The 115,343-nt window shown below is 72.9% G+C and carries 97 protein-coding genes, 4 tRNA genes and 2 pseudogenes (2 of these 103 running past the window's edge); 57 read left to right on the top strand and 46 right to left on the bottom strand.

Features of this window, described 5'->3' with window-relative positions; all coding sequences use genetic code 11:
• On the bottom strand, nt 1-1,039 hold the 5' portion of the coding sequence (locus tag IF20_RS22485; RefSeq protein ID WP_052867175.1) for an AMP-dependent synthetase/ligase. Its footprint begins 782 nt before the window's first position; only the first 1,039 of its 1,821 coding nucleotides appear in the window; it begins with the start codon at nt 1,037-1,039; the stop codon falls past the left edge of the window.
• A gap of 134 nt (nt 1,040-1,173) precedes the next feature.
• Between IF20_RS22485 and IF20_RS22480 the strand changes: the two genes are divergently transcribed.
• The 6 genes from IF20_RS22480 (at nt 1,174) to IF20_RS22455 (ending at nt 6,374) form a co-directional block, all read left to right on the top strand.
• A complete protein-coding gene (locus IF20_RS22480; protein ID WP_052867048.1) occupies nt 1,174-1,479 on the top strand; it encodes a DUF6412 domain-containing protein in 306 nt (101 codons plus the stop codon).
• A gap of 167 nt (nt 1,480-1,646) precedes the next feature.
• Complete coding sequence (locus IF20_RS22475; RefSeq protein WP_110944426.1) at nt 1,647-2,438, top strand: YidC/Oxa1 family membrane protein insertase; 792 nt, start codon at nt 1,647-1,649, stop codon at nt 2,436-2,438.
• A 142-nt stretch (nt 2,439-2,580) separates the two neighbouring features.
• A complete protein-coding gene (locus IF20_RS22470; RefSeq protein WP_052867047.1) occupies nt 2,581-3,438 on the top strand; it encodes a fumarylacetoacetate hydrolase family protein in 858 nt (285 codons plus the stop codon).
• 212 nt (nt 3,439-3,650) lie between these two features.
• Nucleotides 3,651-4,067 carry a hypothetical protein gene (locus IF20_RS22465; protein ID WP_110944425.1) on the top strand — a complete coding sequence of 139 codons (417 nt, stop codon included), beginning with the start codon at nt 3,651-3,653 and terminating at the stop codon, nt 4,065-4,067.
• Nucleotides 4,068-4,075: 8 nt separating this feature from the next.
• Nucleotides 4,076-5,872, top strand: coding sequence for an alpha/beta hydrolase (locus IF20_RS22460; protein WP_052867046.1), 1,797 nt, complete (start codon nt 4,076-4,078; stop codon nt 5,870-5,872).
• Nucleotides 5,865-6,374, top strand: coding sequence for a hypothetical protein (locus IF20_RS22455; RefSeq protein WP_234426770.1), 510 nt, complete (start codon nt 5,865-5,867; stop codon nt 6,372-6,374). Before IF20_RS22460 ends, IF20_RS22455 begins: the two co-directional genes overlap by 8 nt.
• Before the next feature lie 32 nt (nt 6,375-6,406).
• Here the strand turns inward: IF20_RS22455 and IF20_RS22450 are convergent, their stop codons facing one another.
• The 3 genes from IF20_RS22450 to IF20_RS22440 all read right to left on the bottom strand — a co-directional run bounded on the left by IF20_RS22450 (nt 6,407) and on the right by IF20_RS22440 (nt 9,057).
• Nucleotides 6,407-7,372: a DUF3048 domain-containing protein gene (locus tag IF20_RS22450; protein ID WP_052867045.1), complete on the bottom strand. Its 966-nt coding sequence runs from the start codon at nt 7,370-7,372 to the stop codon at nt 6,407-6,409.
• Nucleotides 7,373-7,444: 72 nt separating this feature from the next.
• A complete protein-coding gene (locus tag IF20_RS22445; RefSeq protein WP_052867044.1) occupies nt 7,445-7,927 on the bottom strand; it encodes a heme-degrading domain-containing protein in 483 nt (160 codons plus the stop codon).
• Nucleotides 7,924-9,057, bottom strand: a complete 1,134-nt coding sequence (locus IF20_RS22440; protein WP_052867043.1) for a Gfo/Idh/MocA family oxidoreductase — start codon at nt 9,055-9,057, stop codon at nt 7,924-7,926. Before IF20_RS22440 ends, IF20_RS22445 begins: the two co-directional genes overlap by 4 nt.
• A 56-nt stretch (nt 9,058-9,113) precedes the next feature.
• Between IF20_RS22440 and IF20_RS22435 the strand changes: the two genes are divergently transcribed.
• From IF20_RS22435 to IF20_RS22380, 12 genes are all read left to right on the top strand, one after another.
• On the top strand, nt 9,114-10,289 hold the full coding sequence (locus IF20_RS22435) for an ROK family transcriptional regulator (RefSeq protein WP_110944424.1): 1,176 nt from the start codon (nt 9,114-9,116) through the stop codon (nt 10,287-10,289).
• Between the two features lie 21 nt (nt 10,290-10,310).
• Nucleotides 10,311-11,075, top strand: coding sequence for a GntR family transcriptional regulator (locus tag IF20_RS22430; RefSeq protein ID WP_052867042.1), 765 nt, complete (start codon nt 10,311-10,313; stop codon nt 11,073-11,075).
• A 193-nt stretch (nt 11,076-11,268) separates the two neighbouring features.
• Nucleotides 11,269-12,393 carry a TIGR03364 family FAD-dependent oxidoreductase gene (locus tag IF20_RS22425; RefSeq protein WP_052867041.1) on the top strand — a complete coding sequence of 375 codons (1,125 nt, stop codon included), beginning with the start codon at nt 11,269-11,271 and terminating at the stop codon, nt 12,391-12,393.
• Nucleotides 12,394-12,398: 5 nt separating this feature from the next.
• Entirely contained in the window at nt 12,399-13,121 is a 723-nt protein-coding gene (locus tag IF20_RS22420) for a phosphonatase-like hydrolase (RefSeq protein ID WP_407702540.1), read from the top strand.
• Nucleotides 13,105-14,214 (top strand): ABC transporter ATP-binding protein, encoded by a 1,110-nt coding sequence (locus IF20_RS22415; RefSeq protein ID WP_052867039.1) that lies wholly within the window; start codon nt 13,105-13,107, stop codon nt 14,212-14,214. Before IF20_RS22420 ends, IF20_RS22415 begins: the two co-directional genes overlap by 17 nt.
• Nucleotides 14,207-15,115 (top strand): 2-aminoethylphosphonate ABC transporter permease subunit, encoded by a 909-nt coding sequence (locus IF20_RS22410; protein WP_052867038.1) that lies wholly within the window; start codon nt 14,207-14,209, stop codon nt 15,113-15,115. The genes IF20_RS22415 and IF20_RS22410 overlap by 8 nt, the downstream gene beginning before the upstream one ends.
• Nucleotides 15,096-15,893, top strand: coding sequence for an ABC transporter permease (locus IF20_RS22405; RefSeq protein ID WP_052867037.1), 798 nt, complete (start codon nt 15,096-15,098; stop codon nt 15,891-15,893). Before IF20_RS22410 ends, IF20_RS22405 begins: the two co-directional genes overlap by 20 nt.
• Nucleotides 15,894-15,927: 34 nt before the next feature.
• On the top strand, nt 15,928-16,995 hold the full coding sequence (locus IF20_RS22400; RefSeq protein WP_052867036.1) for a 2-aminoethylphosphonate ABC transporter substrate-binding protein: 1,068 nt from the start codon (nt 15,928-15,930) through the stop codon (nt 16,993-16,995).
• Between the two features lie 146 nt (nt 16,996-17,141).
• Nucleotides 17,142-17,921: an HAD-IIA family hydrolase gene (locus IF20_RS22395; protein ID WP_052867035.1), complete on the top strand. Its 780-nt coding sequence runs from the start codon at nt 17,142-17,144 to the stop codon at nt 17,919-17,921.
• Between the two features lie 118 nt (nt 17,922-18,039).
• The gene (locus IF20_RS22390; protein WP_052867034.1) at nt 18,040-18,360 is read left to right on the top strand and encodes a hypothetical protein; all 321 of its coding nucleotides are present in this window, start codon (nt 18,040-18,042) and stop codon (nt 18,358-18,360) included.
• The gene (locus tag IF20_RS22385) at nt 18,350-18,985 is read left to right on the top strand and encodes a class F sortase (RefSeq protein ID WP_052867171.1); all 636 of its coding nucleotides are present in this window, start codon (nt 18,350-18,352) and stop codon (nt 18,983-18,985) included. The genes IF20_RS22390 and IF20_RS22385 overlap by 11 nt, the downstream gene beginning before the upstream one ends.
• Nucleotides 18,986-19,312: 327 nt before the next feature.
• The gene (locus tag IF20_RS22380; RefSeq protein ID WP_052867033.1) at nt 19,313-20,377 is read left to right on the top strand and encodes a glycoside hydrolase family 6 protein; all 1,065 of its coding nucleotides are present in this window, start codon (nt 19,313-19,315) and stop codon (nt 20,375-20,377) included.
• 67 nt (nt 20,378-20,444) lie between these two features.
• Here the strand turns inward: IF20_RS22380 and glxA are convergent, their stop codons facing one another.
• The 4 genes from glxA to IF20_RS22360 form a co-directional block, all read right to left on the bottom strand.
• Entirely contained in the window at nt 20,445-22,397 is a 1,953-nt protein-coding gene (gene glxA / locus IF20_RS22375) for a radical copper oxidase GlxA (protein ID WP_052867032.1), read from the bottom strand.
• Complete coding sequence (locus IF20_RS22370; protein ID WP_052867031.1) at nt 22,394-24,301, bottom strand: glycosyltransferase family 2 protein; 1,908 nt, start codon at nt 24,299-24,301, stop codon at nt 22,394-22,396. Before IF20_RS22370 ends, glxA begins: the two co-directional genes overlap by 4 nt.
• Before the next feature lie 402 nt (nt 24,302-24,703).
• Nucleotides 24,704-25,384, bottom strand: coding sequence for a FadR/GntR family transcriptional regulator (locus tag IF20_RS22365; RefSeq protein WP_052867030.1), 681 nt, complete (start codon nt 25,382-25,384; stop codon nt 24,704-24,706).
• Between the two features lie 109 nt (nt 25,385-25,493).
• A tRNA-Lys gene (locus tag IF20_RS22360) sits at nt 25,494-25,567 on the bottom strand.
• A 317-nt stretch (nt 25,568-25,884) separates the two neighbouring features.
• Between IF20_RS22360 and IF20_RS22355 the strand changes: the two genes are divergently transcribed.
• From IF20_RS22355 to IF20_RS22340, 4 genes are all read left to right on the top strand, one after another.
• Complete coding sequence (locus IF20_RS22355; protein WP_052867029.1) at nt 25,885-27,213, top strand: peptidoglycan-binding protein; 1,329 nt, start codon at nt 25,885-25,887, stop codon at nt 27,211-27,213.
• A gap of 11 nt (nt 27,214-27,224) precedes the next feature.
• Nucleotides 27,225-28,817, top strand: coding sequence for an SPFH domain-containing protein (locus IF20_RS22350; RefSeq protein WP_052867028.1), 1,593 nt, complete (start codon nt 27,225-27,227; stop codon nt 28,815-28,817).
• A 9-nt stretch (nt 28,818-28,826) separates the two neighbouring features.
• A complete protein-coding gene (locus IF20_RS22345; protein ID WP_234426768.1) occupies nt 28,827-29,243 on the top strand; it encodes an SsgA family sporulation/cell division regulator in 417 nt (138 codons plus the stop codon).
• 144 nt (nt 29,244-29,387) lie between these two features.
• Nucleotides 29,388-29,936: a lytic polysaccharide monooxygenase gene (locus IF20_RS22340; protein WP_052867169.1), complete on the top strand. Its 549-nt coding sequence runs from the start codon at nt 29,388-29,390 to the stop codon at nt 29,934-29,936.
• Here the strand turns inward: IF20_RS22340 and IF20_RS22335 are convergent.
• From IF20_RS22335 to ehuB, 6 genes and pseudogenes are all read right to left on the bottom strand, one after another.
• Nucleotides 29,902-29,975 (bottom strand) — tRNA-Lys (locus IF20_RS22335). The two genes, IF20_RS22340 and IF20_RS22335, sit on opposite strands and share 35 nt — an antisense overlap.
• A gap of 107 nt (nt 29,976-30,082) precedes the next feature.
• Nucleotides 30,083-30,842: pseudogene (locus IF20_RS22330) on the bottom strand (IclR family transcriptional regulator).
• A gap of 268 nt (nt 30,843-31,110) precedes the next feature.
• Nucleotides 31,111-31,881, bottom strand: coding sequence for an ectoine/hydroxyectoine ABC transporter ATP-binding protein EhuA (gene ehuA, locus IF20_RS22325; protein WP_110944421.1), 771 nt, complete (start codon nt 31,879-31,881; stop codon nt 31,111-31,113).
• A gap of 34 nt (nt 31,882-31,915) precedes the next feature.
• Nucleotides 31,916-32,566, bottom strand: a complete 651-nt coding sequence (gene ehuD, locus IF20_RS22320) for an ectoine/hydroxyectoine ABC transporter permease subunit EhuD (RefSeq protein WP_052867026.1) — start codon at nt 32,564-32,566, stop codon at nt 31,916-31,918.
• On the bottom strand, nt 32,563-33,327 hold the full coding sequence (gene ehuC, locus IF20_RS22315; protein ID WP_407702539.1) for an ectoine/hydroxyectoine ABC transporter permease subunit EhuC: 765 nt from the start codon (nt 33,325-33,327) through the stop codon (nt 32,563-32,565). Before ehuC ends, ehuD begins: the two co-directional genes overlap by 4 nt.
• Nucleotides 33,315-34,247, bottom strand: coding sequence for an ectoine/hydroxyectoine ABC transporter substrate-binding protein EhuB (gene ehuB, locus IF20_RS22310; protein WP_052867024.1), 933 nt, complete (start codon nt 34,245-34,247; stop codon nt 33,315-33,317). Before ehuB ends, ehuC begins: the two co-directional genes overlap by 13 nt.
• Nucleotides 34,248-34,542: 295 nt before the next feature.
• Between ehuB and IF20_RS22305 the strand changes: the two genes are divergently transcribed.
• Nucleotides 34,543-35,064, top strand: coding sequence for a DUF3830 family protein (locus IF20_RS22305; protein WP_031063065.1), 522 nt, complete (start codon nt 34,543-34,545; stop codon nt 35,062-35,064).
• Here IF20_RS22305 and IF20_RS22300 read toward each other — a convergent pair.
• Entirely contained in the window at nt 35,045-36,466 is a 1,422-nt protein-coding gene (locus IF20_RS22300) for an amidase (protein WP_052867168.1), read from the bottom strand. The genes IF20_RS22305 and IF20_RS22300 overlap by 20 nt on opposite strands.
• Nucleotides 36,467-36,562: 96 nt before the next feature.
• Nucleotides 36,563-37,528, bottom strand: coding sequence for a D-2-hydroxyacid dehydrogenase (locus IF20_RS22295; protein ID WP_052867023.1), 966 nt, complete (start codon nt 37,526-37,528; stop codon nt 36,563-36,565).
• A 200-nt stretch (nt 37,529-37,728) separates the two neighbouring features.
• Here IF20_RS22295 and IF20_RS22290 point away from each other — a divergent pair, with 200 nt between their 5' ends.
• The 3 genes from IF20_RS22290 to IF20_RS22280 all read left to right on the top strand — a co-directional run bounded on the left by IF20_RS22290 (nt 37,729) and on the right by IF20_RS22280 (nt 40,683).
• The gene (locus tag IF20_RS22290; protein ID WP_052867022.1) at nt 37,729-38,622 is read left to right on the top strand and encodes a maleate cis-trans isomerase family protein; all 894 of its coding nucleotides are present in this window, start codon (nt 37,729-37,731) and stop codon (nt 38,620-38,622) included.
• 84 nt (nt 38,623-38,706) lie between these two features.
• Complete coding sequence (locus IF20_RS22285) at nt 38,707-39,435, top strand: maleate cis-trans isomerase family protein (RefSeq protein WP_052867021.1); 729 nt, start codon at nt 38,707-38,709, stop codon at nt 39,433-39,435.
• Nucleotides 39,436-39,606: 171 nt separating this feature from the next.
• The gene (locus IF20_RS22280; protein ID WP_052867167.1) at nt 39,607-40,683 is read left to right on the top strand and encodes an LLM class flavin-dependent oxidoreductase; all 1,077 of its coding nucleotides are present in this window, start codon (nt 39,607-39,609) and stop codon (nt 40,681-40,683) included.
• Nucleotides 40,684-40,734: 51 nt separating this feature from the next.
• Here the strand turns inward: IF20_RS22280 and IF20_RS22275 are convergent, their stop codons facing one another.
• Complete coding sequence (locus IF20_RS22275) at nt 40,735-42,636, bottom strand: putative bifunctional diguanylate cyclase/phosphodiesterase (RefSeq protein WP_052867020.1); 1,902 nt, start codon at nt 42,634-42,636, stop codon at nt 40,735-40,737.
• Nucleotides 42,637-43,002: 366 nt separating this feature from the next.
• Here IF20_RS22275 and IF20_RS22270 point away from each other — a divergent pair, with 366 nt between their 5' ends.
• Entirely contained in the window at nt 43,003-44,181 is a 1,179-nt protein-coding gene (locus IF20_RS22270) for a M6 family metalloprotease domain-containing protein (RefSeq protein ID WP_052867166.1), read from the top strand.
• Here the strand turns inward: IF20_RS22270 and IF20_RS22265 are convergent.
• From IF20_RS22265 to IF20_RS22235, 7 genes are all read right to left on the bottom strand, one after another.
• Nucleotides 44,143-44,216, bottom strand: a tRNA-Lys gene (locus IF20_RS22265). The two genes, IF20_RS22270 and IF20_RS22265, sit on opposite strands and share 39 nt — an antisense overlap.
• A gap of 66 nt (nt 44,217-44,282) precedes the next feature.
• Nucleotides 44,283-44,915: a bifunctional DNA primase/polymerase gene (locus tag IF20_RS22260; RefSeq protein ID WP_234426767.1), complete on the bottom strand. Its 633-nt coding sequence runs from the start codon at nt 44,913-44,915 to the stop codon at nt 44,283-44,285.
• A gap of 160 nt (nt 44,916-45,075) precedes the next feature.
• On the bottom strand, nt 45,076-45,459 hold the full coding sequence (locus IF20_RS22255; protein ID WP_052867019.1) for a hypothetical protein: 384 nt from the start codon (nt 45,457-45,459) through the stop codon (nt 45,076-45,078).
• Nucleotides 45,460-45,549: 90 nt separating this feature from the next.
• Entirely contained in the window at nt 45,550-46,908 is a 1,359-nt protein-coding gene (locus tag IF20_RS22250; RefSeq protein WP_052867018.1) for an AAA domain-containing protein, read from the bottom strand.
• On the bottom strand, nt 46,905-48,494 hold the full coding sequence (locus tag IF20_RS22245; RefSeq protein ID WP_052867017.1) for a hypothetical protein: 1,590 nt from the start codon (nt 48,492-48,494) through the stop codon (nt 46,905-46,907). Before IF20_RS22245 ends, IF20_RS22250 begins: the two co-directional genes overlap by 4 nt.
• On the bottom strand, nt 48,485-49,828 hold the full coding sequence (locus tag IF20_RS22240; RefSeq protein ID WP_110944419.1) for a hypothetical protein: 1,344 nt from the start codon (nt 49,826-49,828) through the stop codon (nt 48,485-48,487). The genes IF20_RS22245 and IF20_RS22240 overlap by 10 nt, the downstream gene beginning before the upstream one ends.
• Nucleotides 49,737-50,675 (bottom strand): phosphatase PAP2 family protein, encoded by a 939-nt coding sequence (locus IF20_RS22235; protein WP_052867016.1) that lies wholly within the window; start codon nt 50,673-50,675, stop codon nt 49,737-49,739. The genes IF20_RS22240 and IF20_RS22235 overlap by 92 nt, the downstream gene beginning before the upstream one ends.
• Nucleotides 50,676-50,876: 201 nt before the next feature.
• On the opposite strand from IF20_RS22235, the gene IF20_RS22230 reads away from it, so the two are divergent.
• Nucleotides 50,877-51,470, top strand: coding sequence for a histidine phosphatase family protein (locus IF20_RS22230; protein WP_052867164.1), 594 nt, complete (start codon nt 50,877-50,879; stop codon nt 51,468-51,470).
• Between the two features lie 26 nt (nt 51,471-51,496).
• On the opposite strand, the gene IF20_RS22225 is transcribed toward IF20_RS22230, so the two are convergent.
• A complete protein-coding gene (locus tag IF20_RS22225; protein WP_052867015.1) occupies nt 51,497-52,921 on the bottom strand; it encodes a hypothetical protein in 1,425 nt (474 codons plus the stop codon).
• Nucleotides 52,922-53,152: 231 nt separating this feature from the next.
• On the opposite strand from IF20_RS22225, the gene IF20_RS22220 reads away from it, so the two are divergent.
• Together IF20_RS22220 and IF20_RS22215 are read left to right on the top strand one after the other, a co-directional pair.
• Entirely contained in the window at nt 53,153-53,593 is a 441-nt protein-coding gene (locus IF20_RS22220; protein ID WP_407702538.1) for a hypothetical protein, read from the top strand.
• Between the two features lie 55 nt (nt 53,594-53,648).
• Nucleotides 53,649-54,509, top strand: a complete 861-nt coding sequence (locus IF20_RS22215; protein ID WP_052867014.1) for a spermidine synthase — start codon at nt 53,649-53,651, stop codon at nt 54,507-54,509.
• A gap of 27 nt (nt 54,510-54,536) precedes the next feature.
• Here the strand turns inward: IF20_RS22215 and IF20_RS22210 are convergent, their stop codons facing one another.
• Nucleotides 54,537-55,103 (bottom strand): RAD23 family protein, encoded by a 567-nt coding sequence (locus IF20_RS22210; RefSeq protein ID WP_052867162.1) that lies wholly within the window; start codon nt 55,101-55,103, stop codon nt 54,537-54,539.
• 165 nt (nt 55,104-55,268) lie between these two features.
• On the opposite strand from IF20_RS22210, the gene IF20_RS22205 reads away from it, so the two are divergent.
• The 4 genes and pseudogenes from IF20_RS22205 (at nt 55,269) to IF20_RS22190 (ending at nt 59,844) form a co-directional block, all read left to right on the top strand.
• Complete coding sequence (locus IF20_RS22205; protein ID WP_052867013.1) at nt 55,269-55,961, top strand: response regulator transcription factor; 693 nt, start codon at nt 55,269-55,271, stop codon at nt 55,959-55,961.
• 40 nt (nt 55,962-56,001) lie between these two features.
• Nucleotides 56,002-57,414, top strand: a complete 1,413-nt coding sequence (locus IF20_RS22200) for a sensor histidine kinase (protein WP_052867012.1) — start codon at nt 56,002-56,004, stop codon at nt 57,412-57,414.
• 315 nt (nt 57,415-57,729) lie between these two features.
• Nucleotides 57,730-58,620, top strand: a pseudogene (locus IF20_RS22195) (chitinase); the annotation flags it as partial.
• A 186-nt stretch (nt 58,621-58,806) separates the two neighbouring features.
• Nucleotides 58,807-59,844, top strand: a complete 1,038-nt coding sequence (locus IF20_RS22190; protein WP_052867010.1) for a LacI family DNA-binding transcriptional regulator — start codon at nt 58,807-58,809, stop codon at nt 59,842-59,844.
• 6 nt (nt 59,845-59,850) lie between these two features.
• Here the strand turns inward: IF20_RS22190 and IF20_RS22185 are convergent, their stop codons facing one another.
• A complete protein-coding gene (locus IF20_RS22185) occupies nt 59,851-60,741 on the bottom strand; it encodes a helix-turn-helix transcriptional regulator (RefSeq protein WP_052867009.1) in 891 nt (296 codons plus the stop codon).
• A gap of 112 nt (nt 60,742-60,853) precedes the next feature.
• On the opposite strand from IF20_RS22185, the gene IF20_RS22180 reads away from it, so the two are divergent.
• The gene (locus IF20_RS22180; protein WP_052867008.1) at nt 60,854-61,504 is read left to right on the top strand and encodes an NAD(P)-dependent oxidoreductase; all 651 of its coding nucleotides are present in this window, start codon (nt 60,854-60,856) and stop codon (nt 61,502-61,504) included.
• A gap of 97 nt (nt 61,505-61,601) precedes the next feature.
• On the opposite strand, the gene IF20_RS22175 is transcribed toward IF20_RS22180, so the two are convergent.
• From IF20_RS22175 to IF20_RS22160, 4 genes are all read right to left on the bottom strand, one after another.
• Nucleotides 61,602-61,677 (bottom strand) — tRNA-His (locus IF20_RS22175).
• A 108-nt stretch (nt 61,678-61,785) separates the two neighbouring features.
• Complete coding sequence (orn, locus tag IF20_RS22170) at nt 61,786-62,418, bottom strand: oligoribonuclease (protein ID WP_052867007.1); 633 nt, start codon at nt 62,416-62,418, stop codon at nt 61,786-61,788.
• Nucleotides 62,419-62,423: 5 nt separating this feature from the next.
• Nucleotides 62,424-63,704 carry a GlxA family transcriptional regulator gene (locus IF20_RS22165; RefSeq protein WP_110944418.1) on the bottom strand — a complete coding sequence of 427 codons (1,281 nt, stop codon included), beginning with the start codon at nt 63,702-63,704 and terminating at the stop codon, nt 62,424-62,426.
• Between the two features lie 369 nt (nt 63,705-64,073).
• Nucleotides 64,074-64,379, bottom strand: coding sequence for a hypothetical protein (locus IF20_RS22160; protein ID WP_052867005.1), 306 nt, complete (start codon nt 64,377-64,379; stop codon nt 64,074-64,076).
• Between the two features lie 444 nt (nt 64,380-64,823).
• Here IF20_RS22160 and IF20_RS22155 point away from each other — a divergent pair, with 444 nt between their 5' ends.
• On the top strand, nt 64,824-65,345 hold the full coding sequence (locus tag IF20_RS22155) for a universal stress protein (protein ID WP_052867004.1): 522 nt from the start codon (nt 64,824-64,826) through the stop codon (nt 65,343-65,345).
• A gap of 414 nt (nt 65,346-65,759) precedes the next feature.
• Here the strand turns inward: IF20_RS22155 and glmS are convergent, their stop codons facing one another.
• Both glmS and IF20_RS22145 read right to left on the bottom strand, forming a co-directional pair.
• A complete protein-coding gene (glmS, locus tag IF20_RS22150; protein ID WP_052867003.1) occupies nt 65,760-67,580 on the bottom strand; it encodes a glutamine--fructose-6-phosphate transaminase (isomerizing) in 1,821 nt (606 codons plus the stop codon).
• Between the two features lie 43 nt (nt 67,581-67,623).
• Nucleotides 67,624-67,899: a hypothetical protein gene (locus tag IF20_RS22145; protein ID WP_052867002.1), complete on the bottom strand. Its 276-nt coding sequence runs from the start codon at nt 67,897-67,899 to the stop codon at nt 67,624-67,626.
• A gap of 217 nt (nt 67,900-68,116) precedes the next feature.
• On the opposite strand from IF20_RS22145, the gene IF20_RS22140 reads away from it, so the two are divergent.
• Nucleotides 68,117-69,718 (top strand): beta-N-acetylhexosaminidase, encoded by a 1,602-nt coding sequence (locus IF20_RS22140; RefSeq protein WP_052867001.1) that lies wholly within the window; start codon nt 68,117-68,119, stop codon nt 69,716-69,718.
• An 18-nt stretch (nt 69,719-69,736) separates the two neighbouring features.
• Here the strand turns inward: IF20_RS22140 and IF20_RS22135 are convergent, their stop codons facing one another.
• The 4 genes from IF20_RS22135 to IF20_RS22120 are packed head-to-tail and all read right to left on the bottom strand — an operon-like array spanning nt 69,737 to nt 75,514.
• On the bottom strand, nt 69,737-70,906 hold the full coding sequence (locus tag IF20_RS22135; RefSeq protein ID WP_052867161.1) for an acyl-CoA dehydrogenase family protein: 1,170 nt from the start codon (nt 70,904-70,906) through the stop codon (nt 69,737-69,739).
• A gap of 11 nt (nt 70,907-70,917) precedes the next feature.
• Nucleotides 70,918-71,892, bottom strand: a complete 975-nt coding sequence (locus tag IF20_RS22130; RefSeq protein WP_052867000.1) for a hydroxymethylglutaryl-CoA lyase — start codon at nt 71,890-71,892, stop codon at nt 70,918-70,920.
• Nucleotides 71,889-73,850, bottom strand: coding sequence for an ATP-binding protein (locus tag IF20_RS22125; protein ID WP_052866999.1), 1,962 nt, complete (start codon nt 73,848-73,850; stop codon nt 71,889-71,891). Before IF20_RS22125 ends, IF20_RS22130 begins: the two co-directional genes overlap by 4 nt.
• An 11-nt stretch (nt 73,851-73,861) precedes the next feature.
• A complete protein-coding gene (locus tag IF20_RS22120; RefSeq protein ID WP_407702537.1) occupies nt 73,862-75,514 on the bottom strand; it encodes a carboxyl transferase domain-containing protein in 1,653 nt (550 codons plus the stop codon).
• 85 nt (nt 75,515-75,599) lie between these two features.
• On the opposite strand from IF20_RS22120, the gene IF20_RS22115 reads away from it, so the two are divergent.
• From IF20_RS22115 to IF20_RS22100, 4 genes are all read left to right on the top strand, one after another.
• Nucleotides 75,600-76,217, top strand: coding sequence for an SACE_7040 family transcriptional regulator (locus tag IF20_RS22115; protein ID WP_052866997.1), 618 nt, complete (start codon nt 75,600-75,602; stop codon nt 76,215-76,217).
• A 106-nt stretch (nt 76,218-76,323) separates the two neighbouring features.
• Nucleotides 76,324-77,481 carry an acyl-CoA dehydrogenase family protein gene (locus tag IF20_RS22110; RefSeq protein WP_052866996.1) on the top strand — a complete coding sequence of 386 codons (1,158 nt, stop codon included), beginning with the start codon at nt 76,324-76,326 and terminating at the stop codon, nt 77,479-77,481.
• 19 nt (nt 77,482-77,500) lie between these two features.
• Nucleotides 77,501-78,388 carry an acyl-CoA thioesterase gene (locus IF20_RS22105; protein WP_052866995.1) on the top strand — a complete coding sequence of 296 codons (888 nt, stop codon included), beginning with the start codon at nt 77,501-77,503 and terminating at the stop codon, nt 78,386-78,388.
• 23 nt (nt 78,389-78,411) lie between these two features.
• Nucleotides 78,412-79,371, top strand: coding sequence for a cation diffusion facilitator family transporter (locus IF20_RS22100; protein ID WP_052866994.1), 960 nt, complete (start codon nt 78,412-78,414; stop codon nt 79,369-79,371).
• 9 nt (nt 79,372-79,380) lie between these two features.
• On the opposite strand, the gene IF20_RS22095 is transcribed toward IF20_RS22100, so the two are convergent.
• A complete protein-coding gene (locus IF20_RS22095) occupies nt 79,381-80,178 on the bottom strand; it encodes a phosphatase (RefSeq protein ID WP_052867160.1) in 798 nt (265 codons plus the stop codon).
• Nucleotides 80,179-80,314: 136 nt separating this feature from the next.
• Here IF20_RS22095 and IF20_RS22090 point away from each other — a divergent pair, with 136 nt between their 5' ends.
• From IF20_RS22090 to speB, 6 genes are all read left to right on the top strand, one after another.
• Complete coding sequence (locus IF20_RS22090; protein ID WP_052866993.1) at nt 80,315-81,373, top strand: trypsin-like peptidase domain-containing protein; 1,059 nt, start codon at nt 80,315-80,317, stop codon at nt 81,371-81,373.
• A gap of 180 nt (nt 81,374-81,553) precedes the next feature.
• Nucleotides 81,554-82,702, top strand: a complete 1,149-nt coding sequence (locus IF20_RS22085; RefSeq protein ID WP_199896703.1) for a MotA/TolQ/ExbB proton channel family protein — start codon at nt 81,554-81,556, stop codon at nt 82,700-82,702.
• The gene (locus IF20_RS22080) at nt 82,702-83,637 is read left to right on the top strand and encodes an Ig domain-containing protein (protein WP_052866991.1); all 936 of its coding nucleotides are present in this window, start codon (nt 82,702-82,704) and stop codon (nt 83,635-83,637) included. Before IF20_RS22085 ends, IF20_RS22080 begins: the two co-directional genes overlap by 1 nt.
• A 32-nt stretch (nt 83,638-83,669) precedes the next feature.
• Nucleotides 83,670-85,388, top strand: a complete 1,719-nt coding sequence (locus tag IF20_RS22075; RefSeq protein ID WP_052866990.1) for an SUMF1/EgtB/PvdO family nonheme iron enzyme — start codon at nt 83,670-83,672, stop codon at nt 85,386-85,388.
• An 86-nt stretch (nt 85,389-85,474) separates the two neighbouring features.
• Complete coding sequence (locus IF20_RS22070) at nt 85,475-85,825, top strand: CU044_2847 family protein (protein ID WP_052866989.1); 351 nt, start codon at nt 85,475-85,477, stop codon at nt 85,823-85,825.
• A gap of 94 nt (nt 85,826-85,919) precedes the next feature.
• A complete protein-coding gene (speB, locus tag IF20_RS22065; protein ID WP_030614061.1) occupies nt 85,920-86,900 on the top strand; it encodes an agmatinase in 981 nt (326 codons plus the stop codon).
• An 80-nt stretch (nt 86,901-86,980) separates the two neighbouring features.
• Here speB and IF20_RS22060 read toward each other — a convergent pair whose 3' ends face one another.
• Together IF20_RS22060 and IF20_RS22055 are read right to left on the bottom strand one after the other, a co-directional pair.
• Entirely contained in the window at nt 86,981-87,196 is a 216-nt protein-coding gene (locus tag IF20_RS22060; RefSeq protein ID WP_052866988.1) for a hypothetical protein, read from the bottom strand.
• 260 nt (nt 87,197-87,456) lie between these two features.
• Nucleotides 87,457-89,010, bottom strand: a complete 1,554-nt coding sequence (locus tag IF20_RS22055) for a PucR family transcriptional regulator (RefSeq protein ID WP_052866987.1) — start codon at nt 89,008-89,010, stop codon at nt 87,457-87,459.
• 127 nt (nt 89,011-89,137) lie between these two features.
• Here IF20_RS22055 and IF20_RS22050 point away from each other — a divergent pair, with 127 nt between their 5' ends.
• From IF20_RS22050 to IF20_RS22025, 6 genes are all read left to right on the top strand, one after another.
• Nucleotides 89,138-90,622 (top strand): sodium:solute symporter, encoded by a 1,485-nt coding sequence (locus IF20_RS22050; protein ID WP_052866986.1) that lies wholly within the window; start codon nt 89,138-89,140, stop codon nt 90,620-90,622.
• Nucleotides 90,623-90,695: 73 nt separating this feature from the next.
• Nucleotides 90,696-92,420, top strand: coding sequence for a thiamine pyrophosphate-binding protein (locus IF20_RS22045; RefSeq protein WP_234426765.1), 1,725 nt, complete (start codon nt 90,696-90,698; stop codon nt 92,418-92,420).
• Between the two features lie 69 nt (nt 92,421-92,489).
• A complete protein-coding gene (locus tag IF20_RS22040; RefSeq protein WP_052866985.1) occupies nt 92,490-95,252 on the top strand; it encodes a discoidin domain-containing protein in 2,763 nt (920 codons plus the stop codon).
• Nucleotides 95,253-95,372: 120 nt separating this feature from the next.
• Nucleotides 95,373-96,410 carry an esterase-like activity of phytase family protein gene (locus IF20_RS22035; RefSeq protein ID WP_052866984.1) on the top strand — a complete coding sequence of 346 codons (1,038 nt, stop codon included), beginning with the start codon at nt 95,373-95,375 and terminating at the stop codon, nt 96,408-96,410.
• A 64-nt stretch (nt 96,411-96,474) separates the two neighbouring features.
• Nucleotides 96,475-100,386 (top strand): ABC transporter ATP-binding protein, encoded by a 3,912-nt coding sequence (locus tag IF20_RS22030; RefSeq protein ID WP_110944417.1) that lies wholly within the window; start codon nt 96,475-96,477, stop codon nt 100,384-100,386.
• Nucleotides 100,387-100,641: 255 nt separating this feature from the next.
• Complete coding sequence (locus tag IF20_RS22025; protein ID WP_052866982.1) at nt 100,642-102,084, top strand: S28 family serine protease; 1,443 nt, start codon at nt 100,642-100,644, stop codon at nt 102,082-102,084.
• A 94-nt stretch (nt 102,085-102,178) separates the two neighbouring features.
• Here the strand turns inward: IF20_RS22025 and IF20_RS22020 are convergent, their stop codons facing one another.
• The 6 genes from IF20_RS22020 to IF20_RS21995 form a co-directional block, all read right to left on the bottom strand.
• Nucleotides 102,179-103,978 (bottom strand): phosphodiester glycosidase family protein, encoded by a 1,800-nt coding sequence (locus IF20_RS22020; RefSeq protein ID WP_052866981.1) that lies wholly within the window; start codon nt 103,976-103,978, stop codon nt 102,179-102,181.
• 149 nt (nt 103,979-104,127) lie between these two features.
• On the bottom strand, nt 104,128-104,808 hold the full coding sequence (locus IF20_RS22015; RefSeq protein WP_234426764.1) for a hypothetical protein: 681 nt from the start codon (nt 104,806-104,808) through the stop codon (nt 104,128-104,130).
• A gap of 400 nt (nt 104,809-105,208) precedes the next feature.
• Nucleotides 105,209-107,029, bottom strand: a complete 1,821-nt coding sequence (locus IF20_RS22010; protein ID WP_052867158.1) for a glycoside hydrolase family 3 protein — start codon at nt 107,027-107,029, stop codon at nt 105,209-105,211.
• A gap of 911 nt (nt 107,030-107,940) precedes the next feature.
• Nucleotides 107,941-108,756, bottom strand: coding sequence for a sugar phosphate isomerase/epimerase family protein (locus IF20_RS22005; RefSeq protein WP_052866980.1), 816 nt, complete (start codon nt 108,754-108,756; stop codon nt 107,941-107,943).
• Nucleotides 108,757-109,099: 343 nt separating this feature from the next.
• Nucleotides 109,100-110,227: a helix-turn-helix domain-containing GNAT family N-acetyltransferase gene (locus IF20_RS22000; protein ID WP_052866979.1), complete on the bottom strand. Its 1,128-nt coding sequence runs from the start codon at nt 110,225-110,227 to the stop codon at nt 109,100-109,102.
• 32 nt (nt 110,228-110,259) lie between these two features.
• Nucleotides 110,260-111,387, bottom strand: coding sequence for a LacI family DNA-binding transcriptional regulator (locus tag IF20_RS21995; protein WP_052866978.1), 1,128 nt, complete (start codon nt 111,385-111,387; stop codon nt 110,260-110,262).
• 284 nt (nt 111,388-111,671) lie between these two features.
• Here IF20_RS21995 and IF20_RS21990 point away from each other — a divergent pair, with 284 nt between their 5' ends.
• The 4 genes from IF20_RS21990 to recD2 form a co-directional block, all read left to right on the top strand.
• Nucleotides 111,672-112,823 (top strand): Gfo/Idh/MocA family protein, encoded by a 1,152-nt coding sequence (locus IF20_RS21990; RefSeq protein ID WP_052866977.1) that lies wholly within the window; start codon nt 111,672-111,674, stop codon nt 112,821-112,823.
• A complete protein-coding gene (locus IF20_RS21985) occupies nt 112,820-113,920 on the top strand; it encodes a dihydrodipicolinate synthase family protein (protein WP_052866976.1) in 1,101 nt (366 codons plus the stop codon). The genes IF20_RS21990 and IF20_RS21985 overlap by 4 nt, the downstream gene beginning before the upstream one ends.
• Nucleotides 113,917-114,774 (top strand): sugar phosphate isomerase/epimerase family protein, encoded by an 858-nt coding sequence (locus tag IF20_RS21980; protein ID WP_052866975.1) that lies wholly within the window; start codon nt 113,917-113,919, stop codon nt 114,772-114,774. Before IF20_RS21985 ends, IF20_RS21980 begins: the two co-directional genes overlap by 4 nt.
• 368 nt (nt 114,775-115,142) lie before the next feature.
• Nucleotides 115,143-115,343: the start of an SF1B family DNA helicase RecD2 gene (gene recD2, locus IF20_RS21975; RefSeq protein ID WP_052866974.1), read on the top strand. 2,043 nt of this gene lie beyond the right edge of the window; 201 of the gene's 2,244 nt are visible here — the first part of the coding sequence; its start codon is at nt 115,143-115,145; its stop codon lies off the right edge, out of view.

Genomic DNA, 115,343 nt, shown 5'->3' with positions numbered 1-115,343 from the left:
CGTACACCAGCCGCTCGTACAGCGCGTGGCGGGCGCGCAGAGCAGGCCCCGGACCGTGCCCGCGGCCGCGTTCCTGGCGCTCCACGGCGCGTACGTACGCGAGCGCGGTGTCCGCCGCGGCCTCGAACAGGCGCAGCCGGCCGTTCTCCTCGGCGACCCGGCGCGCGGTGTCGTAGATCTTCTCGAAGACGTAGGGGACGCCGAAGAGGAAGGTGGGCCGGAAGGAGGCGAGCGCGGGCAGCAGGGCCTGCGGCGTCACCTCCGGTTCGTGGCCCAGCAGGATGCCGCCGCGCAGGCAGGCGACCTGGACCATCAGCCCGTAGCTGTGCGCGAGCGGCAGGAACGCCAGGATCGCCGGCTGTTCGCCGGGCGGTCCGGTGAGCCGGCCCCAGCCCGCCAGCAGCGTGTCCGACTCGGCGGCGAGGTTGCCGTGGGTGAGCACGCAGCCGCGGGGCCGCCCGGTGGTGCCGGAGGTCTGGACGACGGCCGCGGTGTCCCGCGGGACGACGGCCCGGCGGAGCCGGTGCACGTCCTCGTCGGCGAGGTGGGCGCCGAGCGCGCCGAGCCGGCCGACGCAGTCCTGGTCCAGCTGCCAGACGCGGCGCAGCCGGACCTGCGCGTCGCAGGCCGACGCCACGGTCATGGCGTGCTGCTCGTTCTCGATGACGACGGTCTCGGCCCGGCTGGCGGCCAGCAGCGCGTGCAGCTGCTCGGTGGAGGAGGTGGGGTAGACCGGTACGAGGTGCGCGCCGATCGACCACACCGCATAGCTGACCAACGTCCACTCGTAGCGGGTGCGCGACATCACCGCGACCCGGTCGCCGGGCCGCACGCCGTCCGCGAGCAGCCCCTTGGCCAGGGCCATCACCTCGGTCCGGAAGGCGGCGGCGGTCACCTGCCGCCAGCGGCCGGGCGCCGCGGGGTCCCGCCGGGCGATCACCGGGAGGGCGGGCACCCGCTCGGCGAGTTCGTGGACGGAGTCGGCGAGGCCGCCCGTACGGGCCGTGGTCACCAGGGCGGGAGTGCTGATCTCGCGCACCACACCTCCCCGTTCCACCCCGGACGAAATGACCGGTGGCAGCGGGCAAGTTACCCGCTGGTGACCCTGACTGCACAGATCTGTGGTTACTCTTGAGCGGAAGAGGACAAATGCGAGCGGGAGAGGAGACACGCGTGTACCGCATCGCCGATGCCTGGCGGCTGTACGTCGGCGCGCTCCTGTTCCTGCTCGCCGGTGTGCTGCTCGCGCAGAGCGGGCTGGCCACGGCGCTGACCGCGGCCGCGACCACCGCCGCCGTCCTCCTCCTCAGCCGCGCCGTGCTCGTCGCGACGCTGGCCCGCCCCGATCCGCCGCACCGGGTGCGCACCGCCATCCGGGACCGGGAACGCCGTACGGCCTTCCTGCCGCAGCGTGACCCCGACGCCGCCGGCCGGCCGCGGCCGAGGGCACCGGGTCGCCGTCTCCCGACGGCCGCGTAGGCGCCCCCGGAGGCGCTGCTCCTCCTCGCCCCGCACGGGGCCCGTCCGCGCTCCCGCGCGTCCACGGGCCTGCCCGCGTGGCTCGTCACGCCGAGAACCGCTCGCTTCTTCCCGGCATTCCGACGTGCCTTCCCGGCATGTCGACGAGACCCACGGAGGGCTCACCCATGTCCGTCTTCGCCACGCTCGGCGCCGCGCTCGGCCACCTCGCCGACGTCCTCGCCCCGCTCTTCGGCGCCTCGGCGACCGCCGCCGCCATCGTCCTGTGCACCCTCGCCGTGCGCACCGCCCTGCACCCGCTCGCCCGGGCCGCCGTACGGGGAGAGAAGTCCCGGGCAGCGCTCGCTCCGCAGATGGCCGAGATACGCCGCCGGCACGCCAAGGACCCCGAGCGGATGCAGCGCGAGCTGGCGGACCTCTACCGGACCGCGGGCTCCTCACCGCTGGCCGGCTGCCTGCCCATGCTGCTCCAGCTGCCGGTCTTCTTCCTGATGTACCACCTCTTCACCTCGCCCCGCTCCGGGCTGCTGGGCGAGCGGCTGCTGGGCGCCCCGCTCGGCGGCCGCTGGGCCGACGCGCTCGCCGACGGCGGCCCGTTCGGTCCGCACGGTCTGGTGTACGCGGCCCTCTTCGCGCTGGTCGCGGCGGTGGCGACGGTGAACTACCGGCGGACGCGCCGGGCGACGGCGGCGGCCCGGTCCGCCGCCACGGAGGAGCCGGTGCCCGGCATGGCCGCGGTGACCAAGCTGGCGCCGCTGCTGTCCTTCGCCACCCTGATCACGGTGGCCGTCGTCCCGCTGGCCGCGGGCCTCTACGTCGTCACGTCCACGGCCTGGACGGTGTGCGAGCGGGCGCTGCTGACGCGCGACCGGGAGCCGCTGACGCGCGACCGGGCGCCGGCCGCCGGGGTCGGCCGGCCGGTCACCGGCGCCGAGTCCGCCCCCACTACTGCCGAGTAAAGGTCCAGTACGTGAACGGGGTCTTGCGGGCGGGACCTCATTCTTGGACGATCATCCGAATCGCTCGATGGCCGCACCCATCGGCCGGCCCGGGAGACCCTCCCGGGCCGACCCTTCGCACACGACCACGGGAGTTGAATCGATGAAGCTGCTGCGTGTCGGACCGGTGGGGGCGGAACGCCCGGCGCTGCTCGACGAGTCGGGAACCCTGCGTGACCTGTCGGAACTGGTGCCGGACATCGACGGGTCACTGCTCGCCGACGAGACCGCGCTGACCCGCATCCGGGAGGCGGCCACCTCCGGCGCGCTGCCCGCACTGGACCCGGCCGGACTGCGCACGGGCGCACCGCTCGCCCGCATCGGCAAGGTCGTGTGCATCGGGCTGAACTACCACGACCACGCCCGGGAGACCGGGGCGGCCATCCCCGCCGAGCCGATCGTCTTCATGAAGGCCCCCGACACGGTGGTCGGCCCGGACGACACCGTGCTCGTCCCGCGCGGCAGCGTGAAGACCGACTGGGAGGTCGAACTGGCCGTCGTCATCGGCCGTACGGCCCGCTACCTGGACAGCGACGAGCAGGCCCTCGCCGCCGTCGCGGGCTACACCATCGCCCACGACGTCTCGGAGCGGGAGTTCCAGATCGAACGCGGCGGCCAGTGGGACAAGGGCAAGAACTGCGAGACGTTCAACCCGCTGGGCCCCTGGCTGGTCACCGCCGACGAGGTCCCCGACCCGCAGGCCCTCGGCGTCCGCCTCTGGGTCAACGGCGAGCTGAAGCAGGACGGCACCACGGCCGAGCAGATCTTCCCGGTCGCCGAAGTGGTCCGCTACCTCAGCCACTTCATGACCCTCCACCCCGGCGACATCATCAACACCGGCACCCCGGCCGGCGTCGCCATGGGCCACCCCGACCCCAAGCCCTACCTCCGCGCCGGCGACGTGGTCGAGCTGGAAATCGACGGCCTGGGCCGACAACGACAGGAACTGAAGAACGCCTGAGCCTGCCGACCGCGGCGGCCCGACCCGACCGGTTTCGTGGGGAAGGTCGAGCCGAGTCACTCGGTATGAGTGCTGAGCTGACGTACTCATGTTTCTCTTGGCCCTGCCCCCTAAAATCCATCTCTGATCAACAGAGTGATGCATCGGGGGGCAGGGTGTCCTGGGACGAAGAGTGGGCCGCGCTAAAGCAACAGGCCTCCGGAGGCGGCGAGATGCAGCTCGCCGGCGCCGACGGGGGCGGCTGGAGTACCGCTTCGGAGGGTGCCGGGGGCGGCCTGAAGTCCAAGAAGTCCGCGTGGACAAAGGCCGGGCGCGACGTCCTGGCGCTCAGCGGGGACATCAAAAAGGCGCTGGCCCGCATGGAACGGGAGCAGAAAGGCCTGGGCGCGGGCTCCGACACCGGCGGCAGCGGTGTGGAGTGCGGGGCGGCGCAGCGGGAGCTGTACCACTCCTGGAAGCGCTATTTGGAAGACGTCAGCGGTCGGTGCCGCACGCTCCAGGACCGGCTGGAAAATGCCGGTGACCACCTCGACAAGAACGACGACTCGGTCAAGAGCTCGTTCGACGCTCTGTCCCACCGGTACGACGACACCGACGCCGTCGGTGGTGGCCGGTACCGGGGGAAGTGAACCGAGCCGTGGACTACCCGACGCTCAAACATCTCAAGACGTCCGAGTTCGAGGACGCCGCCAGGGGATACCAAGCAGCGAGCGACATGGCGAGCAGCGCCAAGGACGCCATCGAGCAGCGGATCGCCGTCAAGATGCGGCAGTCGCTGGACGGCGCGGCCGTGACCGCGGCGGTCGAACAACTCCAGAAGCTCGCGGAGAACTTCCACTACAGCCAGGTGGAATGCGGAGTCATCAGCACGTCGCTCCGCGCACTTGCCGCGGACCTGCAAGCGGCCAAGAAGAAACTCGACGCGGCGGTGGCGGACGCCGAGGCCGAGAAATTCACGGTGGAGAACGACGGCTCGGTCACCTACCCGGCGGGAGGCGAGAAGCAGGACGGCAAGACGCCGCACGGTGGGACGGCCCGGGGCACGACGGACAAGACGGCGCAGGGAGTCAATCGCCAGGCCGCCGGCTTCGACCCCAACCCGAACTACGCCCGCGCGCAGGCGTATGCCGACCGTATCGCCGCTGCTCTCAAGGAGGCGACGGAGACCGATGAGAAGTGGGCCCCGAAGCTCCGCAAGCTGAAGGCCGACGACGACCTGACCGTCTCCGCCAAGGACTGGGCGGACGTACAGAAGGACACCCGCAGCGCTCTCAAGGGGGCCGAGCACTACCTGGACGACATCAAGGCGCCACCGAAGGGTAATGACCCGGAGAGCAACGCGAAGTGGTGGAACGGCCTTTCCGACGACGAGAAGGCCGCCTACGTCTCCATGCACCCCGCGAGCGTCGGCGCACTGGACGGCCTCCCGGCCGACGTCCGCGACGAGGCCAATCGCGCGGTGCTTTCCGAGAAGCAGGGCCAGTACCAGACCCAGTTGGACGCCATCCTCGCCAGAGAGCCTGCGAAGTACTCGTATTCAGGGGTGCACGGCGCCCGGCGGGTCAACACGCAGTGGAAGGAGTGGAACGAGGAGAAGGAGCGGGTGGCGGGGAGGGTGCACGGCATGCAGGCCATCCAGGACCGCTTCGACCGGACGGGCGAGCGCGGTCTGCCTGAGGCGTACCTCTTGGGTTTTGATCCGGATGGCAGAGGCAACGGAAAAGTTATCCTGGCCAATGGGAATCCCGATACGGCTGACCACACGGCCATCTATGTCCCTGGCACCACGACGGATATCTCGACCATCGGTGACGACGTCGGCGAAACGCCCTCAGACCTGCACCGCAGTGAGTACTTGTGGGGCGAGAGCAGCAAGATGGCTCCGGGCGAGAAAGTGTCCACCATCACCTGGATGGACTATGACGCTCCGGACACCATTCCGGAGGCCACGAGCGACTCGTACGCCCGCCGGGGTGCTCCCGGCCTGCACGAATTTCTCGAAGGCAGCAGAACGGCCCACGAGTACGCGACCGGGAGTGCCGGCCACACCACTGTCATGGGGCACAGCTACGGCAGCACGCTCATCGGTGATACGGCGAAAATCTCCGTCAAGGGCGGCACATCTCTTCCTATGGACGACGTCATGGTGGCGGGTAGCCCGGGGATGCAGGCGGCCAAGGCTTCCGACCTCAACATCGACCCCAAGCACATGTGGGCGATGGGGGGCAATTGGGACGACTGGGGTGTGCGAAAGGGAGGCGATCTCGTCGGCCTGGGAGGTGACGGAAACATTCCCACCGACCCCGAGTTCGGTGGAAACATCATGAAGAGTGACGCAGGGAGTCACGGGGCGTTCTGGGACCAGGGCTCGACCAGTCTGCGGAATCAGGCCGCAGTTGTCACCGGCAAATACGATCAGGTGGTGCATGACTAAGCGAAGTTTCATGGCGGTGCATGTCGTGCTGGCGTGCGTTCTCTTGGCGGGATGCTCGAAAAATATGAATGAAGATGATCTGCGAGTGCGCAGTTCCGACAAGGTTGCTGACGAGACGGAAAAGGCGTCCAGTGAGATCCTGGATCTCGCCGGCGTGAAGGGGAAGGTGACGGAGTCGGGTGCATTCGCGATGCCGTGTGCGGGGTACTCCTCGGAGAAGGTATACCGGGCGCACCACCCTTGGAGCCTCTACGGCCTCCCGTTCGAGGAGCTGAAGAAGGCATTCGGTCGATTGAGGGACGGTCTTCCCGGTCACGGCTGGAAAATCGTGAAGGACGGTCCCGATGGCAGTCCCTCGAAAGCGCCGCAGATTATTGCGAACCACAAGGGGGGCGATTTCTCCGTGGACATCAGGCTGCACGACGAGAGCAAGCGCAGCGGCAAGACTTCACTGCTGGAGGTCACCGTCGAATCGGCCTGCTTCAAGAAGCAGGCCGATTGAGCGCGCCCGCGGTGACGAGTGTCCGGTAGCCGTCAGCTCTTCGGGGTCAGGGCCACCCAGGCCGGGCCCTTGGGGAAGGGGAGGTGGTTGCCGTCGGGGGTGGTGAAGGTGGTGCCGCCGTCCGCGGCGGGGCGGGACCAGTGGGCCTCGTATTTCTTGCCGTTGCGGAGGACGAGGGCGTCGCCCGAGCCGACGGTCTCCGTGTAGGGGGTGACGCTGCCCCACTTGTCGTGGAGGCGGGAGGAGCGGACGGTCACGTACTGGACGATCACCGTGGCGACGCCGAGTTGGCCGCCCCCGGTGGTGCGGAAGGGCGTCCCGTCCATCGAGACCAGCCAGCGGTTCCGGGATTCGGACCAGGTGAAGGCGAAACGGGCCGCCGGGTAGTGGACGTCCTGCTCGCTCGTGCGGGTGCCGCCGGCGGGCGCGGAGCCGAAGCGGAAGCCGATGTCGGCCGGGGCCGAGGCGCCGGGGGCGGCTTCCAGGGCGCGGGCCGGGCGGAGGTAGAGGTTGTGCGGCGCGGCGCGGTCCGGGCTGCGGACGTACGCGTCGGGCGCCTTGCCCGGCGGCAGGGCGTCGATCGGCGCCGACTCCAGGGTGGGGCGGAGCTTGGCCTGCGCGCCGGAGTAGGCCAGCGCGGGATGGCCGAACTGGCGGAGCAGTTCGAGGTCGGACTCGCGGGCGCTGCGGACCGGGCCCACCCGGTCGGGGAGGTGGGCGGCGAAGACGGCCAGTATGCGGGACAGGCCCGCCTCCACCTGCTCGGTGTAGAGGATGTCGGCGTGCTCCAGGCCGGTCTGCGGGCGGGCGGCCGAGACGTTGTCGATCTTCACGGCCAGTACCTTGTCGCCCGCGCCGTCCTCGCCGGTGAACGGTGACCGCCCGGCCCCGCCCGACTGGCACCCCGCCACCAGCGGCGTCAGCCCGGCGGCCAGGCCCGTCGCCAGGACGGTGCGCCGCGATGGTCCGGTCCAGCCCGCCCCGCCCGTCAGTGCCATGGGGGTACCGCCTCTCTCTCGCCGGTTCCCCCACAGCTTTCCCGTATTTCCGGGCGGGGCGCACGCTTTGCGTCAGGCAGGGCGCAGGTATTGCTCCAACGCCTCGACGACGAGGGCGTGATCGTCGGCCTGGGGGAGGCCGGAGACGGCCACCGCGCCGACGACGCCGGTGCCGCGGAGGCGGACGGGGAAGGCGCCGCCGTGCGCGGCATAGCGGTCGGGGTCGAGGCGGGAGGAGTCCTCGAAGGTCCGGCCCTTGGCCCGGAACCGGGCGCCGACCAGGAACGACGCCTCGCCGTACCGTTCCACCACCCGGCACTTGCGGTCCAGCCAGGCGTCGTTGTCGGCGCTGGTGCCGGGCAGCGCGCAGTGGAAGAGGCGCTGGGCGCCGCGCCGGATGCCGACCGTCACGGCAGCGTTCCGCTCGCGGGCCAGCTCGACGAGGAGGGTGCCGAGCGCCCAGGCGTCGTCGTTGCCGAAGCGGTCGAAGACCAGGCGGCGTTCCTGCTCTTCGAGGGTGGCGACGAGGGCCTGGGTGTCGTCGGCGGCGGTCATCGGGCGGCCCCCGTGCGGGCGTTCTCGATCCGGACCGTGCGGCCCTCGGCGGCCGAGAGCTTCGCGGCCTCCAGGACACGCAGCGCGGCGGCCGCCTCCAGGGCGGTGACCGGCGGCTCGCCACCCGTACGCAGCGCTTCGGCGATGGCGGCGTAGTACGCGGGGTAGTCGCCCGGCAGAGTGGGGACGGGCTCGCCGCCGCCGGTCTGCGGGGACTCCCCGGCGCCGATGCGGCCCCAGGCGGACTCCGGCTCCACGCCCCAGTCGCCGTCGCCGCCGGGCCGCAGGCCCTCGCGCAGCGCCGCCTCCTGCGGGTCCAGGCCGTACTTCACGTAACCGGCCTCGCTGCCGAGCACCCGGAAGCGCGGGCCGAGCTGCGCGGTGGTGGCGCTGACCCACAGGTGGGAGCGGACGCCGCTCGCGTGCGTGAGGGCGATGAAGGTGTCGTCGTCGGCCTCGGCGCCGGGGCGGCGCACGTCGGACTCCGCGTACACCGAGACGGCCGGGCCGAAGAGGGCGAGGGCCTGGTCGGCGACGTGGCTGCCCAGGTCGTACAGCAGCCCGCCGATCTCGGCCGGGTCGCCGGACTCGCGCCAGCCGCCCTTGGGCTTGGGCCGCCAGCGCTCGAACCGCGACTCGAAGCGCCACACCTCGCCGAGGGCACCCTCCTCGACCAGCTTGCGCAGGGTGAGGAAGTCGTTGTCCCAGCGGCGGTTCTGGAAGACGGACAGGAGCAGGCCGCGGTCGGCGGCCAGGGCGGCGAGCTGCTCGGCCTCGGCGGCGGTGGCGGCGAGCGGCTTGTCGACGACGACCGGGAGGCCGGCCTCCAGCGCCGCGGTGGCGAGCGGGACGTGGGTCTTGTTGGGGGAGGCGAGGACGATCAGGTCCAGCTCGGCCGCGCGGGCCAGCACCTCGTCGGGCGTGCCGACCGTGCGCACCTGCGGGTGCTCGGCGCGGGCCTGTGCCTGCCGGTCGGCGCTGGAGGTGGAGACCGTGTCGAGGACCAGGCCCTCGGTCGCGGCGATCATCGGCGCGTGGAAGACGGAGCCGGCCAGGCCGTAACCGATGAGGCCGACGCGGAGGGGGCTGCCGGGGGATGCGGTACCGGTGGAGTCGCTCGGGCTGCTCATGACCCCCACTTAAGCAACGCTGTTGCCAAAGTGCAAGCGATGCCCACAATGGAGGGGTGAGCAGCGAGAACCCTCCCCCTTCCGGCCGCCCCGTTTCCGACGGACCGGCCCGCTACGCGTCCGGCGCCAACCTGCCCCTGCTCCGCGGGCACAACGCGGCCGTGCTGCTCGAACTGCTGCGCGCCGCGGGCGAGGGCGGCGTCAGCCGGCTGGAGCTGGCCGAGCGCAGCGGGCTCACCCCGCAGGCGGTCAGCAAGATCACCGCACGGCTGCGGGAGGACGGGCTCGCCGCCGAGGCCGGCCGGCGCGCCTCCACCGGCGGCAAGCCCCGTACGGTCCTGCGGCTGGTCCCCGGCGCGCGGCACGCGATCGGGCTGCACCTGGACCGGGACGAGAGCGTCACCGTCCTCGCCGACCTGGCGGGCGAACCGGTCGCGGTCCGCCGCGCGCCGCTGGACCTGGGCGCCGGCGCCCCCGAGGTGCTGGCTGCGGCAGCGGCGCAGGTCGCCGAGGTGCGCGCCGCGGCGCCTGAGGCGCAGGTGATCGGCGCGGGCGTCGCCTGCCCCGGCCCGCTGGACCACCGCACCGGTGTCCTGCACCGGGTCACCGGCCTGCCGCAGTGGGACGGCTACCCGCTCCGCGCCGCGCTCGCCGAACAGCTCGGCCTGCCGGTCGTACTCGACAAGGACACCAACGCGGCAGCACACGGCCTGGCGCAGCACGCGCGCGGCGCCGGCTCGTTCGGCTACCTGCACCTGGGCACGGGGCTGGGCGCCGGGCTCGTGCTCGGCGGGGCCGTGCACCGCGGGGCCAGGACCGGCGCGGGCGAGTTCGGGCACCAGGTGGTGCAGCTGGACGGGCCGCCGTGCGGCTGCGGCAAGCGCGGCTGCATCGAGGCGCTCTGCCTGGCCGCGGTGGCGGCGGGCGACCCGGCGGAGGCGGCCCGCGTGCTGGGCGTCGGCGCCGCCAATCTTGTCGAGCTGCTGGACGTCGACCGGGTCCTGCTCGGCGGCCGTACGGTGCTGGGCGACCCCGATACGTACGTACGCGGGGTCGCCGCCTCGCTCGACGGCCAGCTGCGGGCGCGCGGCTCCGGCGGCGCTCGCTCCGTACCGGTCATGGCCGCGCCCGGCGGCCCGGACGCGGTGGCGCTCGGCGCCGCCCACCTGGTCCTGGCCTCTCTCTTCGGCGCGCCGCAGGGCCCGTTCGCGGGGCCGCCGCCGGTGATCTGACCGGCGTGCGAGGATCGGCCGGTGGACTACCCGAAGGACCAGGCGCCCGGCGCGCCGATCAGAGCCGGCATCCCCGAGCACGGGCGCATCCCCAAGTACTACGCGGCGAAGGTCCGGATCGGCGAGCTGCTCGCGGAGCTGGGCGAGGGTGAGACGCTGCCGACCGAGCGCGAACTCGCCCTGCGCTTCGAAGTGTCGCGGGAGACCCTGCGCCAGGCGCTGCGCGACCTGCTCCTCGAAGGCCGGATCCGCCGGCTCGGCCGGGGCACGGTGGTGGCCGGCCCCAAGCTCGAACAGCCGCTGGCGCTGGCGAGTTACACCGAGGGCGTACGCAAGCAGGGCCGCCGTCCCGGGCGGCACCTCATCGGGCTGGACCGGTTCCCCTGCAATGCGGCTCTCGCCGCGGACCTCGGGCTGCCGGCCGGCGAGCCGGTCTGGCACATGGAGCGGGTGCTGCTCGCGGATGACGAGCGGGTCGGGCTGGAGAGCACGTACGTGGCGGTCGAGCGGGCGCCGCGGCTGGACACCGACTTCGAGCCGGACTCCTCCTTCTACGGCTACCTGCACGACCGGCTCGGCATCGGCTTCGGCGACGCGGACGAGCGGCTGGAAACGGTGCTGGCGACGCCGCGGGAGGCGTTGTTGATCGGGACGCCGGGGGCGTTGCCGATGCTGCTGATCCATCGGATCAGCCGCGATGTGGGCGGGCGCCCTCTGGAGCGGGTGCGGACGCTGTTCCGCGGGGACCGGTTCTCGTTCACGACGCGGCTCGGCGGCGCCCCGTAAGGGGCGCGGGGAACTGCGCGAGCAACCACCACGAGGGGGCGGCCGGCCACCGGCCAGTACCCCTGCGGCGAGGGCCGTCGTTCCTCTAAGATCACGAGAAGATAACGGGTCTAGGCCAACTTTGATGGCCCGTTAACCGGCTGGTTGCCGCGCGGACCGCAGTCGGCCACCCGGCGCGACGAGCGTCACCGGCATGCGAGTCATAGTTGTCGGAGCCGGCGTGCTGGGGACCATGCACGCCTGGCAGGCGGTCGAACGCGGCCACGAGGTCGTCCACATCGAACGGGAGGCCGAGGCCCGCGGCGCCTCCGTACGGAACTTCGGGCAGATCTGGGTCAGCGGCCGCGCGGGCGGCGAGGAGCTGGACACGGCCCTGCGCGCCCGCGCGCTGTGGGAGGAGATCGGCGCCCGCGTGCCGGGGCTCGGCTTCCGCGCGATCGGCTCGCTGACCGTCGTGAAGAACGAGGCCGAGCGGGCCGTCGCCGAGGCCGCGGCCCGCCGCCCGGACGCCGCCGCGCGCGGCTACAAGCTGCTGGACGCCGAGGAGGCCCGCGGGATCAACCCCGCGCTCCGCGGCGACTTCCTCGGCGCCCTGTGGTGCGAGCGGGACGCCGCCGTCGAACCCCGCGTCGCCCAGCGCGAGCTGAAGCAGGCGCTGCTCGCCACCGGCCGCTACACCTACCTCGGCGGGCGCGAGGTCCGGGACGTCCTCGGCGACGGCAGCGGCGTACGGGACGACCACGGTGGGACGCACCGCGGCGACGCCGTCGTGCTGTGCACCGGCGCCTGGCTGAGCGGCCTGGTCCGCGAGCTGATCCCGGACCTCCCGGTCCGCCGCGTACGGCTGCAGATGATGCAGACCGACCCGCTCGGCGAGCCGCTGACCACCTCCGTCGCCGACGCGGACAGCTTCCGCTACTACCCGGCGTACGGCGGCGAGGCGCTGGACGCGCTCAACGCCGAGCACGCGCAGGCGCCCACCGCCGCAGCCCACAAGATGCAGCTCCTGATGGTGCAGCGCGCGGACGGCGGGCTGACCATCGGCGACACCCACGAGTACGAGACGCCGTTCGCCTTCGACACCGTCGAGGAGCCCTACGAGCACCTGACCGGCGTCGTCGAGTCGATCCTCGGCCGCCCGCTGCCGCGCATCCGGCACCGCTGGGCCGGGGTGTACGCGCAGTGCACCGACACCGGCCGGGTCGTGCACCGGCAGCAGGCGAGCGACGGCGTGTGGCTGGTCACCGGGCCCGGCGGGCGCGGCATGACCTGCTCCCCGGCGATCGCCGAGAAGACCGCGAACGCACTGGGATGGTGAGGGAATTGACCAGCAGCGCCACGAAGAAGAACGACATCGAGCTGGTCGTGCTCGACATGGCCGGCACCACCGTCGCCGACGGCGGCCTCGTCGAGCAGGCCTTCGACGCCGCGGCCCGCCACCTCGGCGTCGAGCCGGGCACCCCCGACCACGCCGAGAAGCTCGCCCACGTGCGCGCCACCATGGGCGAGTCGAAGATCTCCGTCTTCCGCCAGCTGTTCGGGGCCGAGGAAGCCGCCCGGCGCGCCAACGCCGTCTTCGAGAAGGCGTACGGCGAGCTGGTCGACGGCGGGCTGGTCGCGCCCGTACCCGGCGCCCGCGAGGCCGTCGAGGCGCTGCAGGCCGCAGGGCTCACCGTGGTCCTGAGCACCGGGTTCGCCCGGGTCACCCAGGACGCGATCCTCGCCGCGCTCGGCTGGCAGGACCTCGTGCCGCTCACCCTCTGCCCGGCCGACGCGGGCGGGCGCGGCCGGCCGTACCCCGACCTGGTGCTCGCCGCGCTGCTGCGCACCGGCGCCACCGACGCCGTCCAGCGCGTCGCGGTCGCCGGCGACACCTCGTACGACATGCTCTCCGGCCGCCGCGCCGGGGCCTCCGTCGTCGCCGGGGTGCTCACCGGCGCCCACGACAAGGACCAGCTGACGGCCGCGGGCGCCACCCACGTCCTCGGCTCGGTCGCCGAACTGCCCACCCTGCTGGGGGTGACGAGCGATGGCCGCCCCGCCTGAAACGGCCGTCGGACCGGTGGCGGCGAAGACCGCCGCCGGCATCCGCTTCGACCACGTCTCCGTCGCCTACGGCGACCACACCGTGCTGGACGGCCTCGACCTGACCGTCGAGCCCGGCGAGGTGATGGCCCTGCTCGGCCCCTCCGGCTCCGGCAAGACCACCGCACTGCGGGCCGTCGCCGGATTCGTGACGCCCGTCTCCGGGCGCGTGCTGATCGGCGGCCGGGACGTCACCGCGCTTCCGCCGTACAAGCGCGGCATCGGCATGGTCGTACAGAGCTACGCGCTCTTCCCGCACCTGCGCGTCGCCGACAACGTGGCCTTCGGACCGAAGGCGCGGAAAGTGCCGCGCGCGGAGATCGAACCGCGGGTCACCGAGGCGTTGGAGCTGACCGGCATGGCCGGCTACGCCCGCCGCTACCCGCGCGAACTCTCCGGCGGCCAGCAGCAGCGCGTCGCCATCGCCCGCGCGCTGGCCATCCGCCCCGGTGTGCTCCTCCTGGACGAGCCGCTCTCCGCGCTGGACGCGCAGCTGCGCTCCGGCATGCTCGCCGAACTGGCCCGGCTCCACCGCGAACTGCCCGACGTGTCGATCCTGTACGTCACCCACGACCAGGTCGAGGCGCTCACCCTCGCCGACCGGATCGCGGTCATGGACCGGGCGCGACTGCGGGACTGCGGTACGCCGCGCGAGCTGTACCGGGCGCCGCGCACCGAGTTCACCGCCTCCTTCGTGGGCAACGCCAACCTGCTGCCGGTCACGGCCGGGCCCGGCGACGCCACCGTGACCTTCGGGAACCGCGAGCTGGCGGTGCGCGGCACGGAGGGCGTGGCCCCCGGCGCGGCGGCCACCCTGTGCGTACGGCCGCACCTGGTCGGGCTGGGGGAGGGGCCGAACGCGCTGCGCGGCCGGCTCGCCGAACTCCAGTGGCGCGGCGCCACCCACCGGCTGTACGTCGAGGTCGCAGGGCACCGGGTCATGGCCGACGAGCGCGAGCTCCGGACGGCGCCCGCGGTGGGTGATGAGGTGACGCTGCACTTCGCGCCCGAGGACGGCGTCCTCCTTCCCGCGGAGGCGGGTGCCGATGGCTAGCGTGACCCAGCGGGCGCGCCTCGGCGTCCCGCGCGCGCCGCGGGCCCGTACCCTCCCGCGCTTCCTGTGGGCGCTGCCGCCCGTCGCCGCGCTCGGACTGGTCTTCCTCCACCCGCTCGTCCTGCTGGTCCGGCAGTCGTTCACACCGGACGAGGGCGGGCCCGCGACGGCCGCGTACGCGGAGGTGCTGGCCGCGGCGTCGTTCCAGGACGCGCTGGTCAACACCGTGTTCATCGCGGCCGGTGCGACCGCCGGCTGCCTGGCGCTCGGCTTCGCCCTCGCGCTGGTCGTCGCCTTCGTGCCGTTCCCCGGCGCGCGGGCGCTCGGCCGGTTCATCGACATCTTCCTGGCCTTCCCGTCCTTCCTGATCACCCTGGCCCTGCTGTTCGTCTACGGGACGACGGGCGTGGCCAACGGGGTGTGGACCGCGGCGACCGGCGCGGCGAGCGGCCCGCTCGACTTCCTGCACACGCCCTGGGGCGTGCTGCTGGCGGAGATCACGTACTTCACGCCGTTCGTGATGCGCCCGCTGCTGGCCGCGTTCTCCCAGGTGGAGACCGGGCAGCTGGAGGCCGCCGCGTCGCTCGGCGCCCGGCCGTGGCGGATCGTCCGCACGGTGATCCTGCCCGAGGCGCTGCCCTCGCTGGCAGCGGGCGGCGCGCTCGTCCTGGTCATGTGCCTGAACGAGTTCGGGATCGTGCTCTTCACCGGCGCCAAGGACGTCGTCACGCTGCCGGTCCTCGTCTACACCAAGGCCATCCTCGACGGCGACTACACCGGCGCGTGCGTCGTCGCGGTCGTCAACATCGCGCTGTCCGTGGCGCTGTACGCCGGCTACCGCGCGCTGGTGGCCCGCACCGGACGCAAGGGAGGAGCGCCCCGTGCTCGTACACAGCAGTAAGGCCCGCGCGGCCGTATGGGCCGGCTTCCTGCTCCTCCTCCTCCCGCTCTTCGCGCTGCCGTTCGCCGTCATCCTGGCCGCGTCCTTCGCCACCACCTGGAGCGGCGCGCTGCCCTCGGGGCCGACGCTGACGCACTACCAGGACATCGCCCGGGGCGACTCGCTGGACGCGCTGGTCACCAGCGCGCTGACCGCGCTGGCCGCGAGCCTGCTGGCGCTGACCGCCGGGACCTGGGCGGCGCTGGCCGCGCAGCGCCTGGGCGGCCGCGGCAAGAAGGTGATCGACACGCTGTTCATGCTGCCGGTCGCGGTGCCCTCCGTCGCCGTCGGCCTCTCCCTGCTGGTCGCCTTCTCGCAGCCGCCGCTGCTGCTCAACGGCACCCGGCAGATCGTCGTCATCGCCCATACCGTGCTGGTCACGGCCTTCGCGCACCAGTCGGTGAGCGCGGCGCTGGACCGGCTGGACCCCGCGTACGAGCAGAGCGCCGCGGCCCTCGGGGCCCGCCCGGCGTACGTCCTGCGGCGGGTGAAGCTGCCGCTGCTGCTGCCCTCGCTGACGGCGGCCACCGGGCTCTGCTTCGCGCTGTCCATGGGCGAGCTGAGCGCCACGATGATGCTCTACCCGCCCGACTGGCTGCCGCTGCCGGTCCAGATCTTCGCCACCACCGACCGGGGCGCCCTCTTCAGCGGCGCGGCCCTCGCGGTGGTCCTGATGGCCGCGACGCTGATCGTGCTCTTCGGCGTCTCCCGCATCCGTACCAGAGCCTCCTACCGCTGACGCGCACCCTTCCTCCGAGGAGCCACGACCCGCCATGCGCAGCCACCCGTACCTCAAGCCGGTCGCCGCGACCGTCTCCGTCCTGGCGCTCGGTGCCGGACTGACCGCCTGCGGCGGAGCCGCCGCCGACCCGAACGCCAAGGAAGTCACCGTCTACAGCGCCGACGGCCTCAAGGGCGAGAAGGGCGACGGCTTCTACGACAAGGTCTTCAAGGACTTCGAGAAGAAGACCGGCATCAAGGTCAACTACGTGGAGGCGGGCTCCGGCGCGGCCGTGCAGCGGCTCGCCCGCGAGAAGATGAACACCCAGGCGGACGTGGTCGTCACCCTGCCGCCCTTCATCCAGCAGGCGGACGGCAAGGGCCTGCTCCAGAAGTACGAGCCCAAGGGCTACGACCAGGTCGCCGCCGCCGACCGGGACCCGGACGGCAAGTGGACCTCGGTCGTCAAGAACTACTTCTGCTTCATCTACAACAAGAAGCAGCTCAAGGAAGCCCCGAAGAGCTGGCACGACCTGCTGGACGCCAGGTACCGGAACAGGCTCCAGTACTCCACGCCGGGCGTGGCCGGGGACGGCACCGCCGTCGTCATCAAGGCCGTGCACGACCTGGGCGGCACCGACCCGGCCATGGACTACTTCAAGAAGCTCCAGGCCAACAACGTCGGCCCGTCCTCCTCCACCGGTCAGCTCGCCCCCAAGACCGCCAAGGGCGAACTGCTGGTCGCCAACGGCGACGTGCAGATGAACTTCGCCAACATGAAGTCGATGCCGGACCAGGGCATCTTCTTCCCGGCGGCCGAGAAGGGCGGCAAGCCTTCGACCTTCGCGCTGCCGTACGCCGCCGGGCTGGTCAAGAACGCTCCGCACACCGAGAACGGCAAGAAGTTCCTGGACCACCTGCTGAGCCCGGAGGTCCAGCGGGAGGTCTCCGCGGTCGGCGGCGGCTTCGCGGCCCGCAAGGACGTCAAGGCCACCGACGAGAACGCCCGTAAGCTCGCGGACATCATGAAGGGCGTCGAGATCTTCGAGCCGGACTGGCAGGACATCGACAGGAACCTCGACACCTACCTCGACGCCTGGAAGACGGCCACCGGCAGCTGAGCACGCGCTGCGTGGGGGGTGGAGTCCGCCACCGGCTGACTTAGGCTGTGGGCGTCGGTCGTACGTACGTTTCGCGTGAGACGTGCGGCGACGGCCGGCGCCCTCGGTAGTCAGGCAGCAGTTCCCCGTACGGCAGGAGTCCGGCAGTGGCAGAGCGCAAGCCGATCGAGTCATGGCTCACCGACATGGACGGTGTGCTGATGCACGAAGGTGTGCCGGTCCCCGGCGCCGACGCCTTCATCAAGCGGCTGCGGGAATCGGGCAAGCCGTTCCTCGTGCTCACCAACAACTCCATCTACACCCCGCGCGACCTCCAGGCCCGGCTCGCCCGCATCGGCCTCGAAGTGCCGTACGAGTCGATCTGGACCTCGGCGCTGGCCACCGCGAAGTTCATGGACAGCCAGCGGCCGAACGGCACCGCGTACGTGATCGGCGAGGCCGGGCTGACCACGGCCCTGCACGACATCGGGTACATCCTCACCGACCACTCGCCGGACTACGTCGTCCTCGGCGAAACTCGCACTTACAGCTTCGAGGCCATCACCAAGGCCATCCGGCTCATCAACAACGGCGCGGCCTTCATCGCCACCAACCCCGACGAGACCGGCCCGTCCAACGAGGGCCCGCTGCCCGCGACCGGCTCGGTGGCCGCGCTGATCACCAAGGCGACCGGCCGCGCGCCGTACTTCGTCGGCAAGCCCAACCCGCTGATGATGCGGCATGGCCTGAACGCCATCGGCGCGCACTCCGAGACCTCCGCCATGATCGGCGACCGGATGGACACCGACGTGCTGGCCGGCCTGGAGGCCGGGATGGAGACCTTCCTCGTGCTCACCGGCCTGACCGGGCCCGGCGACATCGACAAGCACCCCTTCAAGCCGTCGCACGTCGTGGACTCCATCGCCGACCTCGTCCAGCTGGTGTAGCCGCCGGCCCGCGCCACCCGTACGGAAGACCCCGCTCACCCCGACGGCGCAGGCTTCGGGCGCTGCGGATGCGGGTGGGGAGCGCCGGGGCGACCTTCGGTAGTACCCGGAGGTTGCCATGAGTCCACCACGATTCACCGTCAGTACGTGCACGGCCGTCACCGCGTGCGTGGTGCTCGCCGGCACCGCGCAGCCGGCGGACCGCCCGGACACCCGGCCCGGCCCGGCCGCCGCCACCGCGGGGGTGGCGGCGTGGTCCGCGGTGCCCGCCGCGCAGGTCGCCACCCGGCCCCTCCCGCCGACGGCGGACCGGAAGTCCGAGGGCGGCATGAACTCGGGCCGGTCGGCCGGGCTCGTGGTGGCCGGCGGCGTGGCCCTCGTCGTGATCGGCCGCATCGTGCACGTGCTCCGGAAGCGGGGTGGCGGTGATGCCGAATGAGCCCCTGGCCGCCGCCGACGGGTACGGCCGGCTGCTGACCGGTGTGGCCTGGGCGGTGCTGCTGCTCGGGCTGTGGGTGTGGGGCCGCGGCCCGGCCGAGGGGCAGCTGTCGGCCGCCACCACCGGGGACGTCGCCGCGGTGGGCCGCCCGCTCCTCCAGGAACTTCCCCGGGCGATCGACCCGCTGCCCGCCGCCCGGCCCACCGCGCTGGGCATCGACGCGCTGGGCACGGTCCACGCGGAGGTCGTCCCGGGCGGCGCGGAAACCGCCGGCGGCGGCCCACCGGGCCATCGGCCGGGCGACGTGGTCTGGGACGCCTCCGGACCGCAGCCGGGCCGCCCGGGAGTGGCGGTACTGACCGGCCGCGGCGACACGGGGCCCGGCCGCGGCCCCTTCGCCGGACTGGCCGGCCTGCACGCGGGCGAGACCGTACGGGTGGCCCGATCGGACGGCTCCATCGCGGAGTTCACCGTGGCGGACGTACGGGCGCGGCCGGCCGGCCGGTTCGACGCCCGGCGCGTCCACGGGGCGCACGAGCGCGGCCGCGCCGAACTCCGCCTCGTCGACGAGGGCCGGGAGCGCACCGTGGTCCTCGCGTATCTGACCGGCGTCAGCGGGCCCTGAAAGAGGTGAGCGACGTGCGCAGAGGGATCAGCGGATCGCCCGGCCCGGCCGGCGGTTCGCTCCCCCCTGAACCACCGGCCGACCGGTCCTCGACCGCCGCGATTCAGGACTGCGGGAGTTGCCCTGCCGCCGGCGGGAGGCGCCATGAAGCGCGCGTTCCAGGCCGGGGGCCGGGGCCAGAACCACACTGTAGAACGGCCGCGCGGCCCTCGTACAGAGGGCGGCGGAAGCGGACCGTAACAGGATACCCACTCGCCGTCGCCGCACCCTGCGCATGTGCCAGGATTGCCGCGACCGGCCAAGTTCCGTGCTCCGAGGGGGGAGTGGATGTACGGCGTTGTACCCGGGTCCGGGGGGACTTCGAGCGGACGGCGCGGTGACCGCGGCGGACGAGGCGTTTCCGTACCGGTGTTGGCGGCCCTGCTGCTGGCGGCCGGTGGCCTGGCGGGATGCTCCTCGTCCGACGGCTCCGACGAGGGCGCGGGGCCGCCGGGCCAGCGCCCCCGAGCCATGGTGCCGTACTGGGTGAACCCGGACGGCAGGGCCGCCCGGCAGGCCGCCGCGTACCGCAAGGACGGCAAGCAGGACGACGCGAAGCTGATCGACCGCATCGCGACCCAGCCCGTCGCCGAGTGGATCGGCGTCGACGACCCGCAGGGCGAGGCGCGCGGCTTCACCGAGGCGGCGGCGAAGGCGAAGCGCGACGCGCTGCTGGTGCTCTACAACATCCCGCACCGCGACTGCGGCAGCTACTCCAAGGGCGGCGCCGCCGACGGCAACGCCTACCGGGCCTGGCTGGACGGGGTCATCAAGGGGATCGGCGACCGGTCGACGACGGTGATCCTGGAGCCGGACGCGCTGCCGCACATCGAGGACCAGTGCACCCCGGAGCAGTTCCACGAGGAGCGGTACGCGCTGCTGACCGAGGCCGTCGGCAAGCTCAAGGCGCTGCCGCACACCAAGGTCTACCTCGACGCGGGCAACCCGCACTGGATCAAGGACCCGGGGCGGATGGTGGAGCCCTTGAAGCGGGCCGGCATCGAGCGGGCCGACGGCTTCGCGCTGAACATCTCCAACTACCAGACCACGGCGGAGAACGAGAAGTACGGCCGCAAGCTCTCCGCGATGGTGGGCGGCAAGCACTTCGTCATCGACACCAGCCGGAACGGCAACGGCCCGGCGCCCGGCGGCGACGACCCGGAGAACTGGTGCAACCCGCCGGGCCGGGCGCTGGGCGAGCCGCCGACCACGAAGACCGGTGACGGGCTGGTGGACGCCTACCTCTGGATCAAGCGTCCCGGCGAGTCGGACGGCACGTGCAAGGGCGGCCCGCAGGCGGGCAAGTGGTGGCCGTCGTACGCGCTGGTCCTGGCCCGCAACAGCAAGCAGTGACGCGACGGGCCGGTACGTGAAGAGGGGGCGCCCCGCAGCGGGGCGCCCCCTCCTCGTACGTCGTCGGTCAGCCGGTCTTCTCGGCGGCGGGCACCTTCAGCCACACCGCCTTGGACGGCGTGCCCTTCCCGTCGACGGCCATGACCATGTACCAGCCGGGCGGGACCAGGGACGGGTCCTTGGGCAGGGTCGCGGTCACCGTGTCGCCCTTCGTGGTGAAGTCCAGCGCCACAGAGCGCTGTTCGACGTTGGTGACATGGGTGAACGAGCCGGGCCGGATCAGCCGCAGCTTCTTGACGGACCCGCCGCGGGCCGACCGGAACGTCGCCGTGCCGCCCAGCTTCACCGTCGTGGGGCCCGCGGCCTTGAGCTCGGGGCGCGTCCCGTGGAAGAGGTACGGCGGGGTGTAGAGGTCGATCTGCTGCTGGAAGACGCCGGGCCGGGTGTTGTCCTTGTCGGCGAAGAGCGAGTCCGAGCCGAAGGTCATCACCCGGCCGTCGGGGAGCAGCAGCGCGCCGGAGTGGTAGTTCCGGCCGACCAGCGGGTCGGCGACGGGGCGCGCGCTGTTCGCCGCCGGGTCGTACAGCTCGGCCTTGAGGACGTTGGAGTCGCTGCGGCCGCGGTAGTCGCCGGAGCCGTTGGTGGTCAGCACGGTGTCGTCCGGCATGATCACGCTGCTCGGGTAGCGGGCCTTCGCGTACAGGTCCGGGCCGTCGCGGAAGCGCGGCTTCGGGTCCGTCAGGTCCGCGATCCGGGTCCTGGCCGTGGCACGCGGGTCCTCGCCGACCCCGCCGCCGCCGAGGACCATGTACCGCTGGTCCTGCGCGGGCGGCAGCAGCACGGACATCGAGGTCTCCAGGATGTCCGGGTCGCTCATCCCCGGTACCACCCGGAACCTGTTGCTCTTCAGGTCCCAGATGCCGGGCGTGCGGCCCTTGTTGTCGGGGCCGTACCCGGCGTTGGAGCCGGTGTAGAAGACCTGGCCCTTGCCGGAGAGGAACAGCGCCGGATAGGTCGGGAAGAACCGCTGCTCGGTCAGGTAGGTCCACTTCTTGGTCTTCGGGTCGTACAGCTCGTTCTTGCCGGGGACGACCTGGCCGATGTCGTCGAGGCCGGAGACGGAGAGGACCTTGCCGTCGTCCAGGGAGGTCAGCGTCGGATACCAGCGGGCCTCGTTCATCGGGTCGACGCGGAGGTAGCGCTCGGCGACCGGGTCGAACTCGAAGGAGTCCTTGATCCCCTGGAAGTCCTTCTTGTCGAAGGACAGCTTCTGCGCGATGCCGTAGAAGTTCCGGGCGTCCGCGCCGGTCAGGCCGTGGATGCGGTAGTTGTCCTGGGCGCCGGTGGCGTACTCGCGACCGTCCTTGCGGGCCTCGACGTAGACCCGGCCCTCACTGTGCTCGACCCGTACCTTCCCGGTGGCCTTGTCCTTGACCTTCTTGGCGCGGGGCACCACGACCGGGTCCTTGGAGACGAACGTCTTGCCGTTCTCCTTGCCGGTGAAGAGCGTGCCGGCGGGGAAGGTCTTCGGGCCGTCCGGGTCCTCGTTGTAGATGATCATCAGGCCGCCGGCCTTCTTCACATCGCCCTTGAGGGTCTCGTAGCGCTGGGTGCCGCCCGCGACCAGCAGCTTGCCGTCCGGGAGCTGGGTGTGGCCGGAGCAGAAGAGGTCGGCGGGCGTGTCGATGTTCTTGAAGGTGTTCTTCGCCGGGTCCCACAGGACCGTGCGGAAGGACTTGGCCTTGAAGTGCGCCGCGTTGTTGCCGGAGCCGGCGACCAGCAGGACCTTGCCGGTGTGCAGCAGGGCCGCGTGAATGGTGTTGATCTTGTACCGGTCGGGGACGTCGACCACGTCCCAGTGGCCGTTCCGCTTCTTGTACTCCGGCTGATTGATCTTGTACGAGTGGTACTGCTCCGAGGCGAAGCCGTACACCGCCGGGCCGTTCATCGCGGCCAGGGCGATCACCACCACTGCGCCTATCCCCAACCGGCGGGTGCGGCGGCTCGGTCGGTATCTCATCGGTTGGTTCCCCCCACGGGAATCTGCACGGTCTGCGCGATCTGGTCATCGGTGGCCGGTGGCGCGGGCTGTGGTGGCGCGGGCGGCTGCGGGGCCGAACGGTGCTCGCGGCGGCGCGCGTCCCGGCGCATGGTCCAGCGCCAGACGCCGATCGGGGTGCAGCAGACCAGCAGGGCCAGCACGGCCCAGACGATCATCGCCGGGTGGGCGTGGCCGAAGAAGAAGGAGGCGATCAGGGAACCGCCGAAGACGACGAGGAAGAAGAGGTGCACCCGGAAGGTCCCGAAGAGGGTGTCGGGGCTGGAGGAGTCGCCCTTCGGGGTCACCACGAACTTGCTCTTGCGGCGCAGCGCCGCGTCGAAGAGGGAGCGCGCGTAGATCGGCGCGGAGAGCGCGGACATCAGCATGCCGGCCACGCCGCCGGAGCCCTCCGGCTCGTGCGGGGAGACGTTGTGCCGGCGATTCCAGACGTACAGGCCGATCTGGAGCGCCGAGGCGTTGCCGTAGAGCATCATCCACACGGCCGGGTCGATCTGCACGCCGGAGGCGCCGAGCCCGAGGAAGAGCGCGCAGCTGAGGGCGGCGAGTATCCAGTTCAGCGCGGACATCGGGTAGAAGATGACCATCATGGTGTAGTTGAAGAGGCGGCCGGGGGACAGCGTGAAGGGCGCCTTCCAGAACTGCTTGAGCAGCGTTTCGTACGTGCCTCGCGACCAGCGCAGCTGCTGGGTGAAGAAGTCCGTCCAGGCGGTCGGGCCCTCGCCGACGGCGAGCACGTCGGGGGTGTAGACCGAACGCCACTTCTTGCCCGTCGCGGGGTTGCGGTGGCGGTGCATCTCGAAGCCGGTGGCCATGTCCTCGGTGATCGAGTCGTACAGTCCGCCGATCTGCTGCAGGGCCTTGATGCGCACCGCGTTGGAGGTGCCGACGAACATGGGGGCGCCGTAGCGGTTGCCGGCCCGCTGGATCAGCGCGTGGAAGAGGAACTGCTGCGACTCGGCGGCCTTGGTGACGAAGGTGTCGTAGTTGCCGTAGACCTGGGGGCCGATGACGAAGCCGACGTTCTCGTCGCGGAAGTAGCCGAGCATCCGCTCCAGGTAGTTCGGCAGGGGGACGTGGTCGGTGTCGACGGAGGCGAAGAAGTCGTAGTCGTCGCCGTGCGCCTGGAGCCAGGCGTTGTAGTTGCCGTGCTTCGTTCTTGCGCGGTGCGGGCCCTTCGCGCGGTTCCACTCCGGTATGCCGTGCCGGGTGAAGTGGTGCACCCCGAGTCTCGCGCAGACGGCTCTGACCGCGGGGTCGTCGCCCTCGTCCAGCAGCCAGACGTGCAGCAGGCCCCGGTGGCGCACGCGGACCGCGGCCTCCAGCGTCTTCGTGACCATCTCCAGCGGTTCCTTGCCGGGCACGAAGGAGGTGAGGAAGGCGACGCGGGTGCCGCTCTCGGGTATGACCGGTATCGGATCACGGGCGACGAGGGTGGCGTGGGCGTTGGAGAGGACGTTCATGCAGCGGAAGAACTCGATCAGACCGATCGAGACGAGCATGACCACGTCGAGGGCGGGGAGGAAGGCGAACTGCGGATAGTCCCGCTCGGTCCAGTGGGCCGGCTGCAGCAGCCAGGCGAGGAGTCCGAGGGAGACCAGCGGGGCGGCGCCCAGTAACAGTGCGGCGCGTAAGCGGTGCGGTTCGTCGGCGAGGAGGCTGCGGTACCGGACCTTGTACGGCTTGCCGGGCTCGGGCTTGGTCAGCGGGCCGGCCAGTCGGCTGTAGTGCTCGTAGTCGTAGCGCGGCAGCGGCGCGGGCTGCTGCGGGCGCCTGCGGTGCTGGCGCGGCAGACGTAACCGCGTCGTCGCGGACGGGTCGTACTGCTGTTCCTGCCGGGCGCCGGTAGGCGTCGACGACGTCATGACTCCATCCCCCCGCACGCAGAGCTCGCTGCGTGTCCGTCTGTACTTTCTCGGCCCGAGCCGCTCGTCCCCTGACCGGCTCGGGCGCCGTGGTCTCGGCCGCCCGCGCACGCCACCGTGCGCCGCTCGCCTTCCGGTTGCCCGGTACTGCCTCGCCGTCATGGCAGCGCGCGGAGTTCCCCAACTTCCCGTTCAACGCAGCCGACGGCCTTCCCCCACATGCGCGTCAAGGCCATCTTCGACCCATCCGCCACGTCAGGGTCCCTAACCGGCCTTCATGATCGCAAGGGCGGAATGGGGGGCTTACGGAACGTGTGGGTGTATGGGTGGACTCGGAGTGGTGTGCGGCAGTTACGTGCGCCCTCCCCTTTGGGGGGAGGGGCGACCCGCCGGGTGCAGGCGTCAGCGGTCGCCCGAACTGCGCAGCCTGTGGCGGATGTTGTCGAAGTGGTGGCGGACGGCCCGCTCCGCGCGGGGCCCGTCGCCCTCCCGCACCGCCGCCACGATCTCCTCGTGCTGGCGCACCGTGGTCTCCGGGTCGGCGAGCGCCGGGACGAGGTCGGTACGCACCCGGTGGAAGGCGTCCCAGAACGCCTCCAGCACCTCGCTGAGCAGAAGATTGTCCAGGCCGCGATGGAGAGTGGCGTGGAATGCCCGGTCGGTCTCGGCGCGGACGCCGCCGGCCGCCGCCTCCGTCCGCATCCGTGCCACGATCGCGTCCAGCTCGGCCAGGTCCGTCTCCGGCACCCGTCCCGCCAGCCGCGCGATCAGTCCGGTTTCCACCGCCTCACGCAGCTCCAGCAGCTGCAGCAGGCTGTCCTCGCCGCGGTAGTGCCCGGCCACCGTGCGGAAGGTCAGGCCCTCGATCATCGGGGCCATCGACATCGGCCCGACGTAGGTGCCGAAGCCGTGCCGGATCTCCACGATGCCCATCGCCTGCAACGCCTTCAGCGCCTCGCGCACGGAGTTCCGGCTGACCCCGAGCAGCTCCATCAGCTCCGGCTCGGTCGGCAGGGGAGCGCCGGACGGCAGCCGCCGGTCGATGATCAGCCTCTTGATGCGCTCCTGGATGTCCCTCGCCATCCCGTGACTCTGCACCCCGGCCCACCCTTTTGACCAGCACTCCCGCGCAAAGTGCCGGTAAGAAACGACCAAGGCCCCCTCGTCGTGACGAGGGGGCCTTGACCCTACGTGCGCCGCCAGGGACTCGAACCCCGGACCCGCTGATTAAGAGTCAGCTGCTCTAACCAACTGAGCTAGCGGCGCGCGCTGACCTGGAAAACTCTACACGAACTCCAAGGGTGCTCCGGACCGCGGAAGCCGCTCCGGCGCCCCGCCGAACGTGTGAGGTGTGACACTCCTGCCGGAATCCGGGCGGTCCGGCTTTTCCTCCGCGTGTCGCGTTCACCGCCCCGCCGTCCCGGCGCACGTCCGCCCGGCGGTTCGCCGGTTTTTGTGCGAGTAAAGGGGGTTCCGCGTGCATGGTCAGCAGTTGCCCCGTCAACATGCGGTATGTGCCGGTAGTTGAGAAGCTGTGCCGGTGTGAGGCCTATGAGGAAGAAGCGGCCGGAAGGGGAACGGACATGACGGTGCCGTTGTTCGTCGAATTCGAGCCCGCGGACGACTGCCCCTGCGCGGGCTGCGCCCAGGAGCGGCGCACCCTCGCGCACAGCCGGCTCAGGGACGGCGGTCACCCCGCCGCGCACGGCGCGCGCCGCGCCCTGGTGCTGGCCGCGGCGGCCGGCACGGTCCTCGCCACCCCGGCCGCCGACGGCCTGACCGCCGACGCACTGCCCGACGCCGGCCCCACCACTCGCCCGGCCGTCGACGCCGGCCCCGCCACCCGCCCGGCCGTCGACGCCGAGCCGGCGACGGCGCCGCAGGGGCAGGTCAGCGGGTTGTACGGCGGCACGGGCAGCGGGCGGGCCCGGCCGGTGGCGGAGCTCCGCCACACCACGCGCGCGGAGATCATCGCGCGGGCGAAGACCTGGATCGCGGCGCGGGTGCCGTACAACATGAACGGCCACTGGTCCGACGGCTACCGCGCGGACTGCTCGGGCTTCGTCTCGATGGCCTGGGGGCTGGGCAGCAGCCAGTGGACCGGATCGCTCGGCCGGTACGCCGTACGGATAACGAAGGACGAGCTCGCGCCCGGCGACATCCTGCTGTACCACAACACGACCAACCCCTCGGTCGGCTCGCACGTGACGATCTTCGGCGGCTGGGCGAACGCCGCGCACACCAAGTACGTCGCCTACGAGCTGGCGCCGGGGCACGCCCGGAAGCGGGTCACGCCCTATGCCTACTGGAGCAACGCCACCAAGTACGTGCCCTACCGCTACCGGGGCCTGACCGGCGGCGGGCTGCCCGACACCGGTCTCCCGGAAGGGGTGCCGGGCGCGTTCCCCGGGCTCGCGCACTTCGGCCCGGGGGCCGACAACTCCTGGGTGACCCGGCTCGGGAAGCTGCTGGTCGCCCGCGGCGGCAGCGGCTTCTACCGGTCCGGACCGGGCCCGCGCTGGACCGTGGCGGACCGCGACGCCACCCGGGCCTTCCAACGCGCCCAGGGCTGGCGCGGCGCGGCGGCCGACGGCATTCCCGGGCCTGATACCTGGGCGTACCTGATCGGCGGCAAGGGCCGGGACATCCGCGGTGCGGCCGCCGGCACCGAGAGCGGCGGTTTCCCCGGCGCCCGGCACTTCCGGCCCGGCGCGGCCGGTACGCACGTCACCCAGCTCGGCCGGCAGCTCGTGAAGAAGGGCTACGGCGAGCACTACCTCTCCGGCCCCGGCCCGCGCTGGACCGAGGCGGACCGGCGGAACGTCGAGGCGTTCCAGCGCGCGCAGGGCTGGCGCGGCCGGGAAGCCGACGGCTATCCGGGCCCCGAGACCTGGCGGCGACTCTTCCGATGACGGAGCACTTCATGGCAGGTAGAACGGACAGCGGACGTCCGGAGACCGGGTACCCGGCGCAGCCGACCGACAGCGCGGGACGGGTGTACGGTGCGGCGCCGCGGTTGGTCCCCCTGATGGATCCCGACACGGGGCTGCCCTTCGTGGACGAGTTCGGCGTCCCGTCGGGCGCTGCGTCCTCGGCCTCCTCGGCGCTCTCGGCGTCCCCGGCCCCGGCACCGACCCCGGCCGACGGGTGGGCGGCGGATGCGGCCGGTGCCGAGGTCCGGCACCCGGTGCCCGAGGACGCCCGGCCCCCGGTCCCCGGCTGGGCGACCGACGAGGGGGAGCCGATGCCGGACCCGGCGCCCGTGCCGAGGCCGGAACCGGAGCCCGGCCCGGAGCCCGCGCCGGAACCGGGGCCGGCGGACCTGCCGCCCACGGCCGGTGTCGGGGCGGCCGAGGAGCAGCTGCTCGACACCGTCGAGCGCGCGGTTCTCAGCGACGCGCTCGACGTGGTCGACGCCGGCAGCCGGGTGGACTCGCCGGCCGCCGCGCCCACCTGGCCGGTGACCTGGCCGAACCGCGCGCCGGACCATGAACCGGACCACGAACCGGACCACGAACCGGACCACGAACCGGACCGCCGCTCCGCGCCCGAACCGGTCGCCGGCCGCCGCGCGCCCGCGGAGGATCCGGACCTCGCCGATCAGCGCGGTCCTTCGCTGCCCGGCGGCCTCGTGCTGGCCGTCGGACTGGCCGCGGCCGTCTGCTGCGGGGCGCTGCTGTGGTGGCACGGCATGCTGCCCGAGCAGGCACAACGTCTGCTGCGGCTGCCGATGCGGGCTCGCTCCCCGCTGTCGCTCCGCGACGCGGCGCTGCTCGGGGCCGGCTGCGCGGCCGTGTCGTTCGCGCTCGGCGGGCTGGCCCGCGGCCGGGTCGGCAGCGCCTGGGTGCTGAGCCTCTTCGGGCGCTACCGCGGCACCGTCCGGCGGACCGGCCTGGTGTGGATCAGCCCGGTGCTGCGCCGCCGCCGGATCGACGTGCGGCTGCGGCACTGGCGGAGCGAGCCGATGCCGGCGGTGGACGCGGGCGGGGTGCGGTTGCGGGCCGTGGTGCTGGTGGTCTGGCGGGTCGTGGACGCGGCACGGGCCCGGTACGAGGTCGACGATCACGTCACCTACCTGCGCGAACAGGTGGAGGCGGCGACCGCGCGGGTGCTCGGCCGGCTGGCCGCCGACGCGCCGGCCGGCACGTCCGGTGGTCCGTCACCGCAGGAGGGCACCGCCAGCGTCTGGGACGCGGAGGCGGTGGGCGACGCGCTGACCGCGCAGCTCGCGGCGGACTGCCGGCCGGTGGGCATCGAGGTGTTCTCCGCGCAGCCCACCCGCATCGAGTACGCGCCGGAGGTGGCGGCGGCCATGCACCGCCGGCAGGTCGCGGCCCTCGACGCCCGGCACCGCGACGCCGTGCTGACCTCGGTGGTGGACGCGGTGGACGACACCGTGGGGCGGCTCACCAGCCGGGGGCTGGTGGAGCTGGACGACTACGAGCGCAAGGCGCTGGTCAAGGACCTGACCGTGGCGTTCTACACCGCCCGCGGCAGCGCGGCGGCGCAGGAGTGAGGCGCCGTGGTGGCCGCCACGACCCGCACCCTCGAACTGCAGCTGCTGCTCGGTCCGGACACCGCCGTTCCGGTGGCGGGCCGGTTCAGCTACCGCAGTGACCGCCCGTACGAGGTCAGGGTCGCCTTCGTCAGCCAGGGCCGTACGGTCACGACCTGGGTGTTCTCGCGGGAGCTGCTGCTCGCCGGGCTGGGCGGCCCGGCGGGGGAGGGGAACGTGCGGATGCGGCCCTTCCGGGATGCGGTCGGGCTCCGCCGGGTCCACCTCGAACTGCGGGCCGAGGGCAGTGCGTGCGCGCTGACGGCCGAGGCCACGGATCTGGCGGCCTGGATACGGGCGACGGCGGAGGTGGTGCCGCCCGGGCAGGAGAGCGGGCACCTGGATCTGGACACCCACCTGGCGCGGCTCTTCGCGGAACGGAACTGATACCTCCGGCTGAACGGGGGGTGGGGCAGGGGTGACGAGCGGTCGGCAATTGGTCTGGACAACTGCAACGGCCCTCATTACGCTGCGGCTTGGTCTAGACCAAATGCACGGCTCATGGAACACCCCCTCGTTCAGGAGCGAAGCATGCGTAAGAAGATCAGCGTCGCCGTGGTCACGCTCGGCATAGCCGGCGCCTCCCTGCTCGCCACCGGCAGCGCCTCCAGCCACGGGTACGGCACCCAGCCCCCGAGCCGCCAGTCGCTGTGCGCCGCCGGCACCGTCAAGAACTGCGGCGCCATCCAGTACGAGCCGCAGAGCGTCGAGGGCCCCAAGGGCTTCCCGGCGGCGGGCCCCGCCGACGGCAAGATCTGTGCCGGCGGCAACTCCGGCTTCGCGGAGCTCGACGACCCGCGTGGCGGCAAGTGGCCCGCCGCGAACCTCAAGGCCGGCCAGGGCTTCAACTTCAGCTGGAAGATGACCGCCCGGCACGCCACCACGGACTTCCGGTACTACATCACCAAGCAGGGCTGGGACCCGAGCAAGCCGCTCACCCGCGCGGCCCTGGAGTCGCAGCCCTTCATGACCGTGCCGATGGGCGGCAAGCAGCCGCCGGAGGTCTGGAGCCAGCAGGGCACCGTCCCCGCCTTCGCCTTGTCTGTGCGCCGCCAGGGACTCGAACCCCGGACCCGCTGATTAAGAGTCAGCTGCTCTAACCAACTGAGCTAGCGGCGCCTGCTGACGAAGTAAATACTACCTGGTCTTCCGGGGTGCTTCCGACCATGTGGCCCCGGCCACACCGCGGGGGCCGGCCGGCGGCCCGGCGCGGCCGGCTCGGCCGGTCAGATCGCCAGCGACAGCAGGACCGGGGCCGCCCTGCGGTTCAGGGTGTCGGCGGCCTTGCGCAGCCGGTGGGCGTGCTCCAGCGGCATCGACAGCGCGAGGCAGCCCACCGTCGCCCCGGCGGTGATCGGGACGGCCGCGCAGACCGTGCCGACGGCGTACTCCTGGAGGTCCAGGACGGGGACGGAGGCCGGCTGGCTGTCGAGCTTGTGGAAGAGCACCTTCTCGTTGGTGATCGTCCGGGAGGTGAGCCGGGCGGTCTTGTGCCGGGAGAGGTGGTCCCGCCGGCCGTCGTGGTCGAGCTGGGCGAGCAGGCACTTGCCCATCGCGCTCGCGTGCGCCGTGCGGTGGAACTCCGCCCACTCGTTGACCTTGGGGGCCTGCGGGCCGTCGGCGTAGTGCAGGATGCGCACCTCGCCGTCGATGTACCGGCTGATGTAGACCGCGGCGCCGACGGAGTCGCGCAGCTCGTCCAGGGAGCTCTGGTAGCTTGTCGTTGAGCGCCTGGGCCCGGCCGACGCCACCGCCCAGCAGGGTCAGCGACTCGCCGACCACGTATGCGCCGTCGGACAGCTGCTTCACATAGCCCTCGCGGCGCAGCATCGCCAGCATGTGGGTGAGGTGGGCAGCGGGCAGGCCGGTCTCGCGCGCGATCTGGGTGTCGGTCGCGCCGGTGGCGTGCCGGGAAACCGTTTCGAGAACGCGGAGCGCGTAGCGCACCGAGTGGTAAGGCGCGGTGGGCTCGTACGTCGGCGCCACGGTGTCCCCCTAGCAGGTTGTGACCGTTTGCATCGTCACCGTCGCCGCCCGTCACGGACAGCATGCATCGCGCGGCCTTACCGGGTGGCGGGGCTCGTACCACGATAGCGGCCAACCTGGCGGACAGGAGGGGGTCTTGAGTGAAAATCGGCGTACGGCGTCCTTCTGTTCAGCGATTCACCACCGTGGCATATGCCCTGGTCATAGCCTCGGCTCGGGAAAAGGCCCGCCGCCCCGCTTCCGGGGCGGCAGGCCCTGCCGTGCGGGCTCAGAGCACCGCGCTGAGGAACTCCCGGGTGCGCTCGTGCTCCGGCTCCGTGAAGATCTTCTCCGGCGGCCCGGACTCGATGACCCGGCCGGCGTCGAACATCAGGACGTCGTCCGAGATGTCCCGGGCGAAGTTCATCTCGTGCGTGACGCACAGCATGGTGATGTCCGTGGTGTGCGCGATGTCCCGCAGCACGTCCAGGACGCCGGCCACCAGCTCCGGGTCGAGCGCCGAGGTGACCTCGTCCAGGAGCAGCACCTGCGGCCGCATGGCCAGGGCGCGCGCGATGGCGACCCGCTGCTGCTGGCCGCCGGAGAGCTGGGTCGGGTACTTGTCGACGTGCTCGGTCAGGCCCACCAGGTCCAGCAGCTCGTGGGCGCGCTCCTCGGCCGCCTCCTTGGACATCCCCAGGACGTGCACCGGCGCCTCGGTGACGTTGCGCAGCACCTTCATGTTGGGGAAGAGGTTGAACTGCTGGAAGACCATGCCGATGTTCTTGCGCACCTCGCGGGTGTGCTTCTCGCCGGCCGGTACGAGCTTCTCGCCCTTCTTCTCGTGGGTGAGGTACTCCCCGCCCACCTTGATCGTGCCCTCGTCGGGCTTCAGCAGCGTCATCAGCAGCCGCAGGATCGTGGTCTTGCCGGACCCGGACGGGCCGATCAGGGTGACGTGCTTGCCCGAGGAGACCGTGAAGTCCAGCGAGTCCAGGACCGTGTTGGCCCCGAAGCGCTTGGTGACGCGGTCGAAGCGGATCAGCTCGCTGCCGTCCACCGCCGGGTTGGCCGTTGCTTTCGAGAGGTTGCTGTCAGCGGACAAGACGACGCTCCAGGGCTCGCAGGAGAAGGGAAGCCGGGTAGGCGATGACGATGAAGGCGATGCCGACGATCGTGTAGGGCTCGATCGTCTGGAACGTCTGCGAGGCGAACTGGCGGGCCTCGCCGAGCATCTCCAGCACGCCGATCACGAAGATCATCGGCGTGTCCTTGAGCATCGCGACGACGTAGTTGCCCAGCGCCGGCACGACGCGGCGGATCGCCTGCGGCAGGATCACCGCGCTCCAGGTCCGGGTGCGCGGCAGGCTGAGCGCGGTCGCCGCCTCCCACTGGCCCACCGGGACGCCGTCGATGCCGGCGCGGTAGACCTCGGCGGTGTACGTCGAGTAGTGCAGGCCGAGGCCGATCACGCCGGTGGTCAGCGCCGAGAGCGTGATCCCCCACTCGGGCAGCACGTAGAAGAGGAAGAAGAGCTGGACGAGGAGGGGGGTGTTACGGATGAACTCGGTGACGCCGACCACCGGCCAGCGCACCGCGGCGTGCTCGGAGCGCTGGGCCATGGCCCAGATCAGGCCGAGCGCGAAGGCGATCAGCGAGCCGAGCGCCAGGGCCTCCAGGGTGACCAGCAGGCCGTGCCAGAACATCGGCATGAAGTCGCCGACGGCGTTCCAGTTCCACTTCACCGGCCCGCACCTCCCGCGGGAGCCGCACCGGAGCGCGCGATGTCACCGACCTGGTCGGGGCTGAGCCTGCTGCGCAGGCCCACGCGCTTCTCGGGCGCCTTGCCGATCCCCGCCTTGGCGTGCCGCTCCACGACCCGCATCCCGCGCGTGAGCAGGAACGCGAGGACGAAGTACATGACGAGGATGATCGTGTAGACGGGGGCGCTCTGGCCGGTGGCGTTGCGCACCAGCGAGGCGCCGAAGGCGATGTCGGCCACGCCCATGATCGAGACCAGCGCGGTGCCCTTCAGGAGCTCGATGAGCAGGTTGTTGAAGGGGGGCACCATCTCGGGCCAGGCCTGCGGAAGGATGATCTTCCGCAGCTGCTGGGCCGGGCTGAAGCTGAGCGCGATGCCGGCCTCCCGCTGGGCGGGGGACACCGCGCTGATGGCACCGCGTACGACTTCCGAACCGTACGCGCCGTAGCTGAGGCCCAGGGCCAGCACGGCGGCCCACATGGGGACCAGCTGCCAGCCGAAGCCGATCGGCAGGACGAAGAAGATCCAGAACATCAGGATCAGCGCGGAGGTGCCGCGGAAGATCTCGAAGTAGGCGCCGGAGAGGAAGCGTACGATCCACAACCGGTGGGTACGCGCAAGGCCGATGACGAAAGCGACCACGGCGGCGAGTGCGGCGCTGAACACCGTCAGCTGGACGGTGACCCAGACGCCTTGGAGGAGGAGTTCCCACAAACCCCAGCTGATCTCGCTCACGGCTTGCACCTCTCCTTGGCGGTGATGGTCGTCATCTGGTCCTTGGTGAAGCCGAAAGGTCGCATGAGGTCCAGGAGTTCGCCGGTCCTCTTCATCTTGTGCAGCTCGCGGTTGAAGGCGTCCCGCAGATTGGTCTCCGGGGTACGGAAGGCGAAGCCGCCGACGTCGATGACCGGTTTCCCGTTCACGTACGGCGTGACTTCCTGGGTGGCCTCCGCCTTCTTCGTCTCGGTCTCCCGCACGACGTTGCGCACGGTGACCGCGGTACCCACGAACACGTCGACGCGGTCCTGCTCCACCGCGAGCAGGCCGGCCAGCTGGTCGGGCAGGGTCGTGATGTTCTTGACCCCGGCCGCCTTGGCGTAATCGATCTCGGCGAAGCCGACGCCCGTCGCCATGCGGGCGCCGGTCCTGGCTATGTCTTTGTAGGTGTGCAGGTTCTTCGGATTCCCCTTCGGCACGATGAACGCATCGAGCATCTGGTATTCGGGATCGGCGAAAATGACCTGTTCGCAACGGTCCGGCTTGATGTACATTCCGGCCGCCACGACATCGAACTGCAGAGAATTCAGACCGGAGATGAGCGAGCCGAATTCCGTGGCGAACGGCTGGACGTTGGCGACGCCCAACCGCTTGAAAATGTGCTCGGCGATGACCGGCGCGGAGCCGGTCATCTTCCCGTCCTTGCCGATGTAGCCGTAGGGCTGCTCGCCCGCCAGTCCCAGCCGTACGGTGCCCTTGGCACGCAGCTGCTCCAGCAGGTGTCCGCCGTCGCCGGTGTCGGCCGTCGACACCCGACTGCAGGCGCTCGTCGCGCCCATCGCACCCGCCGCGCCGAGCGCCGCCACCCCCGCGAGCAGCGTGCGGCGACGGAGGCCGCTTCCCGAACTTCGCCTGATTTGTTTGGTGTTCCCCATTGATGGAGCCATGGGCGCGCGACTACCCGAAGCCGGGGAACCTATGCCGATCGTTTCCGGCCCTTGATGGTTCCGGTATCGAAGGGGTCGTACACGGAGTTGCGGGGGAAAGTCCGGTTAACAACCGCTGTGTACGAGGCTGTTGGGGCGGACGGGAAATGACTTCCCCGAGTCCTCTGGGGAAGTGTCCGCGAACGCCCTACGCTCGTGTTGCCGGGTGATACATCACCAATGACCGGCAAGAACCGGTAAGCCCGGCACGCACGGTAAGCCCGGCAAGCATGGTAATCAACCAAGAGGGGTCATCATGGCCGACCGCTTCATCGAGGTCTCGTTGGACAAGCGCGGCGTGCGCTGCACGGCCAAGCTGCTCGACGATCGCGCGCCCGTCACCTGCGCCGCCGTCTGGGACGCGCTCCCGCTGGGCGGCGACGTCTACCACGCCAAGTACGCCCGCAACGAGATCTACGCCCTGGTGCCGCCCTTCGCCCCCGAAGAGCCGCCCCTGGAGAACCCCACGATCACCCCGATCCCCGGCGACCTCTGCTACTTCACGTTCACCGACACCCAGCTGGCCACCTCCTCGTACGGCTACGAGGCGGCGGCCGAGCGGCAGGGCGCCAAGGCGGCGCACGCCGAGCGCGCCACCGTCGTCGACCTCGCGCTCTTCTACGAACGCAACAACCTGCTGATCAACGGTGACGCGGGCTGGGTGCCGGGCATCGTCTGGGGCTCCGTCGTGGACGGCCTGGACCGGATGGCCGACGCCTGTCAGGACCTCTGGCGGGCCGGCGCCCTCGGCGAGACCCTCAGCTTCCGCCGGGCGTAGCCGCCAGGGCCGGGGCCGGGATGTCCGCGACCCCGGCTCCGTACAGGGCGTGCGCGGCGCGCAGCACCAGCGCGTCCGCGTGCCGCGCCCCGACCAGCTGCACCCCGATCGGCAGCCCGTCGCCGTCCACGCCGCAGGGCAGCGACGCGGCGGGCTGCTGCGTCATGTTGAACGGGTAGGTGAACGGGGTCCAGCCCGTCCAGTGCTCGTGCCCCGACCCCTTGGGCACCTCCACGCCCGCCTCGAACGCCGTGATCGGCTCGGTGGGCGTGACCAGCAGGTCGTACGTCTCGTGGAACCGGCCCAGCTGCCGGCCGAGGGCCATCCGCACGTCCACCGCCGCGAGGTAGTCCAGCGCGCTGTAGCGCGCCCCCTGCTCGCAGACCGCGCGCAGCCCCGGGTCCAGCAGTTCGCGCGCCTCCTCCGCGACCGGCTGCACGACCCGCGCCGCGCCGCTGAACCAGAGGGTGTGGAACGCCGCCACCGGATCCTCGATCCGCGGGTCCACCTCCTCCACGTGCGCGCCCAGCTCCGCCAGCTTCTCGACGGCCCGCCGGACGGCCGCCGCCACCTCCGGCCGTACGGCGACGTCCCAGCCCAGGGCCGGGCTGTACGCCACCCGCAGCCCGGCCACCGGGCCCGACAGCTGCTCCACGAAGGAGCCGGACGGCGGGGCCAGCTGCGACCAGTCCCGCGCGTCGGGCCCGGAGATCGCGTCCATCATCAGCGCCGCGTCCGCCGCGTCCTTCGTCATCGGGCCCGCGTGGGCCAGCGTCCCGAACGGGCTCGACGGATACATGGGCACCCGCCCGTACGTCGGCTTCATCGCGAAGATCCCGCAGAAGGAGGCGGGGATGCGGACCGACCCGCCGCCGTCCGTGCCCAGGCTCAGCGGCCCGGCGCCCAGCGCCACCGCGGCGGCGCTCCCCCCGCTGGAGCCGCCCGCGGTCCGGGACGGGTCGTACGGGTTGCCGGTCACGCCCTGGAGCGGGCTGTCGGTGACCCCTTTCCAGGCGAACTCCGGGGTGGTGGTCTTCCCGATGAAGACGACGCCCTGCTCCCGGAGCCGGGCGACCGAGGGCGCGTCCTCGTCCCACGCCTGGTTGGCCCGGACGGTGCGCGAGCCGCGCAAAGTTGGCCCGCCGCGCATCAGGAAGACGTCCTTCACGGTGACCGGCACGCCGTCCAGCGGGCCGACCGGGGTGCCCGTCCGCCAGCGCTCCTCGGACTCCTTCGCGGCGGCCAGCGCCTCGTCGGCCGTCAGCCGGGTGAAGGCGTTGACGTGTGGCTGGATCCGCTCCGCCCGTTCCAGGGCTGCCCGCGCCGCATCGACCGGGGAGAACTCGCCGGCCGCGTAGCCGGCCGTGAGCCGCAGTGCTGTGAGATCCGCCAGTTGGGTCATCGAGCCCTCCATCGGGGGAGTGGAGTATGCGGATTTTTTTCCGGCCCCGGCGGGTGGCCGGGGCCGGCGGCGCGACGGGCGGCCGTATACGGCCGGCTACTGCACCGGCACGTATCCCAGCCGTTTGTCGACCACGTTCAGCAGCGGCTCGCCGGCCGCCCAGCGGTCGTAGTTGTCCAGGAACTGCTCGGCGAGCGCGTCCCGCCAGCCGAGGGTGTCGCCGCACATGTGGGGCGAGACGATCAGGTGCGGGACGTCCCACAGCGGGCTGTCCGACGGCAGCGGCTCCTGCTGGAAGACGTCCAGCGCGGCGGCCGCGATCCGCCAGCCGCGCAGCGCCTCGACGAGGTCCTGCTCGATCACCATCGGGCCGCGCCCGACGTTGATGAACCGGGCCGATTCCTTCATCCGGCCGAAGACCTGCCGGCCGAAGAGGCCGCGGGTCTCGTCGGTCAGCGGCGCTGCGCACACCACCCAGTCGGCGGTCGGCAGCAACCCGTCCAGCGCACCGCTCGCGTGTACCGTCCCGAACTCCGGATCGCCCGTCCGCTCCCGCCGGCCGACCAGGTCGACCTTTACGCCGAGGGCTTTCAGGGTCTGTCCGATGGCCCGCCCGATAGGCCCGGAGCCGACCACCACGGCTCGCGATCCGGCCACCCGAAGTGTTTCCCGGTGTCGCCAGCGCCGCTGCCGCTGGAGTTCCCAACTGCCATAAAAATCCTTGGCCATGGCAATCACGAGACCGGCGACGTACTCCGCGATGGGCTGCTCGAAAACTCCCCGGGCATTGGTCACAACGGTCTCGTCCTCGATGAGTCCGGGGCACAGCAGCCGGTCCACGCCGGCGCTCGCGGTGTGCACCCAGCCGGGGCGCCGGCCGCCCGCGGCCCAGGCGTCACGGATGGCGTCGGAGGTGAAATCCCAGGCCAAGAGCACATCGGCGGTGGGAAGTCGGTCGGCCAGGGTCTTCTCGTCCGCGAAGATCACTTCGGCCCTCCCGGACAGTCTGCCGAGATTCGGTGCCGGGTCGGATCCGAGGACGAGGACGGTGTTTTCGGTCATGGGCCAGAAACCGTTCTGAAACGAGTGCCCCTTTAACTGAAAGAGGCGCCGACAGATGCCTGAGATGCGAGGATTGACCACGCTAGGAAGCCGTATCTACCGTGTCAACAACGGCTCTGTCCCGACGTCCCGGCTTGTGCCGGTTGTTTCAAAATCCCTGGCCGATGGCCTAGCCCTTTTCGTTCTTCTAGGGGCCATTCATGGACGTCTCTTTTCTGGGCGGCCCACAGCCGCAGTGCGGCGTGGGCGTCGTTGCACCCTTCGACTTCGCACTCGACCGCGAGCTGTGGCGTTGGGTCCCCGACGACGTGTCCCTCCATCTGACCCGCACCCCTTTCGTACCGGTCGAGGTGTCCCTCGACCTCGCCCGGCTCGTCAGCGAGCACGAGACGCTCCGGGAGGCGGTCCAGGCGCTGTCCGCGGTCGCCCCGCGGGTGGTCTCCTACGCCTGCACTTCCGGCAGTTTCGTCGGCGGCGTGGCGGGCGAGCGCGCCATGTGCGCCGCCATGCGGCAGGCCGGCGAAGTGCCCTCGGTGACCACCTCGGGGGCGTTGCTGGACGCGCTGTGCGAGATCGGTGCGCGGCGGATCGCCGTGGTCACGCCCTACACCAAATCCGTCACCGACTCCCTGGAGGACTACCTGGCAGAAGGCGGCATCACGGTCACCGGCCGGGCCTACCTCGGCCTGACCCGGCACATCTGGAAGGTCCCGTACCGCGACGTGGTCGACATGGCGCGGCAGGCGGTGGTGGGCGCGGCCGACGCGCTCTTCATCAGCTGCACGAACCTGCCGACCTACGACGTGATCCCGCAGCTGGAGGCCGAGTTGCGGATGCCCGTCCTGTCGGCCAACCAGGTCACGATGTGGGGCGCGTTGCGCGCCATCGGCATCCACGCGGTAGGTCCCTATCAGGCGTTGCTCGATCCCGTCGCGAGACGCGGTCCCGCGGCGCTGTCCGGTTCACCGGAAATTCCGCGGCACCAACGCCCGGAGCCGGAGGCGGCCTTCGCCGGCCCGCCGGCGGCTCCCGAGGCCGAGCAGGCCGAGGGGCTCGACGCCCCGCCCTTTCCGGACGACCCGTACGAGGTCTGACGGCCCGTACGGTCCCGAACAGCACATCGGCGCACTCCGTCAGCACACCCGCATCCGTACCCGCACGACGCATGGGAGTTCTGCATGGCAACGGTCGGCTTCCTCTACCCCGGCTACTCCGCCGAGGACGACTATCCCCGTATCGAGTCCCTCCTGGGCGGCGGCGTCCGGCTGCCGCTGGTCCACACCGACATCGGTGAGGACGCGCACCGGGTGGACGCCCTGCTCGAAATGGGGTCGGCGGCGCGGCTGGCCGCCGGGGTCGCCGACCTGAAGGACCAGGGCGCGGAGGCCGTCGTCTGGGCCTGCACCAGCGCCAGCTTCGTCTTCGGCTGGGAGGGCGCGCACGAGCAGGTGCGGGAGCTGTCGGCCACCGCCGGGCTGCCGGCGTCCAGTACGTCGTTCGCCTTCGCGCGGGCCGTGCAGGCGCTGGGGGCCGAGCGCGTGGCCATCGCGGCGACCTACCCGGAGGACGTGGCCGAGCACTTCCACGCCTTCCTGAAGTCGTCGGGCACGGAGGTCGTCCAGACCCGCGGCAGCGGCATCATCACCGCGGCCGAGGTCGGGACGTGGGGGCTGGAGGAGGTACTGCACCTCGCGCGTACCGGGGACCATCCGGACGCCGAGGTGGTCCTGCTGCCGGACACCGCGCTGCACACCGCGGCGTACCTCCCCGCCGTGGAGGCGGCGCTGCGCAAGCCGGTGCTGACCGCCAACCAGGTCACCGTGTGGGAGGGGCTGCGGCTGCTGGACCGGGAGATCGTCCGGCCGGAGCTGGGCACCCTCTTCGCCGGACCCCGTCGGGAGGAGTGACCGGGACCTCGTGAACCGGCCGCCGGGAATAAACGGAGTTCTACTCCGGTTGGCCGCGGGGAAGACCCGCGACCTAGGAGGACCCGCACCGTGAGCGGCCACCACGACGAAAGCCGGGGCCCGGCCCCCGAACCCGCCCGGGCCTCCGGCACGCCCGGCACCGACGACGAGATCCGGGGCACGGCCCAGGGCACCGCGCCCGTACCGCTGTCCGTCCTGGACCTGCTGACCGTCGGCGCCGGAAACACCGCCACCGACGCGCTGCGCACCGCGACCGCCATCGCGCGGACCGCCGAGCGCCGCGGCTACCACCGCTACTGGGTGGCCGAGCACCACTCCATGCCCGGCGTCGCCTCCTCCTCGCCGGCCGTCATCCTCGCCCACCTGGCCGCGCAGACCGAGTCCATCCGGCTCGGCTCCGGCGGCGTCATGCTGCCCAACCACGCCCCGCTGGTGATCGCCGAGCAGTTCGGCACCCTCGAAGCGATGGCCCCGGGCCGCGTCGACCTCGGCCTCGGCCGCGCGCCCGGCACGGACGGCGCCACCGCCGCCGCGCTGCGCCGCACCGACCGGCTCAACGAGGGCGCGGACGATTTCCCGCAGCAGCTCGCCGAGCTGATCCGCTTCCTGGACGACGACTTCCCCGACGGGCACCGCTACTCCCGCATCCACGCCGTGCCGGGTCCGGTCCAGGCGACCTCGCCCGGTGGCGTGCAGTCCGCGCACCGCCCGCCGGTCTGGCTGCTCGGCTCCTCCGGATTCAGCGCCCGGCTCGCCGCCCAGCTCGGCCTGCCGTTCGCCTTCGCGCACCACTTCTCCGCGCAGAACACCATCCCCGCGCTGGACCTGTACCGCGAGACCTTCCGCCCGTCGGCCGTGCTGGACGAGCCGTACGCGCTGATCGGCGTCGGCGCGCTGGCGAGCGAGACCGAGGCCGAGGCGCGCCGCCAGGTGCTGGCCGGGGCGCTCTCCATGATCCGGCTGCGCACCGGCCGGCCCGGCCTCGTGCCCACGCCGGAGGAGGCGGAGAGCCACCCGTACAGCATGGTCGAGGAGGACTTCGTCGAGAACTGGCTCGGCAACGTCGTGTACGGCACGCCCGACGCGGTCCGCCAGGGCCTGGACGACCTCGCCAAGCGCACCGGCGCGAACGAGCTGATGATCACCGCCAACGCGCACGGCGGCGCGGCCCGGCTCCGCTCCTACGAGCTGATCGCGGACGCGTACGGGCTGCCGGACGGCGCCTGACAGGGGGCCTCAGGGCGGGGGACGGGGCTGCCGGGACGGTGACGGGTCCCGTCAGCCCCGCTCCCCTTCTTCCCCGGTCATCGGCGGGCCGGCGAGCAGCACCGGGACCCGGTCGGCCGGCAGCGGCCGGGAGTACAGCCAGCCCTGGCCGGTGTCGCAGCCGATGCGGCGCAGCCGTTCGGCCTGGTCGGCGTTCTCCACGCACTCCGCCGTGACCGTCAGGCCCAGCCGGTGGGCCAGCCCCACCAGTGCCTCGACGATGGTCTCGTCGGCCGGGTTCGGATGCTCGGGGGAGCGGAAGCCGCGGACGAAGGAGCCGTCCAGCTTCAGCACGGAGACCGGCAGCCGGCTGAGGTAGGCCAGGTTGGAGTAGCCGGTGCCGAAGTCGTCGATGGCGATGCGGACGCCCATGTCGCTGAGCGCCTGGAGGGCCTGGAGCGGCCGCCCCGCCGAGCCCATCACGGCCGACTCGGTCAGCTCCAGCTGGAGCAGTTCGGGCGCCAGGCCGGTCTCGTCCAGGATGCCGGCCACGTCCGCGACCAGGTCGGAGTCCCAGACCTGGCGGACCGCCACATTGACGCTGACGAAGAGCGGCGGCTCGTCGGGGCGGGCCAGCTGCCAGGCGCGCGCCTGGTGGCAGGAGCGCTCCAGGACCCAGCGGCCCAGCTCCACGATGGCGCCGTTCTCCTCCGCCAGTCCGATGAAGCGATTCGGCGGAAGCGTCCCGAACTGCGGGTGCCGCCAGCGCACCAGCGCCTCCACGCCCTGCGCCCGGCCGTCGCCGAGCCCGACCAGCGGCTGGTACTCCAGCGTGAATTCGCCGCGGTCCACGGCCGGGCGCAGCGTGCTGGAGAGCGCCTGCCGGGTCATCCGGTGCGCGTTGCGCTCGGGGTCGAAGAGCGTCCAGCGGGCCTTGCCGTCCGCCTTGGCCCAGTACAGCGTGGTGTCGGCGGCCTGCATCAGACCCGTCGCGGTGGTGCCGGCCGCGGCCCGCTCCACCACCCCGATGCTCGCCGAGACCGACAGCCGCTGCCCCGCCAGGTCGAACGGGCGCTGCAGCGCGTCCAGCACGGACTGCGCGAGGTCGGCCAGCTGCTCGGTGCCGGTGGAGTCCTCCACCAGCAGCGCGAACTCGTCGCCGCCCAGCCGGGCCACCAGCCGGCCGCCGCGCCCGGCCCGGCCGGCGGGGCGTTCGGCGCAGCGGGCCAGCCGCTCCGCCACGGCGCCCAGCAGCCGGTCGCCGACGCGGTGCCCGAGCGTGTCGTTGACGGCCTTGAAGCCGTCCAGGTCGAGGTAGCAGAGGCCGATCCGGCCGGTGCCGCCCCGGTCGTACGTCGCCGACTCCAGCGCCACGGCCAGCCGCTCGAAGAAGAGGGCGCGGTTCGGCAGCCGGGTCACCGGGTCGTGCATCTGGAGGTGGCGCAGCCGGGCCTGGAGGTCGCGCCGGTCGCTGACGTCCGCGACGGAGAGCAGGACGTCGTCACCGCCGGGCAGCGGCTCGACGCTCACCTCGGCCCACACCGAGTGGCCCGCGGGGTGCTTCAGCCGGCGGGTGCAGCGCAGCCGGTCGCTGCGGCCCGCGAGGACGTCGCGGTACGCGGCCCAGACGTGCGGGTCGCCGCCGAGGTCGGTGAGGTCGGCGGCGGAGGCGTCGGCCAGCGCGCGCGGGTCCTTGCCCAGCAGCTCGCCGAAGGCCGGGTTGGCGGCGGTGACCAGCCCGTCCCGGCCGAGCACGGCCATCGGCAGCCGGGCGGCCTCGAAGGCGGCGCGGTAGCCGCCGGGGGAGGCGGGCAGGGGCGCGGGGGCGTGGTCGGCGGCGCCGTCCGGCGCTGCGGAGTGCTCGCCGCCCGTCCGCGCCGCCCCGTCGCTTTCGTTGGCCGGTTCGTCACTCTGAGTGACTGCGGGCAGTGTCGCTCCGGAGGCGCGGCTCGTGCCGTCGGAGTGTCCGCTCACTGCTCGCTCCCGCTGGCGCTGGTCCGGTCGGTCGATCTCGGGGGATCTCGGGGAAGGGGAATCCGCGGTGTAAGTGTGGCGATCATAGAGGTTTCCCGGACGGGCTAGCCAGCAACACCACCGTGACGATCGGCATCGATGGCAGATGTTTGATGGTTTCTGTGCGCGTCTGTTCGCTGACTTGCATCGGCCGATCGATTGTGACGTTGCGTGATGACGCACTGGGATGCGGCTGTCACTCAACTGGCCCCACGGAACAGGACGAACCCTCACGAACCCCCACAGGGTGGATGGGATGTTCCGACTGCGTTCCGGGAGGTCGATGTGCAGCACTCCCAGACACCCGACGGGGTGGACCACGGACCACTGCGGCGGTTCGCCGCCATCGCCACGTCGTTGATCGCGCTCATCGCCACCTCCATCGTCGCCGCGCCGGCCACCGCCTCCGAAGCGACGCTCTCCTGCGCCCTGCCGCGCACCGACGTCCACCACTCCGAGGGCCTGAACTCCTGGAACGGCACCTACGCGCGCCCGCTGCACTCCCTCGACGCCGTCATGATCTTCCTGTCCTTCCCCGACGCGCGGCCGCGCACGGCGCCCCGCCGGCTCGCCACCGACTACTTCCCCGCCACCAGCCGCTTCTTCACGACCGCCTCGTACGGGAAGTTCCGGCTGCGCCCGCACGTCCGGCGGGAGTGGGTGAAGATGCCGCGCACCTCCGCCGCGTACGGGATACAGCGCGACTGGGACGCCGCGGGACGCACCGCGTACCTGGACGACGCGGTGGCCGCGGCCGACGCGCAGGTGGACTTCGGCCGGTACGACGTCGTCTACCTCGTCGCCGACCCCGAGGCGCCCGGCGTCGACCCCGACGCGACCAAGGTCGTCAACCTCGACCGGCCGCTGACCGCGGACGGCGCCCCGCTGCACCGCTTCGTCACCGTCTTCGAGAGCAACCCGCCGGACCACAACGTCCTCGCCCACGAGACCGGCCACGTCTTCGACCTGCCGGACCTCTACCACCGGCCGGCCGACGGCATGGGCGACTGGGACACCTACGTGGGGGACTGGGACCTCATGGGCAGCCAGTTCGGGATGGCCCCCGAGCCCTTCGCCTGGCACAAGTGGAAGCTCGGCTGGCTCGGCGACCGCCAGGTCGACTGCGTCCCGGCGACCGGCAGCACGGTACGCACCCTGCGCCCCCTGGCCGCGCCCATGACCGCCGGTTCCGCGCAGCCGCCGCGGCTGCTGGTGGCCCGTACCGGCGAGAGCGGCGCGATCGCCGTGGAGGCGCGGACCGCGGCCGGCAACGACCGGGGCCTGTGCCGCGAGGGCGTGCTCGTCTACCGCGTCGACGGTGCGACGTCCTCCGGCGAGGGGCCCGTACGGGTCCTCGACGGCCACCCGGGCACCTCGGCCTGCTGGGGCGCCTCGGTACACCCGCCGCTCGCGGACGCGCCGCTGGGCGTCGGCGAGAGCCTGGACGCGGGGCCTTCGCCTTGTCTGTGCGCCGCCAGGGACTCGAACCCCGGACCCGCTGATTAAGAGTCAGCTGCTCTAACCAACTGAGCTAGCGGCGCCTGCTGACGGAGAAAACATTAGCACCCTGATCGGGGTGGGCAAAAATCGATTCGCCGGCGGACCGCTCAGGCCCGGGCGGGCGCGCCGGACGGCACCGGACGCGCGGCCTCCGGGGCCGCCGGGCTCTCCGTGGGGGCCGACCGCGCCGCCCGTACGCACGCCCACAGCAGTACGTCCGCGCCGGGCAGCCAGGGCTTGCGCACGTCGGGGGCGACCAGCCAGCGGGAGGCCGACGGCGGCGCGCCGGGCGCGGCCGGGCGGGGGTACAGCGGCGGGATGCTCACCGCGTCACCCGCGCCGTGGCACAGCAGCGGCGGCACCGACCGCGCCCACTCCTCCCAGGCGAGCAGGGACGGCAGCCGCTGGGCGGTGCCGCGCGCGGCGAACAGCAGCAGCCGGTCGCGGTGCATCGCCACGGGCCCGGAGCCGGGGCCCGCGGCCCATAAGCAGTCCGCCATCCGGCGGCCGAAGAGGGCGGGGGCGCTGATCACGTCGAAGACGGTGCCGCACGGCAACATCATGGGCGCCGTGGGGTGGGTGGCCCACAGGTGGTGGACCCGACGGGGGTGCGGGCTCGCCGAGGCGAGCCAGTCCGCGCCGGCGAGCGTGACGTACGACGCGTGGTGCAGGTCAGGGGCGTGGTGCAGGTCAGCGGCGTGGTGCAGGTCAGGGGCCGGGGGCTGGGGCCAGTCACTCATGCCGACAGGTTTACCGGTGGATGAGGTTCCGTTTCTGCGGTTCGCCGGAAAACGGGACACGAAAGGGTGCGGCGGAGTATCTTCTGGGCCGCATATGCCAACGGCTCATGATCAACGCCACAGTGATCATGAGCCGCGGTGGTGTCCCGCGCCGTACCGGCTACCCGGCCTCGTCCGGGCGGGCGCCGCCCTCCCGCATCAGGGACCGGCCGAACTCCACCATCTTCCGTGCGTAGTCCTCGGTCCAGTCGGCCCGCTCGGCGAGCACCGCCAAGGTCAGCCGGTCGAACCGCCGCGGGTCGGCCAGCTGCGCCGCCGCCATCGCCTGGAACTCCGTCGCCCGGTCGGCCGCCGCGCGGAAGGCCAGCGCCAGCTCCGTGGAGCGGGACAGCAGCTCGCGGGGGTCCTCTATCGACTCCAGGTCGAAGAAGTGCTCGGGGTCGGCCGCGGCCTCGGGCGGTTCGAACAGCAGCGGCGCGGGTTTCAGCCGCCGGGGCGCGGCGGCCGCACCGCGCGGGTCGGGAGCCGACTGCGGCTCGGACATGTACCTACCTCCAGAATCGTCTGCCGCGTCCCATTGTCCCGCGCTCCGCAAGTACGCCCTGGCAGCGGCCGTACGCCCGGGACGGCACCACTACGGCCGCCACGGCACGCGGTGCTCCGCCAGATGCGCCAGCACCGCATGGTTCGCCTCCCAGCCGTCCGGGAATTTCACCGTGACCCCGAGCTGCACCGGTTCCGTGGACGGGTGCTCGTCCAGCAGCTGCGCCACGCCCTCCCGGCACACCACGATGCACGCGTGGCGGTGGCGCGAGGCCAGCACGCACAGCCGGCCCGTCTCCAGGTGGAAGGCGGTGGCGTCCGGCCGTCCGGACAGCGGGTGCAGGACGACCGTGACGTCGAACTCCCGCCCCTGCAGGCGGTTCGCCGTGTCCACCGCCACGCCCGTGACGCCCAGCCCGGCCAGCGCGGCGCGCACCGCCGCCGCCTGGTCCCGGTGGGCGGTGCCGACCGCGATCCGGTCGGCCGTCAGCGGCGCCGGGTCGGGCCCCCGCTCGCTGACCGTCGCGCCGCCGCGGTCCAGCAGGCGCCGCACCACCAGGGCCACGGCGTGCACGGCCTCCGGGTCCGTACGGGGCGTACGCCGGTCGGGCAGTTCGAGCAGGCCCCAGCCGGTCTCCGCCGCCTCGTCCACCACCCGGTCCACCGCCGAGCCGTCCGACGGTACGCCCAGCGTCAGCCGCCGGTCGCCGTAGCCGGTCCCGCTGCGGAACGGGGTGTACGGGTAGAAGGCGTGCGACACCAGGGGCGCGGCCGAGGCGGGCAGCCGCCAGGACACCGGGAGGCGGTGCTGCGGCAGGTCCGGATTGTGCGCGAGGAGGGTCGAGACCGCGCTCGCCGACGGGTCGTACGACAGGCCCGCCCACTGGTCGGCGCCCACCACGCTGAACGGGTCCAGCTGGCCCGGGTCGCCGACGAACAGGGCACGCTCGAACAGCCCCGCCACAGTGAGCAGCGCGTCGGACCGCATCTGGTACGCCTCGTCCACGATGGCGTGCGGCCAGGGCTCGTCCACCTTCGTGTAGGCCCACTTGGCGGCCGTCGCGACGACGATCGGAAGGCCCTTGAGGTCGGCGACCTTCGCGGCCGTACGGACCGAGGGCACCTCCTCCAGCGCCGGGTCGTAGGCGCCGGGCTCGCTGCTGTGCAGTCGGCCGACGGGCAGCTCCGGGTCCTTCTCGGCCAGCCGCAGCACGAGGTCGTCGACCTGCGCGTTGGTCTGCGCGACGATCATCAACGGGCGCCCGGCGGCGGCCAGTTCACGCGCGGCGCGCACCACGAGCGTCGACTTGCCCGCGCCCGGCGGCGAGTCGACGACCACGCCGCGCCGGTCGCCGTGCAGCGTGTCGCGGAGGATCGCCTCGGTCGCGGCGGTCGCCGCCGCGCCGGGATCGAAGGCGGTACGGTCCGGCGCGGGGATGCCAGGGCTCACAGGAAGTCCTCAGCGGTCACGGGGTCGGGGTCGGGGAGCGGTGCGGGGGCGGGCAGGGCGGTCTGCGCGGGAGCGGCACCACCGGCACCGCTGCCGGGTGGCGGCCCGCCGTGCGTCCAGGGCGTGTCCTCCGGGGCGGGCAGCTCCGGACCGCCGCGCGGCGCGTGCTCGAAGAGCGTCCAGCACACCCGGTCGCCTTTCGCCGGCACCGAGCCGGGCTCCGGCGTCTTCCCGCGCCCCATGCCGCCGGTCAGCCGCACCACCAGAGTGCCCGGCTGCTCCGGCACGTACGCCACGAACTCCGCGGTCTGCGTCCTGCCGCCGTCCAGCGGGCGGTACAGCTTCGCCCGCTCCTCCAGCTGGGGCCGGTCGCCCGTGCGCAGCGTGACCAGCGGCCGGGGCATCGGCCGCTTGCCCTCGGACATCGCCATCTCGACCTCGGTCACCTCGCCCTCCATGGCCTCGCCGGTCAGCCGCCGCCCGGCCATCACCAGCGGGTCGTCCAGCGCCTCCTGGGCGTCCAGCTGGGCCTGCGCGGTCTCCCGCGACGCGAGCTTCTGCGCGGCGGTGACCGCGTCGTCCAGCCGGGGCTGCGGCGGTTCGCCGGCCCGCACCCGGTCCCGGTGCGCGGTGTAGGACCAGCGGTCCCGCCGCCAGCGGTCGGGCACCCGGGACCCTTCGGGCAGCGCACGCAGCAGGTCGACGGCGCGCCACACCGCGTCCCAGGTCGGCCGCAGCACGCCCGCCACCAGCGCGTCGAACTCCTCGCGTGCGCCCGGCAGCCCGGCGTCGTACCGTGCGATCGCCGGCGCCAGCAGGCCGTTGTCGAACGCCGGGTCCGTCGCGGGCCCGGCCGGCGGGCACCGCAGCTGCCCGGCCGCGTCCCTGGCGGTCTCGGCACGGAGCGCGGCGTCCTGCCCCGACTCGCCCTCGGGTGGATCGATCCAGGCCAGCAACGCCCCCAGATGCTGGTCCTCGGCCGAGCTCTGGCCGGTCGCCCAGTGCCGGGAGAGCAGGCCGGTCATCGGCAGCAGCAGGCTCGACCCCGGCACCCGGGCGCGCTCGCCGAGATGCGTGAGCCAGCGGCCGAGCAGCGGGACGCGCGGCGGTGCCGGATACGGGGTGTCCGGGTCCTGCTCGGCGGTCCGCCGGAACCGCATGGACCGGCCCAGCAGCCGTACGAACTCCACGCCCGCCGCGCTCGGTACGAGCATCTGCGGCGCCTCGGCGCACAGCTCGGTCTCGACCGTGACCCGCTTGCCGGTCTCCGGGTCGGTCTCCTTGCGCTCGGCGGGCTCGACGTCGTCGGCGAAGGAGTCCACGTACGGGAGGACCGCGTCGGCCAGCTCGGCGAAGAACGCGAAGCGGAGGTCGCGGTCGCGGGGCTGTGGAACCGTCAGCAGCAGCGGCTTCTCGCGGTCGGTGCCGACCAGCGCGCCGAGCGGCGCACCGGTCTCGCCGGCGGTCGTCAGCGGAACGAACACGAGAGGGCGGGCGGCGAGATGGCGGTGGCGTACGGTCGCCAGCGGCGTGGCCCGCCCGGCGGCCACGGCCTCCATCCTGGCCAGCACGTCGATCAGCGACATTCCGCCTCCTCACGCGCGTCGCGCTCGGCCGTCGGGGGCGGGGCCGGCGCGGGCACGGAGGGCGCCGGCCGGGCCGCGGCCAGCGCCTCCGCGCGCAGGGCCGCGGCCAGCGCCTCCGCGCGCAGGGCCGCGGCGCGCCGCAGCGCCTCGGCGGCGGGGTCCGCGGGAGCGGCCGGCGCCGGCCCGTCGTCCGCCGGGGCCGCGGCCGCCGCCAGGACCTCGCCGACCGTGCGCAGGCCGCCCAGCTCGCCGCGGACGCCGCGGCCCAGCGCCTCCACGAGGCCGGCCTCGCGGGCCCGGCTCCGGCAGTGGAACGCCAGCTCGCACGCGGCCAGGCACTCCGGTGCGTACGCCGCGTCGACCGACTCCACGGCCTCGGTCAGCTCCTCGGCCGGCCGGGTGGCGGTCTTCCCGTCGTCCGCGAGCCGCAGGTCGAAGGTGGTGCCCTCGGGGAGCGCGGCGGCCAGGTCGTCGACCCGGGTGAGCCGGCCGAGCTGGCGGCGGGTCGTGGCCAGCTGCTTGCGGAGGTCGACGGGGGCCGCGGCCGGGAGGTTGGAGAAGTCCTTCGGGCACACCAGCAGCGCCCGCTCGCCGACCCGCGGCGAGTGCCCGGCGTCCGCGGTGTCCTCGGAGGCGTGCCGCGCGACCTGCTCGGCGACCTGCTCCAGCGCGAGGGCGTACACCGCGGACTGGCGGGCCGCCGCGCCCACCTTGGCCGTGTCGGCGGCCCCGTCGATCATCGGGAAGGACTTGATCTCGATGACGCTCCAGAGGCCGTCGGGGTGGACGACCACGGCGTCCGGCTCCAGATACGCCGGCGAACCGGCCACGTCCAGGGCGAGCATCGGATGGTCCAGGAAGGTCCAGCCGCCGCGCGCCGCCGCCTCCCGGAGGGCCAGCGCGGTCCGCGCGGCGCGCCCCTGCGGGCCGGCCGCCGAGAGGTCGGGGGTGGCCGCCGGGCCGGACTCCGGGTCCTCCGGCCCGCCACCGAGCTGCTCCCGCGCCAGCCGGACCAGCTCGGCGCCGCCGTCGGCCTTGACCCGCGCCTCGAAGGAATGGCCGCGCGCGATCGCGAACCGGGACTGACCGAAGGGCGCCGGCGAGCCGAGCGCCCGGGCCAGCGCCGCCTTGTCCACGCCCGCGCCGTCCAGCAGCGCGCGGCGCCGGCAGCCGGGGTTGGCGGCCAGCGCGGCGAGCGCCCTGGCATCCATCGGGCGGGGCGGTACACCGGGGCCGCGCAGCTCAGCCAGGCGTGCGCGCAGCCCCGTCGCCGGCCGCGGCCGCGCCTCGCGTGCCGCTGCCGGCTCGGGCCGACTGTCGCGGAAAACGTTCACCTGCGGAAGTCTCGCATCCGTCACCGACATTCGCGGGAGGACCAGGCGTACCTCCGCTCGCACGGGCGGCGATCACGCCACGCGCGGCGGCGGTGAGCCGGAGCGCCGGGCGGGCGAGCAGCAGGCCGAGGACCATCGCGGCGCTGCCGGCCACGGTGTCCAGGAAATAGTGGTTGGCGGTGCCCAGCACCACGACCGTGATGAGCAGCGGGTAGGCCATGCCCGCCGCCTTCGTGAGCCGCGAGCCGCCGTACAGCCAGAGTGCGACGCCGCACCACAGGGCCCAGCCGACGTGCAGGCTGGGCATCGCGGCGTACTGGTTGGTCAGCCCGCCCAGCCCTCGTGGGGCGCTCGCCTCGCCGCCCCACCAGCCGTACGCGGCGTACTCCGCCATCGTGTCGGTGAAGCCGTGCACCGCGGCCAGCAGCCGGGGCGGGCAGGTGGGCAGCAGGGTGAAGCCGGCCAGGCCGATGGTGGTGGCGAGCAGCAGCCACGTCCGCATGAGGCGGTACCTGGTGGGGTGCCGGCGCCACAGCCATACGAGCACCGCGGGCGTGACCAGATAGTGCAGCGCCGCGTACACGAAGGCGGCGGGTATGCCGACCACAGGCGTGCCCGAGAAGAGGCGGTTCAGCGGCCGCTCGAAGTCGATGTGCAGGAGCTGCTCCGCGTCCAGCAGCCGCACCCCGTGACCGGTGGCGGCGGACACGTCGCCCCTGGCCAGCAGCCGCCCCGCGGAGTACGCGGCGTAGACGAGCGCGAGGAGCGGCAGCTCGGCCCACCAGCGCGGCCGGGTACCGCGCGCTACGGAGGTGTGCGGTGCGGCGTGCACCCGGAACGTACTCACTTCTCAGCCTTCATGTCAGTCACTGTCAGCAGCGATCAACCATACGTCGTATGTCCTGTTCGTTCCCTATGGGGTCCGCGCGGCTCCTGGAACGCATGCGCGATGATGGAACGGACGGAAGACGTACCGCCGCCGGCCCCGTCCGGCGGCCGCAAGAGCAAGGCCGCGGCGAGCGGGCTCGCCCCGGTGAGAGGTAATCCCATGGCACCGCGCATCCTGCTGGCCCGGCACGGGCAGACGGAGTGGTCCCTGTCCGGCAAGCACACCGGCCACACGGACATCCCGCTCCTGGACGAGGGGCGGCGCGGCGCCAAGCTGCTCGGCGAACGGCTGCACCGGGCGCCCTGGAACGGGCTGCCGGACGTCGAGGTGCGCACCAGCCCGCTGATCCGCGCCAAAGAGACCTGCGAACTGGCCGGCTTCGGGGACCGCGCGACGGACTGGGACGCGCTCAAGGAGGTCGACTACGGCGCGTACGAAGGCCTGACGCCCGCCGAGATCAAGGCCGACCGGCCCGACTGGCTCATCTGGCGGGACGGCGTGCCCGAGGGCGAGACGCTGGCCGAGGTGGTCCGGCGGGTGGACGGCGTCATCGAGTGGGCCCGCTCGGCCGAGCGCGACGTCCTGCTCTTCGCGCACGGCCACATCCTGCGTTCGCTGTGCGCCCGCTGGCTCGGCGAGGACATCTCCTTCGGCGCCCGGGTACGCCTCGAACCGACCTCCCTGTCGGTGCTCGGCTGGGCCTACGGGGCCCCGGCCATCGAGCGCTGGAACGACACCGGCCACCTGGGCTGAGCGCGCGCCGCCGGCCCGGCCGGCGCTCAGGCCGGCCGGGCCGCCAGGGCCTGCCGGTCCAGGAAGTCGGCGACGGTCGGGATGCGCCGCCGGGCACGCAGGGTCCGCGCCGTACCGGCCAGCATCGTCCGGATGCGGGCCGAGCCGACCTCGCCCAGCAGGTCCAGGGCGCGCAGCCCGGCGGCTGCCGCCTCGTCGTGCGCGCCGCTGTGCGCCAGATTCCCCGCGAGTTCCGCGGTGTACAGCGCGGTGTTCCGGGTGAAGTGCGGGTCCTGCAGGGCGACCGCGCGGCGCGCGTGCTCCGCGGCGCGCTCCTGCTCGCCCAGTGCCGACCAGCACTGCGCCTCCAGGCCGGCGAGCTCCGCCTCCCCGTAGAAGGACATCCACTCCGGGTCCGCGTCGGACGGGCCGTGGGCGAAGAGCCGGTGCGCCCGCAGCAGCGCCTCCTCGCAGCCCGCGCGGTCGCCGAGCCCCGCCCAGCCGCCCGCCTCGCGCAGCGCCAGCAGGGACAGCAGCCGGCGGGAGGAGAGGTGCTTGGCGGCGTGCTGGGCCGCCTGCGCCGCCCGGACCGCCTCGCGCGGCCGCCCCGCGTCCCGGGCGAGGAACGCGGTGTTGCAGAACGCGTGCGCCTCCAGCGCCGGATCACCCGCCACCCGGGCGGTGGCCAGCGCCTCCGCGTAGTGCGAACGGGCGTCCCCGAAGCGGCTCGAGTCGTGGGCCAGCCAGCCCACGGAGATGGCCAGTTCGCCGGCGCCCGCGTGCAGCCGGTCGGTGACCGACTGGCGCTGCGCTCCGGCGTCCAGGAGCGCGTACGCGGCACGCAGCGGCTGGGTCGCCCGCCGGTAGATGCCCTCGGCGCCGTGCCGGTCGTCCAGCAGCCGGATACGGCGGACCGCGTCCTCCACGGCGGCGGCCTCGGCCCCGCCCACGTGGCGGGCGCCTCTCGAAGGGGCGGCGCCCGGCAGGGCATCGGCCGTGGCGTGGCTGGCGGGTACGGACCCCAGGGGTGCCAGTCCGGCGAACCCCAGGGCGGCGGCCGGGCCGCCGGTCATGAACGCGCGACGCAGCACGTCGCTCTCCTCGCAGCTCTCGGTGGTGTGGTCGCGGTGCTCGGGTGGTGCTGCCGGAGGTGCGGCGCCCGTCCGCGGTCGCGCCCCTCGCCCGCGTACCCACTCGCGGGGCGCGAACCCCATGTCGGCCGGTGTGAGGCCGGGGAACATGTGCCGGAAGACCCGTTCGTAGGCGTAATTGGGACACTTGATCTCCCCGGCCTCGACGCGCCCCACGTAGCGCGCGTCGCACGAGACCTGCTCGCCGATCTCCCGGGCGGCCCGGCGCACGGCGGCCGCGAACTCACCGGGCGACAACCGGCCCCGCAGCTGCCGGAACGCGGTGTTCGGGCGCGGCAGCACGTCGCGTACCGGCTTCGACGAATCTGTGGGCGACGTCATGGCGGGCCTCTCCAGCCATCCGTGCGGCGACGCCGCACCTTGGCGGCGCGGCCGGGACGACCGTACCGTCCGTGACGGATGCGGTACGCAGAGTTTGTTGACAAAAGGGGTGTCTCGCGCGCCATCCGCCATGAAGTGCCATCCTTTACAGCGTTCCGACGCCGTTGCTGTTGACGCCCTTCCGCGTTGCTCCAGGTGTAGGGAGCGGCGCGTCATGAGGAGGGGTTTCCCGTGCTGGAAGCCGGCGTGGACAGCGTGGACAACGGTGTCGCAGGGACCGCTTCGGAGTCGTCGGGGGCCGCCGGGACGGCGGCCCCCGACGACCTCGACCTGGTCACGGTGCCGGCCCGGCAGGGCCTGGAGGCGGTGGACATCCTCCGCCTGCGGGACGGCGTCGGCCCGGTCCTGCACGACGGGGCGTGCGACACCCTCGGATTCCTGGTGCCGCCGGGCACGGCCGCCGGCTGGGACCTGCCCGGCAGTGCCTGCACCCAGACGTACGCCGGCGGGCGGGGGCGCGGCCCGCGGGGCGCGGACGAGCCGCCGGTGGCGGGCACGGGCTGGCTGGTCCCCCCGGACGGCGCGTTCGCCGCGGCGACCGACCCCGGGGTGCTGCGCGCCGCGCTCGGCGAGGCGGCCCGCACGATCGAGGCCGTCGACCGCTGCCGCTGAGCGCGCCTCACCGACCCGCCCCGGTCCCGCCGGGGATGCCGGGGATACTGGCCGGATGGCGAGAAACAGGCGGACGCGGGCGGCGGCGGAGCCGGTGACGGCGGAGGTGGCCGGCGGCCGGGCCGAGCTGCGGCCCGACCGGGACCGGCCGCGCGGCTGGACGCTGCTGATCGACGGCGCCCCGCAGTCCTTCGTCGACCTCGACGACCCGGCGTACCTGGACTTCGCCTACCAGCGGCGGCTCGGCCACGTCGCCGACCTCGCGGGCCCGGCCGGCAAGCCGCTGCGCGTCCTGCACCTCGGCGGTGGCGCGCTCACCTTGGCGCGGTACGTCGCGGCGACCCGCCCGCGCTCCACGCAGCAGGTCGTGGAGATCGACGCGCCCCTCGTGCAGTTCGTCCGGGAGCAGCTGCCGCTGGACTCCGGGGCGCGTATCAAGGTGCGCGGCGGGGACGCCCGCGCCGGGCTCGCCAAGGTCCCGGACGGCTGGGCCGACCTGATCATCGCCGACGTGTTCGGCGGCGCCCGTACGCCCGCCCATCTGACCAGCACGGAGTTCGTCACGGAGGCGGCGCGGGCGCTGGCTCCCGGCGGCTGGTACGCGGCCAACCTCGCGGACGGCCCGCCGCTGGCCTTCGTTCGCGCCCAGATCGCCACCGTCGGCGCGGTCTTCGGCGAGCTGTGCCTGACCGCGGCGCCGCCCGTGCTGCGGGGCAAGCGTTTCGGCAACGCCGTACTGCTGGCCGCCGACGGGGCGCTGCCGGTCGCCGAGCTGACCCGGCGGGCCGCGACCGACCCGGAGTCCGGGCGGGTGGAACACGGCCGCGCGCTGCGGGACTTCGCCGGCGGCGCGGCGCCGGTCACGGACGCCACCGCGGTCGCCTCGCCCGCGCCGCCGCCGGGCACGTTCGACTGAGGCCGGCCCGAGGGGCGACGGCGGCCGTCAGCGGGTGTGGTCGTCCGTCGTGACGACCGGCGGGTGGCCGTTCCAGGCGCAGATCACCGAAGAGCGGTCGGGGCCGCGGGTGAAGTCGACCCGGAGCCAGCCGTCCTGTCTCCACACCTGCATCTGCCAGCCGGGCCCGGGGGTCGCCGAGACCAGTTCGGCGTACGTGGACCGCACGTCCAGCACGACCCGGCCGCCGTCGGTGCGGTAGCTCCGGACCGTCCCGGTGCCCCCGTCCGGCGCGGGGTCGCTCGGAGTGGTGGCGGCGCGGCTCGGCGCGGTGCTGCGCGGCGGCGTCACCGGCGCTTCCGGCCGCGCGGTCCTCCGGGTGGGCGAGGGCGAGGGGGTGTCGGAGGGCTTGGGCCGGTGGGTGGAGGACGCGCGGGGCGGGGCGTCGCTCGCCGAACCGGTCTGCGCTCCGGGCGCATCGTCGGACAGCGGCAGCGCGCGCGGCGGGTCGTACGCCGTGCCGGAGACCACGGTGTGCACGCCGAACCACGACAGCGTGACCGCGGCCCCGGTCGCCAGCGTCCAGGCCGCCGCGTGAACCAGTCCTCGTCGCACCCGGGCCATACTGCCCCACCCCGGCACCGCGGACGAGCCGAGTCGGAGCTCGTACGGGAACGGAGCCGCACCGCGTACCGGACCGGGCCGCACTTCGTACGGAACGGACAGTGACCGTCAATGGCCGGTCAAGAAGCGCACCCGAATGGCGTACGGTGCCGTCCCATGGCACGTGTGCTCGTGGTCGAGGACGACCAGTTCGTCCGCTCGGCCCTCATCCGGCATCTGTCCGACGCCGCCCACACCGTGCGCAGCGTCGGCACCGCCCTGGAGGCGCTGCGCGAAGTGGCCCAGGTCGGCTTCGACGTGGTCGTCCTGGACCTCGGGCTGCCCGACCTGGACGGCCGCGAGGCGCTGAAGATGCTGCGCGGGATCACCGACGTCCCCGTGATCGTCGCCACGGCGCGCGACGACGAGGCCGAGATCGTCCGGCTGCTCAACGACGGCGCGGACGACTACCTCACCAAGCCGTTCTCCGTGGCGCACCTGTCCGCGCGGATGGCCGCCGTGCTGCGCCGGGCCCGCGCCCAGGGATCCAGCGGCGGGCCGCCCTCCCGGGCCCTCCGGGTCGGCGGCCTGACCGTCGACCCGCTGCGCCGCACGGCCGAGCTGGACGGCAGGCCGCTGGACCTCACCCGCCGCGAGTTCGACCTGCTGGCCTTCCTGGCCGGGCGGCCCGGCGTGGTCGTGCCCCGCAGGGAACTCCTCGCCGAGGTGTGGCAGCAGGCCTACGGCGACGACCAGACCATCGACGTCCACCTGTCCTGGCTGCGCCGCAAGCTCGGCGAGACCGCCGCCCACCCCCGCTACCTGCACACCCTGCGCGGCGTCGGCGTCAAGCTGGAGCCCCCGCAGTGAGCGCCGCGGACAGACCCGGCGCGTGCGGGGGACCGGCGGCATGAGGTGGGCGCTGGTCAAGGTCGCCCTCGCCGTCACGGCCATGGTGGTGATCGCCTTCGCCGTCCCCCTCGGCCTGGTCGTCAAGGAGCTGGCCCGGGACCGGGCGTTCGCCAACGCCGAGCGGCAGGCCGCGGCCATCGGCCCCGTACTGGCCATCACCACCGACCGCACCGCGCTGGCCCGCGCCGTCGCCAGCGCCGAGACCGGGCCCGGCGGCCAGCTCGGCGTGCACGTGCCGGCGTCGGGCCGAAGCGGCGCGCCCGCGGTGATCGGCGCGGGCCGGGCGAAGGCCTCGGAGGTCGCGCGGGCCGCGCGGTACGGCCGCGCTTCCGTGGCCACCGTCCGGGGCGGCTCCTCGCTCCTCCAGCCCACCGCGGTCGCCTCGGGCACCGCCGTCGTCGAGGTCTTCGTCCCCGAGGAGGCGGTGACCAACGGCGTGGCGACCTCCTGGGTGCTGCTCGCCGGGGTCGGGCTCGCCCTGGTCGTCGGGTCGGTCGCGGTCGCCGACCGGCTCGGTACGCGGATGGTGCGGCCCGCCGAGCGGCTCGCGGGCGCCGCGCTCGACCTCGGCGACGGCAAGCTGGGCGTACGGGTCCTGGAGGACGGCCCGAAGGAGCTGCGGTCGGCGGCCGTGGCCTTCAACTCCATGGCCGACCAGGTCGTCCAACTGCTGGCCAACGAACGCGAGCTGGCCGCAGACCTCTCGCACCGCCTCCGCACCCCGCTGACCGTGCTGCGGCTGAACGCGGCCTCGCTCGGCGAGGGCCCGGCCGCCGAGCACACCCGGGCCGCCGTCGCCCAGCTGGAGCGGGAGGTCGACCAGATCATCCGGACCGCGCGCGAGCAGCAGGCGCTGACGCAGCAGGTGGCGGCGGCGGCCGGGTGCGACGCCGCGGAGGTGATCCGGGAGCGGATGGGCTTCTGGTCGGCGCTCGCGGAGGACGAGGGGCGCACCGTACGGGTCGCGGGCGTGGACCGGCCGGTACGCGTCCCCGTCGCGCGCCCCGACCTGGCCGCCGCGCTGGACGCGCTGCTCGGCAACGTCTTCCGGCACACCCCCGAGGGCACCGCCTTCGCGGTGGACGTGCACAACGCCGAGGACGCGGTGATCGTGCTGGTGTCGGACGCCGGCGCCGGCATCGCCGACCCGGCCGCCGCCCTGCGCCGCGGCCACGGCGACGGCGGCGACGGCTCGACCGGGCTCGGCCTGGACATCGTCCGCCGGCTCGCGGAGTCCACCGGCGGCGACGTCCGCATCGGCCGCTCCGTCCTGGGCGGTACCGAGGTACGCATCTGGCTCGCCCTGGACGGCCGGCGCGGCGCGCGGACGGGCCGCCGCCACCGGGCCCGCCGCCGGCTCGGCCGACTCCGCCGGCGCACCCTCGCGGCCTCCCGCCGGGCCCGCGCTTAACCGGTCCCTTTCGGTTCCTTAAGCGGGCCATAAGTCCGCCGGACGACGTGGCTTACCTGCCGATTGTCCGATTCCCGGTCGCTAGCGTGCGGGACGTCACCCCCCAGGGCACGTCACCCCCCACAGCACGTCACCCCCCACGACATGACAGGCAGGTACCAGATGAACTCTCCGGCACACCGCCGCCGTACGAGCCGCACCGCCAAGCTGATCGGCGCCGGCGCCGCCGCGGCGCTCGCGGTCGGCGGCGGGCTCGCCGTCGCCGGCGCGGCCCAGGCGAGCAAGGCCGGGCCGGCCGAACAGGCGGCGGCGGACGGCGCGTTCGCCCCGTACGTCGACACCTCGCTCAGCCCCGCGTACGACCTCGTGGGCACCGCGGAGAAGACCGGTGTGAAGACCTTCAACCTCGCCTTCGTCACCTCCGGCGGCGGCTGCGACCCCAAGTGGGGCGGCAGCGGCGCCCTGGACGGCGACCCGGTCGCCCAGCAGATACCGAAGCTGCGCGCCCAAGGCGGCGACGTCCGCGTCTCGTTCGGCGGCGCCGCGGGGTCGGAGCTGGGCCTCGCCTGCACGTCCGTGGACGAACTGGCCGCCGCGTACGGCAAGGTCGTCGACGCGTACGACTTGAAGAAGGCCGACTTCGACATCGAGGGCGGCGCGCTGCCGGACACCGCCGCCAACACCCGCCGCGCCCAGGCCATCGCGAAGCTCCAGAAGGACCACCCCGACCTGGACGTCTCCTTCACCCTCCCGGTCATGCCCGAAGGCCTGACCCAGGACGGCGTCAACCTGCTGGCCGACGCCAAGAAGAACGGCGTCAAGGTCTCCGCCGTCAACATCATGGCGATGGACTACGGCGCCTCCTACGACGGCGACATGGGCAAGTACGCGATTCAGGCCGCCACCGCCACCCAGAAGCAGGTCCAGGACGCGCTCGGGCTGAGCGAAGCGGACGCCTGGAAGGCGGTCGCGGTGACCCCGATGATCGGCGTCAACGACGTGGCGACCGAGACCTTCACCCTCGACGACGCCAAGGAGCTGGCGGACTTCGCCGCCACCAAGCACCTCGCGTGGCTGTCGATGTGGTCCGGCACCCGCGACAAGGCCTGCGAGGGCGGCTCGTCCGGTACGGCCCAGCCGACCTGCAGCTCCATCGACCAGCAGCCGCTGGACTTCACCAAGGCCCTCGGCGCGTACAAGGGCTGACCCCGGACCACCCCCACACCCCCCACACCGGCGGGGCGCAGCGGATCCCCACCCCCCCCACGGCCGCTGCGCCCCGCTCCTCCGCTTACGGAGTACCGCGCCGACCTGACGCCGCTTTCCGCCATTGCGTCGCGTTCCGCTGTGTAATGGCGGGAAACATTCGCGGCCGGGAGTCCGGAGGCAGCCATGGCAGCGGCAGGGCGTGGTGGTCGGCGCGGCGGACGCCCCACCCTCGAAGAGGTGGCGGCGCGGGCCGGCGTCGGGCGCGGCACCGTGTCCCGGGTGGTCAACGGCTCGCCCCGGGTGAGCCCGCGCACCCGCGCCGCGGTCGAGCGGGCCATCGCCGAGCTGGGATACGTGCCGCACGGCGCGGCCCGCGCGCTGGCCGCCGACCGGACCGACGCGGTCGCGCTGGTCATCCCCGAGCCGGAGACCCGGCTGTTCGCCGAGCCGTACTTCTCCGGCATCATCCGCGGCGTCGGCGCCGGACTCGCCGACACCGACCTGCAACTCCTGCTGATCCTGGTCCGTACGCCGAAGGAGCGCGAGCGGCTGGGCCAATACCTCACCGCGCACCGCGTGGACGGCGTGCTGCTGGTCTCCGTGCGCCAGGACGACCCGCTGCCCGACCTGCTGTCCCGGCTGGAGCTGCCCGCGGTCCTGAGCGGTCGCCGGTCGGCCCGGGAGACCGTGCCGTACGTCGACTCCGACAACGCCGGCGGGGCCCGGGCCGCCGTCCGGCACCTGCTGGAACGCGGCCGGCGAGTGATCGCCACGATCGCCGGCCCGCCGGACATGTACGCCGCGCAGTGCCGGCTGGCCGGCTACCGCGAAGCGCTGGCCGACGCCGGGCACGGCGCGGACGAGGCGCTGATCGTCCCGGCGGACTTCACCGAGGAGGGCGGGCGGCGGGCGATGGCCGCGCTGCTGGACCGCCGCCCGGACGTGGACGCGGTCTTCGCGGCCTCGGACGTGATGGCGGCCGGCGCGCTGGCCGTCCTGCGGGAGCGCGGGCGGCGGGTGCCGGCGGACGTGGCGCTGGTCGGCTTCGACGACTCGACCGTGGCCCGCCACCTGGACCCGCCGCTGACCAGCGTGCGGCAGCCGATCGAGGAGATGGGCCGGGCGATGGCGCGGGTGCTGGTTGAGGAGCTCGGCGAACGCTCCCGGGAGCGCCCGCAGCACGTCCTGCCGACGGAGCTGGTGGTACGGGAGTCCTCCTGACGGCGGTCAGGCGGTGGTGCCGCGCACGCCTGCCCGGAAGGCGATCGGTGTGCTCCCCGTCCGGTGCAGGAAGTACTTGCTGAAGTTCGTCGCGTCCTCGAAACCGAGGCGGCGGGCGATCCGGGCCGCCGGCAGGTCGCCGTGCGCGAGCAGCCGCTTGGCCTCCAGCACCACCCGGCGGTCGATGAACTCCTTCGCCCCGACCCCGGCGGCGGCCTCCGTCGCGCGGGAGAGGGTACGGGGTGAATAGCCCAGCGCCCGCGCGTAGTCGGCGACCCGGCGGCTGGCCGCGAAGTCCCGCTCCACGGCGTCCCGGAACCGCAGGAACGTCGCGGTCGCCGCGCAGTCCGCGGCGTCGTCCGACGGGTTCCGCACCAGGTGCGCGGCGCGCAGCACCAGGACGGAGAGCAGGTGCCGCAACACGTCCAGGTGCGCCTCCAGCGGCAGCCCGCACAGCGCGCCGAACTCGCGGTGCAGATGGCCCAGGGCGGCCCGCGCCGCCGCCCCGGCGGCCTCGTCCGGTCGGCGCACGGCCGGGCCGTACCAGTCCTCCAGCCGGGCCGCGGCGGCCGTGGCCGGGGCCAGGAAGCCGGACTCGAAGAGCACCAGGACGCCCTCGGCCGCCGACAGGTCACCGAAGTGCTGGACCTGACCGGGCCGGACCCACAGCCAGTCGCCGGCACGCAGCGTGTAGGGGCGGAAGTCGACGGTATGGGCGAGATGTCCCGCATCGAGGGCGAGCAGGTGGTGGAAGCCGGGCCGGTGCGGCACGGCCAGCGCGCAGGCGTCGGCGCGGGCGCGCAGCTCGGCGAGCGTCATGACCTCCACGCCGGCCGGCCGCCCGGCCGGCGACGAGAAGGCGACCTCGGGGATGTCCTCGTGTCGGTTTTTCACCATCACTGGTCCCCTGCCTACCCCGGAAAGTACTGATTGTCGCCCTAGCGTAGAAGAAGTCAGCGCTGCTGATGACGGAAACAGGAACCCAGGAACAATTGAAGGAGCACCCTCCATGTCCAAGATCGCCCTCTTCGGCGCCAACGGCACCATCGGCAGCCGCGTCCTCGACGAGGCCCTGGAACGCGGCCACGAGGTCACCGCGGTCGTCCGGGACCCCGCGAAGCTCACCAGGACCCACCCGCGGCTCACCGTGACCACCGGCGACGTCCTGGACCCCGCCTCCGTGGCCGCGGCCGCCGAGGGGCAGGACGTCCTGGTCAGCGCGGTCGGCGGCGGCGACGGCCCGGGCCACGTCGCCACCATCGAGCCCTCCGCCAAGTCGCTGGTGGCCGGTCTCCGGAAGCTCGGCGACGCCGCGCCGCGGCTGATCGCGGTCGGCGGCGCCGGCTCGCTGCGTACGCCCGACGGGAAGCAGGTCTGGGACGCGGAGGGGCTGCCGGAGTTCCTGCTGCAGATCATGCACGCGCACGGCGACGCGCTGGACTTCTACCGCACCGTCTCCGACGTGCGCTGGACCAACCTCAGCCCGGCGGCCCTGATCGAGCCCGGTGAGCGTACGGGTGCTTACCGCACCGCCCTCGACGACCTGGTCGCCGGCGAGGACGGCGGCAGCCGGATCTCCGCCGAGGACTACGCGGTCGCCCTCCTGGACGAGGTCGAGCGGCCCCGCCACATCGGCGAGCGCTTCACGGTCGGCTACTGACCGGCCGAACTCCCGGGACGGAACTCCCGGAACACTCCCGGGACGGGAAAAACGAGTGAGGGCCCCGGACGCCAAAGCGTCCGGGGCCCTCACTCGTTGGGGTGAGTAACGGGACTTGAACCCGCGACATCCTGGACCACAACCAGGTGCTCTACCAGCTGAGCTATACCCACCATGACCGGTGCTGTGTGGTGTCTTGTTCCCCACCGGCTGAAGAAAAGTGTACAGGGTCCGAAGGGGTGCTCGCTCCCGGATTCCCCCCTGCCCGGGAGCGAGCTGCGTCACTGTCCGCCGGCGCGCTCCGCCGCGGGGGTTTCCGCGGGCAGGACGTGCTTGGCGGCGATCGCCTTGGCGGTGTCGGAGTCGGGCCCCGGCTGCGGCACGAAGACCGCCTCCCGGTAGTACCGCAGCTCCGCGATCGACTCACGGATGTCGGCGAGCGCCCGGTGGTTGCCGTTCTTCTCCGGACTGTTGAAGTACGCCCTCGGGTACCAGCGCCGCGCCAGCTCCTTCACCGACGACACGTCCACGATCCGGTAGTGGAGGTAGTCCTCCAGGCCCGGCATGTCGCGCGCCAGGAAACCGCGGTCGGTGCCGACGGAGTTGCCGCACAGCGGGGCCTTGCCCGGCTCCGGTACGTGACTCCTGATGTAGTCCATGACCTGCCGTTCGGCGTCGGCGAGGGTCGTCCCGCCGGCCAGCTCCGCGAGCAGTCCCGAGGTGGTGTGCATCTCACGCACCACCTCGGGCATGGTCTCCAGGGCCTCGGCGGGGGGACGGATCACGATGTCCACCCCCTCGCCCAGGATGTTCAGCTCCGAGTCGGTGACCAGCGCGGCCACCTCGATGAGCGCGTCGTTCGCCAGCGAGAGCCCCGTCATCTCGCAGTCGATCCACACCATGCGATCGTTCATGCGTCTCACCCTACGGGGCGCTCCCGCTGGCTGGGCAGCACCGGGCGTCCGGCGGATCGGCCGACGGCGGGCTCCCCGAGCCGGGACGCGTAGGTGTCCGACTCCGGTTTACCCGGTTCGTGCGCGCCGAGTGGACCGCCCTGACCCGGTACCTGTGCGTGGGCCCCGAAGCGCTCGGCCACCGGGGTCCCCGTGCGGTCCAAGCGCTCCGGCCGGTCGGCCGGCCGGCCCGCGGATCCTGGTGGTTCCGCGGCGCCGTTCTGTGGCCGCCGGGCGCGGTAGGCCGCCCGGTAGGCCGCGGGGGAGGACCCCAGCTGTCGCCGGAAGTGACCACGCAGCGCTACGGGGGAGCGGAAGCCGCAGCGGCCCGCCACCTCGTCCACCGAGTAGTCGGAGGTCTCCAGCAGCCGCTGCGCCTGCAGTACGCGCTGAGTGATCAGCCACTGCAGGGGAGCGCTCCCAGTGAGTGAGCGGAACCGGCGGTCGAACGTCCGGCGGCTCATGTAAGCGCGCGCGGCGAGCGTCTCCACGTCGAACTGCTCGTGGAGGTGCTCCAGCGCCCAGGCGACGACCTCGGCCAGCGGGTCGGCGCCGATCTCCTCAGGTAATGACCTGTCGAGGTAACGCTGGTGCCCCAGCTCCGACGCGGTGCGCCGGGGCGGCACGACCAGCCGGCGGGCGAGCGCGTTGGCCGCGTCGGCGCCGTGGTCGGTCCGCACTATGTGGAGGCACAGATCGATGCCCGCTGCCGTGCCCGCCGACGTCAGAACGTCGCCGTCGTCCACGAACAGTTCCCGGGGATCGACATGGACGGACGGGTAACGCTTGGCGAGCGTCGGTGCGTACATCCAATGGGTGGTCGCCGGACGGCCGTCCAGCAGCCCTGCGGCCGCCAGCACGAACGCGCCCGTGCACAGCCCGACGATGCGGGCCCCTTCTTCGTGCGCGCGCCGGAGTGCGTCCAGCGCGGCTGGTGGTGGCGCCTGGGTGATCGAACGCCAGGCCGGTACCACGACGGTACCTGCCCTGGAGATCGCTTCCAGTCCGTATGGAGCGGAAAGCTCCAGTCCGCCGGTCGTGCGCAAAGGCGCATCTTCGCCCGCGCACACAAGCAAGCGGTACCTCGGCACGCCCGCGTCCTGGCGGTCGATGCCGAATACTGAGAGCGGAATGGAGCTCTCGAAAATGGGGCCGCCACTGAAGAGGAGCACCGCGACTACTTCGCGGCGTCGTCGGGCGGCGAGCTTGCGTGCGGCATCTGGTACGGCAGCGGAGTCCTGGCTCATGGCACTAAGCCCCCCTCGGTCGTCTCGCCCTCTCGGTCCTGCACTGTTCCCCCGCCGTGATTGCCAAGATCGAATCTACTGTGTCCCGTGAGGATGGAGTGCCAAGTTCACCACCTGCTGGTAAGTCGATATGGCAACTTGGCGCGAAGCATTCGATCACGAAGCGTTCCACTCGTGGGCTCCGCTGGGAAGTACGCCTCCCGCCCCTGCCCGTCCGTCGTGGGGCACAACCACGCCGTGCGGTCCTTTCCATCCAGTTCAAAGGGCGGTTGGGGGTCGCTTTTGCCAAGGGATGTGCCGAGGGTCGAAGTTGGCTGAAAAGGGTCGCGGGTGCCCGTGCGAGCACCCCCGCACCCGCGCGTGAGCGCCTCAATCCCCCGGCGTGCGCCCCCCGCCGTGGCGTCCGCCCCGGTGCGCCCCCAGGCCCGTTCTGCCGTGCCGTCCGCGGTGCACGGAGACGCGTTCGACGGCCAGCCGGGCGGCGGTCCGCTCGGACTGCCGCAGCAGCGCCCGGCAGGCGCACGTGACCGCCGTGAGCCCGATGGCGGTGCCGGCCGCCCCGCCGAGCGACGAACCGCACACGAGGAGGACAAGCGGAACCAGTGCGCAGCTGAAGGCGGCCCACCGGACCACGTCGCGCACGGGGTCCACGGGTGGGTGAGGCGTACCGGGCAAGGGGGGCTCCTTCCGAGTGATCCGCACCGACCGCGCGGGACCACTGGAACAACGCCGGCGGCCACGGGGAGTCACCGCGGGGGGTTCGGACGGAGCAGAGGCGGTCGTACCGGAGTCACGCCCTCCGCATCGGAGCGGCGGCCTCCATATGAAGGAGCTGGAGGCCATTGCCAACGGCGCGACGCTCCGGCATGCTCCGGGGAACGTTCGGGGGCGCTGTCCGGTCAAAAGGGACAAGCGCCGTTTACGGAGACCCTGGGCAGGGGAGGAGTGGCGCCGTACTCTTGGGGTAAGGGGTTGGGAAGATGATTCCCGGCCGTATTGTTCGGCATTGAACCATCGCCGTCGCCCCGCTCTCCGCCCAGTTCAGTCAACTGCCCGAACAAGTCAATCGTCGTTCCCCTCCGCCTCTGGGTACGAGGGCTCCCCTTCGCCGAGACACTCATGGCCGGTCACGAATTCTCCGAACCCGCGGACCGCAAGCAGGTCGCCGATCCCATGGCGGACCTCGAAGCGGCGGAACAGTCACGCCACTCCTGCGACCCCGCCTTCCAGCACGGTGTGGTGGTGGGCTTCGACGGCTCGGTCTCCAGCGAGCGTGCCCTGGCCTACGCCATCGGCATGGCCCGGCGCTCGGGCTCCGGGCTGATCATCGTTCATGTCGCCAACCGACTCCCCACGACCGTCTGGGCGGGCTGCGAACCGCCCGTCTTCGTGGACGTCCCCGACCATCGTACGGAGGTCCTGGGGCTGGAGCTGGCCTGCGCCGACCACCTCGCCGAGCTCTCCTGGGTCCTGGTCGAGCGGGGCGGCGACATCTGCCACGAACTGGAGGAGGTCGGCCGGGAGTACGCGGCCGACGCCATCGTGGTCGGCTCCACGCACGGCATCGTCGGGCGGATCTTCGGTTCGGTCGCCGGCCGGCTCGCGCGTCGCGCACAGCGACCGGTGATCGTCGTTCCGTGACGGCGGGCGGCCGTCCGCACCGTACGTATTCGGCCTCGTCCTCGCGTCTGCACGGGTACGTCACTTCGGCGTGATGAGACGTCATATCCCGGCAGTAGTCGACAAATCTACTGACTCGTAGAGGTGGGTTGTGCGCTTGTGAGGGGTACAAGCCCTTCACGCAGCGTGCTGCCGCCCGGGTGTGACGGTTCCCGGGAAGGCGGCATCACTGCCGGCGTTAGGGCGACGCCGGCATCGTGAGGTGGACCTCCGGTTCGTATGGTGGCGCGACCGGGGGCCCACCTCACTCTCCCTTTGCGGCTAAGCCTCCCCCAGCTACCGCTGGGAGGTGCCCCCAGCCGCTCTCGCGGACCGGGTTGCTCGCCGTTGTGGTTCCTCAATTGATGGTTGCGGCGCCCGGTGGGTCTTTTACTGCTATTCCACCGTGACCGACTTGGCGAGGTTGCGGGGCTTGTCGATGTCGCGACCGAGCGTCAGGGCCGTGTGGTACGCGAGGAGTTGGAGCGGGATACCCATGAGGATGGGGTCGAGCTCGGGCTCGTTCTTCGGGACCACGATCGTGTGGTCGGCCTTCTCCTGCTCCGCGTGCGCGACGGCGAGGATGCGGCCGCTGCGGGCCTTGATCTCCTCCATCGCCGCGCGGTTCTTCTCCAGCAGGTCGTCGTCGGGGACGATCGCCACGGTCGGCATCGCCGGCTCGATGAGCGCCAGCGGGCCGTGCTTGAGCTCGGAGGCCGGGTACGCCTCGGCGTGGATGTAGGAGACCTCCTTGAGCTTCAGGGAGGCCTCGCGCGCCACGGGGTAGCCGCGGACCCGGCCGATGAACATCATCGACTTCGCATCCGCATACAGTTCCGCGAGCTTCTTGATCTCCGCCTCGTTCTCCAGGATCTCGGTGATCTGCTCCGGCAGCCGGCGCAGCCCGTCGATGATCCGCTTGCCGTCCGCCACGGACAGGTCGCGGATGCGGCCCAGGTGCAGCGCGAGCAGCGCGAAGGAGACCACCATGTTGGTGAAGCACTTGGTGGAGACCACGCAGACCTCGGGCCCGGCGTGCACGTAGATGCCGCCGTCGGTCTCCCGGGCGATCGCCGAGCCGACCACGTTCACCAGGCCCAGCACCCGCGCGCCCTTGCGCTTCAGCTCCTGGACGGCGGCGAGCACGTCGTAGGTCTCACCGGACTGCGAGACCGCGACGTAGAGCGTGTCGGGGTCCACGACCGGGTTGCGGTAGCGGAATTCGGAGGCCGGCTCGGCGTCCGAGGGGATCCGGGCCAGCTCCTCGATCATCTGCGCGCCGATCTGGCCCGCGTGGTACGAGGTGCCGCAGCCCAGGATCTTGACCCGGCGGACGCCCCGCGCCTCGCGCGCGTCCAGGTTGAGGCCGCCCAGGTGCACGGTGGAGAAGCGGTCGTCGATGCGGCCGCGCAGCGCGCGGTCCACCGCGTCCGCCTGCTCGGAGATCTCCTTGTGCATGTACGTGTCGTGCGCGCCCATGTCGTAGGACTCGGCGGCGTACTCGACGGTCTCCGGGGAGGAGGTCGTGCGCGAGCCCTCGGTGGTGTACGTGCGGTAGTCGTCGGCCTTGAGCGTGGCCATCTCGCCGTCGTCGAGGGTGACGACCTGGCGGGTGTGCGAGACGAGCGCGGCGACGTCGGAGGAGACGAACATCTCCTTCTCGCCGATGCCCAGCACGACGGGCGAGCCGTTGCGGGCGACGACGATGCGGTCGGCGAAGTCGGCGTGCAGCACGGCGATGCCGTACGTGCCCTCGATGTGCCGCAGCGCCTCGCGGACCTTCTCCTCCAGCGTGCCGGCCTCGGAGCGGCCGATCAGGTGCGCGAGGACCTCGGTGTCGGTCTCGGAGGCGAACTCCACGCCCTCGGCGGTGAGCCGGGCACGCAGGTCGGCGGCGTTGTCGATGATGCCGTTGTGGACGAGCGCGACCTTGCCCTCGGCGTCGGTGTGCGGGTGGGCGTTCTCGTCGTTGGGCGCGCCGTGGGTGGCCCAGCGGGTGTGGGCGATGCCGGTGGTGCCGGCGAACCGCTTCGGCAGCCGCGACTCCAGCTCCCGTACGCGCCCCTTGGCCTTGGCGGTCTTCAGCCCGCCGGCCTTGCCGGAGGCGTGGATGGCGATGCCGGCGGAGTCGTAACCCCGGTACTCCAGACGCTGCAGCCCTTCCAGGAGCAGCGGAGCGACATCACGCTTTCCGATATATCCGACGATTCCGCACATGGATGGACCCTCCCTGATCGATGGTTCGTGGTGCTCCGCTGGTTCAGCCGTAGACGAGGCGGCGCAGCTGACGTATCGAGAGCTCGGGCGGGGCCACGGCGCGGTGCGGCAGCTCGTGGGCGATCCGCTCGAAGATCGCGTCGTTGCGCAGGCCCTGGCCCTGCAGTTCGCGGTGTCTGCGGCGAACGAACACCTCGGTCGTCTCGTCGAAGTACGCGAGGACGTCCTGGATCACCCGGACCGCCTCGCCGCGCTGCAGCGGCGTACTGCGTACCAGGTGTTCTACAAGGTCCTCGTGGGACGGACGGCGATCGAGCACCTGTCGATACTGCGGTGCCAGGCGCGCTTTCGCAAGAAATCTGCCCGATATCGGGCAGGCGTGTCGCCGGGCCGCCCGAGAGAGCCCGAGTGGAAGTGGTCCACACCTTGACCGCCGGTGTGACGCACGGTACGCAAGGTGAGCGTTCGGTTGCTCCATGCCATGCACGACGCCATGTCATGCACGAAGCTCGCCGAAGGGATCACCCGTGTCACTCGTGAGACCGCACAGATTGCTCTGCTCCCTCCTCCTGGTGGCCGCGGCCGGCCTGGGCACGGCGGGCGCGACGCCCGCCGCCGCACGGCCCGCCGCCGACCCCGTGCCGCTGGACCGCATCGTCCCGGCGCCGGTCTCGGTCCGCCCGGCCCCCGGCGTGCACCGCCTCACGGAGCGGACCGCCATCCGCGTCCCCGGGGCCACCGGCGAGACGAAGCGGGTCGCCGCGTACCTGGCGGACGTGCTGCGCCCCTCCACCGGCTACGCGCTCCCCGTCACCGCAAGGGGCGGCGACGGTATCGTCCTCCGGCTCGCCGCCAAGGCGCCGGAGATACGGAAGCTGGGCGCCGAGGGCTACCGGCTCACCGTCACCGGCCGCGCCGTCACCCTCACCGCGGCCCGCCCGGCCGGCCTCTTCCACGGCGTCCAGACGCTGCGTCAGCTGCTGCCCGCGGCGGCGGAGCGGCGCACGGCGCAGCCCGGCCCCTGGACGATCGCCGCCGGCACGATCACGGACACCCCGCGCTACGCCTACCGCGGCGCGATGCTGGACGTCTCCCGCCACTTCTTCTCCGTGGACAAGGTCAAGCGCTACATCGACCAGCTCGCGCTCTACAAGATCAACAAGCTGCACCTGCACCTCTCCGACGACCAGGGCTGGCGCATCGCGATCGACTCCTGGCCCCGGCTCGCCACGTACGGCGGCTCCACGCAGGTCGGCGGCGGCCCCGGCGGCTACTACACGAAGGCCGACTACAAGGAGATCGTCCGGTACGCGCAGAGCCGCTACCTCACCGTCGTCCCCGAGATCGACATGCCGGGCCACACCAACGCGGCCCTCGCCTCGTACGCCGAGCTGAACTGCGACGGCGTCGCCCCGCCGCTCTACACCGGCACCGAGGTCGGCTTCAGCTCCTTCTGCGTGCCGAAGCCGGTGACGTACGACTTCGTGGACGACGTCATCCGCGAGCTGGCGGCCATGACCCCCGGCCCGTACCTCCACATCGGCGGGGACGAGGCGCACTCCACCAGCCACGAGGACTACGTCACCTTCATGAACAAGGTGCAGCCGGTGGTCGCGAAGTACGGCAAGACGGTGATCGGCTGGCACCAGCTGACCGGCGCCACGCCGATCAAGGGTGCGGTGGCGCAGTACTGGGGCTACGACGCGACGGGTGCGGCCGAGAAGGCACAGGTCGTCGACGAGGCGAAGAAGGGCACGAAGCTGGTGCTGTCGCCCGCCGACCGGGCCTACATGGACATGCAGTACACCAAGGACACCCCGTGGGGGCTGCACTGGGCCGGGTACGTGCCGGTCGAGCGGTCCTACGACTGGGACCCCGGTACGTACCTCGCGGGGGCGCCGGCCGGCTCGGTCCTCGGCGTGGAGGCCCCGCTGTGGTCCGAGACGCTCTCCGAGAGCGCGCAGGTCGAGTACATGGCGTTCCCCCGGCTTCCGGGGATCGCGGAGTTGGGGTGGTCGCCCGCGAGCACGCACGACTGGGACCGGTACAAGGTGCGGCTCGCGTCCCAGGGCCCGCGCTGGGACGCGATGGGCATCACCTACTACCGGTCGCCGCAGGTGCCGTGGCCCGCGGAGTGAGGGCTCACGGGGTGCTGGTCAGAACCCCAGCTCCCGCGCGATCAGCATGCGCTGGACCTCGCTGGTGCCCTCGCCGATCTCCAGGATCTTGGAGTCGCGCCACATGCGGGCGACCGGGTACTCGTTCATGAAGCCGTAGCCGCCGTGGATCTGGGTGGCCTCACGGGCGTTGGTGACCGCGATCTCCGAGGAGTACAGCTTCGCCAGCGCGGCCTCCTTCTTGAAGCGCTCGCCGTGCACCAGGCGGGAGGCCGCGTCCCGCCAGGCCAGCCGGGAGGTGTGGGCGCGCATCTCCATGTCGGCGAGTTTGAACTGTATGGCCTGGTTCTCCCCGATCGGCTTCCCGAAGGACCTCCGCTCCTTCGCGTACCGCACCGACTCGTCCAAGCAGCCCTGCGCGAGCCCGGTGGCCAGTGCGGCGATGGCGATCCGGCCCTCGTCCAGGATGCGCAGGAACTGGGCGTAGCCGCGGCCCTCCTCGCCCAGCAGGTTGGCGGCCGGCACGCGCACGTCGGAGAAGGACAGTTCGCGCGTGTCGGAGGCGTTCCAGCCGACCTTGGAGTACGGGGCCGCGACCGTGAAGCCGGGGGTGCCGGCCGGCACGATGATCGCGGAGATCAGCGGGCGCACGCCGGAGGAATCAGGCACAGCCTTGTGGCCGGTGACGGCCGTGACCGTGACCAGGCCCGTGATGTCCGTGCCCGAGTTGGTGATGAAGCACTTGCTGCCGTTGATCACCCACTCGTCGGTGGCCGCGTCCAGCCGCGCGGTGGTCTTCGTGCCGCCCGCGTCGGAGCCGGCCTCCGGCTCGGTCAGCCCGAACGCGCCCAGCATCTCGCCCGAGCAGAGCCTGGGCAGCCAGGTCCGCTTCTGCTCCTCCGTGCCGAAGTGGTACAGCGGCATGGCGCCGAGCGAGACGCCGGCCTCCAGGGTGATCGCCACCGAGGAGTCGACCCGGGCCAGCTCCTCCAGGGCGATGCCGAGCGCGAGGTAGTCGCCGCCCATGCCGCCGTACTCCTCGGGGAAGGGCAGCCCGAAGAGGCCCATCCGGCCCATCTCGCGCACGATCTCGTAAGGGAACTGGTGGTTCTCGTAGAACTCGCCGATCTTCGGCGCGACGACGTCGTGGGCGAACGCCTCGACCGTGGTGCGCAGTTCCTCCAGCTCGGAGGGGAGGCGGTGGTCCAGTGACATGGGGGTCACTCCTTGTGGGAGTCGAGGGAGTCGGGGGAGCCGAGGGACGCGGAGAGCGCGCGGACGGTGCGGGACGGGCTCGGCCGGCCCAGCCGCTCCGCCATCCAGACGCTGGTGGCGGTCAGCCGCTCCAGGTCGACCCCGGTCTCGATGCCGAGGCCGCGGAGCATCCACACCAGGTCCTCGGTGGCGAGGTTGCCGGTGGCGCTCTTGGCGTACGGGCAGCCGCCCAGGCCGCCCGCCGAGGCGTCGACGGTGGTGACGCCGTGCTGCAGCGCGGCCAAGGTGTTGGCCAGCGCCTGTCCGTAGGTGTCGTGGAAGTGCACGCCGAGCACGTCCGTGGCAACGCCCGCTTCGTTCAGGGCGGTGAGCAGGGCGGTGACGTGGCCGGGCGTGGCGACGCCGATGGTGTCGCCGAGGCTCAGTTCATCGCAGCCCTGGTCCAGCAGCGCGCGGCAGACCCGGACGACCTGGGGGACCGGCACGGGGCCCTCCCAGGGGTCGCCGAAGCACATGGAGAGGTAGCCGCGTACGTGCGCGCCCGCCTCCTTGGCGCGGGCGACGACCGGCGCGAACATCGCCAGCGCCTCGTCCACCGTGCGGTTGAGGTTGGCCTTGGCGAAGGACTCGGTGGCGCTGCCGAAGACCGCGATCCGGTCCGCGCCCAGCGTCAGCGCCCGGTCCAGGCCGCGCTCGTTCGGCACGAGGACGGGCAGCCGCACCTCGGGCGCGAGGTCGCGCACCGCCGGGATTAGCCGCTCGGCGTCGGCCAGTTGGGGCACCCACTTGGGGTGCACGAAGCTGGTCGCCTCGACGGTGTCCAGGCCCGCGGCGGCCAGCCGGCGGACGAACTCCGCCTTGATCTCCGTCGGGATCACCGTCTGCTCGTTCTGCAGCCCGTCCCGCGCGCCCACTTCGTGGATGCGGACGCGTGCGGGCAGCCCGGGCGCGGGTACCGGCATCGGCAGTCCTGGTGTCATCGCCGGTCCTCCTCCGGCTCGTCGGGGGTGATCACGGCCAGCACCTGGTCCATGGCGACCGTGCTGCCCGGTGTCACGTCGAGTTCGGCGACGGTGCCGGCGTGCGGCGCGGCGATGACGTGCTCCATCTTCATCGCCTCCACCACCACCAGGCCCTGTCCGGCCTCGACGCGGTCGCCGACCGCGGCCTTGACCACCGTGACCGTGCCGGGCATCGGCGCGGTGAGGGAGTCGGCGCCGTGCGCGCCGGCCGCGCCCGCGAGGGTGGCCGCCACCGGGTCGTGGTCCTGCACGTGCCAGGCGTCGCCGTCCCGGCCGAGCCAGTCCCCGGCCCGTACGAAGGTGTGGCGTACGCCGTCGACGGTGACGGCGACCCGGTCCGCGGTGACCCGGCCCTGCCCGGCGGAGCGGACCGGCTCCTGGCCCGGCACCCGCAGCCAGAAGGCGGGCGGGGCCGCCTCACCGCCCAGCCGCCAGCCGCTCGGTACGGAGAACGGGTCGGTCCAGCCGTCGCCGGCGGCGGCCGGCGCCAGCGCGGCTCGCCGCACGGCCGCGCCCGCCGCGTACACCTCCTCGGGCACGGCCCCGTCGACCAGGCCGTCCACCTCGCGCTCCACCAGACCGGTGTCCAGCTCCCCGGCGACGACCGCCGGATGGGCCAGCAGCCGGCGCAGGAAGCCGGTGTTGGTGGGCACCCCGAGGATGACCGTGTCGGCGAGCGCGGCCCGCAGCTTGCGCAGCGCGGTCGCCCGGTCGGGCCCGTACGCGATCACCTTGGCGAGCATCGGGTCGTACAGCGAGCCGACCTCCGTGCCCTCCGAGAGCCCGGAGTCCGTCCGCACCCCGTCGCCGGCGGGCTCGTGCAGCGCGAGGACCGTGCCGCCGGACGGCAGGAAGCCGCGGGCCCCTTCCTTGACGGACACGGTTTCCGCGCAGATCCGGGCCTCGACCGCGTGCCCGGTGAGGGTGATGTCGTCCTGGCCGTACGGGAGTTCCTCGCCGGCCGCGACCCGCAGCTGCCACTCGACCAGGTCCAGGCCGGTGATCAGCTCCGTCACCGGGTGCTCGACCTGGAGGCGGGTGTTCATCTCCATGAAGTAGTACGAGGCGGGGTCGTCGCCGGGGACGATGAACTCGACCGTGCCCGCGCCCACATAGCCGCACGAGCGCGCCGCTTCCACGGCGGCGGCGCCCATCGCGGCGCGGGTCGCCTCGTCCAGCAGGACGCTCGGCGCCTCCTCGATGATCTTCTGGTGGCGGCGCTGGAGCGAGCACTCGCGCTCCCCGAGGTGGATCACGTTGCCGTGGCCGTCCGCGAGCACCTGGATCTCGATGTGGCGCGGGCGGTCGACCCAGCGCTCGACGAGAAGGGTGTCGTCGCCGAAGGAGCCGCGGGCCTCGCGCCGGGCCGCCGCGATCTCGTCCGTGAGCAGCGCCTCGTCGCGCACCAGCCGCATGCCCTTGCCGCCGCCGCCGGCGGACGGCTTGAGCAGGACCGGCATGCCGATCTCCCGCGCCGCGGCGGCCAGTTCGGCGTCGGTCAGGCCGCTGCCGGAGGAGCCCGGCACGACCGGCACGCCGGCCGCCCGCACGGTCTCCTTCGCGCGGATCTTGTCGCCCATCAGCGAGATGGCGTCGGCGGACGGGCCGATGAAGGCCGGCCCCGCGTCGGTGACCGCGCGGGCGAACGCGGCGTTCTCCGCGAGGAAGCCGTAGCCCGGGTGGATGGCCTCCGCGCCCGTGCGGGCCGCCGCTTCGAGGAGGCGCTCGATGGAGAGGTAGCTCTCCGTCGCGGGCGGGGGGCCGATGCGGACGGCGGTGTCCGCCTCGCGTACGTGCCGGGCTTCGGCGTCCGCGTCGCTGAAGACGGCGACCGAGCGGATGCCCAGGGACCGGAGGGTGCGGATGACGCGGACCGCGATCTCGCCGCGGTTGGCGACCAGGACTGTGCTGAACATGGTGGAGGTCCTCACATCCGGAAGACGCCGAAGGCGGGGTCGGTCAGCGGGGCGTTGGCGCAGGCGGTGAGGGCCAGACCCAGCACCTGCCGGGTCTCCATCGGGTCGATCACGCCGTCGTCCCAGAGCCGGGCCGTGGCGTAGTAGGCGTTGCCCTGCGTCTCGTACTGCTCGCGGATCGGCGCCTTGAAGGCGTCCTCCGCCTCCGCGGGCCACTCCTCGCCGCGCGCTTCGAGCTGGTCGCGCTTGACGGTCGCGAGGACCGAGGCGGCCTGCTCGCCGCCCATGACGGAGATCTTGGCGTTCGGCCACATCCACAGGAAGCGGGGGGAGTAGGCCCGGCCGCACATGGAGTAGTTGCCCGCGCCGTACGAGCCGCCGATCACGACGGTCAGCTTGGGCACGCGGGTGCAGGCCACCGCCGTGACCATCTTGGCGCCGTGCTTGGCGATGCCGCCCGCTTCGTAGTCCTTGCCGACCATGAAGCCGGAGATGTTCTGCAGGAACACCAGCGGGATGCCGCGCTGGTCGCACAGCTCGATGAAGTGCGCGCCCTTCTGGGCGGACTCCGAGAAGAGGATGCCGTTGTTGGCGACGATGCCGACCGGGTGGCCGTGCAGGTGCGCGAAGCCGGTGACCAGCGTCTGGCCGTACTCCGCCTTGAACTCCGCGAAGCGCGAGCCGTCGACGAGGCGGGCGATGACCTCGCGGACGTCGTAGGGGGTGCGGGAGTCGGTGGGGACCATGCCGTACAGCCCGGCCGGGTCGGCCTTGGGCTCCTCCACCGTCCGTACGCTCCAGGGGAGCGGGGCGCGCTCGCCGAGGGTGCCGACGATCGTGCGGACGATGCGCAGGGCGTGCGCGTCGTCCTCCGCGAGGTGGTCGGTGACGCCCGAGGTGCGGGAGTGCACCTCGCCGCCGCCCAGCTCCTCGGCCGTGACGACCTCGCCGGTCGCGGCCTTCACCAGCGGCGGGCCGCCGAGGAAGATCGTGCCCTGGTTGCGGACGATCACGGCCTCGTCGCTCATCGCGGGGACGTACGCGCCGCCCGCCGTGCAGGACCCGAGGACGGCGGCGATCTGCGGGATGCCGGCGCCGGACATCCGGGCCTGGTTGTAGAAGATCCGCCCGAAGTGCTCGCGGTCGGGGAAGACCTCGTCCTGCATGGGCAGGAAGGCGCCGCCGGAGTCGACCAGGTAGACGCAGGGGAGGCGGTTCTCCAGGGCGACCTCCTGGGCGCGGAGGTGCTTCTTCACGGTCATCGGGTAGTACGTGCCGCCCTTGACCGTGGCGTCGTTGGCGACGATCACCACCTCGCGGCCCGAGACCCGGCCGATGCCCGCGATCACGCCGGCCGCCGGCGCTGCGCCGTCGTACATCCCGTCCGCCGCCAGCGGGGCCAGCTCCAGGAAGGGTGAGCCCGGGTCCAGCAGGCTGTCCACCCGGTCCCTGGGCAGCAGCTTGCCGCGTGCCGTGTGCCGTGCCCTGGCCTTCTCGCCGCCGCCCTGCCGGGCCGCCGCGAGCTTCGCGCGCAGCTCGTCCACGAGCGCGCGGTGCGCGGCCTCGTTGGCCCGCCAGGAGTCGGCCGCGGGGTCTTCCCCCACGCTCGACTGCGCTCGCGCGGGGGCACCCCCATCGTCCCCCAGTACCGGAGCCTGCTCCATCGTCGCACCCGCCCCTTGTTAGTGGTCGTTAACACGATTGCGTTCAGGTTAACGAGCACTAACCCGCCTGTCTACAATTGGAGCCATGAGCAGCACGAAGGCCCCCGCCGCCGTCAGCCGTCGCGAGCAGATCCTCAAAGAGGCCGCGCGGCTCTTCGCCGAGCGCGGCTTCCACGGCGTCGGCGTGGACGAGATAGGCGCCGCGGTCGGGATCTCCGGTCCCGGCCTGTACCGCCACTTCGCCGGCAAGGACGCGATGCTCGCCGAGCTGCTGGTCGGGATCAGCGAGCGGCTGCTGGACGGCGGCCGGCTGCGGGTCGCCGACGGCGGCGAGAGCGCCGAGCAGGTGCTGCACGCGCTGATCGAGGGGCACATCGACTTCGCGCTGGACGACCGCCCGCTGATCACCGTCCACGACCGGGAGCTGGACCGGCTGCGCGAGGCGGACCGCAAGCGGGTCCGCCAGCTCCAGCGCCAGTACGTCGAGCTGTGGGTCGAGGTCGTCCGCGAGGTCTACCCGGCCTGCACGGAGTCCGAGGCGCGGGCCGCCGTGCACGCCGTCTTCGGCCTGCTGAACTCCACCCCGCACCTGAGCCCGCGCGCCAGCCTGCCGCCCCGCTCGTCCACGGAGGCCCTGTTGAAGCGGTTGGCGCTGGGCGCGTTCGCCGCGGCGGCCGACCCGGACCGCGCCGTGGCGAGGTGATCGGGGTCGCTTTCTTGAACCCTGGACAGTCGGCGTAACCGACCGGTAGCTTTCGCTGAGCAAGCGCTTAGCCAGCGTAGTGAGTCGGAATGTCCAGGAGGCGGCTGTGAAGCGGACGGTATTCAACGAGGACCACGAGGCGTTCCGGGACACCATCCGCGCCTTCATCGAGGCCGAGGTCGTGCCGGTCTTCGACGAGTGGTTCCAGGCCGGGCAGGTGCCCCGCGAGTTCTACTACAAGCTCGCCGAGCTGGGCCTCTTCGGCATCAACGTCCCCGAGGAGTTCGGCGGCGCGGGCCTTGAGTCGCACAAGTTCGAGGCCGTCCAGTACGAGGAGACCGCCCGCGCGGGCGTGAACTTCGGCGGCTCCGGCGTGCACGTGCTGCTCGCCCTGCCCTACATCAAGATGCTCGCCACCGACGAGCAGAAGAAGCGCTACCTGCCGAAGTTCGTCTCCGCCGAGGAGATGTGGGCCCTGGCGATGACCGAGCCGGGCACCGGCTCCGACCTCGCGGGCATGAAGACCACCGCCAAGCGCTCCGAGGACGGCACGCACTACGTCCTCAACGGCGCCAAGACCTTCATCACCGGCGGCGTGCACGCCGACCGCGTGATCGTCTGCGCCCGTACCTCCGCGCCGAAGGAGGACGACCGCCGCTTCGGTATCTCCCTCTTCGCCGTGGACACCAAGTCCGAGGGCTACTCCGTCGGCCGCAAGCTGGACAAGCTGGGCCTGAAGACCTCCGACACCGCCGAGCTGGCGTTCGTCGACGTGAAGGTGCCGGCCGAGGACCTGCTCGGCGAGGAGAACAAGGGCTTCTACTACCTCGGCAAGAACCTCCCCTCCGAGCGCTGGGGCATCGCCTACGGCGCGTACGCGCAGGCCAAGGCCGCCGTCCGGTTCGCGCAGCAGTACGTGCAGGACCGCACCGTCTTCGGCAAGACCGTCGCGTCCTTCCAGAACACCAAGTTCGAGCTGGCCGCCTGCCAGGCCGAGGTGGACGCGGCCGAGGCCGTCGCCGACCGCGCCCTGGAGGCCCTGGACGCGGGCGAGCTGACCGCGGCCGAGGCCGCCTCCGCCAAGTTGTTCTGCACCGAGGTCGCGCACCGCGTCATCGACCGCTGCCTCCAGCTGCACGGCGGCTACGGCTACATGAACGAGTACCCGATCGCCCGCCTGTACGCGGACAACCGCGTCAACCGCATCTACGGCGGCACCAACGAGGTCATGAAGTCGATCATCGCCAAGTCGATGGGCCTCTGAGGCCCCTTCTCCGACGTCCATGAACGACGCACTGGAATCCCTCCTCGATCTGCTCACCCTGGAGCAGATCGAGGAGGACATCTACCGCGGGCAGTCCCGGCCCGCCGTGGTCCCCCGGGTCTTCGGCGGGCAGGTGGCGGCCCAGGCGCTGGTCGCGGCGGGCCGTACGGTCCCCGCCGAGCGGCCGCCGCACTCCCTGCACGCGTACTTCCTGCGCCCCGGTGACCCCGGCGCGCCCATCGTCTACACCGTCGACCGGATCCGCGACGGCCGGTCCTTCACCACCCGCCGGGTCGTCGCCGTCCAGCACGGCCAGCAGATCTTCCACCTCACCGCGTCCTTCCACGCGCACGAGGAGGGCATGGAGCACCAGGAGCCGATGCCGGCCGTGCCGGACCCGCTCACGCTGCCCACCGCCGCCGAGATGCTGCCGCGCTACGCGGACCGGTTCGTCGGCGAGGGGGTCGCGCAGCGGCTGCTGGAGGCGCGGGCCGCGGTGGACCTGCGGTACGTCGAGGAGCCGCCGTTCGCCACCGCGGGGCAGGTGCGCGAGCCCCGCTCGCAGGTCTGGTTCCGCACCCAGGGCAAGCTCGACGGCGACCCCGGCATCCCCCGGCCGCTCCTGGACATCTGCCTGGTCACCTACGTCTCCGACATGACGCTGCTGGACTCGGTGCTGCTCGCGCACGGGCGCGGCGGCTGGGCCGTCGGCGACGTGGTGGGCGCGAGCCTGGACCACGCGATGTGGTTCCACCGCCCGCTGAAGGCGGACGAGTGGCTGCTGTACGACCAGGAGTCGCCGACCGCGCAGGGCGGCCGCGGCCTGGGCAAGGGGCGCATCTTCACCGCCGAGGGACAGCTCGCGGTGTCGGTGATCCAGGAGGGCGTGATCCGCGCGCCGCGGTGACAAAGCGGGCATACTTCCGCCTTGTGGACAGCGTGCAGACCGAGGCGGCGGAGGACGGTACGGGCGAGAGCACCGGCACCGTCCTCGTCGCAGCGGGAGCCAACCTCGGCATCGCCGCCGCCAAGGCCGTGGGCGGCATGATCAGCGGGTCCAGCGCGATGCTGTCCGAAGCCGCGCACTCCGTCGCCGACACCGTCACCGAACTGCTGCTCCTCACGGCCCTGAAGCGCAGCGCGAAGCCGGCGGACGAAGACCACCCGCTCGGTCACGGCCAGGAGCGGTACATCTGGGCCCTGCTCGCTTCCGTCGCCACCTTCGTGGGCGGCGCGGTCTTCTCCGTGTACGACGGCATCCACACCTTCCTGCACGGCGAAGAGCCGGGCGACCCGCTGGTCTCCTACGTCATCCTCGCCGTCGCCTTCCTCCTGGAGGGCTACTCGCTGCGTACCGGCATCCGGCAGGCACGCGCCGCGGCGGCGCGCTTCGGGGTGGGCCTGCGCCGGTATGTGCGGCACACCCCCGACACCGCCGTGAAGGCGGTGGTGATGGAGGACTCCGCGGCGCTGGCCGGGCTGCTGCTGGCGGCGGGCGGCCTGCTGGGCGGGCAGCTCACCGGCTCGGGGGTCTGGGACGGCGTCGCCGCGGTCCTCATCGGGCTGCTGCTGGTGTACGTCGCCTGGGTGCTGGGCCGCAGCAACGCCCAGCTGATCATCGGGCGGTCGCTCCCGCCGGCGATGCGGGACGCGGTACGGGAGCGACTGCTGGCCGTGCCGGACGTGGTGGCGGTGCTGGAGCTGGTCACCGTCGTGCAGGGGCCGGACGAGGTGCTGGTCGCCGCGAAGGTCGACTTCCGCGACCTGGCCACCGCGGCGGAGGTCGAACGGTCCTGCGAGGAGGCCGAGCGGTCCCTCCGTGCCCGCTTCCCCGCCGTCCGCCGGGTCTTCCTGGACCCGACGCCGGGCAGCGGGCAGCGGGCCCCGTAAGGGCGCCGGTCAGTCCACCAGGCCCGCCGCGGTCAGCAGGTACGCCGTCAGCGGGTCGTAGTGACGCGGGCTGCGGACGTGGTCGTCCAGCGGGACCGTGACCTGGAGGGTGCCCTCCGACTCGGCGAGGAAGAGCGCCGGGTCGTTGGAGTCCGCGTAGCCGACCGCGTCGATGCCGCGCTGCCCCGCGCAGCCCGCCCAGCCGTGGTCCGCGACCACCAGGTCCGGCAGCGGCTGCCCCGCCCGCTCCAGCCCGTCCAGGATCGCCGCCATCGGGCCCGGCGAGTGCGTGTGCCACAGCGTCGCGCCCCGCTCCAACATCGCCACCTGGCCGAACTGGAAGACCACGCCGTCATCGGCGGTCAGCCCGTCCGGCACGACCACGATGTCGCAGCCCCGGGCCCGCAGCGCGGCGGCCGTGGCGATGTGCACGTCCAGCAGCCCGCCCGGGTGGCCGGTCGCGAACAGCACCCGCTGCTGCCCGGCCGCCGCCTTGCGCAGCACCGCCGCCATCCGCTCCAGCGCGGCCACCGTCAGCTCGGGGTCGATGGTGTCCTGGCCGTGCCGGTGGTCGGGGTCGTCGCTGACGCCGCAGCGCTCGGCCATCACGGCGAGCACGTCCTGCTCGTCTCTCCACCGGTCGCCCAGTTCCAGGCCGAACCAGTAGTGGCGGTCGCCGTTGGCGAGCTTGCGGTAGTGGTCGAGGTTGTTCTCCCGGGGCGTGGCGACGTCGCCGGCGATCCGGGTGCGGACGAGGTGGTCGATCAGCTCGGCGCGGCTGGGAGCAGGGGCGGAGGTTATCGGCATGAAGCCCATTGTGCCGGGACGGATCAGCCGGAGGCGGGCGAGTTCCACTGCCCGGACGCCCCGGGCACTCCTTCGTGCCTACGATCGCGGTGTTCCGGCGGCGCGGTGGGCGAGGGCGGGCGAGGGGGAGCCAGGGGTGGACAGGCAGGCGGCCAGGCCGCTGTGGCAGGTGCGGATCCGGTCGGCGGCGGACGGGCCGGTGCTCGGCGGGGGCGTGCTGTGCGCCAACGGAACGGTGCTGACCTGCGCCCATGTCGTCGGCCCGGCCACGGGCGCGGACGGCGGTCCGGCCGGCGTGCTGATCGACCTCCCCTTCGTGGAAGGCGGCCGGGGCATCCCGGCGCGCATCGTGCTGAGCCGCACGGAGGCCCCCGTGGGCAGCCGCGACGACCTCGCCGTCCTGCGGCCCGCCCGGGTGCCCGCCGGGGCCTGCCCCGCGCCGCTGGACGACGCCGACATGCCGGCCGGGCACGGTTTCGACGTGTACGGGTTCCCCGTCGGTCACCCGGACGGGGTGTGGGCCACCGGGCGGCTGACGGGCCGCACGGCGGGCGGGCTGCTCCAGTTCACCGTCCCGGGGGCGCAGGGCCACCCGGCCGCGCGCGGCTTCAGCGGCTCGCCCCTCTGGGACGCGGACCTGAAGGCCGTGGTCGGCATGGTGACCGCGGTGGACCGCGACGCCCAGCTGCGGACCGGGTACGCCGTGCCCGTGGACGGCCTGCGCGCCCACTGGCCGGACCTCGCCGAGCCGTACCCGGTACGGCTGTGGGTGCACGACCCGTACGGCGCGCCCGCCCGGCTGGTGCCGCTGCGCGCCGGCGGCCCGGACCGGCGCGAGTTCTGGGTGGGGCGCAGCAACGGCTCGGGTGCCGAGGCGGACATCCTGCTGGCGTCGCGGCGGCCGCACGTGGTGAGCCGCTGGCACTGCCGGCTGGTGCACGAGTGGGGGCAGTGGTGCGTGCAGGTGCGGCCCGACGGACCGCAGGCCTTCGTGTGGCACGTGGGCGACGAGCTGCCGCAGCCGGTGCCGCGAGGCGGGCGGACCCGGCTGCGCAACGGTGACCGGGTCCTCATCCCGGCGGCGCTGCGTTCGGAGGAGGCCGCCGGGGCCTCGCCCGACGACCCCGGGGTGGCGGCGCTGCCCCACTGGCAGCTGGAGTTCGTCGACGACGGCCAGACCAGTTCGCTCGCCTGACCCGCCACGCATCGGCCTCTTGCCGCCAACTCCTTTACGGCGCCCGCTTTTTCGCTATACACCACTCGATGGAGTGACGGGTGGGAACTTCGGTACGGGCGAGGCTCGTCACGCCATAGTGAGGAGGTACGCGAAAAGTCGTAAGGGGCCTCAACGCCGCCTGAGCACAAGGGAGTAGGCGTGAACAAACTACGGGGGACGTTCTTCTTGTGCGGCGCTGCGGGCGTCGCGCTGGCGGTGCTCCTGGTGTCCTCGGGAGCGACGGGAGCGGTGGCACCGCTCCAGGAGATGGTCGATCGCGGCGGGGTGTCGCGGGTCCTGGCGAGCGCGGTGCTCGCGGTCACCTTCTGGGTGCTGGCGATGCTGTGGGTCCGGCTGGTGCACAACGGCCGGGAGGCCGCGGCGCTGAGCAGGTACGGCCGCGCGACCGGGTACGGCCGGCCGACCGGGACGAGTGACATGCAGCGCTTGCTGCAACAGGCCGCCGAAGATGCCCAACGGCAGGATCCCGAGCGCGCCGAGGCGCTGGTCGCGGGCCGCTCCGCGGTGCACGCCGCGCGCTCCGAGACGCCGTACGCCCTGATCCGCGCGCTGGTCTGGGCGCTGCCCGCGCTCGGCTTCATCGGCACGGCGGCGGAGATGGCGCGGTCCATCGGAGGACTCGGCGGCGCGGTCGCCAGGACCTCCTCGTACGCCGAGCTGAGCCACACGCTGGTGCGGGACGTCATCCCGCCGCTGGCCGGCGCGTTCAGCATCACGCTCTTCGCGCTCGGCTCCAGCGTGGTCTGCCACCTGTTGGTCTCGATGGTGCACACCCACGAGGAGCGGCTGCTGCTCAAGGCGGACGAGCGGGCGCTGACGCAGCTCAGGAGCGGCGCGCGGGCCGCCCCCCGGCCCGACTGGTCCGCCGAGAGCCGAGCGGCGGAGGAGATGGGCACGGCCATGCGGACCGCCGTGGCCGCGATGAAGGATCTGAACACCGAGCTGGGCCGGCTGCGCACCGAGGCGGCCAGGACCCGGCTGGGCGGCGAGGAGCGCCCGGACCGCTCCGAGGAGATCGTCCGCCAGCTGTCCTCCATCGGGACGCAGTTGTCCGCCATCGGTGCGGGGCTGGACCGCGACATGGTCCTCACCCCGGTCCGGATCCCGCGCGGCGGGACACCGGACGGCAGGACGATCCTGCCGGGTGACGACGGCGACTTCGGCAACGGGCCCGCCGGTCCCGCCGGTCCCGCCGGTCCCGGCGGCCCGGTCGGCCCGCGCGGCCCCCAGGACTTCCGGGGCGGCCCCGGCGGCTTCGGCGGCGGCCGTGTGAACGGCGGACTGTGATGCGCGGCCTCGGGGGAGCGCGGAGCTTCGGGGGACGGCGCGGCGAGGGGGACGCGGCCCCGGTGGAGCTGCGCTTCATCGACCTGCTGCTCATCATCATCGCCACCCTGATGTTCATGGCCGTGCTGCTGGCCCTGGTCAGCGCCAACGCCCCGGCCGACCGCCCGGACGAGACCCGCCCACCGCAGATCAAGGTCGCCACCGCCGCCGCGCCGGACGCGGTGGCCGGCAAGCAGTACGCCCTCACGCTCGCCGCGGTCGGCGGCCGCCCGCCGTACCACTGGGACCGGGCCGCCGGCCGGCTCCCCGAGGGGCTGAAGCTGACCGGGGACGGCGTGGTCACCGGCCGCGCCCGGCACGCCTCCGGGGCGTCCGGCGAGGGCGGCGCGGTGACCACGACGGTGCGGGTGCGGGACGCCGCGGGGCAGCAGGCGGAGCGCACGCTGCGGCTGGCGGTCGTACGGGCCGCCGAGGCGGGCTCCCAGCGGCCGAGCCTGCGGGTGGTCGCCAAGACCCTGGCGCTGCCCGAGGCGCGGAAGGGCGCGCGGTACGCCACGCACCGCTTCCAGGCCACGGCCGGTGACGGCCCGTACAGCTGGCGGGCCGTGGGTGATCTGCCGCCCGGCATGCGGCTGTCCAAGGACGGGGCGCTGAGCGGCACGCCCGAGAAGGGCGGCAGCTTCCTCTTCACCGTCCGGGTCACCGACAGCGCCGGGGCCGCGACCGAGCAGCAGGCCCGCCTGGCGGTCGGCGAGCCGCGCGAGAAGCAGGCGGACAGCGGCTTCTGGGGCGAGCTGTGGGCCTCGCCCTGGTGGGTGCTCGCGCTGGCGGGGATCGGCCTGCTCGTCGTCCTGGGCTTCCTCAAGGTCATCTTCTTCGGCGCGCGGGGCGGGGTCAGCCCCGGCGTCCCCGGACTCTTCGGAGGACGCCGGTGAGGCGGGGCAGGGCGCGGGGAGGCGCACGGTAGATGGGACTGGTGGCAGGCGCCCGGCTGAGCACCGGGCACGAGGTGCGCGAGGTGCGCAGGGGCGGGTTCTCCGAGGTCGGCGTGGTCGAGGGCCGGCTCGGCGAGCGGCTCGCGGTGAAGCGCATCCGCGGCGAGATCAGGGAGCGGCTGGGCGCGGAGGCCGACCAGTTGTTCCTGCACGAATGCCAGGTCGCGGTGGCCCGCCTGGGCAGCGCCCCGTACACCGCCCGCCCGGTGCTGGCCCTGCCCGCGCTGGAGACGGCCGGCGACGGCACGGCGGGCGACGCGGCGGACGCCCGGGTCGCGCTGGGCCCCGCCCTCTTCATGGAGTACGTCGACGGACCCTCCCTGGAGGACCTGCTCGCCACCGGGCGGCTCGCGCCCGGCCAGGCGGCGAAGGTCTGCGGCGGGGTCGCCGCGGCGCTCGCGCACGCGCACGACGCCAAGGTCTGCCACCGCGACCTCAAGCCGACCAACGTCCTGCTCACCCGGTTCAACGAAGTGCGGCTGATCGACTGGGGGATGAGCGGCGCCGGCCGGTTCTCCGACCTCACCACCCGCATCGAGTACCTCTCCCCGGAGCGGGCCGCGCAGCTGGATCTCGTCGCGCCGCCGGACGACGTGTACGCGCTCGGCATGCTCTTCCATCTGTGCCTGACCGGCCGGCTGGTGAACCACTGGCCGGGCGGCTCGCCCGACACGCTCCGCGCCGAGCTCGCGGCCTCCGGCGCCGACGTGCCCGAGGAGCTGGCGCACATCGTCGTCTCGATGCTCGCGCCGCGCGCCGAGGACCGGCCCACCGCCCGGTCCATCGCCGACATGCTGCTGCATGACGACATGGTGGGCGCCCTCGCCGACCGCGACCTGGACCGGCCGTACTGCCCGGACTGCGGCTACGTCTGCGGCACGGATCCGGCGACGGACCGCTGCCCGGTGTGCGGCGGCGGGCTGCTGCGCCGGGTGCCGTTCCCGCCGGCCGAGGGCATGGTGCGCATCGCGCCCGGCACCTTCGTGCACGGCCTCAGCGACTCCCAGGCGCGGCACGCGCTGATCGCCGCCCGGATGACCCCCGACGACGAGCAGGTCCGGCGGCTGACCGGCGGCAACGGCCCGCGCCGGGTGTTCTGCCGGGCCTTCGACATCGACCGCACGCCGGTCACCAACGCCGCGTACGCCGCCTTCGTGCGGGCGGTCAACTACCCCGAACCACCGGGCTTCGCCGCTCTGCTTGCCGAGGCCCCCGACCACCCCGTGACCTCGGTCAGCTGGCGCGACGCGCTCTGCTACGCCCTGTGGTGCGGCAAGCGGCTGCCCACCCCGCTGGAGTGGGAGAAGGCGGCCCGCGGCCCGGACGACGACCGGATGTACCCGTGGGGGAGCGCGTTCGAGCGGGAGCGCTGCCAGGGCAGGCCGAGCGGCCCCGCGGGGCACGGCCTCGGCGTGGTGCCGACGCTGCCGGTCGGTGCGCTGCCCGGAGGCCAGTCGCCCTGGGGCGTGCTGGACATGAGCGGCAACGTCAACGAGTGGGTCGCCGAGGGGACGGTACCGGGGTACCGGGGCGTGCGCGGCGGGGCGACCGGCGAGGTGCTGGAGGTCTACGGCCTGGTGTCGTACCAGTCCCAGGCCCGCACCGACCACGCCGACCCGGCGATCGGCTTCCGCTGCGCCGCGGACGTCACGTACGGCACCGAGCCGTACGTGCCCGACGAGTCCCGCTGACCTTCAACGGCCCCTGCACGGAGGGAAACAGAGGCAAACAGAGGCAAACAGAGGGAAACAGAGGGAAACAGAGGGAAGGTGACGGCATGACGGACCCGGGCGTACTGGTGCGGTTCCCGCTGGACGGCGGGGGAGAGGTGATCGTCGAGACGGCCGAGGACGGGCCGGGCGTGGTGGGCGCCGGCCGGGCCGACGGCCCCCTCGCGGACTCCACCACGACCTTCGACCGCGCGCTGGACGGGGTGCGCGGCGCGGCGGACGCGGCCCTGCGCGCCTTCGGGGCGCTGGCGCAGCGGCCGGACGAGGTGCAGATCCAGTTCGGGGTGAAGCTCACCGCGCAGGCGGGCGCGGTGATCACGAAGACGGGGGTGGAGGGGCACCTCCAGGTGACGGTCACCTGGTCCGGCCGCCGGGAGCCGGCACCGGAGGCGCCGTGAGCACGGGCGGCATGGACGCAATGTCGAACGGCGCCCCGCCGTCTCGCGGATATGTCCATGGGGCGGGCGCCGTCCCGGCCCTACGCTCTCCGCCATGACCACCGCATCTGCCGCTTCCTCAGAGCCCGTCGGCCCCGTCGACTCCTCCCGCGTCCCGCGCTACGCCGGCCCGGCGACCTTCGCCCGGCTGCCGCGCGTCGACGAGGTCGGTGGACGCGCCGATGTGGCCGTCGTCGGCGTCCCGTTCGACACCGGTGTCTCCTACCGGCCCGGCGCCCGCTTCGGCGGCAACGCCATCCGCGAGGCCTCCCGCCTGCTGCGCCCGTACAACCCGGCCCAGGACGCCTCCCCCTTCGCGCTGGCCCAGGTCGCCGACGCGGGTGACATCGCCGCCAACCCGTTCAACATCAACGAGGCGGTCGAGACGGTCGAGGCCGCGGCCGACGACCTGCTCGGCACCGGCGCCCGCCTGATGACCCTCGGCGGCGACCACACCATCGCGCTGCCCCTGCTCCGCTCGGTCGCCAAGAAGCACGGACCGGTGGCGCTGCTGCACTTCGACGCGCACCTGGACACCTGGGACACCTACTTCGGCGCGGAGTACACCCACGGCACGCCGTTCCGCCGCGCGGTCGAGGAGGGCATCCTCGACACCTCGGCCCTCTCGCACGTCGGCACCCGCGGCCCGCTGTACGGCAAGAAGGACCTCACCGACGACGAGAAGATGGGCTTCGGCATCGTCACCTCGGCGGACGTCATGCGCCGCGGCGTGGACGAGGTCGCCGACCAGCTCCGCCAGCGCATCGGTGACCGCCCGCTCTACATCTCCATCGACATCGACGTGCTGGACCCGGCGCACGCGCCCGGCACCGGCACCCCCGAGGCCGGCGGCCTCACCTCGCGCGAGCTGCTGGAGATCCTGCGCGGCCTGGCCTCCTGCAACCTGGTCTCCGCCGACCTGGTCGAGGTGGCCCCGGCGTACGACCATGCCGAGATGACCTCGGTCGCGGCCTCGCACACCGCGTACGAGCTGACCACGATCATGTCCCGGCAGATCGCGGCCGCGCGCGGCTGACCTCTTCCGCGGAAACGCGTCAGGGCCCCGGAACGGAGACGTTCCGGGGCCCTGACGCGTGCGTGCCGCGTGCGGCTCGCTCAGACGCCGGTGGGCAGCGCGGCGGTCAGGCCGTCGGCCTTGGCCAGCGCGCCCTGGGTGACGCCCTCGACGGCCTGGACGGCGGAGCCGCCGACGGTCACGTCGACGTGGGCCTCGAGACCGGCGGCCAGGGCGGCGGTGCCGCCGGCGATGCCGTCCAGGTCGCTGTCGGCGATCTCGCGGGTCTCGACCTGAGCGGAGAAGTCGTTGCGCATGACGTCGTTCCCTTCACTTCACTGGGGACTGGAAAAGCGGAGTGTCCGGAATGCTGCCGCGGTCACGGCGGTAAAGCAAATTCTTGCGGAGGCCGCTCGCGGTACGCCGGAAATGACCCTTCAAACGCGCTGTGAAGTGCGGCTTTGGCCGTCGATGCCGCCGATTTCGGAAGAGTCGACGGTAATGCGTAAGGGGGCGCGGCTGTCCGGCGAAAAGGATATGTCCGTAACCGGGGCAGGAAATTGCCCGGGGCGGGAATTCAGGAAAGCGCGCCGAGCGCGAACCACAGCTCCATCCGGACCTGCGGATCGTCGAGATCGGTGTCCAGCAGCGCGGCGGTGCGGGCGATGCGCTGGCGGACCGTGTTGCGATGGAGGGAGAGCGCCGTCGCCGTCCGGTCCCAGCTGCCGTGCAGGGACAGCCAGGTGTGCAGCGTCTCGCGGAGCGCCGGGGCCCCGTCGAGCGGTGCCAGTACGGCCGCGGCATGGGCCCGGGCCTCGGCGGGCGGGACCAGCGCGGCGAGGCCGCCGGTGCCGCCGATGCCGGGGGAGCGGTGGCGCACGAGCGGGCGCCGGCCCGCCGTCGCGCGGCGCAGCGCCGCGGCGGCGTGCGCGTCACCGGCGGGCAGTCCGGCGACGGTGACGGGCTCGCTGACCCCGAGTGTCCAGCCCGGCTGCGGCCCGATGCCGCGGTCGGCGGGGACGAGGGCGCGCACGGCGTCGGCGCCCGGCGCGATCAAGGGGGTGCCGAGCCCGGCGGCCAGGGTGGCGGCGGGCGCGTCGTGGCCCCGCCGGGCGCGGGCGTGCACGACGGTCCAGTGCGTGTGCTGGAGCAACGGCGCCACGTCGGCGGGGCGCTCGCCCAGCAGCAGCCGTACCAGCGCCGCCGCGTGGCCGCCGTCCGCCGCCGCCGCGTACGGGCCGGTGAGCAGCGTCAGCAGGACCGCCGCGACGCCCATGACGCTGCGCGCCGCCGGGTCGGGCGGCGGCGCGACGACGGTCAGCGCCAGCGCCCGGTCCGGGGCCGGGCCGCCGAGCGCGTACGCGGCGAGATGGCGGCCGGCCCCGTCGGCCGGTGACTCGCCCGCCGACGCCGGGCCGCCGGGCACCGTCACCCGGTGCGCGAGCCGGGCCACCGCCGTCAGCGCGGCGGCGGGCGGCCGGGTGCCGGCGGCGGCCAGTCCGCCCCGGCCGCCGGCGTCGGTCACCGCCGCCCAGCCGGCCACCCGGCGGGCGAGCGTGCGCAGCACCGCGGGCACCGGGTCGGGTCCGGCCGCCGCCGCTGCCAGGGCCCGCTGGCCCTCGCTGACGCGGGTCAGTTCGCGGTGCCGGGCCTCGGTCATGGCCTCCCACACGGCGCTCTCCACCGCCGTGAAGGGCGTGCCCCGCGGTACCTCCAGCAGCCGCAGCCCGTACCGGTCGCAGGCGGCGACCAGCGCCGCCGGTACCGCGTCGTGCACCGGCGCGATCCCGAACCCGAGCGCCACCGCGCCCGCCGCGACCGTGCGTGCCACGTAGCCGTCGAGGTAGGCGCCGTCCCCCGCTGCCGTGTCCGGAGGCGCCCCGGTCGCCGCGTCCGGAGAGGCCCCCGTCGCCCCGGCCGCCCCGTGCAGGTGCACCCCGGCCGTCAGCAGCAGCTCGCCGCCGAGCAGGTACGGCTCCGGGTCGGCCATCTCCGAGGTGTGCACCCAGTGGATGTCGGCGTCGGCGCGCGGCCCGGCGAGCTGCCGCAGCCCGAGGTCGGCGCGGGCGAGCAGCGCGGACAGCGGGACGCCCGGGGTGGGTGGCGGCGAGGGGGGCGATGCGTCGGCCATGTGCAAATCATCCCTTCCCGAGGGGCGAGGTGGAGGAAACGTACACTTCTTCGCCGCCGCGCCGTTCCCTAAGGTCAACCCACGCATTCCCGCCCCCGCCCGCTCCGCCCTGCCGAAGGGATGGCCCATGGCTGTCGACTACGCGGTGATCGTCCTGTATCTGGCCGGCATGCTCGCCATGGGCTGGTGGGGCATGCGCCGCGCCCGCTCCAAGAGCGAATTCCTGGTCGCCGGGCGGCGCCTGGGACCGTTCATGTACTCCGGGACCATGGCGGCGATCGTCCTCGGCGGCGCCTCCACCATCGGCGGCGTCGGCCTCGGCTACCGGTACGGGCTCTCCGGCGCGTGGATGGTCTTCACCATCGGCCTGGGGCTGCTCGCGCTGAGCGTCTTCTTCTCCGCGCGGATCGCCCGGCTGAAGGTCTACACCGTCTCCGAGATGCTCGACCTGCGCTACGGCGGTTCGGCGGGCGTCATCTCCGGCGTGGTGATGTGGGCGTACACCCTGATGCTCGCGGTCACCTCGACCATCGCCTACGCCACCATCTTCGACGTCCTCTTCGGCCTGGACCGCACGGTGTCGATCGTCCTCGGCGGCGTGATCGTCGTCGCGTACTCCACGCTCGGCGGCATGTGGTCGATCACCCTCACCGACATGGTGCAGTTCGTGGTCAAAACGATCGGCGTGCTGCTGCTCCTGCTGCCGATCGCGGTCATCAAGGCGGGCGGTTTCCACGCGCTGCGGGCGGAGCTCCCCGACGCCTACTTCGCCCCGCTCGGCATCGGCGCCCAGACCGTCTTCACCTACGTCCTCATCTACTCCTTCGGCATGCTGATCGGCCAGGACATCTGGCAGCGGGTCTTCACCGCGCGCAGCGACCGCGTCGCCCGCGCGGGCGGCACGGCGGCCGGCACGTACTGCCTGGTGTACGCGCTGGCCGGCGCGGTGATCGGCACGGCCGCCAAGGTGCTCTACCCGCATCTGGGCAGCCCGGACGACGCGTTCGCCACGATCGTGAAGGACGCGCTGCCGGTGGGGGTGCGCGGGCTGGTCCTCGCGGCGGCGCTCTCGGCGGTGATGTCCACGTCCTCGGGCGCGCTGATCGCCTGCGCGACGGTCGCCAACAACGACATCTGGTCGCGGCTCCGCGGTGCCCTGGCGGGCCGGGAGCGCGAGGACGCCGGTGCGGAGCGGGACGAGGTACGCGGCAACCGGGTCGTCATCCTCGTCATGGGTATCGCCGTCATCGGCATCGCGATCGCCATCGACGACGTCGTCCAGGCGCTGACCGTCGCCTACAACCTCCTCGTCGGCGGCCTTCTGGTCCCGATCCTCGGCGGCCTGCTGTGGAAGCGCGGCACGGGCGCGGGGGCGCTGGCCGCTGTCGCGGCGGGCGGTGCGACGGTGATCGGCCTGATGGCCTGGCGCGGCGTCCTCGCGAGCGAGCCGATCTACTACGGGCTGCTGGTGTCGCTGGTGGCGTACGTGACGGTGAGCCTGCTGAGCAGGCCGACGGACCCGGCGGTACTGCGGGCCTGGAAGGCCCGTGTCGCCGGAGCGGTGCCGGCTGACGCGCCGGCCGCGGGCGTTTCACCGCCCTCGGGCGCGTAGCCCCGCACGCCACCGATGGTCCTCAAGCGCCGGACGGGCTTGTTTCGAACAGATTCGAACAGAGAGGCATGACGTGAGCACCCCGACCCCCTCGGCCAACGCCGCGCAGCGCACCCGCACCGGGGGCGACCTGGTGGTCGAATCGCTGCAAGCCCTCGGCGCGCAGACCGTATTCGGGCTCCCCGGCCAGCACGCCCTGGGCCTCTTCGACGCGCTGGGCCGCAGCGCCCTGCGGTACGTCGGGCTGCGCGTGGAGAACAACGCGGGGTTCGCCGCCGACGCGTACGCCCGCACGGCGCGCACCGTCGCGCCGCTGATGGTCTCCACCGGCCCCGGCGCGCTGATGACGCTCGCCGCGCTGCAGGAGTCCGCCGCCGCCTCGGCCCCCGTGCTGGCGATCGGCAGCCAGGTGCCGGCGGCCGGGCTCGGCGGCGGCCGCCACGGGTACCTGCACGAACTCAGGGACCAGAGCGCCTCGTTCCGCGACGTGGTGAAGTCCGTGCACAGCGCCCGTACGCAGTCGCAGATCCCGTCGGCGATCGCCGAGGCCTGGGAGTCCGCGCTGAGCGTGCCGCACGGCCCGGTGTGGCTGGAGATCCCGCAGGACGTCCTGCTCGCGCCCGTGGATCCCGATGTCCCGCCGGTCCGTACCCTCACCGTCCGGCCGCACGTGCCCGAGCCGCGCCCCGAACTCATCGAGGCAGCGGCGGAGTTGCTGTCCGCGGCCGAGCGGCCGGCGATTCTCGCGGGCGGCGGTGTCGTACGGGCCGGGGCCGAGGCGGAGCTGCGCGCGCTGGCGGAGCGGCTCCAGGCGCCGGTCGCGACCACCTTCGGCGGCAAGGGCGCGTTCCCCTGGACCCACCCGCTCTCCCTCCAGTCGTGGCTGGAGGACCGCCACACCACGGAGTTCCTGGCGGATGCCGACGTGCTGCTCGTCCTCGGCTCGGGCCTGGGCGAGCTGTCGTCGAACTACCACACCTTCCGGCCCCGCGGCCGGGTCGTCCAGATCGAGGCCGATGCGGGCAAGCTGGCGGCCAACCACCCCGCGCTCGGCATCCACGCGGACGCCCGCCTCGCGCTCCGGGCGCTGCGGGAGACGGCCGGTACGCGCGAGGACGACACGGCGCCCGGGCGCGTACGGGCACTGCTGGACCGGGTGGGGGAGCGCATCGCGTCCCAGGGCCTCACCCTGGAGCAGGACGTGCTGGCCGCCGTCCGCGAGGCGCTCCCGCCCCGGGCGCCCTCCTTCTGGGACATGACGATCCTGGCGTACTGGGCCTGGTCGGCCTTCGACGCCCGCCACCCGAACACCATGCACTCGGCGCAGGGCGCGGGCGGTCTCGGCTACGCCTTCCCGGCGGCGCTGGGCGCGGCGGCGGCCGATCCGACGCGGCCGGTCCTCGCGGTCTCCGGCGACGGCGGCGCCATGTACTCGCTCGCGGAGCTGGCCACGGCGCACCAGTACGACGCGCCGGTGACCTGGCTGATCGTGGACGACGGGGGGTACGGCATCCTCCGCGAGTACATGACGGACACGTTCGGGCGGGCGACCGGCACCGAGCTGGCGCGGCCGGACTTCGCGGCGCTCGCCGAGTCCTTCGGGGTGCCGGCGGTGACGAGTTCTCCGGAGCGGTTGCGGGCGGATCTGGCCGCGGCGCTGGCGGCCCCCGGCCCCTCCGTGGTGGTGCTGCCGGCGCTGCTGCGGATGTTCGCGCCGACGCATCTGGGTGATTCCACGGATTCTCCGACTTCGGAAAGTGAACAAAGCGCGCCGACCGTTGACGCGAACTGTTCATAACTTTAGGTTCTCTGCGGGCAGCGCCCCGGCCTGCCCGCCCCGTGCCCGACGAACTGTCGACGGAGAACAATGACGTACTCCCCACGTCCGCTGCCGCGCGCCGGCCGGCGGCTGCTCGTCCCTCTGCTCGCGGGCGCGCTCATCGCGGCCGTGCCCCCCGCCTCCTCGGCCGAGACGCCGGACGGCGGCCGCGCCGCGGGCCCGGCGACCGGCGCCACCCCCGCCGTCGACGGCTCCTGCGCCTCGGACGGCCCCGACTGGACGCCGACGTCCACCCGTATCGATCCCGAGGACAGCCACCACCCGTACGTCGCCAACGGCTACCTCGGGCAGCGCGTGCCGCCCAACGGGACCGGGTACGCGGCGTCCGGCGAGAAGACCGGCTTCCCGCTCTACACCCCGCGCTACGACGGCGCCTTCGCGGCCGGGCTGTTCGCCGAAGGGCCCAAGTCGGTGAAGAAGCGGCAGGCCATCGCCGCGTTGCCCACCTGGTCCACGCTGAACGTCGCCACCGGCGGCGACGGCGGGGAGACCTTCAACGCCGCCACGAAGCCCGGCCGGATCTCGCACTACCGGCAGACGCTGCTGATGCGCTGCGGTCTGGTCCGTACGTCGCTGACCTGGACCGCCGCCGACGGCCGCGCCACCGACCTGGTCTTCGACGTGCTCGCGGACCGCACCCGGGCGCACACCGGTGCGGTACGGCTGCGGATGACGCCGCACTGGAGCGGCCCGGCCACCGTCACCGACACGCTCGACGGGCGCGGCGCCCGCCGGATCACGCAGACCGGCGGCGGCGCCCGTTCCGGCGACCGGACGCAGGACGTCACCTTCCGTACGAACGGCACGAACACCGCGGGCGCGGTCGCCTCGACGCTCCGCACGGCTCCGAGCATTCATTCGAGAAGTGAACAGAAGGCCGCCGCTGCGCAGAAGCTGACGGTGCATCAGGGTGTCTCGTTCCCGGTGCACAAGGGACGGACGTACGAGGTCTCCAAGTACGTCGGCGTGGACACCGCGCTCACCTCCCACGACCCCAGGGCCGCCGCCACCCGCGCCTCCCAGCAGGCCGCGGCGCGCGGCTGGGGCAGCCTCTACCACGACCACGCCACCGCCTGGCAGAAGCTGTGGCGCTCCGACATCGAGGTGCGCGGCCGGGAGCAGCGCGACCTCCAGGCATGGGTGCGCTCCGCGCAGTACGGGCTGCTCGCCAACTCCCGCGAGGGCTCCGCGGACAGCATCGCCCCGACCGGTCTGACCAGCGACAACTACGCGGGTGAGATCTTCTGGGACGCCGAGACCTGGATGTACCCGGGCCTGCTGGCAGCCCACCCGAACCTCGCCCGGTCGATCGTGGACTACCGCTACCGGACCCGGGACGCCGCCCGCGCCAACGCGAAGAAGCTCGGCTACGACGGCCTCTTCTACCCCTGGACCAGCGGCGGCAAGGGCGACCTGTGGAAGGAGTGCCACAGCTGGGACCCGCCGCACTGCAAGACCCAGAACCACCTGATGGGCGACGTCTCGCTGGCCGCCTGGCAGTACTACCTCGCCACCGAGGACACCGACTGGCTGCGGGACCGCGGCTGGCCCGTCATGCAGGGCATCGCGAAGTTCTGGGCCTCGCGCGTGACCAAGAACGGTGACGGCAGCTACTCGATCAAGAACGTCGCGGGCCCGGACGAGTACAGCAATGGCGTGGACGACGGCGTGTTCACCAACGCCGGTGCCGCCACCGCGCTCCGCCACGCCACCCGCGCCGCCGCCGTCCTCGGCAAGAAGGCCCCCGCCTCCTGGGAGACCGTCGCCGACAAGCTGCGCATCCCGTACGACAAGAAGAAGCAGGTCTTCCAGCAGTACGACGGCTACAAGGGCACCACCATCAAGCAGGCCGACACCGTCCTGCTGCAGTACCCGCTGCAGTGGCCGATGTCGGACGCGGCCAAGACGAAGACGCTGGACTACTACGCCGCGCACACCGACCCCGACGGCCCGGCGATGACCGACTCGGTGCACGCCGTCGACGCCGCCGAGATCGGCGAGCCCGGCTGCGCGACGTACACCTACCTCCAGCGGTCGGTGCGGCCCTTCATGCGCGGCCCGTTCCACCTCTTCTCCGAGGCGCGCGGCGAGAAGGCCGGCGCGGGCGACCCGCTCGCCGGCTCGCCCGCGCAGGACTTCCTCACCGGCAAGGGCGGCTTCCTCCAGGTCTTCACCCACGGCCTGACCGGCCTGCGGCTCGGCGAGGACAGGATCACCCTGGACCCGACGCTGCCGCCGCAGCTCTCCGACGGCGTCACCCTGCGCGGCCTGCACTGGCGGGGCCGGACGTACGACGTCGCGCTGGGCGCGCACCACACCGAGGTGCGGCTGACCGAGGGTGAGCCGATGACGGTCGCCACCCCGGAGGGCGAGCGCGTGGTCAGCCGGGGCGCCCCGCTGGAGCTGAAGACCCGCCGCCCCGACCAGGAGCCGACGGCGAACGCGGCCCGCTGCCGGCCGGCGAAGGCCACGTCGGAGGAGCCCGGGATGTACGCGGGCGCAGCGGTGGACGGCAACACCACCACCGCCTGGGTGCCCGACGCCACCACCGGCACCCTCACCGCCGACCTCGGCGGCGCCCACCGCGTCGGCACCATCACCCCGCACTGGACGGCCACCAAGCCGGAGTCGTACCGGATCCAGGTCTCCCGCGACGGGCGCCACTGGACCGGCACCGGCTACGACGGGAAGTCCCCGGCCCGCTACGTCCGGGTCACCGTGCACGGCAAGGACGGCGCCAAGACCCGTCCCGGCATCACCGAACTGACGGTGGCCGAGGCCAAGGACTGACCGCGCGGACGTTCCGCGGGACGGAACACGTGATGTGGGCGGGGCGCCCGGGGGAAGAAATCCCGGGTGCCCCGCCCGTTGCCGTACCGCGGCACGTCCCGCCGACCGGAAGGACCACCCGTGCGCCTCGCCGCCGCCCTGCCCGCAGCCCTCGCCGCCGCCCTGCTCGCCACCGGCACGCCCCCGGCGGCCGCGGTCCAGCGCGCGGCGCCCGCCACCGGCCACGCCTGCTCGCCCCGCGTCTCCGCCGACCGCTGGTCCGACGCCCTGGACAAGCGGACCGTGGACGGCACGTACGTCGGCAACCTCTCCGCGCTCGCCCGCGACACCGACGGCGACCTGCTCGCCCTCTCCGACCGGTCCGCGCTGGTCACCCTCGACGGCCGGACCCGGGAGCCGCTCCGCGCCGTACCGCTCGCCGACGAGCACGGCGCCCCGCTGGACTCCGAGGGCCTGGTCGTCGAGGGAGGCGGCGACCGGCTCATCGCCTCCGAGGCCGAGCCGTCGGTGCGCCGCTACGACCGGGCGGGCCACCTGCGCGGCCGCCTCCCCGTCCCCGAAGCGCTGCGGGTCGCCCCGGCCGGCCGCGCCACCGCCAACCAGACCTTCGAGGGGCTGACCGCGAGCCCCGGCGGCCGTAGGCTCACCGCCGCCATGGAAGCCGCGCTCGCCGGCGACGGCACCGACGCGCAGGGCCGCCCCCTGCTCCGCTTCCAGACCTGGGAGCGGCGGCCGCACGGCGGCTACGCGCTCGGCCGGCAGTACGCCTACCCGGTCGAGGAGGGCATGACCGTCCCCGAGCTCACCGCGCTCGACGACGGCCGCCTGCTCGTCCTGGAGCGCGCCTTCACCCCGCAGGGCAACATCGTCCGCCTTTACCTCGCCGACCCCCGGCACGCCACCGCGACCCAGGACACCGACCGGCTCACCGCGGCCGTGCGCCCCGCACACAAGACCCTGCTCGCCGACCTCACCCACTGCCCGTCCCTCGGCGCCCCCGCCAGGCAGCCGCAGCTCAATCCGCTGCTGGACAACATCGAGGGCATGACGGTGCTCGACCGCCGCGCGGGGCGGCTGCACCTCCTCCTGGTCAGCGACGACAACCAGAACCCGAAGCAGATCACCCGGCTCTACGACATGACCGTCCGTGAGCGGTGACGGCCGGTAGGTGACGCCCACGGTTGCGGGAATTGTTGCGGTGGGATGAAAACACCGGTCGGCGATGTTGGTGCCTTGCGGCAGGGAGTCGACCGGTGGGAGGCGTCGCGTGGCGGGCACGGACACGGCACAAGAGGGCTGGGCGCGGCGGCTGACGCGCACATGCTGGCAGTACAGGAAGGACGTACTGCTCGCGCTCGGCTCCTCGCTCGCCGGGATGGCCGTCATGGCGCTGGTCCCGCTGGTGCCGAAGCTGATCATCGACGACGTGATCGTCAAGCACGAACGGTCCCTCGCCCCGTGGGCCACCCTGCTGATCGTCGCCGCGCTCGCCGTCTACGTCCTGACCTACATCCGCCGGTTCTACGGCGGCCGGCTCGCACTCGACGTGCAGCACGACCTGCGTACCCGGATGTACCGCGCGATCACCCGGCTCGACGGACGGCGCCAGGACGAGCTCTCCACCGGCCAGGTGGTCGGCCGCGGCACCAGCGACCTGCAACTCGTGCAGTCGCTGCTGTTCATGGTGCCGATGATGCTGGGCAACGTCCTGCTGTTCGCCATCTCCCTGGTGATCATGGTGGTGCTGTCCCCGCTGCTCACCGTCGTCGCCCTCGCCGTCGCGCCCGCCCTGTGGTGGATCGCCAACCGCAGCCGCACCCGCCTCTTCCCGGCGACCTGGTACGCGCAGGGGCAGGCGGCGGCCGTGGCCGGCGTGGTCGACGGCGCTGTCTCCGGCGTCCGCGTCGTGAAGGGCTTCGGCCAGGAGGAACAGGAGACCGGCAAGCTCCGCGAGGTCGGCCGGCGGCTCTTCGCCGGCCGGCTGCGCACCGTACGCCTCAACGCCCGCTACACCCCCGCGCTCCAGGCCGTGCCCTCCCTCGGCCAGGTCGCGATGCTCGCCCTCGGCGGCTGGATGGCCACCCGCGGCCAGGTCTCGCTGGGCACCTTCGTGGCCTTCTCCACCTACCTCGCCCAGCTCGTCGGCCCGGTCCGGATGCTCGCCATGGTCCTCACCGTGGGCCAGCAGGCCCGCGCCGGCGTGGAACGGGTCTTCGAGCTGATCGACACCGAGCCGGTCATCGAGGAGCGCCCCGACGCCGTCGAGCTGCCCGCCGACGCGCCCGCCACCGTGGAGTTCGAGCACGTCACCTTCCGGTACGGCGACGACCAGGGCGCGCACCCCGTCCTGGACGACTTCTCGCTGCGCATCGAGCCCGGCGAGACCGTCGCCGTCGTGGGCACCTCCGGCAGCGGCAAGTCCACCGTCTCGCTGCTGCTGCCCCGCTTCTACGACCCCGTCGCGGGACGGGTGCTGCTCGGCGGCCGGGACGTACGCGACCTGACCGCCGACTCACTGCGCGGCGCCATCGGCCTGGTCCCCGAGACCAGCTTCCTCTTCTCCGACTCGATCCGGGACAACATCGCCTACGGCGCCCCGGACGCCACCGACGAGCAGATCCGCGCCGCGGCCCGCGCCGCCCAGGCCGACGGCTTCATCTCGGCCCTGCCCGACGGCTACGACACCGAGGTCGGCGAGCAGGGCCTGAGCCTGTCCGGCGGCCAGCGGCAGCGCGTCGCCCTGGCCCGCGCCATCCTCACGGACCCGCGCGTCCTGGTCCTGGACGACGCCACCTCCGCGGTGGACGCCCGGGTCGAGCACGAGATCCACGAGGCGCTGCGCGGCGTGATGGCCGGCCGGACGACCCTGCTCATCGCCCACCGTGCCTCCACCCTGGCGCTGGCCGACCGGGTCGCGGTCCTCGACGGCGGCCGGCTGCTGGACATCGGTACGCGGGAGGAGCTGGAGGAGCGCTGCGAGCTGTACCGCAGGCTCCTCACCGACCCGGACGAGCTGGGCGGCGTGGAACGGGACCCGGTGGGGCAGACCGCGACGGCCGGGGCCTTCTCCGGCGAGGCGGCGGCCACCGGGCTGCTGGAGCCCCCGGCCACGGACGGCACCGAGCACACCCGGCCGCGCCGCGTCGTCGACGGCGTCACCCCCGAGCTGTGGGTGCGTACCGGCGAGGAGACGGACGGCACCGGGCCGCGGGAGGGTACCGGCGCCCCCACGGCCGCGCTCGCCGGCCGCCCTGGCGGCATGGCCGGCGCGCTGGCCGGCATGCCGGCCACTCCGGAACTCCTCGAAAAGGTCGCGGCCCTCCCCCCGGCCACCGACACCCCCGACGTCGACGAGGAAGCGGCAGCGCGTCCGGAGAGCTCCTACGGCCTGCGCCGCCTGCTGCGCGGCTTCGGCCGCCCGCTGCTGGTCGCGCTGGCGCTGGTCGCCGTGGACGCGGTCGCCGGGCTGCTGCTGCCCGTACTGATCCGGCACGGCATCGACGACGGCGTGCAGCGCGCCGCGATCAACGGCGTCTGGGCCGCGTCCGCCGCGGCTCTGATCGTCGTGCTCGCCCAGTGGGCCGCCCAGATCGGCTCCAACCGGATGACGGGCCGCACCGGCGAACGCGTCCTCTACGCGCTCCGCGTCAAGATCTTCGCCCAGTTGCAGCGCCTCGGCCTGGACTACTACGAGCGCGAACTGACCGGCCGGATCATGACCCGGATGACCACCGACGTCGACGCGCTCTCGACCTTCCTCCAGACCGGTCTGGTCACCGCCGTCGTCTCCGTCCTCACCTTCTTCGGCATCCTGGTCGCCCTGCTGGTCATCGACGTCCAGCTGGCCCTGGTCGTCTTCGCCACGCTGCCGCCGCTGATCATCGGTACGTACTTCTTCCGCAAGCGCAGCGTGAAGGCGTACGAGCTGGCGCGCGAACGGATCAGCGTGGTCAACGGCGACCTCCAGGAGAGCGTCGCCGGACTCCGCATCGTGCAGGCCTTCCGCCGCGAGCGCAGCGGCATCGACCGCTTCACCGCGCGCAGTGCCGCGTACCGGCAGGCCCGCACCCGCGGCCAGTTCCTGATCTCCGTCTACTTCCCCTTCGTCCAGCTGCTGTCCTCCGTCGCCGCCGCGCTCGTCCTGATCGTGGGCGCCGACCGCGTCTCGGCGGGCACCCTCACCGCGGGCGCGCTGGTCGCCTACCTCCTCTACATCGACCTCTTCTTCGCTCCCGTGCAGCAGCTCTCCCAGGTCTTCGACGGCTACCAGCAGGCGTCCGTCTCCCTCGGCCGCATCCAGGAACTGCTGCGCGAGCCGACCACCACCCCGCAGGCCGCCGACCCCCGCCCGGTGCGGGAGCTGACCGGCGAGATCACCTTCGACGACGTGCACTTCCGCTACGCGACCGCCGACGGCGAACAGGCCGAGGCGCTCTCCGGCATCGCGCTGACCATCCCCGCGGGCCAGACCGTCGCGTTCGTCGGCGAGACCGGCGCCGGCAAGTCCACCCTGGTCAAGCTGGTCGCCCGGTTCTACGACCCCACCACCGGTGCGGTCCGGATCGACGGCACCGACCTGCGCGACCTGGACCTGACCGGCTACCGCCACCGCCTCGGCGTCGTCCCGCAGGAGTCGTACCTCTTCCCCGGCACCGTCCGCGACGCCATCGCCTACGGGCGCCCCGACGCGACCGACGCCGAAGTCGAGGCCGCGGCCCGGGCGGTGGGCGCGCACGACATGATCGCCACGCTCGACGGCGGCTACCTGCACGAGGTCGCCGAGCGCGGCCGCAACCTCTCCGCCGGCCAGCGCCAGCTCCTCGCCCTGGCCCGTGCCGAACTGGTCGACCCCGACGTGCTGTTGCTCGACGAGGCGACCGCGGCGCTGGACCTCGCGACGGAGTCGGTCGTCAACCGGGCGACGGACCGGCTCGCCGGCCGCCGCACGACCCTGGTCGTCGCGCACCGGCTCACCACGGCGGCACGCGCCGACCGCGTCGTGGTCCTCGACCGCGGCCGCGTCGCCGAGGACGGGTCGCACGCCGAACTCCTCGCCCGCGACGGCCGCTACGCCGAACTGTGGCGCTCCTTCACCGGCGACTTCTCGGAAGAGGAGGAGCGCGTACGAGTGTGACGAACGGGCGCGTACGGGTGTGACGAACGGGCGCGTACGGGTGTGACGAACGGGCGCGTACGAGTGTGACGAACGGGCGCGTACGGGTGTGGCGGACGGACACGTACGGGCGCCAAGGGCCGGAGAGGAGGAGCGCGTACGGGTGAGAGACGGAACCACCGCCGGGTGTGACCGGAACCGCCGGTCGGGGGGTGGTCGGTGGCAGGCCGTACCGATAGGTTCAGCGCGACCTTTGCGAACCCCAGGGGAGGGCGCATGCGCAGAACGCTCAGATGGCTGTTGTCGCTCGTCGTGCTCATAGGCACGCTCGGCGCGGGAACCGCCACGGCAGGGGCGGCCACCGCCGCCGGGCCGGCCGGTACGACCGCGGGCAGCCGCGCGGAGACGGACATCAAGGACCGCCTCCTCGCGATACCGGGAATGAGCCTCATCCAGGAGAAGCCGGTCGACGGCTACCGCTTCTTCGTCCTGAACTACACCCAGCCGGTCGATCACCGGCACCCGGGCAAGGGCACCTTCCAGCAGCGCATCACCGTGCTGCACAAGTCGACGGACCGCCCCACCGTCTTCTTCACCTCCGGCTACAACGTCTCCACCGAGCCGACCCGCAGTGAGCCGACCAAGCTCATCGACGGCAACCAGGTCTCGATGGAGTACCGCTACTTCACCCCGTCCCGGCCGCAGCCCGCGGACTGGAAGAAGCTGGACATCCAGCAGGCCGCCGCCGACCAGCACCGCATCTTCCGCGCGCTGAAGCCGATCTACAGCAAGCACTGGATCGCCACCGGCGGCAGCAAGGGCGGCATGACGGCGACCTACTACCGCCGCTTCCACCCGCACGACATGAACGGCACCGTCGCCTACGTCGCGCCCAACGACGTGGTCAACGACGAGGACTCGGCGTACGACCGCTTCTTCGCCACCGTCGGCACCGCCCAGTGCCGCAAGGACCTCGCCGCGATCGAGCGCGAGGCGCTGAAGCGCCGCGGCGAGATGGTCGACCGCTTCCAGAAGAAGGCCACCACCGAGGGCTGGACCTTCAAGCTCGCCGGGAACGCCGACCGCGCGTACGAGATCATGGTCACCGACCTGGTCTTCGGCTTCTGGCAGTACCAGCCCGCCGCCACCGCCTGCGCCGAGGTCCCGAAGCCGACCGCCACCACGGACGCGCTGTGGGCCTGGATGGACAAGGTCGGCGGCTTCGACAGCTACACCGACCAGGGCATGGAGCCCTACCTGCCGTACTACTACCAGGCGGGCACCCAGCTCGGTGAGCCCGGCTACCAGTACCCGAACGTCGCGGACCTGCTCCGCTACCCGGGCATCAACAACTCCCGCACCTTCGTCCCCCGCGACATCCCCATGACCTTCGACAAGAAGGCCATGCCGGACGTGGACCGCTGGGTGCGCCACCACGCCCAGGAGATGATGTTCGTCAACGGGCAGTACGACCCCTGGAGTTCCGAGCACTTCACCGTCGGCAAGGGCGCGAAGGACTCCTACGTCTTCACCGTCCCCGGCGGCAACCACGGCTCCAACATCGCCAAGCTGAAGGACGCCGACCGCACCAAGGCCACCGCACGCCTCCTGAAGTGGGCCGGCGTGGCCCCGGCCAAGGGCGAGGCGTCCCCGGCGGCCCCGTACGACAAGAAGCTGGACAAGCAGCAGGTCCAGCGCATGCCGCTGCTGCGTCCGTGAGGACGGACGGAGGCGGTCTCGCGACAGCGTGATCCCCGGTCGTGGGCCCGGGCGGTTCCCCGCCCGGGCCCACGACTGTAGGCAGCCCTCGGTCTCACCGCCGCAGCAACAGGGCGTCGCCGACGGCGCGTTCGCCCGTGGCGTCGGACGGGGTAGTGATCAGCCGGCCGTCGACGGCCATGCCGACGGAGCCGCCGCCGTCCAGGTTCATGGCCTGCGTGGCGCCGAGCGACCTGATGAGCGCGGCGGCCTCGGTCAGGCCGAGACCGTCGCTGCGGCCCGGCCGGCGGCCCTCGGCGGCGAGCAGCAGGAGGCGCCCGGCACGGTCGGTGCCGAGCACCATGCGCGGATTGCGCTTGATGCCCCAGGCGTACCCGAACGAGCGGTCACCGGGGTGCTCGACGCCGTCCGCGGCGAAGTCCACCGCCACCTTGCCGTCCCGGACCAGCTGCGGCCCGCCGTTGACGATGTCGTCCCGGCCGGTGAGCCGCACCGGGCGGCCGTCGGTGTCGGTGATCCGCTCGTGCAGCCGCACCACCGCGCCGGGCGCGGCGTGCGCGCGCAGCCACCGCTCGCCCGCGCCCGTCCCGGCCAGCACGGAACCGCCCGCCGGAACCGGGCCGCCGCGCGGCCGCACCTCCCGGACCCGGCCGTCGCCGCCCAGGACCACCTCCACGCCCGGCCCGGCGGGAGTGCCGGCCCCCAGCTCCGGCGTGAAGCGGACGATCTCGTCCGGATCGGTGCAGGTCACGTCGTGCAGCGGCCGCTCGGTCGGGGAATCCCCGCCGGTCCCACCGCAGTTGCGTACCTTGCCCGGCACCCGGTTGACGCCGTCCAGCAGCTCCGTCGCGCCGCCCGCCGTGACCTTCAACTCCGTCCGCAGCCGGCGGAACTCCGGACGCAGGCCGTCGCCCCGCAGGACCGCGGCGACCCGGCCGTTCGTGGCCGCGCTCTGCAGCCTGCCGTCGTACGCCGCGATGCCGGCCGCGGCCCCCGGTACGCCGTCCTTCTCCTCCATCACGAAGAATCCGCCGTTCACCGCGAGCAACGCGTCCGACCGCGCCGCGAGGTCGGTGACCTTCTCTCGGCCGGCGACGGCCGTGCCGTAGTCCGCGTCCAGCCGCCCGCGGTAGGCCCGCGGGTCGATGACCGCGAGCTTGATCCGGGCCAGTCCGGTCCCGGGCGTGCCGTCGGCACCGGTCCACTCGCTCACCGCGTCGAAACCGGCGGCCGACAACGCCTTGCGCGCGCCGTCGGCCCCGCCCTGGTCGCCGTACGTGCCGACGCGGACGCGTACGCCCACCGCGCCCCGCTGCCGCGCACCGGCCGGCCACCGCACCTCCTCGGCCCGCGGCGCGAACCCTGCGGCCCGCAACGCCCGGACCAGCTCGTCGGCCGTCTCCCGGTCGTGCAGCACCGCGCCGTCCTTCCGCACGGTGACCGTCCAGCGATCGGCCCCGGGACGCCCGGAAAGCGTCCCCTCGTACAGACCGACACCGTCCGCGAGCCGCTGGTACCGCCAACCGGCGAACTGGTGGGGGAGGACGAACTTTTTCGGGGACTTCGGGGACTTCGGGGGCTGGGTGGGCTGAGTGGGCTGGGTGGTGTCGGGCCGCGTGGCCCCCGTAGACCGTAGGACGTGCGCAGGCTGCGTGGCTTTGTCCGTCTGCGCGGCATTCTCCGCCTGTGCGGCTCTCTCCGGCTGCGTGGTCTGCGGGGCCTTCTTCGGTTGTGCGAGGGCGGCGGAGGCCGCGGCCGAGGCCCGGTGGCCGGCGGAACCGGGGATCGCGAACGTGGCGGCCAGCGTGGTGGCCAGGACCGCGGTCAGCAGGGGGGAGAGCCTGGCGGGGGACTGGGGCAGGGAGGCGCGCGGGGCGCGGCGGGGGTGCGACACCGATGCTCCTTCGGGGTGCGGAACGGGCGAGGGTGGCGGGCAACCGGATGCCACCACGGAATGCCGTCCCCGGGAAGGAACACGGACGGGAGGAAAATGACGGGCGGATGAAGAAGCGGGAGTACAGGGGGAGCCGGTCCGGGGTGGAGTCAGCCGGGGCCGAGGCGGCGGGCGCAGCCCGTGGTGCGATCGGGGAGCCGGAGGTACAAGGCTGTGCCCTCGGGGCAGGAGGCGCGGTCCCGGACCGTTGCCGTCATCTCGTACTCGGGGCGGTGCCGCGCGCCCGAGCGCGACGCGACGGACGCGGCACAGGGGGTCTCGCGCGCCTGGAGTCCGGCGGCCAGGTAGACGCAGTCGCCGGGCACCGTACGCGGGCCACCGCCCTGCCCCGGGTCCCCGGGGTGCGGGGCGTGCAGGTTGCGCATGCAGGCGTACCCCCGCGGGACCGAGCCGTCACCGTCCTCGTCGGCATCCGGCCGGTGCTCGCTGATGTGCAGGACGAAGTCGGTACGGGCCGGGCACAGTGCCCCCTGAGCCTTCCGCCCGGAGTGCCGCGCCAGCACCCGTGCGGCGGCGGCCCCGTCCGCGCAGCCCACTTCGCGGTAGGCCGCGCCGCGCCCCCGGCTGCTGCACTCGCCGCGGTCCAGGAACACCGCGCCGTACCCGGTGGGCGGTGTGCCACTCCCGGCCGCGTGCGGACCGGTATGGGGCGACTGCCCGGCGGCGGACGGCTGCTGACACCCGGTCAGCAGGATCAGCAGCGTCAGCAGGGACAGCAGGGACACCAGGGTCAGCAGCAGGCCGCGCGCGAGCACGGCGCCGCCCCGCACGGGTGCCCCTCTTCCGATGCCCCGTCGCCCCCCGACCGCCGGCCGTGCACCGCGCACCACGTCCCCCTCGAGTACCGCCGCTTCCGGCCCCGCCCTCCCCTGGGCGTTCCGGGACATACCGGCCCAGCGTGACCCGCCGCAACGGACACACGCCAGCCGGGGACGACGTATTGCGCACGCGGTACGGGCAATGCGGTACGGGCCTGTGCGGCGCCGTCCGTACGGAGGGGGCGTCTTCTACGGGGAGGGGAGATCTCCTGTGCGGAGGGGAGGTCTTCCGTGCGGAGGGAAGGGTTTCCGTACGGCGGGAAGGTCTTCCGTACGGGCGGGCCGGGCGGGGTGGAGCGGCCGGGCCGTACGAGGAGCCGATGCAGGCCCCTCGTACGGCCGGGCGCCGCTCTCAGTACGACAGCCCGTAGCCGATCGGGTAGAGCTCCTTGTCCTTGGCGTCGGCACGCATGATCGGCACCGGCAGCCGACCCTTCGGCTCCCGGCGGCCCGCGATCACCCGTGCCGCGGCCCGCAGCTCCACATCCGTCCACGAATAGCTCGCCAGCGCCGCCTTCACCCCGCTGAGCTGCGCGATGTCGTACGGGTTGCGGATCGCCAGCTGAACCACCGGCTTCCCGGTGTTCAGCAGAGCCTGCACCAGACCGCGTTGCGAGGAGCCCGCGGTGACGTTGTACGTCGCGACCACCACCGCGTCGTGCTCCGCCGTCGCGGCCACCGCCGCGTCCGTCTGCGCCTGGGTGGGCGCGGTGCCCGTGGACAGCGCGGTGGTGGTGAAGCCCAGCTCGCCGAGGGTACGGGCGAGCACGCCGGTGGGCGGGCCGCCGGTGCCCGACGGCGCGGCCGGATCCGCGCCGACGACCAGCACGCGGCGGGTGCTCCGCCGGGAGAGCGGCAGCAGCCGGCCCTCGTTGACCAGCAGCGTCGTGGTGCGATCGGCGATCCGGTCGGCGGTCTTGAGGTGCTTGTGCGTGCCGACCGTACGGTCCACCGCGCGGTGCGAGGTGTACGGGTTCGCGAACAGCCCGCGGCGCTCCTTCATCGTGAGGATGCGCAGCAGCTTCTCGTCGATCTCCGGCTCGGGCACCTCGCCCTTGTCCACCGCGGTGAGCACACCGTTGTACGCGGCCTGCAGGTCCGGCGGGTTCAGCAGCTGGTCGACGCCGGCCTTCAGGGCGAGCACCGCCACCCGGGCGTCGCCGTACTTCTTCCGTACGCCTTCCATGCCCAGGGAGTCGGTGACCACCACGCCCCGGTAACCGAGGCGCTCGCGCAGGATGCCGGTGAGGATCGGCCGGGAGAGCGTCGCCGGATCCTCGCTCTTGTCGAACGCGGGCACGACGATATGGGCCGTCATGATCGAATCTATGCCCGCGGCGATGGCCGCCTTGAACGGCGGCGCGTCCAGCCGCTCCCACTCCTCGGCGGTGTGGTGGATGTAGGGCAGGCCGACGTGGCTGTCGGTGTCGGTGTCGCCGTGCCCGGGGAAGTGCTTGGCCGTCGCGGCCACGCCGGCCGCCTGAAAGCCTTTCACCTCGGCGGCGACGTACCGGGCGACGGCCCGCGGGTCGGCGCCGAAGGACCGCACGCCGATGACCGGGTTCGCCGGGTTGACGTTGACGTCGGCGTCGGGCGCGTAGTCCTGGCGGATGCCCATGGCGTACAGCTCGGCGCCGGCGATCCGGCCCGCCGTCTCCACGTCCTCGCGCGAACCGCCCGCCGCCAGGGCCATCGCCCCGGGGAAGAGCGTGGCGGGCGCGCCGATGCGGGCCACTATCCCGTGTTCCTGGTCCGTGGCGATGATCAGCGGTACGGGAACGCGCTGGGCGGCGCCCGCCTGCTGGATGCCGTTCGAGAGGTCGGCGATCTGGTGCGGGTCGCGGGTGTTGTGCGCCCAGGAGAAGTAGATGATGCCGCCGACGTGGTACTTGGCGATCAGCTCGGCGGCGTTCGCGACGCCGATCTCCTTGCGGTTGGCCTCGACGTCGGCGGGGTCCGGGGCGGTGGCGGAGTGCCCGTACACCCGCATCACGAAGAGCTGGCCGACCTTCTCCTCCAGGCTCATGCGGGAGATGAGGGCGCGCAGCCGGTCGTGGGTGCCGCGCGGGGTGGCGGGGGCGGCGTACGCGGTGCCGGCGGTGGTGGTGGCCGCCGCGGCAGCGGCCGCGGCGGCAGCGGCGGCAGCGGTCAGGACGGTACGTCTGGAGTGCAGCTGGCGTCTGGCTTCGGGCTGGCGTCTGGAGTGCACGTGCGCTCCTTCCGGAGGCTTCCTCGAAGGACTTCCTCGGTGCCGGTGGCCCCAGGGGGCCCGGGCGCGGCACAGGCCGCTCCGGTCCGTCCGGGCCCAGGCGTATTGGCGTATTGAAGGAAACTGCCAAGGAAACACGGATATCCGGAAAACAATTGCCGGTCAATGCCCGCACGCCAACCGGGTGACCGAGCCCGGCCCGAACGAGAAGCCCCCCGAAAGCCCCCCGAAGCCCGCTGAGCGACTCCTGCCGTACAACCACCCGAAAGGCCCCTGTCGCGCACGCCCGAGGGGCCTGTGTCGGGCACGCCCGAGCGGTCTCTGTCGGGCACCCACCCGGGCAACCACCCGAGGGGTTTCTGTCGGACATCCGCCGGAGGTCAATCGCGCTAGGGGTCTCTGTCGGACACCCGCCCGGGGGCGACCACGCGAGGGGTTTCTGTCGGGCGACCGCCGGAGGTCAAGAACTACGTGTCAGGTCCACCTGGTGTCAGTGGCACCAATCCGTACCAATCTGCCGGCATGGGGGCGTTCCGGGGAACCCAGCGACTCGTCGGCCCGTCACAACGACGTGCTGCCGGTGAGTCTCCGCAAAGCGGTGTCGGCCTCGCTGCTGGCTGCGTCGCTGACCACCCTCTCCACCGCCTGCGGCCGACAGCACACCGCCACCGGCGCAGCCCCCTCCTCACGCGCCGGTGGCGGATCTTCCGCCGGCCGGAGCCACCCCCGGCTCCGGCCGCAGCGGCCACCGAAGCCCGCCCGCCCCCGATCGCCTCTGCTCAACCGCCCCCGATCGTCTCCGTGCATCCGGCCCCGATCGTCTCCGTGCGTCCGCCTCCCCGATCGTCACGCGTCCCAGCGCCCTGCTTCTCGCCCTACCCCTCCTTCCCCGCCACCTGCAGCAGGTGTTCCAGGTGCTCCCGGCCGGCGCGGAGCAGGTCGGGGAGCGGTGGAGCCGCCGGGTACCACCGCTTCTCGTACTCCCAGCACAGCCACCCGTCCCAGCCGTCCTGGACGAGCGCGCCCAGGCACCCGGCCAGCGGAAGCACCCCGGCCCCGAGCGGCAGCGGTGTCTTGTCCTCGGCCGAGGCGACGTCCTTCACCTGGACGTAGCCCAGATGGGGCGCGAGCACGGCCTGCGTGGTGGTCGGGTCCTCCTCGCCGAGCCAGGTGTGCATGACGTCCCACAGCGCGCCGACCGACCCGTGGCCCACCGGCCCGAGCACCCGCGCCGCCGCGGTCCCCGTACGGTGCGAGTCGTGGGTCTCCAGCAGGACGGTGACCCCGCGGTCCGCGGCGATCGGTGCGATGGCCCCGAGTCGGCGTGCGGCGTCCGCGTCGGCCTCCGCGGCCGGCCGGTCTCCCGCACCGGGGAACACCCGTACGTACGAGGCGCCCACGTCCGCCGCCAGTCCGACCAGCCCCGCCAGCTCGTCAGCCAGCGCGGCCTCGCCCGCCTCGTCCTGGGCCTCGGCGACCTTGGCGTACCCAGCGACGGTCAGGATCTCCACTCCGGCGTCCGCGAACACCCGGGCCACCTCGGCCCGCTCCGGGGCGCCGAGCCCGGGGTGCACCGGTTCCTCGGGATGGGCGCGCAGCTCCACCCCGTGGTACCCGGCGCCGGCGGCGAGCCGGGCCACGTCGCGTACCGGCATCCCGGGCACGCCCAGCGTCGAGAAGGCGAATCGCATAGCCCTACAGCCCTACCTTTCGCAGCACTTCGAGACGGCATTTCCAGAGAGCCTCGGTCACCCCCGACCGGCACTGACCAGCCCCGACCCGTCCCGACCGGCACCGACCCGTCCCGACCGGCGCTGCCCCCCGGGGAGCTCCTGCCTCCTGCTTCCTGGCTCCTGCCTTTGACACTCACCGGTACCCGGTACCCCGGCACCCCGGTCATCCACCTTTCCCGCACCCCATCCACCATGCCCGCCCAGCAGCTCGGGATGTCGGTCCCGCCGCGCGGGCGCCGCCCCAGTCGCTCGCAGTGCCGGTCCCGCCGTGCGGAGCACCACCGGCCGCTCGGGGCTTCCCTCACAGTGGCAAACGCCAGTCCTGCCCCACCAGGTCCTGGCCGAAACTGTGGTGCGGCCGCTCGGCGACCAGCTCGAATCCGGCCCGTTCGTATATTCGCCGGGCCGACGTCAGCACGCTGTTGGTCCAGAGCACCAGCTCGTCGTATCCGGCCTCCCGGGCGAAGTCCGTGCAGGCCGTCACCAGCCGTTCGCCGATGCCGTGTCCGCGCGCCTCCGGTTCCACGAGCAGCAGCCGCAGCCGTGCCCTACGTATGCGTACCGGTATGTCGGCGGGCTCGGCCCTGGAACCCGCCCCGGCCGCGGGCCTGGCCTCGGCCGCGACCCCACCCCGTGCGTCTCCCTCCGCGCCTCGCGGAGCCTCCGTCGGAACGTCGCGTACGCACATCACCTGGCCGACCGGGGCGCCGTCCAGCTCGGCGATCCAGGCGCGGTCCCAGCGGGGGTCGAAGTGGTCGGCGAAGTCGGCGACGATGCGGGCCACCAGCGCCTCGTACGACAAGTCGAAGCCGTACTCCCGCGCGTACAGCTCGGCATTGCGCTGCACCATCCAGCCCAGATCACCGGGGCGCGTGGTCCGCAGGGTCACATGGCCGGACGCGGAAGGCCGCGCCCCCGCGCGACGCCCGGGCCCAGGCTCCTGCCCCTGCCCTTGACTCTGTTTCCGCCCCTGTCCCTGCCCCCGCTCCTGCTCCTGGTCCCGGTCCGTGTCGCCGAGCAGTTCGCGGATCGTCGCCATGGACTCCGCCAGCCGGATGCGGTCCCCGTCCCGCATCGTCTCCAGGAGTCGGCCGGCCTTTTCCTGGGACCGTTCCTCCAGCGCCGACGCCGCCTCCCGGCCGTGCGGGGTGAGGGCGATGCGCTGCCGTCGCGAGTCCTGCTCCGAGCGGCCACGGGTGATCAGCTCGCGCTCCTCGAACTTGCCGAGCAGACGGCTGAGGTACCCGGCGTCCAAGGAGAGCGCCACCCGCAGATCCGCGGCGTCCAGCTGCTCGTCGGTGTTGGCCAGCTCGTACAGCAGGCGGGCCTCGGTGAGCGTGTACGGGCTGTAGAGGTGGCGGCCGTAATCGAGCGCGCCGATGAGGTTGGTGTAGAAGCGGTTGAAGCGACGGAACTCCTGGACGGTCATGGCATCCCCCAAAAACCTTGACTGAGTCAAGGTTAGAGCGGAGCCGTCGAATTGCGTATCACCAATTCGGATGAAAGCAGCGTCACGCCGGCCGGCGGCGCCGGCTCCCGGCCCATCGCCAGCCGGCCGGCCAGCGCCCCGGCGTGGCCCAGCGGCAGCCGGACGGTCGTCAGCGCCGGTACCGCGTCCGCGCTGAACGGCAGATCGTCGAAGCCGGCGACCGAGACGTCCTCCGGCACGCGCAATCCGCGCTCGCGCAACGCCGCGCAGACGCCCAGCGCGACCGTGTCATTGGCCGCGACGACGGCGGTCAGTCGGTCGTCCCGCCGGAGGAGTTCGTGTGCGGCCGCATACCCCGAGGCCCGGTCGTAGGCGCCGTGCACCGTGCGGCCGGGGGCGTCCTCGACGCCGTGCGCGGCGAGCGCCGCGCGATGGCCCTCCAGCCGGTGCCGGGTGGTGGTGAGCCGCTCGGGACCGGCGACGCATCCGATGCGTCGGTGGCCCAGCCCGACCAGATGCTCCGTCAGCGCCCGCGCGCCGCCCCGATTGTCGAATGCAACGGTCAGCGGAGCGGGGCCGGCCCCGACGGCACGTGCCGCTGCGCGGCCGGCTGCCCGCGGGCCGTTCGCCGCCGGCGCCTCCGCCGCGTGCGCTCCCGCTGCCGCCGCCGGCAGCGGTGGGCGGCCGCACAGCACCACCTGGGTGCCTGCGGCGGCCAGCCGGGCGATGCGAGCCGCCAGCGCCGCCGTGTGCGCGGAATCCTCGACCGCACCGCCGGTCAGTACCACCGCGCCCGCCCGCTGCCGGTGCAGCAGCGTGAGGTAGGTCAGCTCGCGTTCGGGGGAGCCGCCGGTGTTGCAGACGACGGCCAGCTTCTCCCCGCCGGGCCCGCCGCCGTCGCTCATCTCGGCCTGCACGGCGCTGGCGAGTACGCCGAAGAACGGGTCGGCGACGTCGTTGACGAGGATGCCGACCAGGTCGGACGTGGCCGCGGCGAGCGCGCTGGCCGGCCCGTTCGCGACGTACTCCAGTTCGGCGACGGCCCGCAGCACGCGGTCGCGGGTGGCCTCGGCCACCGGGTAGTTGCTGTTCAGCACGCGCGAGACGGTCGCCGCCGAGACTCCCGCCCGCGCGGCGACGTCCGCCAGTGTCACGGTCATGATCGCTTCCCGTCCCGTCCCGCGGCGCCACGCACGGCGTCGCCCCTCTTGTGGCGTCTCGCGTCGCAGGCTAGCTTCTCTCGCGATGGAAAGCGCTTTCTATGCGTACTCGGTGCACAACTCCGAACGCTGGGCGTCCATGCGTGCTCGTGCCTGTCCGGCACCGCCGACCGAACGTCGAGCCGTGCCCGCGCACGCGTCCGCTCGCGCTTTCCCGTGCGCTGTCCGTTCGCGGACCACGTGGGCCGCGAGAGGTACCACCGGTTGATGTGAGGGGTCGGGTTGTGACACGCAAGACCGTACGGATCGCCATGAACGGCGTGACCGGGCGTATGGGGTACCGCCAGCACCTGCTCCGCTCGATCCTCGCGCTGCGTGAGCAGGGCGGCCTGGACGTGGGCGGGGCCACGGTGATCTGGCCCGAACCGGTCCTGGTGGGGCGCTCGGAGCACAAGCTCGCGGCCCTCGCCGACCGGCACGGCCTCACCGAATGGACCACCGACCTGGACGCCGTACTGGCCGACGACAGCATCGACATCTACTTCGATGCGCAGGTCACCGCCGCACGTGAGGAGGCGGTCAAGAAGGCGATCGCCGCCGGCAAGCACCTCTACGTGGAGAAGCCCACCGCCACCGGGCTGGCCGGCGCCCTCGAACTGGCGCGCCTGGCCCGCGAGGCCGGCATCAAGCACGGCGTCGTCCAGGACAAGATCTTCCTGCCCGGCCTGTTGAAGCTGAAGCGGCTGGTCGAGGGCGGGTTTTTCGGGCGGATCCTGTCCGTGCGGGGGGAGTTCGGCTACTGGGTCTTCGAGGGCGACTGGCAGGAGGCGCAGCGGCCTTCGTGGAACTACCGGGCCGAGGACGGCGGCGGCATCGCGACGGACATGTTCCCGCACTGGGAGTACGTGCTCCACGAGCTGTTCGGTCCCGTGCGCACCGTCCAGGCCCACCTGGCCACGCACATCCCGCGCCGCTGGGACGAGGCCGGCAAGCCGTACGAGGCGACCGCCGACGACGCCGCGTACGGGATCTTCCAGCTGGAAGGCGGCGCCGTCGCGCAGATCAACTCCTCCTGGGCGGTGCGCGTCAACCGGGACGAGCTGGTGGAGTTCCAGGTGGACGGCACCGAGGGCTCGGCCGTCGCCGGCCTGCGGCGCTGCCGCGTGCAACACCGCTCGGCGACCCCGAAGCCGGTCTGGAACCCGGACCTGCCCGCCACGGAGCCCTTCAGGGAGCAGTGGCAAGAGGTGCCCGACAACGAGGAGTTCGACAACGGCTTCAAGGAGCAGTGGTCGCTCTTCCTGCGCCACGTGGTGCTCGACGAGCCGTGGCGGTGGGACCTGATGGCCGGTGCCCGCGGCGTACAACTGGCGGAGCTGGGCATCCGCTCGGCCGAGCAGGGGCGCCGCCTGGACGTTCCGGAGCTGAGCCTGTGAGCGCCGCGCTTCGAGGTGCCGCGCCCCTCACCTCACGTACGGTCTTCGCCGCCGCACACGTGGTGGCCGATCCGCACGCCGACACCACCCCCGACGGTCCCGCCGTCCTCGACTGGGACGCCACCCTCGCCTTCCGGCACCACCTCTGGTCGCACGGCCTGGGGGTCGCCGAGGCCATGGACACCGCACAGCGCGGCATGGGCCTGGACTGGGCGACCGCCGGCGAGCTGATCCGGCGATCGGCGGCCGAGGCCAGGTCCGTCGGCGGCCGGATCGCCTGCGGCGTCGGCACCGACCAGCTGCCACCCACGGGAGCCGGCCTGCCCGCGGTACGCGACGCCTACGAGGAGCAGCTCGCGCTCGTCGAGGAGGCCGGCGGACAGCCGATCCTCATGGCGTCACGGCAGCTGGCGGCGGCCGCCTCCGGGCCGGACGCCTACCGGGAGCTGTACGGCGGCCTGCTCCGGCAGAGCAGCGACCCGGTCATCCTGCACTGGCTCGGGCCGATGTTCGACCCGGCCTTGGAGGGCTACTGGGGCAGCGCCGACCTCGACGCGGCCACCGAGACGTTCCTGCAGATCATCGCCGAGTACCCGGACAAGGTCGACGGCGTGAAGGTCTCGCTGCTCGACGCGGACCGCGAAGTCCGGTTGCGCAGGCGCCTCCCGGACGGGGTGCGCTGCTACACGGGTGACGACTTCCACTACCCCGAACTGATCGCCGGTGACCAACAGGGCTTCAGCCACGCCCTGCTGGGCATCTTCGACCCGCTCGCGCCGCTGGCCGCCGAAGCGGTGCGGCTGCTCGACACGGGGGACACCGCCGCGTTCCACAAGGTGCTGGACCCGACGGTGGAGCTGTCCCGGCACCTCTTCGAAGCGCCGACCCGCTACTACAAGACCGGCGTCGTGCTGCTCGCCTGGCTCGCGGGCCACCAGTCGCACTTCACGATGGCCGGCGGTCTGCAGTCCGCCCGCTCGCTGCCGCACCTGCAGCGGGCGTACGAACTGGCCGACGGGCTGGGCCTGTTCCCGGACCCCGAGCTGGCCCGGGCCCGTATGGCGAAGCTGACCGCCGTACTGGGAGGAGACGCATGACTGGCCCCGGAGCGCAGGACGACCTCGCGCGCCTCAGCCTCAACCAGGAGACCGTCAAACAGTGGTCGCTCCCGGAGCTCGCCGACGGCTGTGCGGCGGCCGGGCTGCGCCACGTGGGCCTGTGGCGCGAGCCTGTACAGAAGTACGGCGTCGAGACTGCCGCCAAGCTCGTACGGGCCGCCGGACTGACCGTCACCAGCTTGTGCCGCGGCGGCTTCTTCACCGCCGCTGAACCCGAAGCGCGCGCCGCCGCACTGGACGACAACCGGGCCGCGATCGACGAGGCCGCGACGCTCGGCACGGACACGCTCGTCCTGGTCTCCGGCGGGCTCCCGGCCGGCAGCCGCGACCTGCGCGGCGCCCGGGAGCGGATCGCCGAGGCGCTGGCCGAGCTGGGCCCGTACGCCGCCGAGCGGGGCGTACGGCTGGCGATCGAACCGCTGCACCCGATGTACGCGTCGGACCGCTGTGTCGTCTCCACGCTCGCCCAAGCGCTGGATCTCGCCGAACGGTTCCCCGCCGAGCAGGTCGGGGTGGTCGTGGACACGTACCACCTGTGGTGGGACGACACGGCCGGGGCCGGCATCGACCGGGCGGGACGCGGCGGGCGGCTCGCGGCGTTCCAGCTCGCGGACTGGGTGACGCCGCTGCCCGAAGGGGTGTTGCTGGGCCGCGGGCAGCTCGGGGACGGCGCGGTGGACCTGCGGTGGTTCCGCGAACGGACCGAGGCGGCGGGGCACACCGGGCCCATCGAGGTCGAGATCTTCAACCCGGCCCTGTGGGCGCGGGACGGGGCCGAGGTGCTGGCCGAGGTCATCGCCCGCTACCGGCAGCACGTACTGCCCGAGAAGTGAGCGCACCCGCCGCTGGAGGAACATGCGTCATCTTTCGGTGAGTCGGGCGTACGCAGGGCTCGCGCGGCGGTGAACGCGCCGTGTGCGCCGTGCGTACGGGCGCGGGCTGTGACGAGAACTGCGTCGAAAGAAGGTCGGAACGGCGCAACCGTTCCGACCTGTGGGAGGTCGTACAGGGCATCAGTGCCCGTGGGGGGAATCCGGGGGGATGGCCGGGCGCCGATGAGGAGGGGGAACCCGAGGGGGAATCGAGGGGCCCGGCAGCGCCGGGCCCCTCGAAGTGTCCGCCACCGGCCGGGTCCTATGGACCGGAACGAGGTTTTCCACAGGCTCCCGACCGTGTCCGACCCCGGCGGTACCGTCGGACCATGCAGCGATCGCATGGGGGAGGGCCCGGACAGCCCGCAGGCCTGGCCGTCGTCGAAGGCGTCCTGGAGCGGATCACCTACGCCAACGAGGAGAACGGCTACACCGTCGCGCGCGTCGACACCGGTCGCGGTGGCAACGACCTGCTGACGGTCGTCGGAGCGCTCCTCGGCGCCCAGCCGGGTGAATCGCTGCGCATGGAG

Source organism: Streptomyces niger (assembly GCF_000718305.1).
Classification (GTDB): domain Bacteria; phylum Actinomycetota; class Actinomycetes; order Streptomycetales; family Streptomycetaceae; genus Streptomyces; species Streptomyces niger.
The sequence above is the reverse complement of the archived record's forward strand: the minus strand, read 5'-3'. Positions and strand labels throughout refer to the sequence as shown.

Excerpts from the sequence above, each read along its gene's own strand:
- IF20_RS22475 (WP_110944426.1), top strand. The coding sequence starts at position 1,647 with ATGTCCGTCTTCGCCACGCTCGGCGCCGCGCTCGGCCACCTCGCCGAC.
- IF20_RS22470 (WP_052867047.1), top strand. The coding sequence starts at position 2,581 with ATGAAGCTGCTGCGTGTCGGACCGGTGGGGGCGGAACGCCCGGCGCTG.
- IF20_RS22465 (WP_110944425.1), top strand. The coding sequence starts at position 3,651 with ATGCAGCTCGCCGGCGCCGACGGGGGCGGCTGGAGTACCGCTTCGGAG.
- IF20_RS22455 (WP_234426770.1), top strand. The coding sequence starts at position 5,865 with ATGACTAAGCGAAGTTTCATGGCGGTGCATGTCGTGCTGGCGTGCGTT.
- IF20_RS22450 (WP_052867045.1), bottom strand. The coding sequence starts at position 7,372 with ATGGCACTGACGGGCGGGGCGGGCTGGACCGGACCATCGCGGCGCACC.
- IF20_RS22445 (WP_052867044.1), bottom strand. The coding sequence starts at position 7,927 with ATGACCGCCGCCGACGACACCCAGGCCCTCGTCGCCACCCTCGAAGAG.
- IF20_RS22440 (WP_052867043.1), bottom strand. The coding sequence starts at position 9,057 with ATGAGCAGCCCGAGCGACTCCACCGGTACCGCATCCCCCGGCAGCCCC.
- IF20_RS22425 (WP_052867041.1), top strand. The coding sequence starts at position 11,269 with ATGCGAGTCATAGTTGTCGGAGCCGGCGTGCTGGGGACCATGCACGCC.
- IF20_RS22415 (WP_052867039.1), top strand. The coding sequence starts at position 13,105 with ATGGCCGCCCCGCCTGAAACGGCCGTCGGACCGGTGGCGGCGAAGACC.
- IF20_RS22410 (WP_052867038.1), top strand. The coding sequence starts at position 14,207 with ATGGCTAGCGTGACCCAGCGGGCGCGCCTCGGCGTCCCGCGCGCGCCG.
- IF20_RS22400 (WP_052867036.1), top strand. The coding sequence starts at position 15,928 with ATGCGCAGCCACCCGTACCTCAAGCCGGTCGCCGCGACCGTCTCCGTC.
- IF20_RS22390 (WP_052867034.1), top strand. The coding sequence starts at position 18,040 with ATGAGTCCACCACGATTCACCGTCAGTACGTGCACGGCCGTCACCGCG.
- IF20_RS22385 (WP_052867171.1), top strand. The coding sequence starts at position 18,350 with ATGCCGAATGAGCCCCTGGCCGCCGCCGACGGGTACGGCCGGCTGCTG.
- IF20_RS22380 (WP_052867033.1), top strand. The coding sequence starts at position 19,313 with ATGTACGGCGTTGTACCCGGGTCCGGGGGGACTTCGAGCGGACGGCGC.
- glxA (WP_052867032.1), bottom strand. The coding sequence starts at position 22,397 with ATGAGATACCGACCGAGCCGCCGCACCCGCCGGTTGGGGATAGGCGCA.
- IF20_RS22370 (WP_052867031.1), bottom strand. The coding sequence starts at position 24,301 with ATGACGTCGTCGACGCCTACCGGCGCCCGGCAGGAACAGCAGTACGAC.
- IF20_RS22365 (WP_052867030.1), bottom strand. The coding sequence starts at position 25,384 with ATGGCGAGGGACATCCAGGAGCGCATCAAGAGGCTGATCATCGACCGG.
- IF20_RS22355 (WP_052867029.1), top strand. The coding sequence starts at position 25,885 with ATGACGGTGCCGTTGTTCGTCGAATTCGAGCCCGCGGACGACTGCCCC.
- IF20_RS22350 (WP_052867028.1), top strand. The coding sequence starts at position 27,225 with ATGGCAGGTAGAACGGACAGCGGACGTCCGGAGACCGGGTACCCGGCG.
- IF20_RS22340 (WP_052867169.1), top strand. The coding sequence starts at position 29,388 with ATGCGTAAGAAGATCAGCGTCGCCGTGGTCACGCTCGGCATAGCCGGC.
- ehuB (WP_052867024.1), bottom strand. The coding sequence starts at position 34,247 with ATGGCTCCATCAATGGGGAACACCAAACAAATCAGGCGAAGTTCGGGA.
- IF20_RS22305 (WP_031063065.1), top strand. The coding sequence starts at position 34,543 with ATGGCCGACCGCTTCATCGAGGTCTCGTTGGACAAGCGCGGCGTGCGC.
- IF20_RS22300 (WP_052867168.1), bottom strand. The coding sequence starts at position 36,466 with ATGACCCAACTGGCGGATCTCACAGCACTGCGGCTCACGGCCGGCTAC.
- IF20_RS22295 (WP_052867023.1), bottom strand. The coding sequence starts at position 37,528 with ATGACCGAAAACACCGTCCTCGTCCTCGGATCCGACCCGGCACCGAAT.
- IF20_RS22290 (WP_052867022.1), top strand. The coding sequence starts at position 37,729 with ATGGACGTCTCTTTTCTGGGCGGCCCACAGCCGCAGTGCGGCGTGGGC.
- IF20_RS22285 (WP_052867021.1), top strand. The coding sequence starts at position 38,707 with ATGGCAACGGTCGGCTTCCTCTACCCCGGCTACTCCGCCGAGGACGAC.
- IF20_RS22260 (WP_234426767.1), bottom strand. The coding sequence starts at position 44,915 with ATGAGTGACTGGCCCCAGCCCCCGGCCCCTGACCTGCACCACGCCGCT.
- IF20_RS22255 (WP_052867019.1), bottom strand. The coding sequence starts at position 45,459 with ATGTCCGAGCCGCAGTCGGCTCCCGACCCGCGCGGTGCGGCCGCCGCG.
- IF20_RS22245 (WP_052867017.1), bottom strand. The coding sequence starts at position 48,494 with ATGTCGCTGATCGACGTGCTGGCCAGGATGGAGGCCGTGGCCGCCGGG.
- IF20_RS22230 (WP_052867164.1), top strand. The coding sequence starts at position 50,877 with ATGGCACCGCGCATCCTGCTGGCCCGGCACGGGCAGACGGAGTGGTCC.
- IF20_RS22225 (WP_052867015.1), bottom strand. The coding sequence starts at position 52,921 with ATGACGTCGCCCACAGATTCGTCGAAGCCGGTACGCGACGTGCTGCCG.
- IF20_RS22215 (WP_052867014.1), top strand. The coding sequence starts at position 53,649 with ATGGCGAGAAACAGGCGGACGCGGGCGGCGGCGGAGCCGGTGACGGCG.
- IF20_RS22205 (WP_052867013.1), top strand. The coding sequence starts at position 55,269 with ATGGCACGTGTGCTCGTGGTCGAGGACGACCAGTTCGTCCGCTCGGCC.
- IF20_RS22200 (WP_052867012.1), top strand. The coding sequence starts at position 56,002 with ATGAGGTGGGCGCTGGTCAAGGTCGCCCTCGCCGTCACGGCCATGGTG.
- IF20_RS22190 (WP_052867010.1), top strand. The coding sequence starts at position 58,807 with ATGGCAGCGGCAGGGCGTGGTGGTCGGCGCGGCGGACGCCCCACCCTC.
- IF20_RS22185 (WP_052867009.1), bottom strand. The coding sequence starts at position 60,741 with ATGGTGAAAAACCGACACGAGGACATCCCCGAGGTCGCCTTCTCGTCG.
- IF20_RS22180 (WP_052867008.1), top strand. The coding sequence starts at position 60,854 with ATGTCCAAGATCGCCCTCTTCGGCGCCAACGGCACCATCGGCAGCCGC.
- orn (WP_052867007.1), bottom strand. The coding sequence starts at position 62,418 with ATGAACGATCGCATGGTGTGGATCGACTGCGAGATGACGGGGCTCTCG.
- IF20_RS22165 (WP_110944418.1), bottom strand. The coding sequence starts at position 63,704 with ATGAGCCAGGACTCCGCTGCCGTACCAGATGCCGCACGCAAGCTCGCC.
- IF20_RS22155 (WP_052867004.1), top strand. The coding sequence starts at position 64,824 with ATGGCCGGTCACGAATTCTCCGAACCCGCGGACCGCAAGCAGGTCGCC.
- glmS (WP_052867003.1), bottom strand. The coding sequence starts at position 67,580 with ATGTGCGGAATCGTCGGATATATCGGAAAGCGTGATGTCGCTCCGCTG.
- IF20_RS22130 (WP_052867000.1), bottom strand. The coding sequence starts at position 71,892 with ATGACACCAGGACTGCCGATGCCGGTACCCGCGCCCGGGCTGCCCGCA.
- IF20_RS22125 (WP_052866999.1), bottom strand. The coding sequence starts at position 73,850 with ATGTTCAGCACAGTCCTGGTCGCCAACCGCGGCGAGATCGCGGTCCGC.
- IF20_RS22120 (WP_407702537.1), bottom strand. The coding sequence starts at position 75,514 with ATGGAGCAGGCTCCGGTACTGGGGGACGATGGGGGTGCCCCCGCGCGA.
- IF20_RS22115 (WP_052866997.1), top strand. The coding sequence starts at position 75,600 with ATGAGCAGCACGAAGGCCCCCGCCGCCGTCAGCCGTCGCGAGCAGATC.
- IF20_RS22105 (WP_052866995.1), top strand. The coding sequence starts at position 77,501 with ATGAACGACGCACTGGAATCCCTCCTCGATCTGCTCACCCTGGAGCAG.
- IF20_RS22095 (WP_052867160.1), bottom strand. The coding sequence starts at position 80,178 with ATGCCGATAACCTCCGCCCCTGCTCCCAGCCGCGCCGAGCTGATCGAC.
- IF20_RS22080 (WP_052866991.1), top strand. The coding sequence starts at position 82,702 with ATGCGCGGCCTCGGGGGAGCGCGGAGCTTCGGGGGACGGCGCGGCGAG.
- IF20_RS22075 (WP_052866990.1), top strand. The coding sequence starts at position 83,670 with ATGGGACTGGTGGCAGGCGCCCGGCTGAGCACCGGGCACGAGGTGCGC.
- IF20_RS22070 (WP_052866989.1), top strand. The coding sequence starts at position 85,475 with ATGACGGACCCGGGCGTACTGGTGCGGTTCCCGCTGGACGGCGGGGGA.
- speB (WP_030614061.1), top strand. The coding sequence starts at position 85,920 with ATGACCACCGCATCTGCCGCTTCCTCAGAGCCCGTCGGCCCCGTCGAC.
- IF20_RS22060 (WP_052866988.1), bottom strand. The coding sequence starts at position 87,196 with ATGCGCAACGACTTCTCCGCTCAGGTCGAGACCCGCGAGATCGCCGAC.
- IF20_RS22055 (WP_052866987.1), bottom strand. The coding sequence starts at position 89,010 with ATGGCCGACGCATCGCCCCCCTCGCCGCCACCCACCCCGGGCGTCCCG.
- IF20_RS22050 (WP_052866986.1), top strand. The coding sequence starts at position 89,138 with ATGGCTGTCGACTACGCGGTGATCGTCCTGTATCTGGCCGGCATGCTC.
- IF20_RS22040 (WP_052866985.1), top strand. The coding sequence starts at position 92,490 with ATGACGTACTCCCCACGTCCGCTGCCGCGCGCCGGCCGGCGGCTGCTC.
- IF20_RS22030 (WP_110944417.1), top strand. The coding sequence starts at position 96,475 with ATGTTGGTGCCTTGCGGCAGGGAGTCGACCGGTGGGAGGCGTCGCGTG.
- IF20_RS22025 (WP_052866982.1), top strand. The coding sequence starts at position 100,642 with ATGCGCAGAACGCTCAGATGGCTGTTGTCGCTCGTCGTGCTCATAGGC.
- IF20_RS22005 (WP_052866980.1), bottom strand. The coding sequence starts at position 108,756 with ATGCGATTCGCCTTCTCGACGCTGGGCGTGCCCGGGATGCCGGTACGC.
- IF20_RS22000 (WP_052866979.1), bottom strand. The coding sequence starts at position 110,227 with ATGACCGTCCAGGAGTTCCGTCGCTTCAACCGCTTCTACACCAACCTC.
- IF20_RS21995 (WP_052866978.1), bottom strand. The coding sequence starts at position 111,387 with ATGACCGTGACACTGGCGGACGTCGCCGCGCGGGCGGGAGTCTCGGCG.
- IF20_RS21980 (WP_052866975.1), top strand. The coding sequence starts at position 113,917 with ATGACTGGCCCCGGAGCGCAGGACGACCTCGCGCGCCTCAGCCTCAAC.